This is a genomic window from Iodobacter ciconiae (genome assembly GCF_003952345.1).
GTDB classification, from domain to species: Bacteria; Pseudomonadota; Gammaproteobacteria; order Burkholderiales; family Chitinibacteraceae; genus Iodobacter; species Iodobacter ciconiae.
The window spans coordinates 1,211,103-1,326,445 of the sequence record NZ_CP034433.1 but is presented as its reverse complement, the minus strand read 5'-3'; the positions used below and the strand labels follow the sequence as shown (position 1 = coordinate 1,326,445).

At 47.8% G+C, this 115,343-nt stretch carries 94 protein-coding genes, 3 rRNA genes and 4 pseudogenes (1 of these 101 only partly in view); 44 read left to right on the top strand and 57 right to left on the bottom strand.

The genetic code is table 11. The annotated features are described in order from the left end of the window. Window positions 1-266 precede the first annotated feature (266 nt). Complete coding sequence (trmL, locus tag EJO50_RS05845) at window positions 267-731, top strand: tRNA (uridine(34)/cytosine(34)/5-carboxymethylaminomethyluridine(34)-2'-O)-methyltransferase TrmL (protein WP_125972341.1); 465 nt, start codon at window positions 267-269, stop codon at window positions 729-731. 74 nt (window positions 732-805) lie between these two features. Here trmL and oppF read toward each other — a convergent pair whose 3' ends face one another. The 6 genes from oppF to EJO50_RS05815 form a co-directional block, all read right to left on the bottom strand. Continuing rightward, window positions 806-1,795 (bottom strand): murein tripeptide/oligopeptide ABC transporter ATP binding protein OppF, encoded by a 990-nt coding sequence (oppF, locus tag EJO50_RS05840; RefSeq protein WP_125972339.1) that lies wholly within the window; start codon window positions 1,793-1,795, stop codon window positions 806-808. Further along, window positions 1,788-2,780 carry an oligopeptide/dipeptide ABC transporter ATP-binding protein gene (locus EJO50_RS05835; RefSeq protein ID WP_125972337.1) on the bottom strand — a complete coding sequence of 331 codons (993 nt, stop codon included), beginning with the start codon at window positions 2,778-2,780 and terminating at the stop codon, window positions 1,788-1,790. Before EJO50_RS05835 ends, oppF begins: the two co-directional genes overlap by 8 nt. 92 nt (window positions 2,781-2,872) lie before the next feature. Next, entirely contained in the window at window positions 2,873-3,772 is a 900-nt protein-coding gene (locus EJO50_RS05830; protein ID WP_125972335.1) for an ABC transporter permease subunit, read from the bottom strand. Between the two features lie 14 nt (window positions 3,773-3,786). Further along, entirely contained in the window at window positions 3,787-4,707 is a 921-nt protein-coding gene (oppB, locus tag EJO50_RS05825) for an oligopeptide ABC transporter permease OppB (RefSeq protein ID WP_125972333.1), read from the bottom strand. 130 nt (window positions 4,708-4,837) lie between these two features. Continuing rightward, on the bottom strand, window positions 4,838-6,445 hold the full coding sequence (locus tag EJO50_RS05820) for a peptide ABC transporter substrate-binding protein (RefSeq protein ID WP_125972331.1): 1,608 nt from the start codon (window positions 6,443-6,445) through the stop codon (window positions 4,838-4,840). Window positions 6,446-6,572: 127 nt separating this feature from the next. After that, window positions 6,573-7,610 (bottom strand): porin, encoded by a 1,038-nt coding sequence (locus tag EJO50_RS05815; RefSeq protein ID WP_125972329.1) that lies wholly within the window; start codon window positions 7,608-7,610, stop codon window positions 6,573-6,575. 754 nt (window positions 7,611-8,364) lie between these two features. Between EJO50_RS05815 and EJO50_RS05810 the strand changes: the two genes are divergently transcribed. Beyond that, complete coding sequence (locus EJO50_RS05810; RefSeq protein ID WP_125971449.1) at window positions 8,365-9,114, top strand: IS5 family transposase; 750 nt, start codon at window positions 8,365-8,367, stop codon at window positions 9,112-9,114. 186 nt (window positions 9,115-9,300) lie between these two features. On the opposite strand, the gene EJO50_RS05805 is transcribed toward EJO50_RS05810, so the two are convergent. The 16 genes from EJO50_RS05805 to ndk form a co-directional block, all read right to left on the bottom strand. Further along, window positions 9,301-10,596, bottom strand: coding sequence for an adenylosuccinate synthase (locus EJO50_RS05805; RefSeq protein WP_125972327.1), 1,296 nt, complete (start codon window positions 10,594-10,596; stop codon window positions 9,301-9,303). Between the two features lie 111 nt (window positions 10,597-10,707). Continuing rightward, window positions 10,708-11,862 carry an ATP phosphoribosyltransferase regulatory subunit gene (locus EJO50_RS05800; protein ID WP_125972325.1) on the bottom strand — a complete coding sequence of 385 codons (1,155 nt, stop codon included), beginning with the start codon at window positions 11,860-11,862 and terminating at the stop codon, window positions 10,708-10,710. A 90-nt stretch (window positions 11,863-11,952) separates the two neighbouring features. Then, on the bottom strand, window positions 11,953-12,138 hold the full coding sequence (locus EJO50_RS05795) for a DUF2065 domain-containing protein (protein ID WP_125972323.1): 186 nt from the start codon (window positions 12,136-12,138) through the stop codon (window positions 11,953-11,955). Next, a complete protein-coding gene (hflC, locus tag EJO50_RS05790) occupies window positions 12,135-13,004 on the bottom strand; it encodes a protease modulator HflC (protein WP_125972321.1) in 870 nt (289 codons plus the stop codon). The genes EJO50_RS05795 and hflC overlap by 4 nt, the downstream gene beginning before the upstream one ends. 12 nt (window positions 13,005-13,016) lie before the next feature. Then, window positions 13,017-14,174, bottom strand: a complete 1,158-nt coding sequence (gene hflK, locus EJO50_RS05785; protein ID WP_125972319.1) for an FtsH protease activity modulator HflK — start codon at window positions 14,172-14,174, stop codon at window positions 13,017-13,019. Next, a complete protein-coding gene (gene hflX, locus EJO50_RS05780; RefSeq protein WP_125972318.1) occupies window positions 14,161-15,285 on the bottom strand; it encodes a GTPase HflX in 1,125 nt (374 codons plus the stop codon). The genes hflK and hflX overlap by 14 nt, the downstream gene beginning before the upstream one ends. Window positions 15,286-15,426: 141 nt before the next feature. Further along, a complete protein-coding gene (gene hfq, locus EJO50_RS05775; protein WP_125972316.1) occupies window positions 15,427-15,696 on the bottom strand; it encodes an RNA chaperone Hfq in 270 nt (89 codons plus the stop codon). A 258-nt stretch (window positions 15,697-15,954) separates the two neighbouring features. Continuing rightward, a complete protein-coding gene (gene der, locus EJO50_RS05770; RefSeq protein WP_125972314.1) occupies window positions 15,955-17,349 on the bottom strand; it encodes a ribosome biogenesis GTPase Der in 1,395 nt (464 codons plus the stop codon). Further along, window positions 17,350-18,480 (bottom strand): outer membrane protein assembly factor BamB, encoded by a 1,131-nt coding sequence (bamB, locus tag EJO50_RS05765; protein WP_125972312.1) that lies wholly within the window; start codon window positions 18,478-18,480, stop codon window positions 17,350-17,352. It lies immediately after the preceding gene. Continuing rightward, window positions 18,480-19,112, bottom strand: coding sequence for a YfgM family protein (locus EJO50_RS05760; RefSeq protein ID WP_125972310.1), 633 nt, complete (start codon window positions 19,110-19,112; stop codon window positions 18,480-18,482). The genes bamB and EJO50_RS05760 overlap by 1 nt, the downstream gene beginning before the upstream one ends. Before the next feature lie 4 nt (window positions 19,113-19,116). Continuing rightward, a complete protein-coding gene (gene hisS / locus EJO50_RS05755) occupies window positions 19,117-20,397 on the bottom strand; it encodes a histidine--tRNA ligase (RefSeq protein WP_125972308.1) in 1,281 nt (426 codons plus the stop codon). A 101-nt stretch (window positions 20,398-20,498) separates the two neighbouring features. Next, the gene (gene ispG / locus EJO50_RS05750) at window positions 20,499-21,776 is read right to left on the bottom strand and encodes a flavodoxin-dependent (E)-4-hydroxy-3-methylbut-2-enyl-diphosphate synthase (RefSeq protein WP_125972306.1); all 1,278 of its coding nucleotides are present in this window, start codon (window positions 21,774-21,776) and stop codon (window positions 20,499-20,501) included. 23 nt (window positions 21,777-21,799) lie between these two features. After that, window positions 21,800-22,708: a RodZ domain-containing protein gene (locus EJO50_RS05745; protein WP_125972304.1), complete on the bottom strand. Its 909-nt coding sequence runs from the start codon at window positions 22,706-22,708 to the stop codon at window positions 21,800-21,802. 13 nt (window positions 22,709-22,721) lie between these two features. Then, the gene (gene pilW, locus EJO50_RS05740) at window positions 22,722-23,459 is read right to left on the bottom strand and encodes a type IV pilus biogenesis/stability protein PilW (RefSeq protein WP_125972302.1); all 738 of its coding nucleotides are present in this window, start codon (window positions 23,457-23,459) and stop codon (window positions 22,722-22,724) included. Continuing rightward, window positions 23,459-24,616 carry a dual-specificity RNA methyltransferase RlmN gene (gene rlmN / locus EJO50_RS05735; protein WP_125972300.1) on the bottom strand — a complete coding sequence of 386 codons (1,158 nt, stop codon included), beginning with the start codon at window positions 24,614-24,616 and terminating at the stop codon, window positions 23,459-23,461. The genes pilW and rlmN overlap by 1 nt, the downstream gene beginning before the upstream one ends. Window positions 24,617-24,766: 150 nt before the next feature. Next, complete coding sequence (gene ndk, locus EJO50_RS05730; RefSeq protein ID WP_046349887.1) at window positions 24,767-25,192, bottom strand: nucleoside-diphosphate kinase; 426 nt, start codon at window positions 25,190-25,192, stop codon at window positions 24,767-24,769. A gap of 313 nt (window positions 25,193-25,505) precedes the next feature. Between ndk and EJO50_RS05725 the strand changes: the two genes are divergently transcribed. Next, the gene (locus tag EJO50_RS05725; RefSeq protein WP_125972298.1) at window positions 25,506-26,300 is read left to right on the top strand and encodes an SPOR domain-containing protein; all 795 of its coding nucleotides are present in this window, start codon (window positions 25,506-25,508) and stop codon (window positions 26,298-26,300) included. 135 nt (window positions 26,301-26,435) lie between these two features. Here the strand turns inward: EJO50_RS05725 and EJO50_RS05720 are convergent, their stop codons facing one another. From EJO50_RS05720 to EJO50_RS05710, 3 genes are all read right to left on the bottom strand, one after another. Further along, the gene (locus EJO50_RS05720; protein ID WP_206434461.1) at window positions 26,436-27,473 is read right to left on the bottom strand and encodes an ABC transporter ATP-binding protein; all 1,038 of its coding nucleotides are present in this window, start codon (window positions 27,471-27,473) and stop codon (window positions 26,436-26,438) included. 185 nt (window positions 27,474-27,658) lie between these two features. Next, entirely contained in the window at window positions 27,659-29,254 is a 1,596-nt protein-coding gene (locus tag EJO50_RS05715; RefSeq protein WP_233702179.1) for an ABC transporter permease, read from the bottom strand. A 212-nt stretch (window positions 29,255-29,466) separates the two neighbouring features. Next, window positions 29,467-30,441 (bottom strand): extracellular solute-binding protein, encoded by a 975-nt coding sequence (locus EJO50_RS05710; protein WP_125976318.1) that lies wholly within the window; start codon window positions 30,439-30,441, stop codon window positions 29,467-29,469. 397 nt (window positions 30,442-30,838) lie between these two features. Here EJO50_RS05710 and EJO50_RS05705 point away from each other — a divergent pair, with 397 nt between their 5' ends. The 3 genes from EJO50_RS05705 (at window position 30,839) to ggt (ending at window position 35,286) form a co-directional block, all read left to right on the top strand. Beyond that, on the top strand, window positions 30,839-31,807 hold the full coding sequence (locus tag EJO50_RS05705) for a recombination-associated protein RdgC (protein ID WP_206434460.1): 969 nt from the start codon (window positions 30,839-30,841) through the stop codon (window positions 31,805-31,807). A 455-nt stretch (window positions 31,808-32,262) separates the two neighbouring features. Beyond that, window positions 32,263-32,958 carry a hypothetical protein gene (locus EJO50_RS05700; protein WP_125972296.1) on the top strand — a complete coding sequence of 232 codons (696 nt, stop codon included), beginning with the start codon at window positions 32,263-32,265 and terminating at the stop codon, window positions 32,956-32,958. 594 nt (window positions 32,959-33,552) lie between these two features. After that, window positions 33,553-35,286 (top strand): gamma-glutamyltransferase, encoded by a 1,734-nt coding sequence (ggt, locus tag EJO50_RS05695; RefSeq protein WP_125972294.1) that lies wholly within the window; start codon window positions 33,553-33,555, stop codon window positions 35,284-35,286. A 62-nt stretch (window positions 35,287-35,348) separates the two neighbouring features. Here ggt and bioB read toward each other — a convergent pair whose 3' ends face one another. Beyond that, a complete protein-coding gene (gene bioB, locus EJO50_RS05690) occupies window positions 35,349-36,341 on the bottom strand; it encodes a biotin synthase BioB (RefSeq protein WP_125976314.1) in 993 nt (330 codons plus the stop codon). A 219-nt stretch (window positions 36,342-36,560) separates the two neighbouring features. On the opposite strand from bioB, the gene EJO50_RS05685 reads away from it, so the two are divergent. Beyond that, on the top strand, window positions 36,561-37,139 hold the full coding sequence (locus tag EJO50_RS05685; protein WP_164521437.1) for a ComF family protein: 579 nt from the start codon (window positions 36,561-36,563) through the stop codon (window positions 37,137-37,139). 1,005 nt (window positions 37,140-38,144) lie between these two features. Next, a complete protein-coding gene (locus EJO50_RS05680; RefSeq protein ID WP_125972290.1) occupies window positions 38,145-38,471 on the top strand; it encodes a helix-turn-helix domain-containing protein in 327 nt (108 codons plus the stop codon). On the opposite strand, the gene EJO50_RS05675 is transcribed toward EJO50_RS05680, so the two are convergent. Together EJO50_RS05675 and EJO50_RS05670 are read right to left on the bottom strand one after the other, a co-directional pair. Beyond that, window positions 38,460-39,317 carry a radical SAM protein gene (locus tag EJO50_RS05675; RefSeq protein WP_125972288.1) on the bottom strand — a complete coding sequence of 286 codons (858 nt, stop codon included), beginning with the start codon at window positions 39,315-39,317 and terminating at the stop codon, window positions 38,460-38,462. The two genes, EJO50_RS05680 and EJO50_RS05675, sit on opposite strands and share 12 nt — an antisense overlap. After that, a complete protein-coding gene (locus EJO50_RS05670; RefSeq protein ID WP_125972286.1) occupies window positions 39,307-39,762 on the bottom strand; it encodes a universal stress protein in 456 nt (151 codons plus the stop codon). The genes EJO50_RS05675 and EJO50_RS05670 overlap by 11 nt, the downstream gene beginning before the upstream one ends. 121 nt (window positions 39,763-39,883) lie before the next feature. Between EJO50_RS05670 and EJO50_RS05665 the strand changes: the two genes are divergently transcribed. Together EJO50_RS05665 and EJO50_RS05660 are read left to right on the top strand one after the other, a co-directional pair. Continuing rightward, entirely contained in the window at window positions 39,884-40,348 is a 465-nt protein-coding gene (locus tag EJO50_RS05665) for an acyl-CoA thioesterase (protein WP_125972284.1), read from the top strand. Next, window positions 40,326-40,739 (top strand): hypothetical protein, encoded by a 414-nt coding sequence (locus EJO50_RS05660; RefSeq protein WP_125972282.1) that lies wholly within the window; start codon window positions 40,326-40,328, stop codon window positions 40,737-40,739. The genes EJO50_RS05665 and EJO50_RS05660 overlap by 23 nt, the downstream gene beginning before the upstream one ends. Window positions 40,740-41,002: 263 nt before the next feature. Here the strand turns inward: EJO50_RS05660 and EJO50_RS05655 are convergent, their stop codons facing one another. Then, complete coding sequence (locus EJO50_RS05655; RefSeq protein WP_125972280.1) at window positions 41,003-41,446, bottom strand: hypothetical protein; 444 nt, start codon at window positions 41,444-41,446, stop codon at window positions 41,003-41,005. Between the two features lie 79 nt (window positions 41,447-41,525). On the opposite strand from EJO50_RS05655, the gene EJO50_RS17400 reads away from it, so the two are divergent. Next, on the top strand, window positions 41,526-41,765 hold the full coding sequence (locus EJO50_RS17400; RefSeq protein WP_233702178.1) for a nucleotide-binding protein: 240 nt from the start codon (window positions 41,526-41,528) through the stop codon (window positions 41,763-41,765). Beyond that, window positions 41,759-42,175 (top strand): ParA family partition ATPase, encoded by a 417-nt coding sequence (locus EJO50_RS17395; protein WP_233702177.1) that lies wholly within the window; start codon window positions 41,759-41,761, stop codon window positions 42,173-42,175. The genes EJO50_RS17400 and EJO50_RS17395 overlap by 7 nt, the downstream gene beginning before the upstream one ends. 77 nt (window positions 42,176-42,252) lie before the next feature. Here the strand turns inward: EJO50_RS17395 and pnp are convergent, their stop codons facing one another. The 7 genes from pnp to rimP form a co-directional block, all read right to left on the bottom strand. Then, window positions 42,253-44,400, bottom strand: coding sequence for a polyribonucleotide nucleotidyltransferase (pnp, locus tag EJO50_RS05645; RefSeq protein WP_125972278.1), 2,148 nt, complete (start codon window positions 44,398-44,400; stop codon window positions 42,253-42,255). 418 nt (window positions 44,401-44,818) lie between these two features. Next, complete coding sequence (gene rpsO / locus EJO50_RS05640; protein ID WP_125972276.1) at window positions 44,819-45,088, bottom strand: 30S ribosomal protein S15; 270 nt, start codon at window positions 45,086-45,088, stop codon at window positions 44,819-44,821. A gap of 122 nt (window positions 45,089-45,210) precedes the next feature. Beyond that, entirely contained in the window at window positions 45,211-46,128 is a 918-nt protein-coding gene (gene truB, locus EJO50_RS05635) for a tRNA pseudouridine(55) synthase TruB (protein WP_125972274.1), read from the bottom strand. After that, window positions 46,128-46,538 (bottom strand): 30S ribosome-binding factor RbfA, encoded by a 411-nt coding sequence (gene rbfA / locus EJO50_RS05630; RefSeq protein ID WP_125976312.1) that lies wholly within the window; start codon window positions 46,536-46,538, stop codon window positions 46,128-46,130. Before rbfA ends, truB begins: the two co-directional genes overlap by 1 nt. A gap of 173 nt (window positions 46,539-46,711) precedes the next feature. Next, window positions 46,712-49,525, bottom strand: coding sequence for a translation initiation factor IF-2 (infB, locus tag EJO50_RS05625; RefSeq protein WP_125972272.1), 2,814 nt, complete (start codon window positions 49,523-49,525; stop codon window positions 46,712-46,714). An 18-nt stretch (window positions 49,526-49,543) separates the two neighbouring features. Beyond that, complete coding sequence (gene nusA, locus EJO50_RS05620; protein ID WP_125972270.1) at window positions 49,544-51,016, bottom strand: transcription termination factor NusA; 1,473 nt, start codon at window positions 51,014-51,016, stop codon at window positions 49,544-49,546. A gap of 49 nt (window positions 51,017-51,065) precedes the next feature. Continuing rightward, window positions 51,066-51,500: a ribosome maturation factor RimP gene (gene rimP, locus EJO50_RS05615; RefSeq protein ID WP_125972268.1), complete on the bottom strand. Its 435-nt coding sequence runs from the start codon at window positions 51,498-51,500 to the stop codon at window positions 51,066-51,068. Window positions 51,501-51,861: 361 nt separating this feature from the next. Here rimP and EJO50_RS05610 point away from each other — a divergent pair. The 4 genes and pseudogenes from EJO50_RS05610 to dapE all read left to right on the top strand — a co-directional run bounded on the left by EJO50_RS05610 (window position 51,862) and on the right by dapE (window position 56,252). Then, a pseudogene (locus EJO50_RS05610) lies at window positions 51,862-53,522 on the top strand (AMP-binding protein). A gap of 11 nt (window positions 53,523-53,533) precedes the next feature. Next, window positions 53,534-54,673, top strand: a complete 1,140-nt coding sequence (locus tag EJO50_RS05605) for a PilT/PilU family type 4a pilus ATPase (RefSeq protein WP_125972266.1) — start codon at window positions 53,534-53,536, stop codon at window positions 54,671-54,673. A gap of 91 nt (window positions 54,674-54,764) precedes the next feature. Continuing rightward, window positions 54,765-55,112: an ArsC family reductase gene (locus EJO50_RS05600; protein ID WP_125972264.1), complete on the top strand. Its 348-nt coding sequence runs from the start codon at window positions 54,765-54,767 to the stop codon at window positions 55,110-55,112. Window positions 55,113-55,121: 9 nt separating this feature from the next. After that, window positions 55,122-56,252, top strand: coding sequence for a succinyl-diaminopimelate desuccinylase (dapE, locus tag EJO50_RS05595; RefSeq protein ID WP_125972262.1), 1,131 nt, complete (start codon window positions 55,122-55,124; stop codon window positions 56,250-56,252). Window positions 56,253-56,354: 102 nt separating this feature from the next. On the opposite strand, the gene EJO50_RS05590 is transcribed toward dapE, so the two are convergent. From EJO50_RS05590 to gyrA, 8 genes are all read right to left on the bottom strand, one after another. Next, window positions 56,355-56,564, bottom strand: a complete 210-nt coding sequence (locus EJO50_RS05590) for a (2Fe-2S)-binding protein (protein WP_125972260.1) — start codon at window positions 56,562-56,564, stop codon at window positions 56,355-56,357. Between the two features lie 172 nt (window positions 56,565-56,736). After that, window positions 56,737-57,837 (bottom strand): histidinol-phosphate transaminase, encoded by a 1,101-nt coding sequence (hisC, locus tag EJO50_RS05585; protein ID WP_125972258.1) that lies wholly within the window; start codon window positions 57,835-57,837, stop codon window positions 56,737-56,739. Between the two features lie 110 nt (window positions 57,838-57,947). Next, window positions 57,948-58,520 (bottom strand): LOG family protein, encoded by a 573-nt coding sequence (locus EJO50_RS05580; protein ID WP_125972256.1) that lies wholly within the window; start codon window positions 58,518-58,520, stop codon window positions 57,948-57,950. Window positions 58,521-58,764: 244 nt separating this feature from the next. After that, window positions 58,765-59,838 carry a prephenate dehydratase gene (gene pheA / locus EJO50_RS05575; RefSeq protein WP_125972254.1) on the bottom strand — a complete coding sequence of 358 codons (1,074 nt, stop codon included), beginning with the start codon at window positions 59,836-59,838 and terminating at the stop codon, window positions 58,765-58,767. 136 nt (window positions 59,839-59,974) lie between these two features. Then, a complete protein-coding gene (serC, locus tag EJO50_RS05570; RefSeq protein ID WP_125972252.1) occupies window positions 59,975-61,057 on the bottom strand; it encodes a 3-phosphoserine/phosphohydroxythreonine transaminase in 1,083 nt (360 codons plus the stop codon). Window positions 61,058-61,069: 12 nt separating this feature from the next. Then, window positions 61,070-61,486, bottom strand: coding sequence for a PaaI family thioesterase (locus tag EJO50_RS05565; protein WP_125972250.1), 417 nt, complete (start codon window positions 61,484-61,486; stop codon window positions 61,070-61,072). Beyond that, window positions 61,483-61,938, bottom strand: coding sequence for a PaaI family thioesterase (locus EJO50_RS05560; protein WP_125972248.1), 456 nt, complete (start codon window positions 61,936-61,938; stop codon window positions 61,483-61,485). Before EJO50_RS05560 ends, EJO50_RS05565 begins: the two co-directional genes overlap by 4 nt. 123 nt (window positions 61,939-62,061) lie before the next feature. Beyond that, window positions 62,062-64,680, bottom strand: a complete 2,619-nt coding sequence (gene gyrA, locus EJO50_RS05555; RefSeq protein ID WP_373280524.1) for a DNA gyrase subunit A — start codon at window positions 64,678-64,680, stop codon at window positions 62,062-62,064. Between the two features lie 402 nt (window positions 64,681-65,082). Here gyrA and EJO50_RS05550 point away from each other — a divergent pair, with 402 nt between their 5' ends. The 7 genes from EJO50_RS05550 (at window position 65,083) to EJO50_RS05520 (ending at window position 74,293) form a co-directional block, all read left to right on the top strand. Next, the gene (locus EJO50_RS05550) at window positions 65,083-65,775 is read left to right on the top strand and encodes an OmpA family protein (protein ID WP_125972244.1); all 693 of its coding nucleotides are present in this window, start codon (window positions 65,083-65,085) and stop codon (window positions 65,773-65,775) included. A 64-nt stretch (window positions 65,776-65,839) separates the two neighbouring features. Then, entirely contained in the window at window positions 65,840-66,448 is a 609-nt protein-coding gene (gene lolA / locus EJO50_RS05545; protein ID WP_125972242.1) for an outer membrane lipoprotein periplasmic chaperone LolA, read from the top strand. 200 nt (window positions 66,449-66,648) lie between these two features. Continuing rightward, complete coding sequence (locus EJO50_RS05540) at window positions 66,649-67,959, top strand: replication-associated recombination protein A (protein ID WP_125972240.1); 1,311 nt, start codon at window positions 66,649-66,651, stop codon at window positions 67,957-67,959. Between the two features lie 308 nt (window positions 67,960-68,267). Further along, window positions 68,268-69,542 (top strand): serine--tRNA ligase, encoded by a 1,275-nt coding sequence (gene serS / locus EJO50_RS05535; RefSeq protein ID WP_125972238.1) that lies wholly within the window; start codon window positions 68,268-68,270, stop codon window positions 69,540-69,542. 147 nt (window positions 69,543-69,689) lie between these two features. After that, window positions 69,690-70,439, top strand: coding sequence for an IS5 family transposase (locus tag EJO50_RS05530; RefSeq protein ID WP_125971449.1), 750 nt, complete (start codon window positions 69,690-69,692; stop codon window positions 70,437-70,439). A gap of 337 nt (window positions 70,440-70,776) precedes the next feature. Then, the gene (locus EJO50_RS05525) at window positions 70,777-73,347 is read left to right on the top strand and encodes a [protein-PII] uridylyltransferase (RefSeq protein ID WP_125972237.1); all 2,571 of its coding nucleotides are present in this window, start codon (window positions 70,777-70,779) and stop codon (window positions 73,345-73,347) included. A 412-nt stretch (window positions 73,348-73,759) separates the two neighbouring features. Then, window positions 73,760-74,293, top strand: coding sequence for a hypothetical protein (locus EJO50_RS05520; RefSeq protein WP_125972235.1), 534 nt, complete (start codon window positions 73,760-73,762; stop codon window positions 74,291-74,293). A gap of 168 nt (window positions 74,294-74,461) precedes the next feature. On the opposite strand, the gene EJO50_RS05515 is transcribed toward EJO50_RS05520, so the two are convergent. Next, the gene (locus EJO50_RS05515) at window positions 74,462-75,859 is read right to left on the bottom strand and encodes an MltF family protein (RefSeq protein WP_125972233.1); all 1,398 of its coding nucleotides are present in this window, start codon (window positions 75,857-75,859) and stop codon (window positions 74,462-74,464) included. Between the two features lie 318 nt (window positions 75,860-76,177). Between EJO50_RS05515 and EJO50_RS05510 the strand changes: the two genes are divergently transcribed. From EJO50_RS05510 to lolD, 8 genes and pseudogenes are all read left to right on the top strand, one after another. Then, on the top strand, window positions 76,178-78,079 hold the full coding sequence (locus EJO50_RS05510; RefSeq protein ID WP_125972231.1) for an ATP-binding cassette domain-containing protein: 1,902 nt from the start codon (window positions 76,178-76,180) through the stop codon (window positions 78,077-78,079). A 187-nt stretch (window positions 78,080-78,266) separates the two neighbouring features. Then, complete coding sequence (locus EJO50_RS05505) at window positions 78,267-81,158, top strand: PAS domain S-box protein (protein WP_125972229.1); 2,892 nt, start codon at window positions 78,267-78,269, stop codon at window positions 81,156-81,158. A gap of 95 nt (window positions 81,159-81,253) precedes the next feature. Beyond that, a complete protein-coding gene (locus EJO50_RS05500) occupies window positions 81,254-82,843 on the top strand; it encodes a peptide chain release factor 3 (protein ID WP_125972227.1) in 1,590 nt (529 codons plus the stop codon). Between the two features lie 263 nt (window positions 82,844-83,106). Beyond that, a complete protein-coding gene (gene pflB, locus EJO50_RS05495; RefSeq protein ID WP_125972225.1) occupies window positions 83,107-85,419 on the top strand; it encodes a formate C-acetyltransferase in 2,313 nt (770 codons plus the stop codon). Between the two features lie 110 nt (window positions 85,420-85,529). Beyond that, a pseudogene (locus tag EJO50_RS05490) lies at window positions 85,530-85,700 on the top strand (glycine radical domain-containing protein); the annotation flags it as partial. 254 nt (window positions 85,701-85,954) lie between these two features. Next, a complete protein-coding gene (gene pflA, locus EJO50_RS05485) occupies window positions 85,955-86,740 on the top strand; it encodes a pyruvate formate-lyase-activating protein (protein WP_125972221.1) in 786 nt (261 codons plus the stop codon). Window positions 86,741-86,898: 158 nt separating this feature from the next. After that, a complete protein-coding gene (locus EJO50_RS05480) occupies window positions 86,899-88,137 on the top strand; it encodes a lipoprotein-releasing ABC transporter permease subunit (RefSeq protein ID WP_125972219.1) in 1,239 nt (412 codons plus the stop codon). Then, window positions 88,130-88,822 carry a lipoprotein-releasing ABC transporter ATP-binding protein LolD gene (gene lolD / locus EJO50_RS05475; protein WP_125972217.1) on the top strand — a complete coding sequence of 231 codons (693 nt, stop codon included), beginning with the start codon at window positions 88,130-88,132 and terminating at the stop codon, window positions 88,820-88,822. Before EJO50_RS05480 ends, lolD begins: the two co-directional genes overlap by 8 nt. Window positions 88,823-89,100: 278 nt before the next feature. Here the strand turns inward: lolD and EJO50_RS05470 are convergent, their stop codons facing one another. Beyond that, a complete protein-coding gene (locus EJO50_RS05470) occupies window positions 89,101-89,982 on the bottom strand; it encodes a mechanosensitive ion channel domain-containing protein (protein WP_125972215.1) in 882 nt (293 codons plus the stop codon). Between the two features lie 15 nt (window positions 89,983-89,997). Next, window positions 89,998-90,930, bottom strand: coding sequence for a tRNA-dihydrouridine synthase (locus tag EJO50_RS05465; protein WP_206434458.1), 933 nt, complete (start codon window positions 90,928-90,930; stop codon window positions 89,998-90,000). A 194-nt stretch (window positions 90,931-91,124) separates the two neighbouring features. Here EJO50_RS05465 and EJO50_RS05460 point away from each other — a divergent pair, with 194 nt between their 5' ends. From EJO50_RS05460 to dapD, 5 genes are all read left to right on the top strand, one after another. After that, the gene (locus tag EJO50_RS05460) at window positions 91,125-91,712 is read left to right on the top strand and encodes a LexA family protein (RefSeq protein WP_125972214.1); all 588 of its coding nucleotides are present in this window, start codon (window positions 91,125-91,127) and stop codon (window positions 91,710-91,712) included. Between the two features lie 358 nt (window positions 91,713-92,070). Further along, window positions 92,071-92,898 (top strand): NADPH-dependent 7-cyano-7-deazaguanine reductase QueF, encoded by an 828-nt coding sequence (gene queF / locus EJO50_RS05455; RefSeq protein WP_125972212.1) that lies wholly within the window; start codon window positions 92,071-92,073, stop codon window positions 92,896-92,898. Window positions 92,899-92,934: 36 nt separating this feature from the next. Beyond that, a complete protein-coding gene (msrA, locus tag EJO50_RS05450; protein ID WP_125972210.1) occupies window positions 92,935-93,459 on the top strand; it encodes a peptide-methionine (S)-S-oxide reductase MsrA in 525 nt (174 codons plus the stop codon). Window positions 93,460-93,668: 209 nt separating this feature from the next. Next, on the top strand, window positions 93,669-94,874 hold the full coding sequence (gene dapC, locus EJO50_RS05445) for a succinyldiaminopimelate transaminase (RefSeq protein ID WP_125972207.1): 1,206 nt from the start codon (window positions 93,669-93,671) through the stop codon (window positions 94,872-94,874). A 100-nt stretch (window positions 94,875-94,974) separates the two neighbouring features. Then, window positions 94,975-95,796 carry a 2,3,4,5-tetrahydropyridine-2,6-dicarboxylate N-succinyltransferase gene (gene dapD / locus EJO50_RS05440; protein WP_125972205.1) on the top strand — a complete coding sequence of 274 codons (822 nt, stop codon included), beginning with the start codon at window positions 94,975-94,977 and terminating at the stop codon, window positions 95,794-95,796. A 346-nt stretch (window positions 95,797-96,142) separates the two neighbouring features. On the opposite strand, the gene rpoS is transcribed toward dapD, so the two are convergent. The 5 genes from rpoS to EJO50_RS05415 all read right to left on the bottom strand — a co-directional run bounded on the left by rpoS (window position 96,143) and on the right by EJO50_RS05415 (window position 100,764). Further along, window positions 96,143-97,105 carry an RNA polymerase sigma factor RpoS gene (gene rpoS, locus EJO50_RS05435; protein ID WP_125972203.1) on the bottom strand — a complete coding sequence of 321 codons (963 nt, stop codon included), beginning with the start codon at window positions 97,103-97,105 and terminating at the stop codon, window positions 96,143-96,145. Further along, window positions 97,102-98,109 (bottom strand): peptidoglycan DD-metalloendopeptidase family protein, encoded by a 1,008-nt coding sequence (locus tag EJO50_RS05430; protein WP_206434457.1) that lies wholly within the window; start codon window positions 98,107-98,109, stop codon window positions 97,102-97,104. The genes rpoS and EJO50_RS05430 overlap by 4 nt, the downstream gene beginning before the upstream one ends. A gap of 83 nt (window positions 98,110-98,192) precedes the next feature. Further along, on the bottom strand, window positions 98,193-98,864 hold the full coding sequence (locus EJO50_RS05425) for a protein-L-isoaspartate(D-aspartate) O-methyltransferase (RefSeq protein WP_125972201.1): 672 nt from the start codon (window positions 98,862-98,864) through the stop codon (window positions 98,193-98,195). Further along, window positions 98,849-99,592: a 5'/3'-nucleotidase SurE gene (surE, locus tag EJO50_RS05420; RefSeq protein WP_125972199.1), complete on the bottom strand. Its 744-nt coding sequence runs from the start codon at window positions 99,590-99,592 to the stop codon at window positions 98,849-98,851. The genes EJO50_RS05425 and surE overlap by 16 nt, the downstream gene beginning before the upstream one ends. A 281-nt stretch (window positions 99,593-99,873) precedes the next feature. Further along, window positions 99,874-100,764, bottom strand: coding sequence for a DMT family transporter (locus EJO50_RS05415; RefSeq protein WP_233702176.1), 891 nt, complete (start codon window positions 100,762-100,764; stop codon window positions 99,874-99,876). A 992-nt stretch (window positions 100,765-101,756) separates the two neighbouring features. Here EJO50_RS05415 and EJO50_RS05410 point away from each other — a divergent pair. The 8 genes from EJO50_RS05410 to EJO50_RS05375 all read left to right on the top strand — a co-directional run bounded on the left by EJO50_RS05410 (window position 101,757) and on the right by EJO50_RS05375 (window position 109,315). Continuing rightward, window positions 101,757-103,295 (top strand): catalase, encoded by a 1,539-nt coding sequence (locus EJO50_RS05410; protein WP_125972197.1) that lies wholly within the window; start codon window positions 101,757-101,759, stop codon window positions 103,293-103,295. Between the two features lie 80 nt (window positions 103,296-103,375). Beyond that, a complete protein-coding gene (locus EJO50_RS05405) occupies window positions 103,376-103,924 on the top strand; it encodes an ankyrin repeat domain-containing protein (protein WP_125972195.1) in 549 nt (182 codons plus the stop codon). Between the two features lie 560 nt (window positions 103,925-104,484). Then, window positions 104,485-105,954 (top strand): anthranilate synthase component I, encoded by a 1,470-nt coding sequence (gene trpE, locus EJO50_RS05400; RefSeq protein ID WP_125972193.1) that lies wholly within the window; start codon window positions 104,485-104,487, stop codon window positions 105,952-105,954. A 248-nt stretch (window positions 105,955-106,202) separates the two neighbouring features. Next, complete coding sequence (gene sodC / locus EJO50_RS05395; RefSeq protein WP_125972191.1) at window positions 106,203-106,721, top strand: superoxide dismutase family protein; 519 nt, start codon at window positions 106,203-106,205, stop codon at window positions 106,719-106,721. 397 nt (window positions 106,722-107,118) lie between these two features. After that, on the top strand, window positions 107,119-107,376 hold the full coding sequence (locus EJO50_RS05390) for a hypothetical protein (protein WP_125972189.1): 258 nt from the start codon (window positions 107,119-107,121) through the stop codon (window positions 107,374-107,376). 375 nt (window positions 107,377-107,751) lie between these two features. Further along, window positions 107,752-108,003 carry a hypothetical protein gene (locus EJO50_RS05385; protein WP_125972187.1) on the top strand — a complete coding sequence of 84 codons (252 nt, stop codon included), beginning with the start codon at window positions 107,752-107,754 and terminating at the stop codon, window positions 108,001-108,003. Window positions 108,004-108,263: 260 nt separating this feature from the next. After that, the gene (locus tag EJO50_RS05380) at window positions 108,264-108,641 is read left to right on the top strand and encodes a ribosomal maturation YjgA family protein (protein ID WP_125972185.1); all 378 of its coding nucleotides are present in this window, start codon (window positions 108,264-108,266) and stop codon (window positions 108,639-108,641) included. Between the two features lie 341 nt (window positions 108,642-108,982). After that, a complete protein-coding gene (locus EJO50_RS05375) occupies window positions 108,983-109,315 on the top strand; it encodes a YegP family protein (protein ID WP_125972183.1) in 333 nt (110 codons plus the stop codon). Window positions 109,316-109,499: 184 nt separating this feature from the next. On the opposite strand, the pseudogene EJO50_RS05370 reads toward EJO50_RS05375, so the two are convergent. From EJO50_RS05370 to EJO50_RS05350, 5 genes and pseudogenes are all read right to left on the bottom strand, one after another. After that, window positions 109,500-109,700: pseudogene (locus tag EJO50_RS05370) on the bottom strand (integrase core domain-containing protein); the annotation flags it as partial. A gap of 34 nt (window positions 109,701-109,734) precedes the next feature. After that, window positions 109,735-110,822, bottom strand: a pseudogene (locus EJO50_RS05365) (IS3 family transposase). 389 nt (window positions 110,823-111,211) lie between these two features. After that, window positions 111,212-111,325 (bottom strand): 5S ribosomal RNA (gene rrf, locus EJO50_RS05360). A gap of 135 nt (window positions 111,326-111,460) precedes the next feature. Continuing rightward, window positions 111,461-114,754, bottom strand: a 23S ribosomal RNA gene (locus EJO50_RS05355). Between the two features lie 306 nt (window positions 114,755-115,060). Next, window positions 115,061-115,343 (bottom strand): 16S ribosomal RNA (locus EJO50_RS05350) (it continues 1,251 nt past the right edge of the window). Together the 16S, 23S and 5S rRNA genes form the textbook arrangement of a ribosomal RNA operon.

Genomic DNA, 115,343 nt, shown 5'->3' with positions numbered 1-115,343 from the left:
CCTCCAGCAAAAAGCCCCAGCATAAATTCCCCCTGCCATGCATGCGAGCTTGAAAGATCGGCCATCTGCCCCCATCATGTCGTGCTCGATAGGCTCTCATCATAACCACAAACATTTTTGTTCAGCAGACGCCCTTAGCCGTATGTACTGCGACGGGGCATCTTTTTTTTAAATCGAACCCATCGCTCTCCCGAAAACACATTGTTTATTCCGGGTTTCCAGCTGTTTAATACAAGGCGTTTAGCCTGCCACCAGTCAGCTCACTTATGTTCCATATTGTTCTATTTCAACCTGAAATCCCGCCAAATACGGGCAATATTATCCGTCTTGCTGCCAATACCGGCTGCCATTTACACCTGGTTAAGCCTCTGGGCTTTGAACTGGACGACAAGCGCATGCGCCGTGCAGGCCTCGATTACCATGAGTTTTCAAGCATGCAGATCCACGAATCATGGACGAGCTGCCAGCAATCTCTGGCTGGGCATCGTTTTTTTGCCATGACCACCAAAGGCTCAACAAGGCACGATCACATTATCTACGAGAAAAGTGATGTCTTTGTGTTCGGGCCGGAAACCCGTGGACTGCCTGAAGAGATTCGCGCAGAATTTGCCGCAAATCGCCGTATACGCCTACCCATGATGCCGGATAATCGCAGCCTAAATTTATCCAATGCCGTCGCAATCACGGTATTTGAAGCATGGCGCCAGATGGACTTTGCCGGAGCAGACTAAACGCCCCCGCAAAAAAAAAGCAACACAGAAGCAGCAAAATCCCCTGTGTTGCCTTCTTATTTCCACCCATCTTATTAAGCCAGTAAACATGCCGCCTGTGTTTGCTCGGTAAGCTGGCGCAACTGTGGGACATCTTTGGAACACTGATCCAAGGCCTTTGGGCAACGCGTCCTGAATACACAGCCTGACGGCGGGTTAATCGGGCTGGGCAAATCGCCCTGCAAAATCTGAATCACTTTATTTTTTTCACGCTCAGGGTCCGGGATTGGAATCGCAGACAATAAAGCTTGTGTATATGGGTGACTAGGCTGCAAATAAAGCGCGGCCTTTTTTGCCAACTCCATCTCATGGCCTAAATACATCACCAAAATACGATCGCTGATATGTTTTACAACGGCTAAATCATGAGCAATAAAAATCAGCGCCAGGCCCATTTCACGTTGCAACTCTTTCAGTAGATTCACAATTTGTGCCTGAATCGATACATCAAGCGCAGAAACCGGCTCGTCACAAATAATCAGCTTGGGTCTCATAATCAGCGCTCTTGCAATACCGATACGCTGGCACTGCCCGCCTGAAAATTCATGTGGGTAACGGTTAATTTGCTGCTCACGCAAACCCACCCGGACCATAATTGCTTTAACCTGAGCCATTACATCACTGTCAGAAATATGCGGATAATGTGTTTTAAGTGGCTCTGCAATAATTTGTGCTACTGTCATGCGCGGATTTAAAGATGCCAGAGGATCCTGAAAAATCATCTGGATGTCTTTGCGTGCTTCCAGCCAGTCAGCGCTACTCGCACCGCTCATTTCTTTACCCATCCAGACAATACTGCCGCTGGTTGCGGGAATTAGATTCAGCACCGCGCGGGCAAGTGTAGATTTGCCACACCCCGACTCCCCCACCACGCCCAACGTTTCACCTGCATATAAATCAAGTGACACGCCATCTACAGCCTTCAGTGTTTTACTCGCTTGCCATGGCCAGGTCACTCCCTGGCGCACAGAAAAATGAACTTTTAGGTTCCGAATCGACAGAATCGGCTGACGTGCATCAGACATGAGCGGCCCCCTGCTTGATTTCTTCTACCTGCTTATGACAAGCACGTAAAACACCCCCTGCAGACACAGGCAGCAATAAAGGCAAATCGCGATGACAACGCTCTATAGCATGGATGCAGCGCTCGCTAAACGGACAGCCTGGTGGCATATGCGCCATATTGGGCGGATTGCCCGGAATAGAGATCAGGCTTTCAGTATCATCATGATCCAGGCGCGGCAGCGCGCCCAGCAAACCAACCGTATAGGGATGTGTTGCATGATAAAAAATATCATTGGCGTTACCCTGCTCCATAACGCGGCCTCCGTACATCACCAGTACTTTTTCGCAGAGCCCCGCAACAACACCTAAATCATGTGTAATCATCACAATCCCGGTACCAAAATCACGCTGCAAATCTTTGAGCAGCGCAATAATTTGTGCCTGCACAGTAACATCAAGAGCAGTAGTTGGCTCATCAGCAATCAGTAATTCAGGCTCGCATAACAGGGCCATAGCAATCATCACACGCTGGCGCATCCCACCGGAAAATTCATGTGGATACATCATGACACGACGAGCAGCCTCGGGAATTTTTACAGCATCGAGTAACTCAATCGAACGCTTTTTGGCATTGCGGCGACTCATGCCCTTGTGCAATTCCAGCACTTCAGTCATTTGACGCTCAACCGTAAGATAAGGATTCAGAGACGTCATCGGGTCTTGAAAGATCATCGCCACACGATTGCCACGGATTTTATTCAATTGCTGAGCAGACATCGTCAGCAAATCCTGCCCATCAAATAAAGCCTCCCCCTGTGTTTTGCCATTTTTAGCCAATAGCCCCATCAAAGCTAAAACAGTCTGACTTTTCCCCGAACCTGATTCACCGACAATGCCCAGTGTTTCACCACGATTCAACTCAAAAGACACACCGTTAACCGCACTCACCGAACCATCATTGGTAGCAAACTGCACACCGAGATCTTTTACTGATAATAAACTCATGCTGCTGGCCCCAATCCAATTGAGTTACACAAATCGTCACCACCCAAATAATGTATACCCGCAGATAATAAATACATGGCATCGGGCTCCGTTTAACGATCTTTCGGGTCAAGCGCATCACGCATGCCGTCCCCAATATAATTGGCACAGTACAAAGTGACAGACAGCATAGTGGCAGGAAATAACAACAACCACGGAGTGGTTTCCATTACGCTGGCACCATCATGAATCAACACACCCCAGCTGGTCATCGGCTCTTGAATACCCAGGCCTAAAAATGACAAAACAGACTCCGTTAAAATCACACCCGGCACAGTCACCGTCGTATAAATCACGACAATCCCTAAAAGATTAGGCACAACATGACGAAAAATAATTTTCCATGTTGGCACACCAATAGCATGCGCAGCTTCAATATATTCTTTTGATTTAATAGCCAGTGTCTGCCCGCGTACAACACGTGCCATATCCATCCAACCAAATACCGTAATTGTCAGTACAACCAAATAAAATTCACGGCCTAATAAAGTCACCATCAAAATAGCAATGAGTAAATAAGGAATGGCATACATCATATCGACAATACGCATCATCACAGAATCTACTTTACCACCTAGAAAGCCAGCTGTTGCTCCCCATATCACGCCAATAGCCACCGAAGTCAAGGTTGCCAGCACACCAATCATCAGAGAAATACGGCCACCAATTAAGCTACGCACCAGCAAATCCCGTCCCAACTCATCCGTACCAAATAAATGCCAGTTGTCAAATGTGGGTGCTAAGCCCATTGCACCGAAATCTGTATCTTCATAAGAATTAGGCAATAAAAACGGGCCCAGAATACAGGCAATAGTAATCAACATTAAGATCATAGCGCTAACAACGGCTGCTTTATTCTTAAAAAAACGACGACGCGCATCTGCCCAGGGGCTGCGCCCTTCTACCGGTAAACTTTCCAGCGTAGCGGCGAGTTTTTTGTTTTTAAATAGCATAACAACTCCGCCAGTTAATAACGAATTTTAGGGTCAAGCAGCGCGTAGGCTAAGTCGACCAATAAATTAAGTAATACCGCAACCACCGTCACCAGAACAACCAAACCCAGGACCAGAGTGTAATCACGATTACTTGCACCATTTACAATCAGTTTACCAATACCTGGCAAAGAGAAAACCGACTCTGTAACAACGGCAGCAGTAATTGATGAAATAGCCAAAGGGCCTAATACCGAAACAACCGGTAATAAAGCAGGCTTTAAAGCATGGCGAAATACAATCGTTTTTAAAGGCAGGCCTTTCGCACGTGCGGTACGAATAAAATTGCTACTCATAACTTCAATTAAGCTGCCACGCATCACGCGGGCAATGGTTGAAACATTAATAAAAGTCAGCAAGGAAAGTGGCAAAACAATAAAGCGAAGGTCAAACTCATTCCAGCCCCCTGCAGGCAAGACAGGAATCCAAATTGCAAAAACCAGAATCAATACCGGCCCCAAAACAAAAGAAGGGATGGTACTGCCAATATTGCCAATTAACATTACAAAATAATCAATAAAGCTATTTTGCTTTAGCGCAGCAGTAATCCCGAGCCCGACTCCAATAATAATTGAAAGTAAAATAGCACCTCCGCCAATAGTCAGAGACACTGGCAGTGCTGCAGCTACAAGATCATTCACACTCCAATCTGCATAGCGAAAAGAAGCGCCTAAATCACCTTGTAATAAGCCTTTTAAATAATATAAGTATTGCTGCCACAAGGGTAAATCCAGATGGTATTTCGCCTGTAAATTGGCCAGTACCGCATCGGAGACTTTACGCTCTGAATCAAACGGACCACCTGGCGTTAAATGCAGCAATAGATAACAGACCGTAATTACAGCGAGCATCGTAGGAATCGTTGCCAAAATTCGGCGGAATGTATAAATCCACATTATTATCTCCTCCTTATTTATTATTTTTTTACAATATTTCATACCTGCACCATTGGCAGCCATACGTATACAAAACAAGGCCGCTTTGGACTAAAAGCCCAAAGCGGCGGTACTTTACATGCTTTAAATCTTACTGCTTTATAATATAAAATTCTTTACTTAGGTAACGATCAGCAGGGTTTTTAGTTGAATACCCCCCAACATAAGGTTTAACCAAACGCGGCAAAGTATATTGCAACAATGGAATCATTGGATAATCATCCATAATTAATTTTGCAGCTTGTGTCAATAAATCTTTACGCTTGGCAGCATCCTGCTGATCATTACCTTGCTTAATAAGCTCTTCTGCTTTTTTATTGCAGTTAGCATTATCATTTTGCGATGAACCACATTGAACTAAAGTTAAAAAGGTCGTGGCATCATTGTAATCAGCCAGCCAGCCATTACGGGCAATCTGGAAATCGCCATCATGGCGTTTTTTCAACAAAACTTTAAATTCAAGGCTATCTAATTCGGTATTTAAACCCAGTTTGGTTTTCCATTCGGAAGAGGCAAACAGAGCCATTTTCTTATGGTAATCGTCTGTGTTATAAGTGAATTTTATTTTAGCGCCTGGCTTAACGCCTGCTTCGGCCAATAACTTTTTAGCTTCCTCAACACGCTTGGCCATTGGCCACTTCACCCAATCATATGTCGTTACATCGGCGCCTTCCAACCCCTTAACCGTTACGCCATACACAGGAATCTGGCCATCAGCCGTAACTTTCTGAGCCAGAATATCGCGATCCAATACCATCGATAGCGCTTTGCGTACGCGCACATCTTTCATCATTGGATCTTTATTATTCAGGGAGTAATAACGCAGGCCCAGAATAGGGCCATTCTGGATTTCTTTCGGAAAATCTTTTTTCAACTTTTCATATTGACCAGCTGGCAATTGGTAAACAAAATCATTATTACCGGATTGGTATAGTTTTAATTCTGCATTACCTGCCTCAACGGGCAAATATGTTACCTTGGTTAATACTGTTTTTTTTGCATCCCAATACTGTGGATTTTTTTCAATTACAATTTTGCTGTTTACTTTCCAGTCTTTCAGTACGTATGCACCATTACCGACCATATTGCCCGGCTTAGTCCAATCTTTACCAAATTTATCAACTGTTGCCTTATGCACAGGCGCAAATTGCGAATTAGATAAAACACTGGGTAAATAAGAAATTGGATTTGGTGTTTTTACTTCAAGCGTATATTTATCAACTGCTTTAATTCCTAGGGTTAAAGGCGCTTTTTTGCCTTCAGCAACTTCCAAACCATTTAATACAAAAATACCATAGGCTGTGCCATATTGCGAGGCAAGCTTAGGATCAAGAAAACGTTGCCAGCCGTAGACAAAATCAGCGGCTGTAATCGGGTCACCATTAGAAAATTTGGCGTCTTTACGCAAAGTAAACACCCAGGTTGTCGGGTCTGTTTGCTTCCAGCTTAAAGCCACACCAGGATGTAAGCGGCCCTCGTTATCGCTCGTCGTTAAACCTTCAAACAAATCACGGGTAATATTATTAGCGCCAACAGACTCAGCAAGATGAGGATCAAGTGTTTCCACTTCAGCGCCATTATTACGAATCATCTCTTGCTTATCGCTCAGCTTGACACCTGCAGGCACAGCCGCTGCAAATACGCCGCCACCTAATGCAAATGAAAGCGCGAATGTCACTGATTTCATAGTCCAGTTCATTGTGTCTCCTTAAAGGGCGATACCCGTTGGTACATTTGCCTAAAAAAACCACTTCTTCAACAACAAAGAAGAAGTGGTTTAACTTACGATACACCGCTATCCAGTATTACATCAAAAAAATTACCGTCTAAAATAGCAGAATCATACCGGTACTGATCACTTTAGGTGTTGTAGCTAAGCCATCACTGATGCTGGTTGAAAATGCATTCTGATCTTTATTTTGAATCACAGCACCCTCAACATAAAGCAGCGAAGATTTGCTCAAATTGTAATCAGTTCCAATCTGAAAATGACCTGCTTTCGCTAAGTTTTGGCCGCCAGCAGAGCTCAGCTTACCTTCTCCCTGATACACATAACCTACGCGTGGCACCCACTTACCCACTTCGTACTGTGCCATTAAAATAGCACTGTCACGCTTGTAATCACCGCCTGTAGTCAGATCCTGTTTGGTATTTTGATAGGCAGCACCAATTTGTAGCCCTTCAATCGGAAACAGCTTTGCCCCCACTATGTAGGAAGTGACTTTAGAACCCTTTTGCTCTTTCAGCTCCTGAAAGCCGGAGCGGGCTACGTTCTTCAAACTCATTGTGCCCGCATAAACGGCAAATTTGCTGTGGGTATAGCTAACACTGGCGTCATAGCCTTTTTGATCTTCCACATCAGCAGCAGTGCCGCTAAATTTACCACTATCAATAACGTAATTTAAATTGGCAGCAAAGCCACCCAAATTAGCAGGTGTTGCATAGTAAACCGCACTTTCGTGGCGGGAGCGGTATGTTGCATCCTGTATAGTGTTTGCCAACGTGGTATTACTTTCAAATAAATCAAAGCCTTCTACCAATAAATTATAAGCACCTTTGCTTTTACCAAAGCGCAAAGTGCCTGCATCTTTATTTTCATAACCAATCCATGCTTCACGGCTACCGAAAGTACTTAAGCCAGACTCAAGCTTCCACAGTAAACTGGAGCCATTATCCAGCTGATCAACACCTTTAAACCCTACGCGACTACCAATATCTTGCATTGAGAATTTTCTTTCACCGGTCGCACTGTTGCCATAATCAATCGACTTCTGAGCAATACCATAAAGTGTTACTTCTGCTTGTGCATAAGAAACCACACACAAACCCATGATTGCAACTGCCAGATATTTTTTAACCATCATTTCATTCTCCTTGGTTTCCGCGAGGCTGCCCTTGCTTACTAAGCAAGATATTCTTTTTCGCTACAGACTGCATACCACGACAAAATCATTCGCATTAATTCATAAGCAAACAAACCAATTTTCGCGCGAAACTACCAATTGCAAAAATGAATTTAGCCCTAGAGCATAGCCTCACGCAAATAAATGCACTAATTTGGTGCAAGTTGATTATTGATTTTTATGAAAAACACGGTGAAAAACAAAAATAAAATCACCTTTTTCATTAAAATACCCAGGTAAATAAGAACTCCGATAAGCAAAGTCAGCACGCACCAAATAGGTGCAAAAAAAAACCACCTCCCCCTTTGCGAGAGCATGAATGCGAAAAATGAACAAGCAACTATTTTACAAAAATATGGAAAGAGCACCTTAAAACAGCCAAACTAAAACAAAAACAACAGGCTCTAACTATCCGAATACATTTATACATTACAAAAAACACAAAAAATACCGGTAAATACCTAGGAACACCTACAATAAAATTGTATTTTTTTAACAACAAAAAACACAACCTCATCCGTTAAAAATAAAATCAAGCAACAAAACGCCATATACATACCAATACATTATCTAATAACACTACAGACTACCAAAAACTTGGTACACAAGATGAAACTCCCCTAGGGTCTGTTGACGTTTCAAGCTAAAGTCATGCAATGACGGATGCAAACCCGCAGAATTCAGGTTCCTACACCATTTCCCCTGCAGGTTTGCGATGCCCCGATTAATGCTCAGTAACGAGCTTTGGTCGAAGCTAGAAAAGATTCTGCTTCAACACACCATTTACAACAAGCCTGATTTACGAATTACCGTCGAAGGAATGTTTTACCGCATGCGCGTTGGCTGCCCGTGGCGGGATTTACCCAGCGCCTTTGGTGAATGGAATTCAGTCTATAAACGCTTTAATGCTTGGTCTGTAGCTGGGAAATGGCTCAATATTTTCAAAGCCTTACTGATCGACCCCGATTTTGAATGGGTATTCATTGATGGTAGCTATGCCAAGGCGCATCAACACAGCGCCGGGGCGGCCAGCGATCAATCTGAAGCGATTGGCAAAAGCCGTGCAGGGAACACCAGCAAAATTCATTTGGCGGTAGATGCTTATGGTTTGCCGATTGCCTTCGAAATTACCGGAGGCGAGATTAATGATTGTACTGCCGCCCCAGAGCTGATTGCCCAACTGCCTTCAGCCGAAGTGATCATCGCAGATAAGGGGTACGATAGTGAGTACCTTCGAGGACTGATTTCTGCGCAGGGTGCGCGATCAGTGATTCCCAGAAAACGTAATTCAATCAAAGGGAATGTGGATCTAGATCGTGGGCTGTATTGCTATCGACATTTGGTCGAGAATGCTTTTGCGCGATTGAAGCATTACCGCGCAGTGGCATTCCGATATGACAAGTTGAAGCGAAATTATGAAAGTGTCATAGCCATGGCGTGCGCATTTTTATGGCTACCGATGTGAAACGTCAACAGACCCTAATCATCGATAAAAGTTACCCAGTTAAAATAAAGTGAAAACTAAAATCACTTAAACTCATAGCAAACCACTCCAGTAATCCCCAAAAAAACAAAAAGGGCCGGGTTCTATACAGAACCCAGCCCCTGTCATTTACTTCTGCTCCTAGCCTAGCCAGAAACGATCCCTTAATCAGCCATTATAAGGATGGCGCAATACGATAGTTTCTTCACGATCCGGGCCTGTAGAAATAATATCCACCGGCGCTTCACAGATTTCTTCGATACGCTTCAAATAAGCACGCGCATTAGCGGGTAAATCTTCCAGCCTTTTAACGCCAAAAGTAGACTCGTGCCAGCCCGGCATTTGCTCGTAAATAGGTTCACAGCGTGCAATTTGCTCTGCACCAATGGGCAGGATATCGGTGACTTCGCCATCGAGCTTGTAACCGGTACAAATACTGATTGTTTCAATACCATCCATAACATCCAGCTTAGTCACACACAAACCGGATACACCATTAATTTGGATAGATCGCTTCAACGCAGCAGCATCAAACCAGCCGCAGCGACGTGCACGACCAGTTACCGAGCCAAACTCATGACCGCGAGATGCTAAACCCACCCCCACATCGTCAAATAATTCGGTTGGAAATGGGCCTGAACCCACCCGCGTGGTATAAGCCTTCACAATACCTAATACGTATTGCAACATTTGCGGAGCAACGCCTGCGCCAGCTGAGGCAGCACCGGCCACGCAATTACTGGAAGTCACGTAAGGATAGGTACCGTGATCGATATCCAGCAATGTGCCTTGCGCACCTTCAAATAAGAGAGGCTGGCCCGCTTTATTCATATCATAAAGTGTGCGGGAAACATCGCCCAGCATAGGTTTGATACGCTCAGCATAAATCAGCGCATCGTCGTAAACCTTCTGGAAATCAACTTCTTCAGCCTTGAAGTAGTTCTTCAGAGTAAAATTGTACCAATCAAGATTTTCTTTCAACTTGGCGGCAAAGCGCTCTGGGTGATACAGATCTTGCAAACGAATCGAACGGCGGGCAATTTTATCTTCGTACGCAGGGCCAATACCACGGCCGGTTGTACCAATTTTCATTTCGCCTTTTGCTGCTTCACGCGCCTGATCAATGGCAATGTGGTACGGCAAAATCAATGGACACGCTTCCGAAATACGCAGACGACTAGCCACATCAACACCCGCAGCTTCCAGCTCGTCAATTTCTTTGAGCAAGGCTTCAGGAGAAATAACCACGCCATTACCGATAAAGCAAGCCTTACCCGCATGTAAAATACCTGAAGGGATTAAACGCAAAACGGTTTTTTTGCCGCCCACCCACAGTGTATGACCGGCATTATGACCGCCCTGAAAACGAATCACGCCCTGTGCATGATCGGTCAGCCAGTCAACGATCTTGCCCTTACCCTCGTCACCCCACTGGGTACCAATCACGACCACATTTCTGCTCATGCCAAACCTCACTATTAAAACCAACGTAACCAAAACACGCAGTATCCAAATACTGCGTAATGTACTAAACGGCATGCCCCATTTGCGAGGCAATACACAAAAAAATAATGACTAATGAGCAGTGGTCAGTGGCAATACCTGCCAGCGAGCGTCAACCCATTTGAGCTCACGATCAATGCTTACTTCGGACGCAAATACACCCAAATCAATCATCACAATTTCACCAGCACTGCGTAATGCCCGGATTGCAGCCAATAGCGCCACGTCGTCCCCCGCCGGGGCCAGTACGCCCGACCGTAAAGACGGAAAAGGCAAAGAAGAAAACTCACGTAAATCCATACTAAAACCGGTTGCCGGGCGGGATCGACCAAATTTTTCACCCACGCTGTCATAACGCCCCCCCCTTGCTACTGCATTGGTAAACCCATGAGCATAAGCTGCAAAAACCAGGCCGGTATGATAATAACTGCTGCGCAGCTCGGCCAAATCAAAATGCACCACAAGGCCACGTAATTCCAAGGCTGCGGTCAGCTGATCCAGGCTATCCAGTGCAGCGGTTACGCCTGGCAATTTGGGTAACTCGGCTCGAGCACGGATCAGCACTTCGCTACCACCATAAAATGAAGGCAACAACAATAATGCAGCTCGCAACTCAGCAGCAATCTCTGCCGTAGTTTCACGAATAGTCGGCAAATCTTTCTGCTGCAGCGCAGAAAAAACCTCTGCACGGCGATGCCCCATAAGGCCCGCCTCATTTGCTAACGCATGAAATAAACCAATATGGCCAATATCTAAACGAGGCGATTTTAAACCCGCCAGAGCGAGACTCTCGAACATCAGCTCAATCGCCTCCACATCCGCCGCCACACCGGCACAACCATAAATTTCTGCGCCAATCTGACGAGGCTCACGCGTTGATAACACACCTTCTGGCCGGGCATTCACGACTGATCCTGCATAGCAAAGCCTTGCTACACCCTGGCGATTTAAGATATGTGCATCAATTCGGGCAACCTGAGGCGTGATATCTGCCCGCAACCCCATCTGACGGCCGGTTAATTCATCCACCAGCTTGAAAGTCTTTAAATCAAGCGCACTGTCATCTTGCGTGAATAAAGATTCCACATACTCAATCAAAGGTGGCGAGACCTGCTCGTAACCATAACAGGTGAACAGATCAAGTACTTTACGTCGTAAAGCTTCGATTTGGCGGGCTTCAGAGGGTAAAACATCGGAAATATACTCGGGTAGGATCCAGTTGCGCATAATCATTTGCTTTAAAAAACAAAGCCCTTCAAACAAAGGCCCGCCTGTGCAAACAGCACAGTGCGGGCACACACTTCCTAAATAGATAGCCTAGCGAGCCAATAATGCCAGCACTAAACCTGCGAGCAAACACCCCAAACCAATTAAACGAATTTTAAAATCGTCTAATTCTGCCATTTTTTGCATTGCACTACGCCACACCGAAGGAAGTGCAAAAGGCATAATTCCTTCAAAAACAAGCATCAATGCAAAGGCCAGAAGCAAAGAATCAATCACTTCGCTTTCGGGTTTTTCATATATTTAAAGAATTCCGAACTTGGATCCACAACCATCACATCGCTCTTTTTCGCAAAACTCTGCTTATACGCATCCATACTCTTATAAAAAGCATAAAACTCCGGATTGCGGCCATAAGCTTCTGCATAAAGAGCAGCGGCTTTTGCATCGCCCTCACCCTTGATCTGCTGAGCTTTATTGTAAGCATTTGCCAGGGTTACTTCACGCTGACGATCTGCATCGGCTTTAATTTTTTCAGCCTCAGCAGAGCCTTCTGCACGCATCTGGTTTGCAACAGCTTTACGCTCAGATTGCATGCGCTCGTAAACCGAATTAAGCGTGCTGTCTTCAAGCTCAACACGTTTGATACGCACATCAATGACCTGCACACCAATCCGGGCAGCATCAGAATCAGCCACCTTACGCACTGTTTCCATGACTTCATCACGCTTACCTGAAATCACATCCTGCACAGTACGCTTACCGAACTCATCGCGCAGCATATTGTTTACCGTATTGCGTAAACGCTCAACAGCCTTGCGCTGATCAACACCAACTGCTTTGTAGTATCTCTCTACATCAATAATCTTCCATTTGATAAAACTATCTACTTTTACGTTCATTTTTTCGATTGTCTGGATACGCGCAGGCGTTTCTTCATCAATGGTTAAAATGCGTTTATCAAAGTAGCGGACTTCTTGCAACAGTGGCACTTTAAAGTTAATACCCGGGTTTTTAATAACACGTACTGCTTCAGAAAACTGAAACACCACAGCATACTGACGCTGATCTACCGTAAAAAATGAGGCAGAGAAAACAAACAAAGCCAGCAATACCAAGGCTAAAGTAGAAAGAATTCGATTCATATTGCTCTCCCCTTAGCGGCCGTCGCGCACATTGGCACGAACATTATGATTAGCAGCCACATCAGCAGCGGGTTCTGCCACTTTTGCAGCCTCTGCTGCCAGAGCAGGTGCTGCGGCAGGTGAAGTCATTTGCATCAATTTATCCAAAGGCAGGTAAAGCAAGTTTCCATTTGATTTTTGATCAATCAGCAGCTTGGTTGTGTTTTGGAAAACCTGCTGCATGGTATCGAAGTACATCCGATCCCGTGTGACCTGAGGCGCTTTGGCATACTCGGCAGCAACCTGCTTAAAGCGGGACGCATCCCCTTCAGCCTGTGACACAACACGTGAGCGATAACCTTCGGACTCCTCGGAAAGACGCGCAGCCATACCCCCCGCTTTAGGAATCACATCGTTCGCGTAAGCCGTACCTTCATTGATCAGACGCGCTTTATCCTGACGCGCTTTTACTGCATCAGAAAATGCGGCCTGCACCTGATCAGGCGGCTGCACGTCCGAGATATTCACGCGAGAAACCGCTACACCCACGCCATAACGATCAAGCAGGTTTTGCACGATTTCCTTGGTATCTTCACCGATCTTACCGCGCCCTTCATTGAGCACGTAATCAACTTTGTTTTTACCCACGACTTCACGAATCGCAGTTTGTGCAATCTGTTTAACCAAATCTTTCGCATCACGATCTGTTGTGCGGTTAAAAAACACAAAATCATGCGCGGATTTAAGGTTGTACTGCACTTCCAAGCGTACTTCGAGGATATTCTGATCTCCTGTCAGCATCATGGATTCATCCCCAGCGCGGCCCTCACCACCGGGGCTGCCAACCTCCAGGCTGCGAATTTCAGTCATATTCACAATTTCACGCGATTCAACCGGCCACGGCAAATGCCAGTGCAAGCCCGGCTTTTCAACCGTTTCCACATAACGACCAAAGCGCATAATGACGGCATTTTCCCGCTCGTCAACGACATAAAAACCGGATGCAGCCCACAGCACAGCAACTGCAACTGCCACAACCACAGCAGCACCGGCGCCACCCCGGGTATTTCCCCCTGGGGCTCCATCTCCGCCTAGAAGGCGGGATATTTTACTTGTGATATTACGAATGATTTCATCCAGATCAGGCGGACCATTACGGCGACCACCCCATTGCGGGTCATTTTGACTCATTAGTTAACTCAGCTGTTTTTAGTGGATGGCTTAAAGCCTCAAGCAGCGCGGCGCGAAGCGCATTGAGCCCTGTCCCTTGGGTAGCACTCAAACGCACAGCGCAAATTCTACCATACTCGTCGTGATCAACACTCGGAGGTATGTCGCGCAGATCAATCTTATTATTGACTATCAATTGCACAATACGTTCCGCACCAATCTCACTTAATACTTTATTCACCTCAATAATCTGCATATCACGCAATGGATGATTGATGTCCACCACATGCAAAAGTAAATCGGCCTGAATCGTTTCTTCTAAAGTGGCATGAAATGCAGCCACTAAAGTGTGAGGTAATTGGCGAATAAAACCAACCGTATCGGACAATACAATCGAATGTTCCGGATCAAGAAATAACTTTCTCGATGTTGTATCTAATGTCGCAAACAATTGATCTGCAACATAAATCTTCGATTTAGTTAATGCATTAAATAAAGATGATTTACCGGCATTGGTATAGCCCACAATTGCAACACTAAACTGCCGGTTGCGCTCGCGCGAGCGACGTTGAGTAGCACGCTGCTTTTGCACGGTAGCCAGCTGATCCTTCAAGCGCTTAACCCGCCCCCCCAACAGACGGCGGTCTGTTTCAAGCTGCGATTCGCCCGGCCCGCGCATCCCGATCCCACCTTTTTGTCTTTCAAGGTGAGTCCAGCCGCGAATCAGGCGAGTAGAAATATGCGACAGTTGCGCCAATTCCACCTGCAATTTACCTTCAGCCGTACGTGCACGCTGAGCAAAAATATCCAAAATCAACGTTGTGCGATCAACAACCCGGCACTGTAACACTTTCTCTAAATTGCGTTCTTGCGAAGGTGAAAGCTGATGGTTAAAAATAACCAGCTCGGCTTCGTAAATTTGCACCGCCTCAGCAATTTCCTGCACCTTGCCCGTACCAGCAAAATAAGCACGATCCGGCCTGCTGCGTTTTCCCTCAACAGTAGCAAGAATCTGAGCGCCTGCACTTTCTACCAGCTGAACAAATTCTTCAACACCATCCTGATAATCCAGCTCACCAAAATCCAGGCAAACCAAGATGGCCCTGTCTCCACCCTTATGGCGTTCAAACATGCATGACCTTTTATTATTAACAAATACCGTGTTAAGCCATTTCAGCTCAACACAAAAAACCCCGAAAGACCCTGTCCATCGGGGTTTTTAAACCGCACCGCTTTTATTGAAACCATTTCAATGAAGTCAATATGCCCTTACTTAAGCATCAACCACAACATCTGTCACAGGTGGCAACTGACCTGCATGTTCATGCGGGATAGATACCGGACGCGAAGGCACAACAGTGGAGATTGCATGCTTATAAACCATCTGCGTCACATTATTGCGCAGCAAGACGACGTACTGGTCAAAAGACTCAATTTGCCCCTGCAATTTAATCCCGTTTACAAGATAAATGTAAACAGGTACGTGCTCTTTACGCAGCACATTCAAAAACGGATCTTGCAACATTTGCCCCTTAGTACTCATTATTTTTTTCTCCAAATTCTTGTTATATCTTAATAGAGACTGATGGGTCTTACGCTTTGTCAGCCCATTGAAAAGCAAAATCACCCGCGTCAGTTATGATAAAAAATGCTAGAAAACTGTCTTTTCCAAAGCAAAACACAGCTATCCCAACATTTTTCCATTAACTCTTAGCAAATTACTTCACATTTAGACGGACTGTTATAGTACAAAATACATTCTCTGCCAAGCGTGAAAATTGCGAAATACTTTCAAAGGTTATCAGCGTTTGCCATATTTTTTGGGTTTAGCACCCTTCAAATGAACCATTGGCATCGCCTTTCCACCCGTCACCTGCTTCTTATGCTCAAAAGGATTAACGTTCTTTTTAAACTGAACACGTAAAGGTGTACCTTGCAAATTAAACATCTTCATAAAGTGATGCTCAAGATAACGCCAATAAGAATCGGGCACTTTTTCCAAGGCATTACCGTGAACAATCACTACAGGCGGATTGGTGCCACCCTGATGGCAATAGCGCATTTTCGGACGAATTTTACCAGCAATCGGTGGCTGTTGACGCTCGAGCGCAATTTCCAGACCACGAATCAGTTTAGGTGTAGGAATTTTGATCATAGCGGCTGCATAGGCCTGATCAATAGAAGCAAATAACTCCCCCACGCCCTGCCCTTGCAAAGCAGAAATATAATGGAATTTTGCAAATTCCAAAAAACCTAATTTACGGCTAATTTCACGCTTGATCATATCCTTCTGGAACTGGTCAGCAGACTCCCACTTATTAATCGCCACAACCAACGCACGACCCGTTTCCAACACAAAGCTGGCAATACGTGCATCCTGATCTGAGACCTCCTGCGTGGCATCCAGCACCAAAACTGCCACATTAGCGTCTTCAACTGCCTGCATGGTCTTAATGACCGAAAACTTCTCGATCACATCGGTAACCTTACCACGCTTACGCACACCTGCCGTATCAATGATTGTGTAGTTACGGTCATTGCGATCAAACTCAATATATATCGAATCCCGTGTCGTGCCTGGCTGATCAAAAGCAATGACTCGCTCTTCTCCCAAAATCGCGTTCACCAAAGTGGATTTACCCACATTGGGGCGACCAATTACGGCAAATTTAGGATGATCCGCGTCTTCTTCTTCTTCCGGCTCCGGGAAGTCTTCCAGAATTTCATTAAACAACAAGCGCACGCCTTCACCGTGCGACGCTGAAATCGCCACAGGATGGCCAAGGCCCAGCTCAAAAAAGTCCGCACAGACAACTGCGGCATTCATCCCCTCAACTTTGTTAACGGCGACCCAAACCGGGCAAGTTGATTGACGTAAACGGTTAGCAATGATTTTATCTTGCGGTGTAATCCCGTTACGGCCATCCACAATAAAAACAATACAATCCGCCTCATCAACAGCCTGCAAGGTTTGCCTTGCCATTTCAAACATAATGCCTTCATCGACCACAGGCTCAAAACCGCCCGTGTCCACCACAAGATAGGGCTTTTCGCCAACCAAGCCGTGCCCGTAGTGACGGTCACGCGTCAGGCCGGGAATATCGTGAACAAGTGCGTCGCGCGATTTAGTCAGTCGGTTAAAAAGCGTGGATTTTCCGACATTGGGACGACCAACCAGCGCAATTGTAGGTTTCATTTATTTGCTTAAGCCTATTGAAAAAACATTGCCAGATAGCGTTTGCACCAGCAAATGCTCTCCGACCACTAAAGGACTCACCGCAATACGCGCACCATCTGTAGCCAGTTGCGCGACAAAGCTGCCGTCTTCTGTATTTAAAAAGTGGGTGTAGCCTGCAAAATCAGCTACAACCAGATACTTACCCAGCACGGCAGGAGCAGTCACCGAACGTGCAGCCAGCTTATCCTGACGCCATACACTGCGGCCACTTTCACGCTCAAAAGCGTTTACATTACCTGCAGCATCGACTACATAAACATAGCGATAATCCATTGCCAGTCCCGACCAGCTTGACAGCTCCCGCGTCCACGCGGCACTGCCACTGGCAGCATCAAAGCAGGCAACACGCCCCTGATAAGCCACCGCACAGACCAAACGGCCATCAACCACCGGAGGCGCCACCACATCGGTCACCCGCTCAAGCTCGGTTGCCCCGCGAGGGATCGCAACAGGACTATCCCACAGCACGCGGCCATCCTGTAGTGATAACGCCACTAAGCGCCCGCCTGATAAACCAGCATAAACCACATTACCGGAAATAGTGACCGCAGCGTAATTACGTAAAATCAGTGCAGGCAGCTGCTTCTGATATTGCCAGAGCTGCTTTCCGTCTGCTGCCGAATAGGCACTCACACGGCCATCGCCGGTTTTCACCACAACGATTCCCTTACCCACAGCAGGAGGAGCCATCACTTCACTGGAGGCTTGAGCCCGCCACAGGAACTTGCCGGCACGATCATACGCTAAGACCACCCCTTTTACGGAACCGACGGCAATAACCCCCTCCCCCAGACCAACCCCGCCTGCAATAGGCTGTTCAGTTCTGATTTGCCAGCGGTTTTTACCGCTGGCCACGTCCAGCGCCTGCAACTTATCCGGAGTGCCCGCAACAACAACCAAATCCCCGTCCACAGCAGGCACAAAACGAAACAAAGTTTCATCCCCCACCGGGGCACGCCACTGGCTGGCAACAGGTAAACTTTGTGAGATCACAGGCAAAGGAGCAGGCTCTGGCGCATTACTAACCGTGCTGCATGCCGACAAGCCCAATAAAGAAACAGCAATAGCTAGACGATAAAAATCTTGCATCAAGAATTCCCCAGGGCTTCCAGTTTCACTTCTACAAACTTCACGTTAGGTGCATCTTTTGGCAATTTAACCACTGCTTGTTTATAGGATTCACGTGCAGCCGCCTTATCACCTTTAATTAACAGGACATCGCCTTTTGCTTCAAAAAACAGGCCTGCAAAACTCGTTTCTTCATTGGATTTCAGTGTGGACAGAGCGTCATCAAATTTTTTCTGATCCAGCTGCACAGCCGCCAGACGTAAACGCGCGACATCACGCAGCCCCGCTTCTTTTGCATTGGCAACAACCCATTGCAATTGAGCCATAGCAGCAGGCACATCACTGGCCTCTACGCTGGCTTTAGCCAAAAGCAAAGCAGCACGCGGCGCATAGGCAGAGCCAGCATAATTTTTTTTCAATTGCTCAACGGCAGGCTTCATCTTTACGACATCTTTTGCCTCAGCCCGTTTATCCAGCTCAGCGTACAGTACCCCCGCCTTGGCTGACTGCGATGTCAGATAAGCACTCCAGCCTTTCCAGCCTAAATAAGCAACCAAAACAGCAATCAGGCCCATGGCAATAAACTTGCCCCAACTCTCCCACCATGCCTTGAATTCTGCAATTTGCTCTTGTTCTTGTAGATCGAAAGCCATGTTTTTACTTCCCTTCGTGTGTATTGGAGATAGTCATTGCAAGTTCGGCAAGGGCAACCGTGCGCTGTTCACCCGCACCTTCACCATTAAGCGTTTTAATGTTGGCAGTCAGCGTTTCTGCCTCTGTTTCGCCAATCACCACAGCAAACCGTGCCTGGCTGGCATCGGCTTTTTTAAACTGGGATTTAAAACTCCCCCCACCGCAATGCAAGATAACATTCAGCCCTGTCGTACGCAGCTGCTGTGCAGTAACAAAAGCCAGACGAGCCGCAGCATCACCCTGATGAACAATATAAACATCGGGCACAGCGAGGGATACGGCAACAGATTGCTCTTCAATCAAGAGCAAAATGCGCTCAATACCCATACCAAAACCGACAGCAGGGCAAGGCTTTCCTCCCAGCATCTCAACCAGTGTGTCATAACGACCTCCACCGGCAATCGTGCCCTGCGAGCCCAGATCACTGGTCACCCACTCAAATACCGTTCGATTGTAATAATCCAGACCACGCACCAGGCGCGAATTAACGCGGTAGCTAATTCCAGCTACATCAAGTAAAGCTTTCAAACCTTCAAAATGCAGGCGGGATTCTTCACCCAAAAAGTCACTTAATTTAGGTGCATTTTCAGCCATTTCCTGCAAAGCAGGGTTTTTTGTATCCAGAACACGTAACGGATTAGTGTAAAGACGGCGTTTACCATCCTCATCCAAAACATCAACAAATTGCTCCAGATATCGGATCAAGGCTTCACGGTGCGCCGCACGCTCTTCTTTATCACCTAAAGAATTAATTTCCAGACTGACATTCTTTAGCCCCAGCCGCTGCCAAAGATCTGCCAGCATCAGGATAATTTCAGCATCCACGTCAGGACTTGCCATACCAAAAGCTTCAACACCAATCTGGTGAAACTGACGATAACGCCCCTTTTGCGGGCGTTCATGACGATACATCGGCCCCATATACCAAAGGCGCTGGGTTTGATTGTAAAGCAAGCCATGCTCGATACAGGCACGTACGCAGCCTGCCGTACCCTCAGGGCGCAGAGTCAGTTTTTCACCATTGAGCTTGTCTTCAAAGGAATACATTTCCTTTTCTACAATGTCGGTATGCTCACCTACACCACGCACAAACAAATGGGTTGACTCAACAATCGGCATACGAATGTTTTTATAACCATAAGCTGCCAGCCACTCGCGCGTAACTTGTTCAAAATAAAGCCAGACAGGCGACTCATCCGGCAGAACATCGTTCATGCCGCGAATACCTTGGATTTGATTAGACATTAAATATTTTTCTTTTAGTTTGTTTTAAACAATCCCCGCCCGCACACTTCAAGACGACTCCAGGGTGCCACAAACAAAGCAGTACCCGGAGTTTACAAGAGTTAAATTACTTTGAGAGCAATAACCTTGGGGCTTACTTCCTGGCGTTTCACACCACCTTCGCCGTAGCGGGTCTGCACATAATCCAGCACAATCGCCTGAAAGGACTCACTAATCTGATCACCTTTCAAGGTAACGGTTTTTTCACCGTCTACATAAACAGGGCATACGGGAATCTCTCCCGTTCCCGGCAGAGAAATCCCCACATCAGCCAGCTTGGATTCACCCGGGCCATTTACCACACAACCCATCACGGCCACCGTCATGTCGGCCACACCCGGATACTGTAAGCGCCAAACCGGCATTTGCTCGCGCAAGAAAGACTGAATGCTGGAGGCTAACTCTTGGAATACGGTAGAAGAAGTACGGCCACAGCCCGGGCACGCAGTCACAAGCGGTGTAAACGAGCGTAACCCCATGGTTTGCAAAATTTCCTGCGCCACAATGATTTCGGTACAACGATCACCACCTGGCTCGGGCGTCAGTGAAATACGAATCGTATCGCCAATTCCTTCTTGCAAGAGCACAGACAATGCCGCAGTCGAAGCCACAATGCCTTTTGAGCCCATTCCCGCTTCGGTCAGCCCCAGATGCAAAGGATAATCACAGCGTGCAGCAAGCGAGCGGTAAACCGCGATCAGATCCTGCACATGGGACACTTTACAAGACAGTAAAATCTGATCCGGGCTTAAACCCCAGCTTATCGCCTGATCAGCCGACTCAAGCGCCGATACAATCAAGGCCTCACGCATCACCGCATCTGCAGGCAATGGCTTATCCAGCTTTGCATTGGCATCCATCAATTTAACAACCACAGATTGATCCAAAGACCCCCAGTTCACCCCGATACGAACCGGCTTTTTATACTTAACCGCCTGCTCGATCATAAACGCGTATTTTTCATCACGTTTACTGCCTTTACCCACATTACCCGGGTTGATCCGGTATTTAGCCAGAGCCTGAGCACAGTCAGGATAATCACGCAGCAGGCGATCACCATTAAAATGAAAATCCCCGACCAGAGGCACGTCACAGCCCATCGCATCCAGACTGGCACGAATTGTTGCTACTTGTGCAGCCGCCTCCGGGCTATTCACAGTAATACGAACTAATTCTGAACCGGCTTTCCACAACTCATACACCTGCTGTGTCGTTGCTGCAGCATCAGCCGTATCAGTATTGGTCATGGACTGCACCACAACCGGATGATCACTGCCAACCCAGACATTACCGACCTGAACCTGGCGTGTTTTACGGCGGGGAATTGAAATCGTTGTCATCGTCTACTTCAGCTCAAAGGGGTTTATTTCAACTCGAAAGTCGCTACATCGCCGCTAGTGTAAGTGGTTAAATCCACAATCTGGTTACGGAAAGTGAGTTTGGTATAGGGCGCATTACCAATTTTCAAACGATAAGGCGGAACACCGGATAAGCTTTTACTCATTCCGGGCTTCAATAACCCGCTCAGTAACTTAGCCCCGGTAGCATCCTGCACCTGCACCCAGGAATCCTGCTGAACGGCAATATTAATTTCCCCTGCCGCCACAACCGCCTGCGCCTCACTCGCTTTAAGCGCCACTGCAACGCTGGCAACAGGCTTGACCATGACCACAACGCTCGCCGAACTAGCCACCGGGATACTTACCGCACTGGCCGCCTTTTGCACGGGCACACTTGCAAAGAGGGCCTCAACCGGGCTTGCCGCCCGGGCTGCAGCTTCACTAGCCACATCCACCGCCTTGGGCTGCGGAGCCGTCACTAAAGCAACAAGCTCTGGCTGCACGGGTTGCTGCAGATACCAGACCACGCCTGCAGCCCCCACTGCGACACCAATGATGACCACCGCCCCCAGCAAAAAGGAATGAGCTTTTGCCCCCGACCCCAGCAAGACAGAAGTATCTTCATTCACGCGGGGCAAAGCGGCTTGCTGCCTTTCCTGCGGCAGGCAGTTTTCTAAATGCGCAAGAAGCGGAGCCATAGGCAAATCAAGAAAGCGAGCGTAATTACGCACAAAGCCGCGAACAAAGGTATTGCCTGGCAATTCATCAAAACGCTCGCTCTCTATTGCTTCAATCTGGCGAGGTGTCAGCTTTAACTGAGCTGAAACTTTATCAAGTGAATAACCCAGCTCAAGCCGGCGCGCCTTTAAAGCCGCACCAGCAGTAATGACAACACTCTGCTGCTCTGAAGAGGAATCAATTATCTCGGTCATACACGTCCGTTAATCAATCATAGGAGCCGCTGGATAAGCGGGCCATTTCTTGCGAATCGGGGAATTTCTTGCGTAATTGCTCTGCCAGTTTGTTTTCTGACTCTTTATTACCAGCCTGGTGCTCCAGCTGAATTCCCAGCCAAAGTAGTCCGGCGCTGCTTGGTGCCAGCCTTTGCAGCTCAGCATAATACCGCTTTGCCAGCACCAGATCTTTCGTATATATGCCGTATTCAACCAGCTTCGCTCTTGCCGCTAAATTATCCGGACGAACACGTAGCGCACGCTCAAAATAAATACGGGCATTGGCATCATCACCACTTTTTAAGGCACATTGCCCGGCGGCCAAAAGTGATTTATCGGGCGTGTTATAAAGCGCATTTTTTTGCGTAGCAAGCAAAAATTGAATCCCGTTCTGATATTGCCCTTTCTGACACAGATACCAGCCATAGTTATGGTTAATATCTGCATCATTTGGCGAGAGCTGCACAGCACGGGCAAACGACTGCCTTGCAGCTTCATCCTCACCTAATTCGGCATGAATCAAAGCCATCACATTATGTGCAGGTGCATAAAAAGCGTTAACAGCAAGTGCTTTATTGACTTCATCAACCGCAACCGCGTACTGCCCGCGTTTTAAATACTCGGCACCCAGTTGCGTTCGCAAAGAGGCTCTGTCCTCATCACCTACTGCAGCACCAGCAAAAGAAGTAGTAAACAAAGCTGCCATCATTACGAACACAGGTAATTTCATTAGAGATCGCCATTTTGAGGTTGAAAAATAATGACCTGAGCATCGCCCGCCAGTCGCTTTTCAGCACGGCGGGTCTTATCTAAAACTTGCCCTGCAAGCTGACCACAGGCAGCGTCAATATCATCACCGCGTGTTTTGCGCACCGTGGCCACATAACCCGCGTTAATCAAAATATCACGAAACCGCATGATGGCATCCCGTTGCGAGCGCTTATAGCCCGAATTAGGGAATGGATTAAACGGAATCAGATTAAATTTGCATGGCACATCACGGACCAGGGAGACTAATTCCCGCGCATTTTCCACGCTGTCATTAATACCGTCGAGCATGACATACTCAAAGGTAATGAAATCGCGCGGCGCTTTTTCCAGATAACGGGTACATGCTGCCAATAGCTGATGCAGCGGATATTTTTTATTAATAGGCACGATATCGTCACGGATTCTATCATTAGGCGCGTGTAAGGACACCGCTAATGCCACCGGACAATCTTCACGCAGGCGATCAATCGCCGGCACAATACCTGACGTAGAAAGCGTTACGCGCCGGCGGGACAAGCCGTAAGCATTGTCATCAAGCATCAGTTTCATGGCAGCCACCACATTATCGTAGTTAGCCAGCGGCTCACCCATGCCCATCATCACTACATTAGAGACAATGCGGGTATCCCCATTTCTATTATCTGCCAAACCCGCATCACCAAGGCGCGAAGCATCGAGCGACATACGACGATTAGCCCACCAAAGCTGACCAATAATTTCTGCAGTACTTAAATTACGATTAAATCCCTGACGCGCAGTAGAACAAAAACCACAGTCCAGAGCACAGCCCACCTGACTGGATACGCAAAGCGTACCGCGATCATCCTCGGGAATAAACACAGCTTCAACACCGTTACCCGTTCCTACATCCAGCAACCACTTGCGCGTGCCATCTTTAGCAATTTGCTCGGCCATCAGAGCGGGAGGCGTCACTGCCGCGTCCAAAACCAGTTTTTGCCGGAATGACTTGGCGATATCGGTCATCGCCTCAAAATCCGGCTCGCCGCGCTGATGAATCCATTTCATCAACTGCTTGGCGCGAAAAGGCTTCTCGCCATATTGCGCCATCAACCCGGCTAAACCCGCCGCATCATAATCCAACAAATTAACTGACATTACTCTTTACTCACTCAAAAAATCACTGCCACTACAGCTGCGAGGCATACCAGGTAAATAAATAAACTGCTCTAACATCACTAGCCCGGCACAGCACTCGCAACGTTTCTCTGCAATAGCCTGACAAACAGGCCTGTCAGACCATGAAGATCAGCGGCTGTAAACTTCGGATGAGGCAAAGAAGTAAGCAATTTCAATTGCCGCATTTTCAGCAGAATCAGAACCGTGCACTGCATTTGCATCAATAGAATCAGCGAAATCGGCACGAATTGTGCCAGCAGCGGCCTCCTTAGGGTTGGTAGCCCCCATCAGATCACGGTTTTTCAAAATAGCCCCTTCGCCTTCAAGCGCTTGAATCATGACCGGACCAGAGATCATAAAGTTCACAAGATCGTTAAAGAAAGGGCGGGCAGCGTGTACGGCATAGAAGCCTTCCGCTTCAGCACGGGACAGTTGTTTCATCTTGGCAGCAACAACCTTAAGACCTGCTGATTCGAAACGATCGTAAATCTTACCGATTACATTTTTAGCAACTGCATCAGGCTTAACAATAGAAAGTGTGCGTTCAATAGTCATGTATTTCTCCAGAGGGTGGTTCTAATAAGCAAAATATTTGCAGCGTAGAAAAAAGTCGGCTAGCCTGCTTGCAAATTACGCAAACTAGGCACGAGGCATTCAGTAAGCCCGAAAGCTTTTTTTATATATAAATTCAATCGGTAACAGGAAAAAAACTGGCCTTTATAACCTGGTTCCTAGCCCGTAGAAATTGGATTAGCCGGGCATTATAACAAACTCAACCGAAACCGGCTGATGAACTGGCCTTATTTAAAACCCAAGCCTTGTAAAAATAGTCAGCGGGCACCAAGAATAACTCAAGCGAAATCAAGCAATGAATGACGCACTCGACCCTATCTTGCAGCAAGAATCCCAACGCCGCCTAAAAGTTCAGCTAGCATGGCGGCTCGGCATTGCAGCCGCATTAATTATGCTGTCGCTCTTTGGCATTCACTGGCTGGACCAGCAAAGCGAACAGCCCCCTGTATTACACACACCCACCCCGCTCATTGCACCGGGCAATGAACCTGCACCAGTATTATTGCCACTCCCCACCAGCCCCCCGGCAGCCAGTGCCGCAATCGAAGCCAGCAGCGCAATCAATACACAACCGCCGATTACATCCAACGCCGCATCGGGCTTGATTGAAGGCGCAAAACACAGACTCTCCCCCACCCTCGCCCCAGCACCCACTCAAACCGGCACACCAACACTTAAGTTAGAGCCTGTCGCCGAGGCTTCTCCTGCCCCACAAAAGACAGCCCAAGGCACGCTACGCATTGCCGAGCCATCAGGCTACCGCACACCCGCCAGTGCAACTACTTCACAAAGGAGCGCAACACCTTATCCCTCAAGTACGGCAACCACTTCTACCCCTGCCAGCGCTACAGCCAGCACTCCGCCTTATCCTGCAGCGCAACACACAGCCAATGGCTTTACCGTGCAGGCCGGCGTTTTTTTACACGCCCCCAATGCCGGCAAATTACTCAGCCAGCTTAAAGCAGCGGGCATTCCTGCCTATGCAGAAACCCGCATACAAATCGGCCCGTTCAAAGACAAAGCCAGCGCCGATGCCGCCGCTGAAAAACTAAAACGAATGGGAATTGAGCCGATTGTGCGTGGCAATTAAATTAGCCACTTCAAACATACCGGCAACGGCGAAGTCTTACGGCAATTCGATCCTGCTACCGAAACCAGCCTTGTCCCTTTTTGCAACAGTAACCCGGCAATTGCCAGACCAATCCCCCAACTCGCACCAGTAAACTCAAACCCGCTTAAATGCAATCACATGATCAATTTCTAAGCGGATACCGATATCCTCGCCGACTGCATGGTTGTGGTGACTGGGCACCAGCGACAATACCTTCTGGCCCGATGGCAAAGCCAGAGTGTACAGAAACTGTGCACCACGAAAAGCCTTCGCCAGCACAGTAGCTTTTGTACTACTTGCATCATCATGCAATACATCATCAGGGCGAACCAGCACATCGGCAGTACACCCCAAGCAGCAATTCACGGGCATTGGGCCATCAATCACGCCCAACTCAATCTGCACTTTATCCCCCTCGGCGACCACACCGGGAAGAAACACACCTTCGCCAACAAAATTAGCCACAAAACGATCAAGCGGCCGGTGGTATAAATCGTAAGGCGTAGCCCACTGGCAGATTTTCCCCTCGGTCATCACTCCGATTTTATCAGCCACCGCAAAGGCCTCTCTTTGATCATGGGTCACTAAAATCGCTGTTATGCCTGCCGCCTTTAAAATGGCCCGCACCTCCTGCCCCAGCCTTTCGCGCAGCTCGACATCCAGATTTGAAAAAGGCTCGTCCAGCAACAAAAGCTGCGGACGCGGGGCCAGTGCGCGGGCGAGTGCCACTCGCTGCTGCTGTCCGCCGGATAATTCATGCGGATAGCGATGTTCAACATGCGCCAAACCAACCAGCTGCAAGGCTTCAGCCACACGCTTGCCCTGCTCGGCTTTGTTTTCTCCACGCAAGCCAAAAGCAATATTACCTGCCACCGTAAGATGAGGAAAAAGAGCGTAATCCTGAAATACCATACCAATCTGACGCTGCTCGGGCGGCAGCATTTTAACGGCGCTGCTGACTTGATAGCCTGCCAGCGTAATTTCACCAGCGGCTGGCTTTTCAAAACCCGCAATGGCACGCAAAACAGTGGTCTTCCCGCAGCCGGAAGCACCCAGCAAGCAACCAATCTCGCCCGCTTGCAGATGCAAAGATAAATTTTCCACCACGGCACGCCCGCCAAGGGCAATCGCAAGATCAGAGAGTTGCAGCATATCAATCCTTAAAAGAACCAAACCTAAGTTCTGTAGACACAAGAACACAGAGCACGAAAAGAGAGCACACAGAGAAAAACAAAGAAGGTTTCTTACAAGAAAAACTTACATCACACCTCGCACATATAAAGATCTTTCACTCTTTCGGTTTTCTCTGTGCCTACAGATATTTTTGACTTTTCACATTAATCCTCGGTTTTTCTGACCAGCAAAATCACCGGGATCAGCCCCATCAGCACAATAAAAAAACTCGGCAAGGCAGCACGCTCCCACATACCTTCCGAGGTCATTTCAAAAACGCGCACCGCCAAAGTATCCCAGCCAAAGGGGCGGGTCATCAGGGTAATCGGCATTTCTTTCATTACGTCAACAAAAGAAATCAGTAAGGCTGTCAGCAGGCCACCACGCAGTAGCGGCAGGTGCACGCACCTTAATACTTGCCTTGATGACAGGCCCAGGGATCGGGCTGCATCTTCCTGATTACGGGTGATCCGCTGCATGGCAGCATCAGCCGGTGCAAACGCAACCGCCATAAAACGTGCGGCCAGCGCCAGCAACATCACCGCTAAAGTACCTTTAAAAACTTGCGTAGTGGCAACACCAAAGTAAGCCAGAACAGGAATCAATAAATTATCCAGCCAGGCCACCGGAACAAACACCCCGACTGCCAGCACGGTCCCCGGCACGGCGTAGCCCAAAGTGGCAATGCGTACCAGCCAGCGCGTGTCGCTGTAACGACGCTGGGCGTACACCAGAATCAGGCTCAAACCGGTCACCAGCAACGCTGCCATCCCGCCAACTGCAATCGAGCGCAAAATAAACCACGGATAGCGCGCGTCAAAATCCGTCGCCCAGACACTTTTTACCCATACCAGCAACTGAACAAGAGGAATCACAAACGCAATCAGCAGCACGATACTGCACCAGAACAGCGCCAGATAGCGCTTCGCACCATATAAGACAATCCGCTCAGTCGATCCGCTGCGCACAGCATAGTGCCGGCGGCCACGCCCCCATTGCTCGGCCACGGCCAGTGCCAGCACAAACATCACCAAAATAGATGCCAGCTGTGACGCCGCAGCCAGATTAAATAAGGAGAACCACGATTGATAAATTGCAGTAGTAAAAGTGTCGTAATTGAAAATGGATACCGTACCAAAATCAGCCAGCGTTTCCATCAATACCAATAACACCCCACCGATCAGCCAGGGCCGCGCCATGGGCAAGGCCACCCTGAAAAATGCCGTGCGCCGCGACATGCCCAGCATTTGCGCGGCCTCTATGCTGCGTTTTCCCTGAGTTAAAAAGGCATTTCTAGCCAGTAAATACACATAGGGATAAAACGCCAAAGTGAGCACCAGAATTACGCCGCCCGTAGAGCGAATACGCGGAAACCAGGATGCGTCACCCATCCACTCCCGCAATAGTGTTTGCACTGGGCCAGTAAAATCCAGTAAACCAACCTGCACAAAAGCCAGTACGTAGGCGGGCATGGACAGCGGCAGCATCAGGCTCCAGGAAAAAAACCGCCGTAAGGGGAAATCGCAAACCGCAGTCAGCCAGGCTAAAGAAACACCAAGCAACAATACGCCCACGGACACACCCAGCATTAAAATGGCGGTATTTTTTAGTACGCGGGGTAAAACATATTCGGAAAGGTGCTGCCATATTTCCGGCTGTGGATACAAAAAAGAAGACAGCACCACCAGCAAAGGGATTAATGTCAGTAAAGCAATCGGTAGCGTGTAGAGCGATCCTTTAGAGAACCGTTTTTGCATCATGAAGGAAAACCTAAAGTGCTTTATGAATGCCGCTCGCGGGGGCGGCCAAACCGATAGAAAACAAAGGCTTTGTTTCCTAAGAGAAACGGGCAAGCCAGAAAATCTGCTTGCCCGTGCCGTATTATGAATTGAGTTACTATCGCTTACAAGGAGCAATTCCTATCCGTGAATTTACCGTCATTCAATTGTAACGCTTACGCCGCATAAACTTGCTAGCGATAACCTGCTCTATCCATCAAACGCACCGCAGTCGATTGCAGCTCTCCAGCTTTAGATACGTTAATTACATTGGATTTAAACGGGCCCCAGCCTGCAACCAGGGGTGATGCCTTAATTTTTGGATTGGCCGGGAACTCCATATCTTTATCTGCATAAAGGTTTTGCGCCTTGTCTGACGACAGCCATTCAAGCAACTTAACGGCGCCTGCCGGGTTTTTAGCATAGCGCGTCACCCCGGCGCCAGAAACATTCACGTGCACGCCTTCAGCCTGCTGGTTTGCCCAGAAAATGCTGACAGGTAAATTGGGCTGCGCCTCGATCAGGCGGCCAAAGTAGTAAGTATTGGCAATCCCCACCTCGCACTGCCCTGCTGCAATGGCTTTTAGCATGGCGGTGTCGTCCTGAAATACATCAGTTGCCAGATTATCTACCCAGCCACGCACAATTTTCTCGGTTTTAGGCTCGCCATACTGGGCAATCATCATGCCAACCAAAGACTGGTTGTACACTTTTTTGGAAGTACGCAAACACAACTTGCCTTTCCACTTTGGGTTAGCCAGGTCTTCATAGCTGGATAAATCGCTTGTTTTTACTTTGTTCTTATTAAAAAACATCGTCCGGGCACGCACCGACAGGCCATACCATTCGCCCTTAGGATCGCGTAAATGTGCGGGGATATTGTCGTTTAATGTATTGGATTGAATCGATTTCAACAGCCCCATTTTAGAAGCCTGCCACAAATTACCCGCATCCACCGTAATCAGGGCATCTGCCGATGTGTTTTGTGCTTCTGCACGCAAACGCTCAAGCAAAGGACCTTCTTTATCAGTCAGCAGCTTAACTTCAACACCGGTTTCTTTAGTAAACGCATCCAGCAAGGGCTTTAACAACTGCTCATTTCTCGCCGAATATAAAGTAACGCTTTCAGCATGAGCAAAGGAGGTGGCAGCAAGCAAAGAGGCAAACATAAGACGCTTCACGGGAATTCCTTATTTAATTTGAACAAACGTCACAGAGATTGGAAACCATTCTCAATACGACGCAAGAATGACACAGACTGCCCAAGAAAGAAAGCCCTAAGCCAGCGTAATCGTCATACCGGGCATGCACCACACCATCCCCGCCATTTTTACTTTTACGATGAGTACTGCATTCAAGCTGAGCGTCTTGGTCACTCCCTTACAAACAGCTAAAAACCCACCACCAGCAAAACACTAGATAAAGTTATTATTTTCTTATAGTAGAATCGGACCCGCATCAAAAAGCACCATGCTGTTTTAGCCATCATGCTATGGGAAAATTTTTGGCTGGACAATCATGTCAGTAAAGCTTAATTTATCGAAAATTAAGCCCACCCATGTCCTTATGAGCATATACGCTCAGCAAGTAACAACTCCCTATCCCGCATCTATTCGAGTCTCTACCATGCTCTGGTTTCGTAATATTCAGCTCTACCGTCTTAGCCCTGAACACGCCCTTTCGGCCGAATCAATTGCCGAGAGCCTGATTAAAAAGCCATTTTTTCCCTGTGGCAGCCATGATTTAATGAGCCAAGGCTGGATTCCACCTGCACCACATGTACCGGATGAATTTATTTTTGCCCGCCAGGAGATGGTTCTGGTGTGTTTAAAAACTGAAGAAAAAATCCTGCCCGCCGTAGTGGTCAAGCAAGAAGCAGAAGAACGTATCCGCCATATCGAAGAAGAAGAAGCACGCAAAGTTGGCCGTAAAGAAGCCAAGGATATTCGTGAACGCGTAGCCGAAGAGCTGCGCCCACGCGCCTTTACCCGTGTCAGCACGCACCGCGCCCTGATCGATTTAAAACTCAACCTGATTCTGGTCGATAGCGCCGCTGCCGCCAAAGCAGAAAATCTGCTGGTCAGCCTCAGAGACGCGCTGGGCAGCTTACCAACGCGCCTGATTCAAACACAAACCACCCCACAAACTGCCATGACCAGCTGGCTGGAAAACGAAGTCCCCGAGCCCTTCGAGCTGGATGCCGATTGCGAATTAAAATTCCCTGGGGACGATGGCGCAATTGCCCGCTTTGTTCGCCAAGATTTACATAGCGATGAAGTGAAGCAACATTTAGCCACCGGCAAACTGGTCAGCAAAATGGGTATGGCCTGGAATGAGCGGATTGCTTTTCAGCTGACAGAAAAGCTGGAAATCAAACGCATGAGCATGCTGGATGTGCTGCAAGATGAGCTAAAAGACGCTGATGTGGACACGCAAGATGCAATGTTTGAATCGAGCTTTGCGCTGGCCACCGGCGAATTACGCCAGTTTATCCCCGGGCTGATCACCGCGCTGGGTGAAGAGCTGGCCAGCTAAGCGTTTTGCCAGCATTCAAAATAAAATCGCCGCGCGCCCTAGCTCGGCGATTTTATTAAACCGTGCATGCCATTACCTAGCCTACTCCCCTAAAAATGCATCCCTTCAGGCAAAACCCTGAAAATCGAACGCAACACCATCTTCAGCCCTCTTTGCAGGGCAATCTAGGCCTGATTGATACCCCAACACCAAATCGTTGCTCCGTAGCTGGAGTCAGGAAAGTTAGGCATTAATTCGCCCTGCGCAAATTCGCAGCGGGAGGCGAACTGGGCGGTATCCGTGGCTGAGAATGGACTTTGCTCACACTATGTAGTGTGTTTCAGTCGATTAATCAGATCATGTATGATATTCATCGCCATGAACAAGGACCAACTACACATTGGGATATGATGACCCAAAACTGTTTTATTATCTCAAATTTAATTGAGTTCTAGAAACTTAAAAGGGAGCAAATTATGTTAAGGCTGATATTTTTATTAGCAATTTTTACACTTACAGGGTGTGCGTCAACAGGCCCTAAAGAAACAACAAACTATAGTGTCCCAGCACTAATTTATCACTCTATTAAAGAGGGTACTAATGCAGAAAAAACACCGGACTATTTTAGTTCATACTTTGGAAAGCCTGATCATATTTATAAACTTGGCACAGTAACTTATTATGACTGGAGGGAGCGTGATTGTCAGGTACTTATCGCGTTTAATTCTCAGACAATGCTAGCGCAACCGCTACATCATAATAAAACTGTTGGAGCCATATTTACAAAAAGCCCAACTGATGCTTATTTTACTAATTGTAATTTCTTTGTAAACGGCCCTAAAAGAGCTGTTCTTCTTGGCTATCGCAACGCCCCTGCATATCAGGGAAAATTAAGCACCAGAGGTAATAGGCTAGGGGATAATTGGCAATATTGGGTTGGCAAAAGCCCAAATGATTTAATAAAAAGCTGGGGAGTTCCTAGTAGATCTATGAAAGTAGGTTCAGAGACAATTCTTCAGTATGATGATTACTCTGGTTATTATGCTAACTGTCAGAAAAAATTCTTTGTATCAAAAGGAGTTATTACAGAATTTAATTACTCTGGCTGTAGTGAACCTCCACAATACACCGTTTTTTATCCAGTAGATCATCCTATTCCTGGAAAGCAATAACAAAAAGAAAGAGGGACCATGTCTAAATTTGTTTAATACCTATATTGGCCATATTTTGAGCCCGTAACTAAGACTGTGTAAATTCCTTTAATTGGTCAACCTCTTTCTGAAGAAAATGCATATCAGGCGCCACAATGGATTGCCAAAAATCGTTTTTTTATAGAATTTGATGGACCACTGAGCGGACACCAGTAATTCCAAAGACGTTTACACAGAAATATTTACAGGCGCAAGAAAAAAATATTTACTTTAAAAACACGTAGTTAAATCACACCAAGCAAGTATGCTTATATCAAAACATGACAAAAACTTTAATAAACATCAACCATCTACTTTCCATAACTATTTTCCTCACTTTTCATTAGTTAATAATCCAGAAAACCTATTCAAGCTATTTCTAATAACTCAGCAGTGAGTTTTACCCTCCCATGGCATTAACCCGAAAAAATCTTTAAATGCCAGATCTCTTAAAACCCCAAAAAAAATAACTTTTTCATCAACGCGAGCTTAAGCACCCTTGCGATAACCCCTCACTGCGTTGTTCATCATGAACTGTGTAGCATGGATAGCTTCCTCAAGCCCAAGTTGATTTTAATGAATAAGCCACTCATCACAACACTCATTGTCTTTCTGATTGCCCCCGCATGGGCCAAGCAACCGGTAGCTACAGGTTATGGCGGCGCTGTAGCCACCATCTCGGATCCGGCCAGCAAGGCCGCCATGCGTATTCTGGATGCTGGTGGCAATGCCATTGATGCCAGCGTTGCTGCAGCCGCTGCGCTTGGCGTCACAGACCCATTTAGCTGTGGTATTGGCGGTGGCGGCTTTATGCTGATTTATTCAGCCAAAGACAAAAAAATTATCAGCATCGATTCACGCGAAACTGCCCCCGCCTATTTTAACCCTCAAATTTATCAAAAAGAGGGCAAAGATATGGAATGGAACGATGTGGTACCAAGCGGTATTTCAGTGGGCGTACCCGGCACAGTGCGCGGCTGGCATGAGGCATTAACACGTTATGGCTCGATGAATATGGCCCAGGTGTTGCAACCGGCCATTCAGATAGCAGAGAGCGGCTTTAAAGTGGACGCCAACTTTTACCGGATCAATAAAGTGAACGAAGCTAAATTTGCCCGCTTCAGCTCCAGCTCGGCTCTTTATTTAAAAGATGGTAAAGCCTTAGAGCTTGGCACGCATTTCCGCAACCCCGATCTGGCCGCCACTTATCGCGCCCTGGGCAAAGGCGGAGTAAAGGCATTTTATGAAGGAGCACTTGCCAGACAAATCATGCAGGCCGTTAATCAGCCCCCTGTTCAGCCAGGTGTATCTGTACTAACCGGGCAAATGAGCCTGGCCGATTTAAAAGACTATGAAGCACGCCTGCGCCAGCCGATTCATTCTACCTACCGTGGCCTTGATTTATATGGCATGGCAATGCCTTCATCAGGCGGGATAGCGGTCGCAGAAGCTTTGAATATTCTGGAAGGTTTTGATCTTAAATCCATGCCGCGCGAACAAGTCGAGCACCTGTATATAGAGGCGGTTAAACTCGCCTTTGCTGATCGCAACGCCTATGTGGCCGACGGGGAATATACTGATGTACCCAAAACTGGCCTGCTATCTAAAATCTACGCCGCAGAGCGTGCCAAGCTGATCGACATGAAACAAAGCCATGGCAAGGCCAGCGAGGGCGATCCGTTTTTATTCCAGGATAATCAACACCGGCCGCTACCCGCTAAAGTCAGCCTCATTACCGAGCCAGCACACACCACACACCTGACAGTCAGTGACAAGGAAGGCAATATTGTTGCCTACACCTTTACCATCGAAGACTGGGGCGGCAGCGGCATTGTAGTACCAGGCAAGGGTTTTTTGCTCAACAATGAAATGACCGATTTTAACTTCAAAGGCCCGCACCCCAATGTGCCCGAAGCAGGCAAACGCCCGCGCTCCAGCATGTCGCCTACCCTTGCCTTTAAAAATGGCAAACCCGTGTTCAGCATTGGCTCACCTGGCGGTTCAACCATTATCACCACCGTTTTGCAAACCATCGTGAATCATGTCGACCTTGGCATGCCACTGGGTGATGCATTAGCGGCACCGCGCCTGAGCCAAAGAAATGGCGATAAAACCCAGGTAGAAACGCTATTGAAATTTGTAGGCAGCCCGCAAGCCAAAGCGCTGGAGCAATTCGGACATCAATGGAGCGAAACGGACCAGATTGGCGCCGCAAATGGCCTGCAGTTTAATAGCGATGGCAGCACCACGGCCGTAAGCGAACCACTGCGCCACGGCGGCGGCAGCGCTATCGTACAAAGACCACAGTAATTTAAACTCAGCCGCAAAGTGGGGCATTGATATGAGATAAGGTACAAAGCCTTACCGCCACCCTACAGCGGCTGAATATCCAGCTTGGCAAACAGACGGCGATCCCGACTCACATCGGGATTGCCCGTAGTCAATAATTTATCGCCATAAAAGATCGAATTAGCACCCGCCATAAAACACAACGCCTGCATAGCCTCCGGCATTTGCTGGCGGCCAGCGGACAGACGTACAAAAGATTTAGGCATGGTAATACGTGCCACAGCAATCATGCGCACAAACTCTGTCCAATCAATCGCTTCACCTTCTTCCAGCGGCGTGCCTTCAATTTTTACCAGATTATTAATCGGCACCGAATCGGGCTGCGGTTCCAGATTAGCCAGCTGGGCGATCAGGCCGATACGGTCCCGCCTGGTTTCGCCCAGGCCCACAATCCCGCCGCTACACACACTCAGGCCCGCTTTACGCACCTTGCCCAGCGTATCCAGCCGATCCTGATAACTATGACTAGTCACGATATTTGCATAATTCTCTGGTGAGGTATCTAGATTATGGTTGTAGTAATCCAGACCTGAATCACGTAACTCTTCGGCCTGACCCTCTTTTAGCATCCCAAAAGTAGCGCACGTTTCCATGCCCAGCGCTTTCACGCCTGCTATCATTTTCTTAACTTCAGCTAAATCTTTAGTCTTGGGGCCGCGCCACGCAGCACCCATACAAAAACGTGATGCACCGTTCTCTTTGGCAATGCGGGCCGCATCAATCACTTCATCCGCATTCATCAACGCTGCTTTTTCAAGACCCGTGTCATGGCGTGCCGATTGCGAGCAATAGCCGCAGTCTTCCGAACAGCCACCAGTTTTGACCGACAGCAAGGTTGAAAGCTGTACTTTATTAGCATCAAAATACTGACGATGCACGGTCTGGGCGCGAAATACCAGATCATTAAAAGGCAGCTCAAACAACTCGGCCACCGCATCAAGCGAGTAAGCACCACTTTCCGGGTGAGGTGTTAAACGCTTAAATTCAACGGTATGGGCTTGGGTTTCTTGAGGCATCGTCATGGGCGTAGACATCCAAAGGTAGCCTTGGGCCAGCACAGGAAGCTGGTAATTTCCAAGGCAAAACGCATAATCAAAGTGTGATTGTCTGAAGCGGGCGCTAAGTTGTCAAATTTTATCATCAACTTTTTGAACAACTGTACACCGCCATGCAGCTGTTCACTCTGCGCCGCAAGCTGTAAAAACAGCGCGCTTTGCCCGGCCTGCCTGAACCACTTGCCATATTTGACTCAGGCGCTCTGCCCGCAGTGCGCCCTGCCTGCCCATGATGGCGGCCTGTGCGCAGCCTGCCTAAATCATCCGCCCGCCTTTGATTTCAGTCTTGCAGCTTTTGCCTACACAGCCCCGATTACCCAGCTGATTATTGCAGCCAAATTCTCGGAAAACTGGTCACTTCTTCCCACGCTGGGGCAGTTACTGTTAAAAAGAGTATCAAGCGCAGCCCGACCGGATTTTATTGTGCCACTTCCGCTGCACCCCGAACGACTAAAAGAGCGTGGTTACAACCAAGCCTTTGAGCTGGCAAAACCAATAGCAAGGCAGCTACAACTTACACTCAGGCCAGAGCTGCTAAAGCGGCACATCAATACCGAACACCAGGCACGCCTGTCTCAGGCAGAGCGTCATAAGAATATGCAACAAGCCTTTAGTACAAAATCAAACATCGAAGGAAAACATATTGTCCTGATTGATGATGTAATGACATCCGGCTCCAGCCTGCATGCTGCAGCAAGCTGCTTAAAAGAAGCAGGTGCCGCCAGAGTAGATAACTGGGTATTAGCCAGGGCCTTGTAAGCCGGCCCACGCACAAATCCAGCAGACAACACCGGCCATCCTCCCTGCCCGATAAATCAATCCGCCTGTATTTGGTTTTATTGATCAATACGTGCAAGAAGGACCGTCACTTGCTAGTCACAAATTAGATTTCGACTAAACCAAGCACCTCATCCAAGACAGAGCTTCCTGCAATGAAACAAGCTTTTCCAAATCTAACAAACGCTTACACATCAGCAATGGCATCGTTCCTTATATTCTCTTGTTTAAACGCCCTGGATTATCATAAAGGCAATATTTCATTTTATTTTCCAACGACACAAAACAGCAATCCACCCACTTTGCATAGAATCGCACAAATAATAAGTCGAATCAGTCAAAATTTTTGCTGAGGTGTATATAACACCAATCCGAATATAAATACATAGATATCATCTTATGATCATTTTTTGAAATTTTTTTACTCACTTTCACACATTTCAGTAAATGATATTTTCATATAAAAATGATAATGTGATACATAAACATATAAATGCCCCTGTTATAAAATCAAAGCCGTGCGAGGCATTTTAGCTAGCAAAATATAAAGAACAGAGGCAACCAGGCATTTATTAGCCATGCCTTAAGGCAAAAAAACGCATACTCATAATTATTACATTTATATTACAATTTGTGCCTTCATTACCCCAAAGCTAAATCATGAGCAGCAATCAACAATCGCCCCATATCACAATTCACTATAACCAACATAAGCAAAACAACCCGAATTGCAAAAATAATACACATCAATTAGAAAAAATCATTTTCATTCGCTTTTTTATTAAAAATGAAATAGCCATTCAGAAATTTCTCATTCAAAATGCTGTGTAATAAGTTCCCTTACTTTTGTGTAAATTATCACAGGATTAATCGTGTAATAGTGACATGTGCATTGTGAATTAGATCGTTAAAATGACGCCAACATTCAGATGACATGAGGCTGCTGAGCGCGCCCAGTACGCGCATGCGCCACAAAGAGGAAAAACCATGCAAAACCAAACCATCAATCCACGCGAAGTTCGTCAACAACTAGGCATGAACCAGCAAGAATTCTGGAGCAAAATCGGGGTAACACAAAGTGGTGGCTCCCGCTACGAAAGCGGGCGGAATATGCCACGCCCGGTTAGAGAGCTTCTGCGCGTTGTTCATGTTGAACAAATTGATTTGGAGCGAATCAACCGCGAGGACTACCAAATCATTCAGCATCTTCGTGAAGAACGTGTAGAACTGTACAACACGCTCCGCGCTGCGGCACAGGCCCATGACGAAGAAAAACCGCGCCAGCAGCCTGCCTCCAGCCAACTACAGGCTTAATTTTACTTCCAGCCCAAGCCCGGTGATTCGCCGGGCTAACTCCTGCATCCACAAAGCAGGGGCTGCGGCCAGCCTTGACGCCTCCGGCTGCATGGAGGGTCGCGCCAGCCCGTAAAGCAACACCCCTTCCAAAAGTGCACCTTCAGCCATGCACTCCTGCAGAAAATCCAGATAACCCTGCAATTGCAGCTCGCTAGGTAACGCACCATCCATCTCAAACATACAGGTTTGAATCCATGTAGGGCAGTGCTTTGCTGCCAGCAGCAAACGTCGGGTAACTTGCGATCTTTTAAGCGAAATCTGATTTACCTGTGAAAACCCATCCATAGGTGCACGATCAAGCTTGAACCACACCTCTCCGCCACAGTTTTTCATCAAACTCAAAGCCGTTTGCACCTGCCGCCGATCCAGCTGGCTGCCATTGGTAATCAATACCAGCTTAATTTTGCCGACCAGATCAAAATGCCTCAGTACTGCAATCACGCGCTCTACACAACTTAAAAACTGCAAGCTGCTCGTAGGCTCACCATTGCCAGAAAAAGCCACATCATTTAAGCGCTGCGCCTCAAGCGGAACACGACTCTGCATAAAATCGCCCTGCACAATATCCTGCAGCAGCTGATGTAACTCAGCCTCCATTAAATCCAGGTTCAGCTCCGGTGCGCCGCCCCGGCTTAAATCAGGCACCTGGCAATACACACAGCGCCAGTTGCAGGCATTATTCGGATTTAAATTAATTCCCACCGAAACCCCGCCCGCACGCCGGGATACAACGGGATAAACATAAACACAGCCGGCACTGTCCCGGCTGTGATCAACCACTTGCAGCAGCGTCTTACTTATCATTCGCCTTCGCCCGCACTAACAAAACAGGCACAGGTGTCGCATGCACAACACCTTCGGCTACACTTCCCATTAATAAATGGGTCAATCCGCCATAACCATGGGTCCCCATAACAATTAAATCCGCCGACCAGCTACTTGCTTCATTCACAATTGCCGACGCCAGATTCCCTCCCCATGATTCAAGCAAGCCGGTTTCTACATCAAGATCATCAGTTCTTAATCCCTCCGCCAGCTCAGCCAGTAATTTCTCACCCGACTGACGTAATGCATTTTGTAATTGCGGCACGTCCAGGAACTCGTTGGCGCTCCATGCAAACTGAGCTAAATCAACAACATGGATCAACTTTACTTTCGCCTTTTGATCCCTGGCAAAACGCCGCCCTTCCACAATGGCAGCCGCGCTTGTATCACTATTATCTACCGGCACTAAAATACGCTGGTACATGATCAGCCTCCCTATTTAAAAATACAGATATACCCAATTAGTTTAACAGCAAGCGCCTGTTGCCTTGTATAAAGCTTCAGCATACACTCGTTAGCCTATATATTTCACCATTGATGCAACCATGCCCAGACTTAAACTAATGCTGCCGGAGGGTGCGGATTTCACAACCCGGCTGGATGTCCGGGTTACAGATCTTAATTATGGAAATCATCTTGCAAATCAGGCATTACTTGGTATGCTTCACGAGGCCAGACTTCGCTTTTTAACACATTTAAACCACACAGAACTGGGCAATACAACACAGCCCGGCATTATATTGGCAGATGTTGAAATTCAATTTCGGCGTGAGGCTTTTTTGGGTGATCAGCTCAATATCACGCTGTTTGTAGATCAGCTAAGTCATATTGGTTTTGATTTATATTACCGGGTTAGCCACGCAATTGATCAGACTGAAATTGCACTTGCCAAAACATCCATTGTCTTTTTTGATTACCATACAACACGTAAACGGGCGCCCGCGCCAGCATCTTTTGAGCACGCACTCAAAGAACTAAAGGAAAAAAATGAAAAAATACGCGAACAATAGCCCTGAAGCAATGGCTCGGATTTTAGTCATGCAAATGGTCTGTGATGGCAATTTCAATCCGGAAGAACTAGAGGAATTAGAGCATTTGCATGTTTATGAAGCCATTGGCATTAGCCGCAAGGGTTTTATTCAGGTTTTACAGGATTATTGCAATGACATCTCAGACGAAGCAGATGAAGACGGCCGGATTAGCCTGATTAATCGCGAAAGAATCGACTTTATTTTAGACAGCGTAAGTGACCATAAAAAACGCCTGCATGTTGCTGCGATGGCTCTTGATTTATCCAAATCGGATCAAATTATTAATGATGCCGAGCTGGCTGTATTTGGCCATATGCTAAACCATTGGCATCTTACACTGGATGCATTGCAATCTGCCTTTGAATCATAAGCACCCCATATTTAAAACAGCCTGAAGAAGCATAACTTCTTTCAGGCTTGCTTTTCTTCAAATGACTGAAAAATCATTGGCCAACACACCATTTACCACCTTTCACACACAAAAATAAAATCTATAAAAATCTTTCACCTCTTGTGCATATAAATAAAACAGATATAGCACTCTGCCGGCATTAAATTTATTAGCGGCCTGATTAAAAAAATATCCGGCCAAATGAGTTGTTTACAGCGACCGTAACTTCTTTAGCCTACCTCTTATGCCTTTTTAGAAGGCCTCCCCGTTTTTAATTTTTCAATTAAATCAAACTGTTTAACTAATTGCGAGCCAGACATCAATGCTAACGCCTGCAAACCAACTCTTAGCAACTCACTTTTTTTAACCTCCAAACCCGCCTCCAGGCAGCGCTGTTTTAATATGGCAAGCTGCAGGTACTCCACCTCTGGAATCGTAAAGCTATCACGCACTAACTTTGTCCTCTTTGCCCTCTTTTCCCTACTCATTTTTCCCTTTTTAACCTCAAAAAGATGCTCCACTTCAGCAGATTCTGGCCCCTGAAAAACAGGGTCAGCACCAGAGCGCTTGATATCTATATCAGACCGGGTTGTTTTTCTTTGATTCACTGAATTTTTTCTTACGATAGCTTTATTTTGCTCTACAACCAACTGTTCAATTATTTCTTTAACTTTACTCGAAGCCATGGCGCACCTCCCACATAAGGTAAAAACAGTATAAACTATATAAATAATATTAAACCGTTGAATTCACACTCAGGGCACTATGCGCAGCATACTTATTGCAAACCCCAAAGGTGGAAGTGGCAAATCCACCCTCTCAACTCATTTGGCAGCATGGTTTGCATGGCAGGAAGAAATGGTCATGCTGGGGGATATTGATAACCAGCAATCCAGCCGCCACTGGCTATCACTACGCCCTATCGAGTCTCCGCACATTCTTGGATGGGATCTGGATGAGGAAAAAAAAGCCAGCCCCCCAAAGGCACCGGCATTGCAGTGTTAGACTCTCCGGCAGGCTTACACGGCAAGCGCTTAAAGCATGCATTAATGTGCGTTGATCATGTGGTAATTCCCGTACTCCCCTCTGCTTTTGATATGTGGGCCAGTGCGACATTTTTTGAAAAGCTTGTAGAAGTAAAAGCCATTCGCAAAGAAAAAATCTCTGTGGCAGTTGTAGGAATGAGAGTCAACCCGCGCGCCCAATCGGCCCAGCAACTTACCGACTTTTTAAAGCAATTCGATCTGCCTCTGCTCACCTGTATCAGAGAAACACAGCTTTATGTACAAAGCATTCAGCGCGGGCTAACGCTATTTGATTTGCCTGCTTCGCGCACCAGGCAAGATCGTGAACAATGGCAGCCGCTACTCGATTGGCTGGTTAGCAATAAGCGCCAGTATCACTCTGTAATCTAATTTCGATATCTGTAATAAATCCAGACAAAAAATGCCGACCCCTTAAGGTCGGCATTTTTATAGGTAAAACGCAAAGATTACTCTGCGACTTCAACCGGAGCAGCTGCAACAACCTCTGCAGCAGGCGTCTCTTCATTACTTACCGCCTTGATAGACAAACGAATACGGCCACGCTCGTCTTGCTCGATCACTTTAACGCGCACAACCTGGCCTTCTTTCAAGTAATCGCCCACGTTTTTAATGCGCTCGTTAGCAATCTGACTAATGTGAACCAGACCATCTTTGCCCGGCATGATCGACACAATCGCGCCTACGTTGTTGTCCAGAATCTTAACAACCGGACCTTCGTAGATCTTGCCGATTTCAACTTCAGCCGTGATATCAGCGATGCGGCGTTTAGCTTCATCCGCGCCTTCAGCAGAGACTGAAGCGATGGTGATCGTGCCATCTTCCTGGATATCAATCTGAGTGCCCGTTTCTTCAGTCAGGGCACGAATCACCGAACCACCCTTGCCGATCACATCACGGATTTTTTCCGGATTGATTTTCATCGTATACAGGCGTGGAGCATGCTCGCTCACTTCAGTGCGCGCGCCTTCCATTGTACCTTTCATGATGGCAAGGATATGCACACGGCCTTCTTGCGCCTGATCCAGAGCCACTTTCATGATCTCTTTAGTGATACCGTTGATTTTGATGTCCATTTGCAGTGCAGTGATACCGTTTTCAGTACCCGCAACTTTAAAGTCCATATCACCCAAATGATCTTCATCACCCAGGATATCGGACAATACTGCAAAACGATTGCCTTCTTTGATCAGACCCATGGCAATACCGGCCACGTGGTTTTTCATCGGCACGCCCGCATCCATCAGCGCCAGACAACCACCACAAACCGAAGCCATCGAGCTGGAGCCGTTTGATTCGGTAATTTCCGAAACAACGCGCATCGAGTAGCCAAAGTCTTCAACAGATGGCAGCATCGCAGCCAGTGCACGCTTAGCCAGACGACCGTGACCAATTTCACGACGCTTTGGCGTACCTACGCGACCTGTTTCACCGGTCGAATACGGAGGGAAATTGTAATGCAGCATAAAGCGATCGGTGTAAGCACCTGCCAATGCATCAATTTTTTGCTCGTCCAGTTTAGTACCCAGGGTAGCAACTGCAATCGCTTGAGTTTCACCACGAGTAAACAGTACCGAGCCGTGCGTACGCGGCAATACACCCGAACGAATCGTAATAGGGCGCACAGTGCGTGTATCACGACCGTCAATACGCGGGTAGCCATCCAGAATCTGACCACGAACGATCTCAGCTTCCAGGCCTTTGAAAATGCCCTTGATTTCGTTAGCAGCCAAAGTGCCGGTTTCGTCAGTAATCAAGGCCGCCTTAACCAAAGCCCAGGTTTCATTGATTTTGATGGTACGTAATTGCTTTTGGCGCAATTTAAATGCTTCTGACAGGCCTGCAGCAGCAACAGCGCGAACCTGTGCAATCAGCGCTTCATTTGCAACCGGCTCATCCCATACAAACAATTCAGGGTTAGCTTCATCAGCCAGTTCATTGATTGCATTGATCGCCACTTGCATTTGCTCGTGACCAAATACAACGGCACCCAGCATGATGGATTCGGACAATTCGTCCGCTTCAGATTCAACCATCAATACAGCTTGTGAAGTACCTGCAACCACCAGATCCATCTGGCTAGTTTTCAGCTCAGACAATGTTGGGCAAAGTACATATTCACCATTAATGTAAGCCACGCGCGCAGCGCCGATCGGGCCATCAAAGGGCACACCAGAGATCGACAGAGCAGCAGAAGCACCCAGCATCGCAACGATATCTGGATCAACTTCAGGATTAACCGACATCACAGTCGCAATAATCTGGATATCGTTGTAAAAACCTTCAGGAAACAGGGGACGAATCGGACGATCAATCAGACGACAAGTTAAAATTTCTTTTTCGGAAGGACGGCCTTCACGCTTAAAGAAACCACCGGGGATGCGACCAGCAGCATAAGTACGCTCTTGGTAATCAACGGTCAGCGGGAAGAAATCCTGGCCCGGCTTAACATCACGTGCGGCCACAACCGTCACGAGAACAACGGTATCGTCCATATTAATCAGAACGGCGCCACTAGCCTGACGGGCAATTTCACCAATTTCCATGGTGACATTATGCTTACCGTACTGGAATGATTTCACAATTTTATTGAACACTGACTTTCCTTTTTTCACACTAACGCCTCCAGTCCAAGGCGTGATCGGTTTCCGCTGCAGCGTGACTGAACTGCTGCCGGCTTCGGCACAACCAATAGGCCCGGCAAACCAAACACCGGGACTTCTTCAACCCGCCGCCAAAACCGCTGTTTGACAGGTTTGAAAGTTCTTACTCAAAAAAGTGCCACGGTTTCTTGCGTAATAATGACAAGGAAAGACCGTGGCGCTTTTCTAAAAAACACTTAAATCATTACAAAATAATAACAAGCCCTGATAACTATGCAAAAGAAGATATAAAACCTCAATTACATAGTGGGCAAACAAAACCGATTACCCAGCCATCCGGCGCTCAGTGCTGTTGCACTATCTTGTAATTAATCATAAAAAAAGTCGCAGCCTTGCGACTACGACTTTTTAATTACTTACGCAGACCGAGTTCAGCGATCAGGGCGCGGTAACCTTCAGAGTTAACACGTTTGAAGTAATCCAGCAAACGGCGACGTGTGCTAACCATTTTCAGCAAACCACGACGTGAGTGGTGATCTTTCTTGTTAGCTTTAAAGTGAGGTGTCAAGTCATTGATACGCGCTGTCAGCAGTGCAACCTGAACTTCAGGACTACCAGTGTCGCCTTCAGTGCGTTGAAACTTCTTAACGATTTCTGCTTTTTGAGTAACTGTTACGGACATGCTTACTACTCCAGATGAGATAGGGCTTCTTTACACATTATAAAGAGCCGTCGAGAAAAACCGAGCCGCATACCCTGTATGAGTATTTAACCCAGCCATCCTCCCTTTAATCTGTCCGATTTTTACAAACCGGACAGAAGTCGTTTAGGCCGCAGCCACGCATGCGGATTCTCAGCCGCAGCGGCCACTTCGCCCAAACCGATGAACCGTGCATTATCCCTACTTTCACCCTCGGCGTAAAGACGATACTCGCCGGGCAACAAACCGCCCCGTTCCACCGTCATACCATGACGAATTTTTTCAAACTCGGCTGCATCAAAAAACAGGGCAGGTAAATCAAGCAGCAAGCAGTCTGCGGGCAATAAATAGCCATCGCGCTCTTCTGCCGGCACATGATTGTAATCATCCAGATTGACCGAATTTTCTAAAAGAAAACCTGCTGTCCTGGTGCGGCGCAAGCCTGTTAAGTAAGCCCCACAACCAAGAGCCTTACCAATATCTTCAGCCAATACCCGGATATACGTGCCTTTTGAGCAGCTGACATCAATCACTAATACATCAGCATCAATTGAAATAATCTCGATGCTGTAAATGGTGATTTGTCGGGATTGCCGCTCAATTTCCACACCATCCCGCGCGTATTCATACAGGGCCTTACCCTGGAATTTCAGCGCAGAATACATAGGAGGAGTTTGAGTAACCGGCCCGATAAATGCGTTTACCGCCGCACGAATTAAGGCCTCATCGCCTGGCGCATCACCACTTTTGGTGATCTCACCTTCACCATCAAGCGTCGTCGAAACCTCTCCCAGCTTGATCGTGGCGCGGTAGCCTTTATCCGCCTCCAGCATACGCTGGGCAAATTTAGTGGCCTCGCCAAAACACAAAGGCAACAAGCCCGTTGCAAACGGATCCAGCACGCCAGTGTGGCCGCCTTTTTCTGCCTGCAGCAACCAGCGCGCCTTTTGTAAGGCATTATTACTAGAGATACCAAATGGTTTATCCAGCAACAAAACCCCATCAACCTTTCGTTTAGCCATCAGTCCTTGCCAGCAGTTTTTTCATTATCCACACCAAGCTCATCTTCTTCTGGCGCTTTAGGCAAACTAGAAGCCTGATCAATCAAGCGTGACAAATTCATGCCATGCTCAACCGAATGATCGTATTCAAAATGCAATTCCGGCATTTTGTACAAAGAGATACCACGAGCTAGCTGGCTGCGCAAAAAGCCTTTTGCGCGCTCAATCAAAGATGCAATGTCTTTACCCTGCTCTTCTGTCCCCAGGAAAGTATAAAAAACATTGGCATGCGAGTAATCACGTGTCACTTCCACATCAGTAATTGTAATCAATGATGCTTGCGGATGATCCAGCTCTGCACGAATAACGGTGGCTAAATCACGTTGAATTTGTTGTGCCACGCGATCGGCACGAGTAAATTGTTTGGCCATATATGCCTCAGCAAAGTGTCCAGCCAAAGCTTTGCGCGGGGCTTCTTGGGCAATTGGCGCAAACACTTTTAGCTACTTTAAAATGGCGAAAGGCGGTTACCCGCCTTTGCCGTATTCAACCCACTTTCCATATGCAGCCACTTTTTCATTAAGCAGAAAAAGTGGCATGCATTTTAAAGGGAGCGAGCAACTTCGATAATTTCAAAGATTTCCAACTGATCGCCCAGTTGCAGATCATTGTAGTTCTTCAGGCTTAAACCACATTCAAAGCCGGCCTTCACTTCCTTGGCATCGTCTTTGTAGCGTTTCAGGCTATCGAGCGTACCCTGATGAATCACTACGTTATTACGCAGCAAGCGAACACCCGCATGACTGCGGATCAAGCCTTCCATCACCAGACAACCTGCAATCGTGCCCACTTTGGAAACAGTAAAGACCTGACGGATCTCAACCATACCAATGATTTGTTCACGTTTTTCAGGAGCCAGCATACCTGACAGAGCCAGTTTCACGTCATCTACTACATCGTAAATGATGTTGTAGTAACGGATATCTACGCCTTCTGCCTCGGCAAGCTTACGTGCCGCAGCATCTGCACGGGAGTTGAAACCAACCACCACCGCTTTAGAAGCCAGAGCCAGATTGATATCAGACTCGCTAATCCCCCCCACAGCGCTGTGCAGAATCTGTACGCGCACTTCATCTGTAGAGAGTTTTTGCAAGCTTTGTGACAACGCTTCAGCAGAGCCCTGTACGTCAGCCTTGATGATGATTGGCAGATTGCGAACTTCGCCTTCTGTCATTTGCGCCATCATGTTTTCCAGCTTGGATGCCTGCTGACGAGCCAGTTTCACATCGCGGAACTTACCCTGACGGAACAGCGCAATTTCACGCGCTTTCTTCTCATCAGTCAGCACCATAGCGTCTTCACCCGCTGCAGGCACATCCGACAGACCCAGAATTTCAACCGGAATCGAAGGACCCGCTTCTGTAATGGATTTACCATGCTCATCGATAATCGCACGCACGCGGCCTGACACCTGACCAGCAAGAATCACATCACCTTTACGTAATGTACCGGATTGAATCAGCATGGAAGCAACCGGGCCACGCCCCTTATCCAGACGCGCTTCGATGATAATCCCTTTCGCAGGCGCATCTTCGGCAGCCGTCAGCTCAAGCACTTCCGCCTGCAACAGAATCGCTGAGAGCAAGTCATCAATACCCAGGCCTTTTTTGGCCGAGACATCAACAAACATCGCATCCCCGCCCCAGTCTTCCGGTACCACTTCGTGCGTCACCAGCTCTTGACGGATGCGTTCCGGATTAGCTTCAGGCTTATCAATCTTATTTACCGCAACCACAATCGGCACGCCGGCCGCTTTCGCGTGAGCGATCGCCTCAATGGTCTGCGGCATCACACCATCGTCTGCAGCAACAACCAGAATCACGATATCGGTAAGCTTGGCACCACGGGCACGCATCGCGGTAAACGCTTCGTGACCCGGGGTATCAAGGAAAGTAATCATGCCTTTTTCGGTTTGTACATGGTACGCACCGATATGCTGAGTAATACCACCCGCTTCACCGGACGCCACTTTGGCGGTACGGATGTAATCGAGCAAGGATGTTTTACCATGGTCAACGTGCCCCATAACCGTGACAACCGGAGCGCGCGGCAAGAGCACATGCTCTACAACGGTGCCATCGCCCAGATAAATTTCCGGATCATCAAGCTTGGCGGCCATTGGCGTGTGGCCCATGTCTTCAACGATAATCATCGCTGTTTCTTGGTCCAGCACCTGGTTGATGGTCACCATCATGCCCATTTTCATCAGGGCTTTCACCACTTCAACACCCTTCACAGCCATTTTGTGCGCCAGATCGGTCACGGAAATCGTTTCCGGAACCATCACTTCATGCACTACTTTGTCGGTCGGGGCCTGGAAGCCGTGTGCATTATCCGGGTTTGCTGCAGCCTGACGGCCTTTACCACCCTTCTTGCTTTTCCAGTCATTACCTGCATCACCACCACGGCTACGAATACCTTTCTTACCACGGCCATCGCTCCAAGGCTCTTTTTTGCCCGGGGCTGCTGCTGGCTTTTTATCGCCCGGTTTTGCCGCAGGAGAAGCCGTACTCGGGCTTGCTGCCGGTTTTGCTTTAGCTGCTGGTGCCGGAGTCGCTGCGGCAACAGGGGCCGGTGCTGGAGCGGGTGCAGGCGCCGGTGCAACAGGCTCTGGTGCTTTCATTGGTTCATTGCGCGGCTTACGCAATTCAACACGCATACCCACACGCGGACGATCCGGATGGCTGGCTTGTGAAGCACCCAGCGAAGGGCGTGCCGCAACCGGTGCAGATACCACAGGCTTAGCAGCGGCAGGCTTAGCGGCAACGGGTGCAGCAACGGGCGTCGGCGCAGGGGCCGGCTTAGCAACAGGCGCGGCTACAACAGAGGTCACAGGGGCCACAACAGCAGCAGGTGCCGGTGCAGGTTTAGCCGCAGCAACAACTTCAGCAGGCACTTTACCACCACCCTGCTTCGCACGCATTTCTGCAGCCTGACGGGCAAATAGCTCATTTTGACGGCGCGCCTGTGCTTCACGGGACGAGCGCTCAGCGTCATCAATAACCTGACCGGGCGCTGCAGGCGCAACAGATTCGGCAACACGCGGCGCAGTCATCACATCAGCCGCAGAGGCCTCAACAACCCGTTTTTTACGCACTTCAACAGGAATAGACTTCGCCTTGCCGGTCGAATCCGTTTTACGAATTTCAGTATTTTGCTTACGAATCACAGTGATTTTTTTATCACCATCACCACCATGCTTCTTTTTCAGGTGATCGAGCAGACGCACTTTATCGCTTGCAGTAACCACATCTACTTCACTCGATTTATTCACGCCAGCTGCACGGAATTGCTCCAGCAGCTCTTGCGGTGCCATTTTTAGCTCTACCGCAAATTGGTTGACATTGAGTTCACTCATGCATTTCTCTCCCGAGCGTTAGGCGAACCAGTGCTCGCGCGCCTTCATGATCAGTTGCTTGGCAGCTTCTTCATCAATTCCGGTCATTTCTATCAGCTCGTCGACAGCTAGTTCGGCGAGTTCGTCTCGGGTATGAACCTCTTTATCAGCCAGTAAGGCAGCAAATTCTGGTGTCATTCCCTGAAGGCTTTTAAGGTCTTCTGCCTGATGCTCAAGCTTTTCTTCACGGGCAATGGCTTGCGTTAGCAAGGCATCACGGGCGCGAGTACGCAGCTCATTGACGGCATCTTCATCGAAGGCCTCAATTTCCAGCATTTCAGCAATCGGCACATAAGCCACTTCTTCCAACGTGGCGAACCCTTCTTCTACAAGAACGTCCGCCACTTCTTCATCAACCCCCAGCACATCAATAAAGAGCTGGCGCACATTGGCGAACTCTTCCTGATGCTTTTGCTGCGCCTGGTCAACGGTCATGATATTGATTTTCCAGCCTGTTAATTCAGCTGCCAATTTCACGTTCTGACCACCACGGCCAATAGCCATGGCCAGGTTGTCTTCATCGACCACTACATCCATGCTGTGTGTTTCTTCATCAAGCATGATGGAGCTCACTTCAGCCGGAGACAGGGCATTAATCACGAACTGCGCCGGATCTTGCGACCACAGCACAATATCAACACGCTCACCTGCCAGCTCATTGGTCACAGCATTAACACGCGTGCCACGCACACCAATACATGTACCCTGAGGATCAACACGCGCATCGTTCGATTTTACCGCTACCTTGGCACGCGCACCCGGGTCCCGGGCAACGGCCTTGATTTCAATCAGCTGATTTTCAATTTCAGGCACTTCCATTTCGAAGAGCTTGGTCATGAAATCGTTGGAAATACGCGACAACACCAGCTGCGGGCCACGCCCCATGCGATCTACCCGCAGCAGGAACGCTTTAACACGATCACCTACGCGCAAGTTTTCTTTCGGAATCATCTGGTCGCGCGGCAATACGGCCTCCAGCTTACCCAGCTCGAGAATGGCACTGCCACGCTCGATACGCTTGATATTGCCTGAAACAATAAATTCACTGCGCTGCAGAAAATCATTCAGATTTTGTTCACGCTCTGCATCACGGATTTTTTGCAAAATCACTTGTTTGGCGGTTTGTGCGCCAATGCGACCAAATTCGATCGCCTCAAGCTCAACCATCCACGTTTCGCCTACTTTCAGCTCCGGATCGTATTCCGGCACATCAGTAATGGCAATCTGACGGGAAGGCTCTTCATGATCATTATCTTCAACCACTGTCCAGCAGCGGAAACTGCGATAATCACCCGTATCCCGATCAATATCCACCTGGATATCAACATCTTCTTCGTAACGTTTTTTGGTCGCCGAAGCCAGTGCCATTTCCAGAGCACCAAACACGACATCTTTTTCTACGTTCTTTTCACGCGCCAGCGCGTCGACCAGCAACAGAATTTCCCGGCTCATCTCACTACCCCTCCGGCAAACAACCCGAATATTCTAGGCTGATTAGTTCTTAAAACTGCGGCTCCAGCCGCACCTTGTCGATTTGTGATTGCGGCAGGGATAGCTCTTGTCCATCGACTTCTACGCGCACCACATCATTTTCCAGCCCAAGCAAAACACCAACGAGCTTTTTACGTTTATCCGGCAACGGTAAGCGCAATTTCACTTTCACGATCTGCCCGGCAAAGCGAACAAAATCAGCGGCTTTTACAATTGGACGATCCAGCCCGGGAGATGAAATCTCCAGCCGCTCGTAATTCACGCCTTCCACAATAAAAAGCCGTTCAAGGTGATGACTTACGGTAACGCAGTCCGTCACATTGATCCCGCCTTCCTTATCGATAAAGACCCGAACCAGCCCATTACGTGCGAGCTCCAGATCAACGAGTTCATACCCGAGACCTGGCAGAGTGGTTTCCAGCAGGTCCTGCATATTTGCTGCCATACATTCCTTTGCCACTTATCCGGCCAAATACAACGGCGAGTATCTGTTTCAACTCAGGCAAATATCGCTGTATATCCAATTGCATTTTCGCTGCAAATATCTACAGAAACCTAGCCAGCAAATGCCGCCGCATTACTGCCGCAGGCAACGCCCGAAACACGATACAGGATCGCCACAAACAAAAAATGGGCTGCAAAACTGCGCCCATTTCCTTTACCACTTCCCCGGCCTTTTACCGAAGAAGGCGGGATTGTAACAGAAACAATCAGTTAACGAAACAGGGTTCATAGATACTTGTGAGCTTGACGCTTGCACACTAGAGTAGTGAAATTTACATGTAATACAAATCGAGGAAAGATAGATGGATCATGCATGGTGGGCAAGCTATCAGCCGGGCGTTCCCCTGGAAATTGACATGACTGAATTTGCTGCGATTCCTGCAGTGCTCGCCCGATCGGTAGAGCGCTTTGGTGATCGCCCTGCTTTTCTAAACATGGGTAAATCAATCACTTACACCGAGCTAGATCAACAATCTTCTGCCTTCGCTGCCTATTTACAACACGATTTAAAACTCCCCGCGGCTCACGTGTAGCTGTCATGCTGCCTAATCTGCTGCAGTACCCCATCGCGATTTTCGGCATTTTACGCGCCGGCATGGTCGTCGTGAACGTCAATCCGCTCTATACACCGAGAGAACTTAGCCATCAGCTAAAAGATTCCGGCGCGGTAGCAATCGTTATCCTGGCCAACTTCGCCCACACTTTGGAAGAAGTCATCAACAGTACCGATGTGAAACACGTATTACTCACCGAAATTGGAGACAGGCTTCCTCTGGCCAAACGGTTACTGGTAAATGCAGTTGTCAGGCATGTCAAAAAGATGGTGCCAGCCTTTAATTTACCCGGCCACATCCGCTTTAACGATACAATCAGCTTGGGAGAGACGAAGAAAGCCTCTCCTGTAGAGCTAAACCATAATGACATCGCTTTCTTACAATACACAGGCGGCACAACAGGAGTAGCCAAGGGAGCCATCCTCACTCATGGCAATATTGTAGCAAACATGCAACAAGCCCATGCCTGGATTGCCCCGATGGTCAATGAGGGCAGCGAAGTAATCGTAACCGCCCTGCCGCTTTACCATATCTTTTCACTCACCGCCAACTGTATGGTTTTCTCCAAAATTGGCGCAACCAATTTACTTATCACCAACCCGCGTGATATTCCCGGCTTTATTAAGGAAATCGGCAAATACCCTGTCACCTGCATGACCGGTGTAAATACTTTATTTAATGCGTTACTTAACCATGCCGATTTTGCCAAGCTGGATTTTAGCAAATGGAAACTAGCTCTTGGCGGCGGCATGGCAGTTCAACACGCCGTTGCCGAACGCTGGGTAAAAACCACAGGCGTGCGGCTTATTGAAGCATACGGGCTGACCGAAACCTCACCCGCAGCCATGATGAACCCAATGAATCTGCCTGAGTTCAACGGCATGATCGGCCTGCCAATTCCATCTACCATCGGCGAAGTTCGCAATGAAGAAGGCAAAGTCCTCCCGCCTGGAGAAGCTGGCGAGTTATTTATTCACGGCCCGCAGGTTATGGCCGGCTATTGGCAGCGTCCGGACGAAACAGCCAAGGTGTTGGGTAAAGACGGCTTTGTCAGCACTGGAGACGTAGCCATCATGTCTTCAACCGGTTTTTTCCGTTTGGTTGACCGTAAAAAAGACATGATTTTGGTTTCCGGCTTTAATGTCTACCCCAATGAAATTGAAGACGTCGTGGCCAGCCACCCGGGCGTGTTAGAGGTTGCCTGCATTGGCGTTGAGGATGAGCGCTCCGGTGAAGCAGTAAAAATCTTTGTTGTAAAGAAAGATCCGAAACTCAGCAAGGATGACATCATTGCTCACTGCCGTAAAAACCTCACCAACTACAAAATCCCGCGACAGGTGGAGTTTCGCGACAGCCTGCCCAAGTCAAATGTAGGTAAAATACTAAGACGCGAGTTGCGCCCAACTTAAATGAGCTTTTCATGAATCTTTTGCCATTTTTTAAACTAATGGCGGAACGCAATGCTTCCGACCTGTTTCTGGCGGCTCAATCGCCCATCGTAATCAAAATTGACGGCCAATGTTACCCGGTCAACAACCAGATTCTGGCCCCCGAACATGTAAAGCAATTAGCCTATCAGTTGATGACACCGGAGCGGATTGCCGAGTTTGAAAATACTTTGGAAATGAACTTTGCCTACCCTGTTATAGGGGTGGGCAGTTTTCGTGTCAATATTTTCAAGGCTCGCGGGTCAGTTTCGATGGTGGCGCGGTATATCCGCAGTGATATTCCTTCCTTTGAAGAACTGCGTATTCCGCCTGTGCTCAAAGAATTGATTATGGAAAAGCACGGCATTATTTTGGTGGTAGGGGCGACAGGCTCAGGCAAGTCATCCACCATGGCAGCCATGCTGAACTACCGCAATGAAAACCATGCGGGCCATATTTTAACCATGGAAGACCCGATCGAGTTTTTACATAAACACAAAAAGTCACTGGTCAACCAGCGTGAAATCGGCATCGACACCAAGAGCTATCACGACGCCCTCAAAAACGCGATGCGTGAAGCGCCCAATGTGCTAATGATTGGTGAAATACGGGATCGCGAAACCATGACCCACGCTATGCAATATGCACAGGCAGGCCATTTGTGTATCTCTACCTTGCACGCGAATAATAGCTATCATTCGCTCTCCCGCATTGTTAACTTTTATCCGCAAGAATCACGCGAGGCCCTGCTTTACGATTTATCATCCTCGCTCAAAGCTATTGTGTCGCAGCGCCTGATCAAAAACAAAGAAGGCAAGCTGATTGCTGCCGTTGAGGTATTACTCAATACCCCGCGCATTGCAGAGCTGATCCGCGCCGGTGAGCTAAGCGATATCAAACAGGCCATGGAACAGAGCCTGTCCGAAGGCTCGCAGACTTTTGAGCAAGCCCTTTATAAGCTTTACCGCAACGATGAAATCGAGCTTGATGAAGCACTTAGAAGTGCTGATTCTGCGACCAATCTGTCATGGCTGGTCAATAATGCGCAACCACTGACCGAGCACCAGAATAATAAACCTAGTTGCAACCCTGACTCTGCACCCGATATGTCATTCGACATTTCATTGCACTAGCCCCTGCACTACCTGAGGAGCGATTTACAAAATCGCTCCTCCCCTCTTCATCTTTTATAAAACCCTCCGCTTCACAGGAAAGTAATCAGCAATGAAACTCTTCGGCATTTCCAATTGCGACACCGTTAAAAAAGCAAAAGCATGGCTTGGCGAGCAAAGCTACGATTTTGAATGGCATGATTATAAAAAATCAGGCATCAGCGCCAGTCAATTGGAACAATGGATTGCCCAGGTCAGCTGGGAAACACTAATCAACCGCCAAGGCACGACATGGCGTAAATTAGATGACGCCACCAAAGCATCGATCGACAATAAAGAGGCTGCAATCGCTTTAATGGTAATGCAAACCTCAATCATCAAGCGCCCGGTACTTGAGAACAATGGTACGATCACGGTCGGCTTCAAACCCGAAGTTTACGCATCCCTTTTTAGAGACTGAACGACAGCAATGAATGACCCCACGCTTGCCCTTACCCAACAATTATTACGCCAGGCATCCGTCACCCCCGATGATGCTAATTGCCAGAGTATGCTGGCCGCCCGCCTTTCTGCCATCGGCTTTCGTATTGAACATATGCGTTTTGAAGATGTGGATAATCTCTGGGCACGCTTTGGCAATAATGGCCCTGTTCTTGTTTTTGCAGGCCACACCGATGTAGTACCGACAGGACCGCTGGAGCGCTGGCACTCGGACCCGTTTGCACCCACTATCCGGGACGGCCATTTATTTGGTCGAGGATCTGCGGATATGAAAGCTTCCCTGGCGGCTTTTGTGACGGCAAGTGAGCAATTTTTGGCAAAAAACCCCGCACCCAAGGGCTCGATTGCCTTTCTGATTACATCCGATGAAGAAGGTCCTGCACATCACGGCACGGTTAAAGTGATTGAGGCGCTTAAAGCTCGCGGCGAGAAAATTGATTACTGCATTGTGGGTGAGCCCACTTCGGCCGAAGTATTTGGTGACACCATTAAAAATGGCCGTCGAGGCTCATTATCAGGTCATCTTATTGTGCATGGCATGCAAGGGCATATTGCCTATCCACACCTGGCTAAAAACCCCATCCACCTGCTCGCTCCTGCCCTGGCAGAATTAGCAAGTACGGTATGGGACACAGGAAATGAATACTTCCCGCCAACGACATGGCAGGTGTCTAACATCCATAGCGGCACGGGCGCAACCAATATTATTCCTGGCACCGTAGATGCGATGTTCAATTTCAGATTTAGCACGGCCAGCACAGCAGATTCGCTCAAAGCCACAGTACATGCCATTTTGGATAAACATCAGCTTGAATATGAAATTGATTGGGCACTCTCTGGCGAGCCTTTTCTGACCGACCATGGCCTGCTGATTGACGCCATGCGTGATGCGGTAAGCGAAGTTTGCGGACAAACCCCCATGCTCAATACCGTGGGCGGTACATCAGACGGGCGCTTTATTGCTAAATACTGCCCCGAAGTTGTTGAGTTTGGCCCTATTAATAAAACCATTCATAAACTCAATGAATGTGTGGCAATTGAAGATTTGCCTAAACTCTCTGCCATTTATGAAAAAGCCATGGAAAAATTAATTGCCTGATTAAAATAAGGGCAAAAACCTGCCCTTATTTATTCTGGTCACAATTAACCTGCCACAAAAAAAATCTGGATCGATCAATTCGGCTTCACCAGAGCAACCGCTTTAAGCAGCGACCGGCTGAGGTACCCAGCGAATAATTTGCGGCACGGAGCTCAACGCATCGGCCATGATCTGCCTGGCGCAGCTTGTGCACTCGCCGCAACAAGTAGACACCAAGGTTTGCTCTTGTAATTGAGCAAAGGTACACACCCCCCCAGCCACTGCTTTGTGAATGTCTTTGTCGGTAACACTACTGCAAATGCAAACATACATGGCAGACTTCTTATAATGATAGCTATTCTCATTATAATTGAAAATCGTAATTTACTAAATCCTAAATAACACCCATTCTCGAAAAGTCATTACCCCAGCCTTAAGCCTTGAGCTCTCGCTGCTAAACGCAAAAAAGCCACAACCTGGCTGTGGCTTTTTTGTAACCGCCTGATTAATCAGCCAGTGCTTCTTCCAGCACCTCGATAAAGCGCGCATTTTCTGCTGGCAAACCAACCGAAACACGCAGGGTGTTAGTCAGACCATAGGGAGCTAACGGGCGAATAATGACGCCTCGTTGCAGCATAAACAGATTAAGCGCTGCGGCATCGCCACAATGAAAGGCAATAAAATTAGCCTGGCTAGGAATAAAGCTCACACCCAGGCGCACAAAAGCTGCCGTTAATTGCGCCATACCTTCACTGTTTACGCGCAAGGTTTTTTTTAAGAACTCTTCGTCATCGAGCGCCGCTATAGCTGCCGCCTGCGCAAGGCTGTTTACATTAAAAGGCTGGCGTACACGATTAATAATGTCGGCAACTGCAGGCGAAGTCAGCGCCATGCCCACACGCAATCCAGCCAGACCAAAAGCCTTGGAGAAGGTGCGCACCACAATCAGATTCGGGAAATCTGTTAACCAGCTCATCGAATCAGGGCGTTTTTCCGGAGTAAAGAATTCGGTATAAGCCTCATCCAGTACCACCAGCACATTTTTTGGGCAGTTTTGTAAAAACTCAAACAAATCACCCGGTCTTGCCATTGTGCCGGTTGGGTTATTTGGATTGGCAATCCAAACCAGCTTAGTTGTCGGCACAATTGCCGCCAGCATGGCATCTAAATCGTGGCCGTAATCCAGCGCATTGACTTGAATACCTTGCGCACCTATCGCCTGTGTCACCAAAGGATAAACCGCAAAGGCATATTGTGAATAAACTGCCGAATCACCAGGACTTAAAAAAGCACGGGCAACAAGCTCTAATACATCGTTCGAGCCATTACCCAGAACAATTTGATCGCTGTTTACTTTGTATTTTTGCGCAATTTTTCTTTTTAAGTCAAAACCATTTCCGTCCGGATAACGGGCTAATTCAGCCAATTCTTTTTCAATAGCCGCTTTTGCTTTACTACCCATTCCCAGCGGATTTTCATTTGAAGCCAGTTTTACAATTTCGGCAGGATTTAATCCCATTTCACGCGCCAGTTCAAAAACCGGTTTACCCGGCTGATAAGGTGCAATCAAGCGAACATATTTTGGGGCTAGATCTTGCAAATTCATTTGAAAATCCTTTTGCTATCCGACAAATTGAGTATAAAAAACACCTACAAAGCAATTAATTAAGCTAAAACCTTAAAATAAACCAGCGATAAATACTTTCTATTAAATAACTAGGTTTTCCACCACATGCCTTCCATTACTCCGGGCTGGCTGGCCAGGATATTCAGTAAATCACGTGGATCGCTTGCAGATTGTAATTTACTGTATTCTGCTGCCGCTAAAAATCCCGCCGCCACCGTTTCTTCAAGAAATTTTGTGAGTGAATCATAATAATTACCCGTATTAAGTAGGCCAACCGGCTTACCATGCAAACCGACTTGCGACCAGGTCAGGATTTCAAACAACTCATCCAGCGTACCAAAACCGCCCGGCATAGCAATAAATCCCCCCGCCAGCTCAGCCATCTTTGCCTTACGGGTGTGCATCGAATCTACAATAATCAATTCACTACAGGCTTCCAAAGCCAGCTCCCGCACCACCATAAACTCCGGAATCACCCCGATAACCTTGCCACCAGCATCCAGACAAGCTGTGGCGACCTCCCCCATCAGCCCAACATGACCGCCACCATAGACTAAAGTAATCTCTCGCTCAGCCAGCACCGCCCCCAACTCCCGCGCTGCGGTGGTGAACTCAGGCTGAATGCCGTGCTTGGCACCACAAAAAACAGCTACTGATTTCATTTTTCCTTTCCCTTCAAAATAATTTCTGATTAACAAGCCACTGCAGCTCGTCTTGATAGAACACTAAACCTGAACCGCAGAGTAAAACGGGAACACAGAGCACACATACCCTCCATCAAACCTTGCTTTTCTCCGTAAAACTCCGTGTTCCCTATGGCTCAAGACTTGGGTTCAGCCACAAGAAACACCAGGCAAAACAATGCCGCCCCCTAAGAGCGGCATTGTTTTTTAGGCACGGGCAGATTTAAATCACTGCCACGGGGTAGGACCCCAGCACTTTTACAAAAGCAGCTACATCGGCAAGCTCGGCCAGCGCGGCCTGCAGCGGCGCGCCGCTGATATGCCCCTCTACATCCACAAAGAACACATATTCCCAGAGACCTGCGCGGCTAGGGCGGGATTCAAATTTATCCATCGAAACGCCGTTTCTGGCCAACGGCTCAACCAAGGTATGCAGCGCACCGGGGCGATTGGGGGCAGAGATCACCAGGGAGGTTTTATCCCGTCCGCTCGGGCCCACTTCCTGCATGCCCAGCACAAGGAAACGCGTGGTGTTGTTTGGCTCGTCTTCAATATTTTGCGCAAGGCTCAGTAGCGCATAGTTTTCTGCTGCTGCATCCCCGGCAATGGCCGCAGACAATTCATCCAGGCTAGCCAAACGCGCGGCTTCGGCATTACTAGAAACCGACACCCGCTGCACTTGGGCCGGCAGGTTTTTATTTAGCCATTCATGGCATTGCGAAAGACTTTGCGCGTGCGAGTAAACCCGTTGCAGGCCCGCCTTGCCTTCTACTTTGCGCAGCAAATGGTGATGAATACGCAGCACCACTTCGCCGCAAATTTTTAAGGGGGTATTCACCATCAAATCCAGCGTGCGGCCTACAGCACCTTCGGTAGAGTTTTCAACCGGGGCGACCACGTAATCAGCCGTTTTGGCTTCAACTGCACGAAAGGCTTCATCAATCGAGCAGCAAGCCATGGTATGCGCAGCATGGCCAAACTGCTTAATCGCGGCAGCCTGGCTGAATGTCCCTTCAGGCCCCAGATAGGCAATCGTCAACGGGCGCTCTAAGGCAAGGCAGGCCGACATAATTTCACGAAACAGCTTGGCCATTGTTTCACCACTTAAAGGCCCGCGATTTAAAGATTTAACCCTCGTTAAAACCTGAGCTTCGCGCTCCGGGCGATACACAATGCCACTGCCTTTAATCTCACCAATGGTGCGGGCATGGCTGGCGCGCTGGTTTAATAGCTGAACAATTTGTTCGTCAATGGCATCAATAGCATCACGATGTTGGCTTAGTTGTTCTTCACTCATTGATTTCTCGAATTTAAATAGACGGTGGGCTGCTCTGCACATAAAACACGAGCACAGCCCCCACTTGATACTGATAGATCAGGCGTCGCGAACGCGGGTTTTAACCCGCCCTACGAAGGCCAAACTTTCATACTATCTAGCCGTGACTTTTTGCAAAGGTGCACATGTATTCACACAGCACGCGCACGCCTTCAATCGGCATAGCGTTGTAAATAGAAGCACGCATGCCACCTACCGAGCGGTGACCTTTTAATTGCAATAGGCAGGCTGCTTTGGCGCCCGCCAGAAAATCATCGTCTAATTTTTCATTTTTTAAATTAAACGGCACATTCATGCGTGAGCGAAAAGGTTTATCTACCGGGCAGAGATAAAAACCATTTGATGATTCGATGGTTTCGTAGAGCAAAGAGGCTTTTTCGATATTCTTTTGCTCAATCGCCGCCAAGCCCCCCTGATTAAGCAGCCACTTAAATACCAGGCCCGCTACATAAATACCAAAGGTTGGCGGGGTGTTGTACATGGATTCGGCATCCGCATGCACACTGTAATCCATCATGGTGGGCGTATTACTGCGGGATTTACCCAGCAAATCTTCACGGACAATGGCAATACAGAGGCCTGACGGGCCGATATTTTTTTGTGCGCCTGCGTAAATCAAGCCAAATCTGGAGACATCAAGCGGACGGGACAAAATGGTTGATGACATATCGCAAATCAGTGGCACTTCGCTCTTCGGAATCTCTGAGAATTCAACACCACCAATGGTTTCATTGGCACAGTAGTGTAAAAGAGATGCTTCTTTGGAACGCTGCCATGTTGATTCAGCCGGTACATAACTGAAATTACGATCTTCGCTTGAAGCGATCACATTTACTTTGGCAAAGCGCTTCATTTCCTTGATGGCAATTTTGGACCAATGCCCGGTATTCACCACGTCAATCGTGCCATTTTCAGGCAATAAATTCAGCGGAATCATCGAGAAATGTAAATGTGCGCCACCTTGTAAAAACAGCACTTTATAATTCTTCGGGATATCCAGAAGTTTGCGCAGGTCGGCTTCTGCCTCATGAATAATCTGCGTAAATTCTTTGCCACGATGGCTCATTTCCATCACACACATGCCAGAGCCGTGCCAATCGGTCAGCTCTTGCTGCACCGTCAGCAATACTTCACGCGGCAAAACTGCAGGACCGGCAGAAAAATTATAAATCTGAGTCATGGCGTCTTTCCCTTAGGCAAGTAGAAAATGGGCGCGTGCAACCGCCACCGGCTTACTGCGCTCTTCCTGCCAGGCTGTCATCAGCACGTTAGCAACGCGCTTGCCCTGGCGGATAATTTCACACTGGGCGTAGAGCTCTACCGGGCGGCCAGTGCGTAAGTAATCAATCGAAAAATCAACAATTTTAGGTACACTTTGTGCTTCGGAAGCCCACATAACATGCAGAACTGCTGCAGTTTCCAGGAAGCCGCCAATCACACCACCATGCAGTGCTGGCAAAATGGTATTGCCAATATTATGTGTCTGAAAAGGCAAAAAGAACAAAGGCTGGCCATTTTCTTCGCGGCTTTGAATACCCAATAATTTGGCATAGGGCACTGCATCTACAGCCATGGCAAGAGAATCAAAACCAGTAATCGGCGGGCTCATGCGGCCACCTCGCGTGCGGAATTACGCATAAAAGTCCCCACGCTATAAGCAATCGGATCATTCACATCTTCCTGATAGGCCGTCGCACGGGTAAATGCAATCTGCGCAGTGAGTTTATAGCATTCCGCAGTGCAATAAATAGGAAAATCAGGCTTGGCAGGGCGAAGATAATCAAGGCGCAAATCCAAAGTGGCAATGGCTTCCAGCTCGGTCAGCATGGTGTAGATTGCACCCGCGCTGGTTGAATCCACCAGGGAAGTGACAACCCCGCCATGGATCACCCGCGTTGCGGGGTTGCCAATCAACTCGTCTTTAAAGGGCAGGCAAACGGTCATGCTGCCGTAATGCGCTTCGCCAAATTTAAAACCCAGCACCTGGCAGTGCGGCAAGGTTATAAACCAGTCTGAAATTTGCTTAAATAGTGCTGGTGATGCAACAGGCGCTGCACTCATGATCCAATTCCTCAGTTTGAAACGCTGCCGTGGCTTGCGTTTAAAATAAACACGGCGATGGGTGCTCCACACGCAACACTGGCCTGTCTTGCAGGCCAGTGTTGTTACGACAAAGAGAGCAGCTTACTCAGCCGCTGGCTCATCACCCTCAGCAAAGCCTTCAACAGAAGATGCATCACCCTCTGCCGCCACGACGGGTGCGGCAGGTACTTCACCTTCAGCAAGTAACTCCTCACCATCTAGCAATTCGTCGTCAGAATCTGTTTCGCACACTTTTTCCAAGCCTGACAAATGCTCGCCTTCATCCAGATTAATCAGGCGCACACCTTGAGCTGCACGGCCTGTTTCACGGATTTCGGCAACCTTGGTACGAATCAGCACACCACCCGTAGTGATCAGCATCACGTCATCGGAGTCTTCAACCAGCGTTGCCGCAACGAGCTTACCGTTACGATCACCAGTATCAATCGCAATCACGCCCTGCGTGCCACGGCTGGTCAGGCGGTAATCACCGACTGGTGTGCGCTTGCCATAACCGTTTTCGGTTGCAGCCAGCACCTGCTGATCGTCGCGCTCGGCCACCAGCAGAGAGATCACTTTCTGGCCTTCCTGCAGCATCATGCCGCGCACACCGGTTGCCGTACGGCCCATGGCCCGTACATCACCTTCGTGGAAGCGAACTGACTTGCCAGCGTCAGAGAACATCATGATCTGATCACCACCATGGGTCAGCTCAACACCAACCAGGTAGTCATCCATATCCAGACCGCAGGCAATAATGCCTTTCTTCATCGGACGCGAGAAATGCACCAGTGACGTTTTCTTCACCGTCCCCATCGCTGTGGCCATAAAGACAAACTGGTCTTCAGTGAATTCTTTTACCGGCAAAATGGCGCTGATTTTTTCGCCTTCCTGCAATGGCAAGAGGTTCACAATCGGCTTACCACGGCTATTACGGCCGCCCTGAGGCACATTGTAAACTTTCAGCCAGTACACACGGCCATGTGATGAGAAGCACAGCACATAATCATGGGTATTGGCCACAAACAGCTTATCGATGAAATCATCTTCTTTGGTTGCAGCGGCCTGCTTGCCACGGCCACCACGGCGTTGTGAACGATATTCATCTGCAGGTGTGGCTTTCATATAACCACTGTGCGTCAGTGTCACCACCATGTCTTGCGGGGTGATCAGGTCTTCCAGGCTGAGGTCTTCGCCATAGGCAATGATTTCAGACTTACGCACATCACCAAATACCGTTTTAACTTCATTAAGCTCGGTCACGATGATTTCGGAAACGCGCTCTTCACGCGCCAGAATATCAAGTAAATCGAGAATCTTTTCCATTACATCGCGATATTCGCTAACGATTTTGTCCTGCTCAAGGCCAGTCAGGCGCTGCAAACGCAGCTCCAGAATAGCCTGAGTCTGTACTTCAGACAAACGATAGCCATCAGCCAGGCTAAAGCCGAATTCCGCACCCAAACCATCGGGGCGCGAGGCGCTGACATCGGTACGGCTGAGCATATCTTCCACCAGCGCCGAGCGCCAGGTGCGGCTCATCAGGCTGACTTTGGCTTCTGCAGGTGTTGGCGCGGCTTTAATCAGAGCGATAATTTCATCGACATTGGATAAAGCAACCGCCAAGCCTTCCAGAATATGTCCACGCTCGCGTGCTTTACGCAGCTCAAACACGGTACGGCGGGTCACCACTTCACGGCGGTGACGCAGGAAGCATTCCAGCACTTGTTTGATATTCAATAAGCGCGGCTGACCATCGACCAGCGCCACCATATTGATACCAAAGCTGTCCTGCAGCTGGGTGTGTTTATAGAGATTATTAAGAATAACCTCAGCCACTTCGCTGCGTTTGAGCTCAATCACCACGCGCATACCGGATTTATCCGATTCATCACGGATTTCGGTAATGCCCTCGATGGTTTTTTCACGAACCAGCTCGGCGATACGCTCCAGAAGACGCGCTTTATTAACCTGATATGGCAGCTCATCGACGATGATGGCCTGCTTATCGCGGCTGACATCTTCAAAGTGCGTACGCGCCCGCATAATCACACGGCCACGGCCGGTGCGATAACCTTCACGCACGCCGTGAATACCATAAATAATGCCGGCAGTAGGGAAATCGGGCGCAGGAATGATGTCGATAATCTCATCAATCGTCAGCTCCGAATTAGCCAGTAAGGCTAAACAGGCATCAATCACTTCGGTGAGATTATGCGGCGGAATATTCGTTGCCATCCCGACTGCGATCCCCGACGAGCCATTAATCAGCAGATTGGGCACACGAGTAGGCAGAACAGTGGGTTCGAGTTCTTTTTCGTCGTAATTAGGCGTGAAATCGACAGTTTCTTTATCGATATCTGCCAGCAACTCGGAAGAGATTTTTTCTAAACGACATTCTGTATAACGATAGGCAGCAGCAGAATCGCCATCAATGGAACCAAAGTTACCTTGGCCATCAATAAGCGGATATCTCAGTGAGAAATCCTGCGCCATCCGCACGAGCGCCTCGTAGGCGGCGCTATCGCCGTGCGGATGATACTTACCGAGCACGTCACCAATCACGCGGGCACACTTCACATAGGAGCGATTCCAGACGTTATTGCTTTCATGCATTGCAAACAGAATGCGGCGGTGCACCGGCTTTAAGCCATCACGAACATCGGGCAAAGCGCGTCCTACAATTACACTCATCGCGTAATCGAGGTAGGAGCGTCGCATTTCCTCTTCGAGACTTACCGGGATTGTTTCTTTGGCAAAGTTTTCGAGCATCTTTAGATAGGGACCGGGGCGTCATATAATACGCACCACGCGTAAACTCTCACGGTGGTGCCGTTGCAATGCCACAACACTTTTGTTGTAACACGCGCGTTCGATCCCTAAGTGTACCACGAGGGCGGAGATGCTCCAATTGAGCTACCCTTAACAGGGCCTCCCCACAACAGAATCCCCCCCCGCGGCAAAAATTACAGCCTTACTATTTGCCGCAAGCATTATGAAACCATTAGAATGCAGCACGTGTATGGAAAAAAAGCCTTGACGTTCACTCGAGCGAGGCTTATCCAGAACCTACAAGCAATATAAATATCAGCTTGCTAAATGATTCTCTAGGAGATTAAAACTATGCTGTCGATCAAGCAATCCCTGACACGCCTTGCCGTTGTAACGGCTTTAAGTGCAATGAGCACTGCTGCATTTGCTGGCGTTGAAGCTTACACACAAAATGCAAATACCAGTGGTGGTGTTATTAAGAATGGTATCGGCGAATGCTGGCGCACAGGTACCTGGTCTAAAGAAGCCGCAACCGTTGAAGGTTGTGATGGCTACGAAAAGCCAGTTGCTAAAGCAGCTCCAGTTGTTGTGGCTCCAGCAGTTGTGGCTCCTGTAGTTGCTGCTCCGATGATCAACACCAAGCACTTCACACTGAAATCAGACGTTCTGTTTGACTTCAACAAAGCATCTTTGAAGCCAGCAGGTAAAGACGCTCTGGATAAGTTGTATGAAGAAGTTAAGATGATGGACCCTAAGGACGGTGAAGCGCACGTAATTGGCTACACAGACCGTATTGGTTCAGACAAGTACAACCAGCCACTGTCAGAAAAACGTGCTAAATCTGTAGCTGATTACCTTCTTTCCAAGGGCGCTCCAGAAGGCAAAGTTAAGTTTGAAGGCCGTGGTAAGGCTGAGCCAGTTACAGGCGACACTTGCGGTAAAGTTAAAAACCGCGCTAAGTTGATCGAATGTCTGGCACCAGATCGTCGTGTTGAAATCGACATCAAAGGCACAAAAGAAGTTGTGACTCCAGCTAAGAAGTAATTTACTGCTTTGCACAAAAAGCCCCGCCAGTGCGGGGCTTTTTTCTATTCACCAGGGAAAATTGATGCGCAAACTTGCTCTTATCATTTTAGTTACAGTGACAAGCCAGACCGCCTGGGCTGATGCGGCAGGCGATTTAAAAAATTACCTAACCAATACCCAGTCTTTGCAAGCCAGCTTTAGACAAACTGTCACCAGCCAGCAAGGCAAAGTACAACAAAGTAGCGGCACGCTTGCAATTCAAAGACCGGGTTTATTTCGCTGGATTTATCAAAAACCATTTGAGCAACTCATTATTGCCGACGGCAAGCAGATCTGGCTGTATGACCCCGACTTAAAGCAAGCCACGGTTAAAGACATGGGCAAAGCTTTGGAAAGCAGCCCTGCTGCACTTCTTGCAGGCAACAACCAATTTGAACGAAACTACAAACTACGTCCCCTAGCCAGTAGCGAGGGAGTTGATTGGCTGGAAGCCATTCCCAAACAAGCCGATCAGTCATTTGAAACTGTTAAACTCGGTTTTAGTCAGGGCCAGCTGACGCAAATGGAACTACACGATCACTTTGGGCAAACTACGCGGATTTACTTTAGCGCACTCAAAATCAACCCCAAACTTGATGCAAGCCAGTTCCGCTTTATTCCGCCCAAAGATGCTGATGTGATTCGTGAATAAGTGAATAACTATCCGGTTGAAAAACGCACAGAAATACCGTCGATTTAAAAGATAAAACGCAAAATAGCCGGGTTAAAACACGAAACCTCACAAAAAACTATCCAGGCATTGATTTTTTTGCATACACATCATTCAAACCTGGCTCTGCCTGGCATCAAACCAAAGCCATGCAATTCCCAACTTGCAATACGGATATCATCGTGAGTGATTTATTTGCAAAGCCCGGCCATATTCCGCTAGCCGAGCAACTGCGCCCCAAAACCATTGACGAAGTCGTGGGTCAGAGGCATTTACTCGCCCCCGGCAAGCCACTTGCCGCCGCAATTGCAGGCGGCAAGCTGCATTCCATGATTTTATGGGGCCCACCCGGCGTCGGCAAAACCACCCTCGCCCGCCTGCTCTCCAGCGCTTTTGATGTGGAATTTATTGCTCTTTCTGCGGTATTTTCCGGGGTAAAAGACATACGTTCTGCAATGGAAGAAGCAGAAAGACACCGCAGCATGGGCCAGCACACCCTGCTTTTTGTGGATGAAGTACACCGTTTCAATAAAGCACAGCAGGATGCTTTTTTACCCTTTGTTGAATCAGGACTTGTCACTTTTATTGGCGCAACCACCGAAAATCCCTCTTTCGAAGTAAATTCTGCGCTACTTTCCCGTGCCCAGGTTTACGTTTTAAATGCGTTATCAGAATCAGAGTTGACAGAGCTGCTGCAGCGTGCATGCCACAAGTGCCTGCCCGAGCTGACATTCGAGCCTTCTGCCATCGACACGCTCACAGGTTTTGCCGATGGTGATGCCAGGCGCCTGCTCAATCTGATTGAGCAATCAGCAACAGCAGCGCTCGCAGCCAGACGCACAGACATTGATGGTGCATTTTTAAACGAAACACTCACGCTCAATACCCGCCGCTTTGATAAAGGCGGCGACGCATTTTACGACCAGATTTCTGCCCTCCATAAATCGGTACGCGGATCCAACCCCGATGGCGCGCTCTACTGGCTGACCCGCATGCTTGATGGCGGCGCAGATGCCCGCTATTTATCCCGCCGCATTGTACGCATGGCATGGGAAGACATCGGCCTTGCCGACCCGCGAGCCATGCAGATTTGTAATGATGCCGCCAGCACTTTTGAGCGTTTAGGTAGCCCCGAGGGTGAACTCGCACTGGCGCAAGCCGTCATTTACCTCGCCATCGCCCCCAAATCCAATGCGGGTTATATAGCTTACAAAACAGCCAAAGCCTTTATCGCCAGTGACAAAAGCCGAGAAGTCCCGGTGCATTTACGCAATGCGCCCACCAAACTCATGAAAGAGCTGGGCTACGGTAAACGCTACCGCTACGCCCATGATGAGCCGGAAGCCTACGCAGCAGGTGAAAGCTATTTACCTGAAGGCCTGGAGGATTTGCACTTTTACGAGCCAACCCCGCGCGGGCTGGAAGGAAAAATTACCGAAAAACTACGCCACCTGGCCGAGCTGGATGCGGCGTGGCTAAAGCAAAATCAATAAACCAGCTCGTACAAAACCCAAGTCTTGAACCACTTCGTCCCCAGAGAACACGGAATTTCACGGAGAAAACCAAACCATTGCATCAAAATTACTAGAGCATTGATCCATAAAAAATTAGCTATTTCTCGGACACCCCTCCATTTTGGTTTTCTCCTTCTTCCTTGTTTTTGCCTCTCTCCGTGTTCTCTGTGTCTACAGATTTAAGGTTTAGATTTAATTTTATAGATTTGGCTTAAGATTTTAGGTTTTTAAGAGCTTGCCAGCCGTGTAAACTATCAGCCATTCACTGACACAAAAAGACGATAATTATGCTCGATATCAACTTACTCCGTACCGACCTGGAAAATGTGGCGGCACGTCTTGCCAGCCGCAAATTTATTCTTGATGTAAGTGCTTTTTCTGCACTGGAAAATGAACGAAAATCACTACAAACCCGCACCCAGGACTTACAAGCCAAGAAAAATGCCAGCTCCAAGCTAATTGGCCAGGCCAAAGCCAAGGGTGAAGAGGTATCGGCCATCATGGCAGAGGTCGCCAGCCTTGGGGACGAGCTCAAAGCAGCGGAAACTGCACTGGCGGCACTACAAGAAAAAATCAATGATATGCTGCTGTCTATGCCAAATCTGCCGCATGAATCCGTGCCGGTTGGTAAAGATGAAACTGAAAACGAAGAAGTCCTGCGCTGGGGAACTCCCCGCGTGTTTGATTTTGAAATCAAAGATCACGTTGATCTGGGCGGCCCGCTGGGCCTTGACTTTGAAACCGGTGCAAAATTATCCGGCGCACGCTTTACCACACTAAAGGGAGGCATTGCCCGCCTGCACCGCGCGCTCGCCCAATTTATGCTTAACACCCATACACTGGAGCATGGCTACGAAGAGGTTTACACCCCTTTTCTGGTCAGCGCTGCATGCATGGTAGGTACAGGGCAGTTACCAAAATTTGAAGAAGACCTGTTCAAAGTAAATCGCCCCGATGCCGAGCCACTCTACCTGATCCCTACCGCTGAAGTACCTGTCACTAACTTTGTACGCGACAGCATCGTAAAACTTGAAGATTTACCAATGAAATTCACCGCACATACTCCATGCTTCCGTTCCGAAGCAGGCGCTTATGGCCGCGATGTGCGTGGATTAATTCGTCAACATCAGTTTGAAAAAGTAGAGCTGGTACAAATTGTTCACCCGGATGAATCGCTCAACACACTGGAAATTCTGACGGGACACGCAGAAACTATCTTGCAAAAGCTCGAATTGCCTTACCGGAAAGTAAACCTCTGTACCGGTGATATGGGGTTTGGATCACAAAAAACTTACGATCTGGAAGTATGGTTACCTGCACAGAATACTTACCGCGAGATTTCAAGCTGCTCCAGCATGGGTGCTTTCCAGGCTCGCCGCATGCAGGCCCGCTTCAAGAATGAACAGGGCAAGAACGAGCTTGTTCACACTCTGAATGGCTCGGGCCTCGCCGTAGGCCGTACCCTGGTTGCCGTATTAGAAAACTATCAGAATGCAGATGGCAGTATCACCATACCTGCCGTACTACGCCCTTATATGGGGGGGTTGGAAATATTAAAATAAGACAGTGCCAGACCAAAAAGGCAGCTGTATTTGATACAGCTGCCTTTTTTTATTAGGGTCTGTTGACGTTTCAAGCTAAAGTCATGCAATGATGGATGCAAACCCGCAGAATTCAGGTTCCTACACCATTTCCCCTGCAGGTTTGCGATGCCCCGATTAATGCTCAGTAACGAGCTTTGGTCGAAGCTAGAAAAGATTCTGCTTCAACACACCATTTACAACAAGCCTGATTTACGAATTACCGTCGAAGGAATGTTTTACCGCATGCGCGTTGGCTGCCCGTGGCGGGATTTACCCAGCGCCTTTGGTGAATGGAATTCAGTCTATAAACGCTTTAATGCTTGGTCTGTAGCTGGGAAATGGCTCAATATTTTCAAAGCCTTACTGATCGACCCCGATTTTGAATGGGTATTCATTGATGGTAGCTATGCCAAGGCGCATCAACACAGCGCCGGGGCGGCCAGCGATCAATCTGAAGCGATTGGCAAAAGCCGTGCAGGGAACACCAGCAAAATTCATTTGGCGGTAGATGCTTATGGTTTGCCGATTGCCTTCGAAATTACCGGAGGCGAGATTAATGATTGTACTGCCGCCCCAGAGCTGATTGCCCAACTGCCTTCAGCCGAAGTGATCATCGCAGATAAGGGGTACGATAGTGAGTACCTTCGAGGACTGATTTCTGCGCAGGGTGCGCGATCAGTGATTCCCAGAAAACGTAATTCAATCAAAGGGAATGTGGATCTAGATCGTGGGCTGTATTGCTATCGACATTTGGTCGAGAATGCTTTTGCGCGATTGAAGCATTACCGCGCAGTGGCATTCCGATATGACAAGTTGAAGCGAAATTATGAAAGTGTCATAGCCATGGCGTGCGCATTTTTATGGCTACCGATGTGAAACGTCAACAGACCCTAGCTATCTTACAAAAAAACACTAAATCACTCTAACTTCAATTGAAGACTTTATTAGCTATAACTCCATCAATCGCAATCATGTGATGGATTCATACCAAATATGCCCATTTCAATTTTACAGCAGCAGAAAAATGGTTGTATTTATTTATAACTTTGAATTTCCCCCGTTACCTGCTCGCTGCACATTCAGCCTTCTCATTCTTGCCTATGTACTTTCACGGGCACTCCATACCCAATGCGGTGCTAATCATCTCATCCAGCACTACCCCAGATCTCCTTCTCCTATAAACTACAGCACCACCTCATAATCTGGCTAAGCTATGCGCCCTGTTAATGCCATTCGAGCGTCTTATGCTGCTGATAAAGCGGCCTTACACCAACGCTTTGATACACCAAGCGAAGCCCTGCCGCTGCTGGGCGAGCTGACACAGCTGACAGACCACACCTTAAGCGAGCTATGGGGTAGGCATCAGTTTATTGATGAAGTGCTACTAGTTGCCGTTGGGGGCTACGGGCGAGGCGAGCTGTTTCCTTATTCCGATGTCGATTTATTGATTTTATTGCCCGATCTGCCTTCGACTGCTCTTTTGGAAAAGCTGGAAGTCTTTGTGGGGGAACTTTGGGATATTGGCCTGGAAGTAGGCCATTCGGTACGCACCACCGCCGATTGCATGCACGAGGCTGAAAAAGATATCACAGTACAAACGGCTATTTTGGAAGCGCGACTTTTAGTCGGCAGCCTTGAGCGCTTTAACGAATTTTATGCCACCGTACACCGTTATATCGATACCAAGGAATTCTTTGAAGCCAAATTACTAGAGCAGCAGGCGCGGTATGGCCGCTTTCAAAACGCCACTTATAATCTTGAGCCCAATATTAAAGAAGCGCCGGGTGGCTTACGCGATTTACATTTAATTGGCTGGATTGCCGCCAGCCAGGGTTTAGGCCGCGACTGGCATGCTTTGGCACAGCTTAAAATGCTGACCGATGAAGAAATCATTAAATTAGAAAATGCCGAGCGGGTATTACGCGCCTATCGTATTCAATTGCACTGGCGGGCCAAACGCCGTGAAGATCGTATTCTTTTTGATTACCAGCACACGCTCGCCAGCGATTTTAAATTTGAAGACAGCGAAAAAGGCTCGATACGCCTCAGAGCCAGCGAAGCGCTGATGGCCACCTATTACCGCTCTGCCCGTATTATCAGCCAGCTTGCGCCTTTATTATTAGAAGCCCTGAAAGCGCGTATTTTTTCGCAGGTTGGCATTGAGATTCGCCCGATTAATGAATTCTTTCAATTACGTGGCTCGTCGATTGAAATCACCGCCCCCGATGTATTTCAGCGCCAGCCTTCCGCCATCTTAGAACTATTCTGGCAATTAGAGCGTTTACGAGACTCCAGAGACATCAGCCCCGCAACACTCAGGGCACTCTGGCATGCCAGATCCAGCATTGATGACAATTTCCGTCGCAATTTTGTTAACCAGCAATTATTTATTAATATTTTCCGCGAGCCGCGTGGCCTCACCCGCGTATTACGCCGGATGAATCAATACGGCGTATTAGGCCGCTTTATTCCGGAATTCGGGCAAATTGTAGGCCGCATGCAGCATGATTTATTTCATGTTTATACCGTGGATGAACATACCCTGATGGTATTACGTAATGTGCGGCGCTTTGCCGTAAATGCCTTTACCCACGAATACCCGATGTGTTCCCGGTTATTAGCCGAATTCGAGCGGCCCGAAGTTTTATATCTGGCAGCACTCTTTCACGATATTGGTAAAGGACGTGGCGGTGATCATTCTTTATTAGGCAAAGAGATCGCGGCCAAATGGTGTGCGAGCATGCCATTGCCTGGCGAAGATGCCCAGCTGATTACCTGGCTGGTAGAGCATCACCTCACAATGTCGGCTGTGGCGCAAAAGCAGGATGTGTATGATCCTGAAACTATTCAAGCCTTTGCCAGCTGGGTGGGAGATCAGCGCAAACTTACCGCCATTTACCTGCTGACCGTCGCCGATATTCGCGGCACCAGCCCCAAGGTATGGAATGCGTGGAAAGCCAAGCTGCTTGAAGATCTGTTTAAAGCCACTCAGCGCCTATTAAGCAGCCAGAATACCAGCACACGATCCTTGCTTGAAGAGCGCCAAGACGAAGCTTTACGGCTCATTCGCCTGCATGGCTTGCGCCAGGAAGCACATGAAGAATTCTGGAAAGTGCTTGATACTGTGTATTTCCTGCGCCACGATGCCAAAGAAATTGCCTGGCATACACGCATGCTGTTTTCCCGCACCAGCACAAACAAGCCCATTGTGTGCGCGCGGCTTTCAGAATCCGGTGAAGGCCTGCAAGTAATGGTGTATAGCGTAGATAAAAATGATTTATTTGCGCAAATCTGCAGTTTTTTTGAGCGTGCGGGCTATACCATTTTTGATGCACATATCCATACCACACAGCACAATTACGCACTGGATAGTTTTTATGTTTATATCCCCGATAATCGCGTTGATAATTATCGGGATTTAATTGCCTATATTGAATTTGAACTTGGTCAGCAATTAGAAAAAGAACAACCACTACCCTCCGTGCGAAAATCACGGATCTCCCGCCAGTTAAAGCATTTTCCAATCCAGCCCCATGTCATGATTCGTGCAGATGAGCGTGGAAAATATCATGTTTTATCCATTGCTGCGGGCGATAGAACAGGTTTATTGTCAACAATTGCCAGAGTACTGGCCAAAAATCGTATCGAAATCCAGTCTGCAAAAATTATGACTTTGGGTGAGCGGGCAGAAGATAATTTTCTAATCAGCGGGGAATTACTTAAAGATCAACATGCTTCCCGCGTACTGGAGGCCGAACTATTACACGCTATCCATGAGCATTAAATAGACAAACCTTCAGGCTTGCAAAGATAAATGACTAAACATATTAGCCTGTAATTAGCGCAGCCTTCCAGCCTCATAGTAATTGTGAATCAAATACTCATTACATCTTAAATAATTATTTAATCTGGATAAATTTCATCAGCCAAAATAAACTATTTTTAATAGAGGGCATTATATTAGAGGCTGCGCAGCCATAGCACTTACTTAAAAATTTGTTCATTTTTTCAAAAAAACTGTAAAGCCTTACAGCGTAACCAGGCTATAGCTACTCTCTAAAAGTAAGAAATCTGAGCAGAGCGGAGCTAATGTAAAGAAATGACAAAACAGGTAAATAAATGCATAGAGAAATAAAGTAAGTTCGGTCTAGACTGACTAATCAAATAAAATAAAGCGGTGTATTTACCTCAATGGCATGAAAAAATATTCTTTATTCAATAGCCTTGTACTAGCCCTGCTGATCCATCTCGTTTTTTTGCTCTTTTATCATGCAAAAGAACCAGTGCTTCAAACGCCGCGTCCTGCGATGCAGATTTTTCTGGAAGCACTCCGGCCCAAAGTAATTCCAACTCCAAACAGATCACCTCCCGCAGTAAATCCGTCAATAAAAAAACGAGTACCAAGCACCACGGCTAAGCCGCGGCAAACGGCACGGCAGAGCTTAAATGCCCTTCATGCCAAAGAGGCCACAAATAGCACCCGAGATAAAACACTCCCAGGTCCCAAACTCGATCTATCCATCCCCAAAGATGTAATTAATCCAGAACCAGAATCACCCCCCAAGATCGCCGGACTAAAACCACCAACTAAAACACCGCGTAGTGAGCTAGCCAAATCACTGGATAAAGCCAACAGGCCCGATTGCAAAAAGGCTTACTCAGGATTGGGGCTGCTCGCAGTGGTACCCTTAATTGCAGATGCCGTGAACAATAGCGGCTGCCAGTGGTAGAGGCTTACATTTATTTAAATTAAATACATAAAAAGCAAACCGATAAACATGCATCTGACTTACCTCTGTTTTGTGTTTAGTTACACCTCTTGATGCATTGGCTGACTTGGCTAATCCAGTTTTAAAAACATATCGGTATCAAAACCCCGATAAACCGGAACCTGTCACTTATTTTGCCTCAGCAGCAGATGCCCCATCATGCTTTTTGCGTGTTTTTTCAGTGCTTTGATAGGCAATATAGTAGCGACTTACTGCTGAAACATAATCCACCATACCTTTGCTAACTGACTTTAAAGCCACTTTTTCTACATTACCCAGCCAGCGATTACGGTCCAGCCCCTGTGCCGCCGCCTGATTGCGTAACTGCTGCACACGCCCTTCTCCCGCATTGTATGCGGCAATCATAAAATACAGCTGATCCTCATCATTGATGCCCGGGTTATTAAAGAAATTACGCAAATATTTCAAATAACGAGCTGCAGCCGTCACATTACCTTCTGCATCATGAGGATTATTCACCCCCATATTGCGGGCAGTACTGGGGTTAATCTGCATAATGCCGGTTGGTCCTTTTTTTCGCACCACCGAGTTCAAACCTGATTCTTTCTGGCCAATTGCAGCAAGCAGCAACCAATCCAGATTATTTGCTGCTGCCACAATCTGAAACACAGGAGCAAAAAAGGCCAGCTTATCTAAAGACCCCAGCTCTCCCCCCGTACTTTGCACTTTGCCACTTGCATCTAAAAAACGCCGCGTAGCTACAACAGCTCGCTCGGCAATGCCGGTTTTATCTGCGAAGCGATTCAGAGTCTCCAGTAAAGCACTGTCTTCCTTACGAACCGCCCACGCCAGCGGAACTTTATCCTCGATACAGCTATGGCTTTTAAGCTTTGTGAATGTTTTATTCCATAAACCGAGCACAAAACTACTAGCCATTGTTGTTTTCTCTGCCTCCTTATTTATCTGCGCCAGCAACATTTCACTACCGACACCGGGCGCTGCATTTTCAACTTCAAACTCTGGATTCCCCGCTTTGCGTCTTGCCTCATTAAAATCCCCCAGTAAGCGATGGGCGTAACTGCTGGAAGGAATCGTGAGGCTATGGCCCTCTTCTGCAGCTGAAACCGTACACCAGCGATCTTGCAAATAAGGCGTAGAAAACGCCACTAATTGCTTTGCCCCTTCGGTTACCGGCATCAAGCCTGCTGCAATATCTCCTCGCCCAGCCCTGAGCGCAGGAATAAGCTCACCTGCATCCAGTGGAATAAATTGTATTCGCAGCGGTGGCTGCGCCTTGGCTCGCCCCTGGTTCAAAAATTTTTCAAACTCGGCCAGCATGGTGTATTCCACACCATACGGACGGCCATTTTTTATAAAAAATGTAGATGGCCCCAGAGCCACCAGAACCCTGAGCCTTTCAGGCGGGCGTTCGGAATCAAAATCAACACCCGCAGCCGCAAGCTGAGAGGGCTTTTTTAACGCCGGATGTGTACTTTTTACGCTCGCGACCGGTTTTGCCCATATCGGGCCAATCAAACACAGGCAGAGCATCAAGAATCGTATCATTCGCGGTTTTCCGAGTTGGCTTGTATGACGTTTACTGCAGCGGGAAAATCTCCCATATCCGCATAAGCGGCGATCGGCCTAACCGACCACCTTAGCAGCAGCAACTAGACTCGCCCCATTCTAATGGCGCAAAGCGACAGTTCCAACACTGCAAGGTATCGGCCAAGGCCATCTGGCCGTATAATCGCCACCAAGATTTTTTGTTGGCAAATCAATGCTCACCCAGCCCTCGCTGACTCAGGCTACAGGCAAAGGCGCACAATCTGCCTTCTATATCCAAACATTCAAATAAGCAAAACCCCTGCTTCAAGGTACCAAATGCCCATTTTAATCGTAGAAAACGCTCACCTCGCCTATGGCCATGTTCCACTTCTGGACGGAGCCAGTTTTATTCTTGATGCCGGTGAGCGCGTTGGTCTGATCGGCCGCAATGGTGCTGGTAAATCATCACTTCTTAAAACCGTCGCAGGTGTCAACAAACTGGATGACGGTGTAATTCGCCTGGAAACGGGCGCAAAAATGGCTTTTGTTTCACAAGAGCCTGTATTTGATATGGAACACACTGTTTATGAAGCTGTGGCCGAAGGCCTGGGTGCAGTGCGCCAGACACTGATTGACTATCACGCAGCACTACAAACATTAGATGACAGCGAAGAAAGCTTAAGCCACTTGATGGATTTGCAGCATGATCTGGAAGCGCAGGATGGCTGGCGGCTCGATTCACTGATTGCATCGATTATGTCGCACCTTGATCTGCCTGCAGAAACAAAAATTGGTGCTTTATCAGGCGGCTGGAAAAAACGTGTGGCCCTGGCCCGTGCGCTAGTTTCCGAACCACAGCTGTTGCTACTTGACGAGCCCACCAATCATCTGGATGTCAGCGCTATTGAATGGCTGGAAGAGCTACTCAAAAACTTTGCAGGCAGTGTATTGTTTATCACCCATGACCGCCGCTTCCTCGACAATATTGCGACGCGCATTATCGAGCTCGATCGCGGCAATCTGACCAGCTTCCCCGGCAATTTCAAAACCTATGAAGCTAAAAAGCAGGAATTAATCGAGCAAGAAGAATTTACCAATAAAAAATTCGATAAAGTGCTCGCGCAGGAAGAAGTATGGATTCGTCAGGGAATTAAGGCACGGCGTACCCGTAATGAGGGGCGCGTTCGCCGCCTGGAAGCTTTGCGCATCGAGCGCAGCCAACGCCGCGAGCGTGTCGGCAATGTCAGTTTTAATGTGGATTCAGGAGACAAATCCGGCAAGCTGGTTGCCGAGCTGGAAAACGTGACCAAGGGTTATAACGGCAGAACGCTCATAGGCAACTACAGCACCCGTCTGATTCGCGGCGATCGTATCGGCTTGGTTGGCCCAAATGGTGCGGGCAAAACCACACTACTTAAAATGATTTTGGGTGAATTGCAGCCAGACAGCGGCGAAGTAAAGTTAGGCACTAACTTACAAGTGGCCTACTTTGATCAATTCCGTGAACAGCTGGACGAAAACGCCACCGTAATCGACACCATCAGCCAGGGTAATGATTACATCGAAATCGGCAATCAGCGTAAACACGTTATCAGCTATCTGGAAGAGTTTTTGTTTGCGCCAGCACGCGCGCGCAGCCCGGTCAGCTCTTTATCCGGTGGCGAGCGTAATAGACTACTGCTGGCACGCCTGTTTACCCGTCCGGCCAATGTACTGGTGCTGGACGAGCCCACCAACGATCTGGATATCGACACCTTAGAGCTACTCGAAGAATTACTGTCTAACTATTCAGGCACCGTATTTCTGGTTAGCCACGATCGTGCCTTCCTTGATAATGTGGTCACTCAGGTCATTGCTTTTGAAGGCGACGGAGTCTTGATCGAAAACGCCGGTGGTTACGCAGACTGGATGGAAGCCAAAGCGCGGATGGCCAGTAATGCACCTGTTGCCACAGCAGCTTTGACAAAAGCAAATGTTGCACCGCAAGCCAAGCCAGCAGAAGCCACCAAAGCCAAGAAAAAACTCTCTTTTAATGAGACTCGCCTTTTAGAGCAACTGCCATTACAAATCAATGCCCTAGAAGCAGAAAAACTAGATATCCAGCAGCAATTACTCGATGCCAGCATCTATCGCAATGGCCCCAAGCTGGCGCAAGATATGCAACGACGTATTGATGAGCTTGATAGACTTATTCTTGAAAAGATGGGGCAGTGGGAAGAGCTGGAAACAAAATCTTAAGTTACACCTTATTTAAATACTGTCTTGCTGCAATGCAAAGCACTATTCTTAATAAGCTATAGTAGGGCTTAAGCAATCTGAAAAAGAGTAAGCTGGTCTGCAATGACCAGCTTACTCTTTACCAAAAAAACGGTCAGATCCCCCTGCCAAGGCCAATTTTGATACGTCCGCTCAAAACAATTTAGCTATGAACCGGTTTTTTACCCTGCCTCTGCGCCCTGCCGGCACTGCCACCTCGCTAAAGCTGCTACGCGGTGGCCTGATCCTGCTGTACGCTATTTTAGCCATTGTCACCACCTTTGCTCTGATCATCATGTCCCTGCATGATTATCAGGCCACCATCAAAGAAGCTGAGCGCAGCAGTCTGTCGCTGGCACGCTCCCTAGACGAACACGCCACGCGCTCTTTTGTTTCAGTTGAACAGTCCATGCAAAATATCGTGGAAAACCTGAATCAATTTGGTGGAGTAGATATGGCCAATGAGCAGCAAACGCACCAGGTATTGCAGGACAAGGTTAAGCTCGCTCCGCAAGTGCGTGCCATTATCACCATCGATAGCAAAGGGCTCATTCAGAGCCACGGGTTAGAATACCCGACGCGACGAGTCAATCTGGCAGACCGCAGCTATTTTCTGTACCACAGCCAGTTTCAGGACAACCGGCCCCTGATTGGCCCCCCCATACAGAGCCGCACGGATGGAAAGTGGCTGATTCCCGTCACCCAGCGCATCAAAAAAAATAACGGCACTTTTGGCGGTGTTATTTTGGCAGGAGTAGAGCCGCAGTACTTTATTCAGTTTTATCAGTCGCTAAAATTAGCACCGGGCAGCCATGTATATTTACTGCGTAGCGATGGCATTGTTTTGCTCAACTACCCTTTTGATGAAAGTCAAATCGGCCGCAATCTGAGAGATATCGATCCACTGCTCTTTGAGCAACGCCGCCTGCAAGGCTCCAGCACTTATCCGAGCACCTACAACAATACCCAGCTCCTGACCGCATTTCACAGCAGCCAGAGCATTTTGCCGCTGATTATTCTAATTTCAACCGACCGTGATGCCCTGCTTCACCGCTTTACAAACGATCTGATTACGCGCGCACTGGCCGGTTTAAGTTTCATGCTGATTATTTCCTGCCTGCTTTACTTACTGCTAAAGCAAATACAGCGAATCGAAAGTATTGAAAAAAGGTTGCACCTCACTCAATTCACCGTGGATGAAGCCCCTGATATTATTCTCTGGGCCAGTATTTCCGGCCAAATTTGCTATGCTAACCGGGCAACATCAACCGGCACCGGCTATACCCCGGATGAGCTGCTAAAATTACGTTTCTTTGATATTTTTCCGCAAATAGATCTCATCCAGTGGCAGGAATTCTGGGCAACACTCTCTGTTGAAAAACGCCTGCTTTACACCACACACCAAATCAATTTGCCATATAGCCAGATTCCGGTAGAGATCACATTCAGCCATATCACCTTTGCCGAGGCGGCCTATCTTTGTGCCACTGTGCGAAATATTTCTGAGCAGCAAAACAGTGAGCGGGAATTACGTCGCCACCATGATCATCTGCAGGATCTGGTTTTAGAGCGAACAGCTGAAATTCGCTCGGTACTGGATGCCAGCCCGCTGGCTATTATGCTTTCGGTCAAAGGCATGATACGTCTGGTTAATCCGGCATTTGAAGCCTTGTTTGGCTACAGCACGGCTGAAATTACCGACATGCCTACCGATATCCTGCACGCCTCGGCCCAGCATTTTACTGCACATAACAAGCCTATCCGTGAAGCCATTAAAAGCAAAGGGACTTTCCGCGGCGAAATGGAGCTATATCGCCGGGATGCATCCTGTTTCTGGGCCATGGTTTATGCCAAAGAAATGGTGGCGGGTGATATCGGCAAAGGTTTAATTTGCGTGATAGAAGATGTCAGTGCACCCAGAGTTGCAGCGCAGGCGCTCCGGCAGTCTGAGCGGCTTAAGCGCACAATTATCGAGGGTACTGCAGACGGCTTTATTCTGATTGACAGTAAAAGCCGTATTGTCGATATCAACCAGGCTTTTTGCCAGCAACTGGGCATGAGCCGGAATACACTGATCGGCCAGCAACCCGGCCAGCTCTGGCCGGAACACGCCAATGCTATTTTTCCGGACAATTTATCCAGTCATCAAAACGACTCAAATCATGTAGAAGAAGTAAGTATTCCTTCCGCCGACGGAAAAAATCTCCCGTTTCTGGTGAATTCTGCCTGTATTTATGATGAACACCAGCATCTGGAATATGCCTTTGCCTTTCTGACTAATATTTCAAAGCTCAAAGAGGTTGAAAGTAATTTATTGGAAGCCAAAGAAGCCGCCGAAGCTGCCAATATGGCCAAATCGGTTTTCCTGGCAAATATGTCTCATGAATTACGCACTCCTATGCACGCTATTTTATCCTTTTCCGAAATTGGTCAGTCCAAAGTAGGCAGTACCGACAGCACAAACCTAATTCGCTATTTTGAACGCATCCATTCCAGCGGAAATCGTCTGCTTATTTTACTGAACGATTTACTGGATATGTCACGGCTTGAAGCCAATAAAATGCGCTATTCAAAAATGAATCATGATTTAAAAACTACGGCTAAACATGCTTCCAATGAACTACTAACTTTACTCACCAGCAAACATATCCAGCTTAATTTAGATGCAAGTGCTCCGCCGCTGATGCTGTTCTTTGATAAGGCACGAATTACCCAGGTTATTATTAATCTGTTTTCAAATGCAATTAAATTCAGCCCGGATGAAGCTAAAATCGATATTCATTTTATTGAAGATGCAAGACTCAGTGATGGCAGAGCCGCAATGGGTTTAAGCGTAAGAGATTACGGCCCCGGCATTCCAGAAGGAGAACTTGATCTGATCTTTGATAAATTTATTCAAAGCAGCCGGCTAAATAGCCACGCCAGCGGTACAGGATTGGGGCTGGCAATCAGCCGTCAGATCATGACCGATCACGGAGGAGAAATCAGTGCCAGAAATGCCGGCGAAGGAGGCGCCATCATCAGTATCTTGCTGCCACTTGAGCCCGCCGATAAACCATAAGGCCAAAAATCGGAGCAAGAATCTGCCTGCGTGATCCGTGCTTATCCCCCGTAATTAACGTAAAATCCCTCCTTTGCTTTTTTGTAGCCCTTTACATGACTGATTTAGCACGCGAAGTAGGCCGTCGCCGCACCTTCGCCATTATCTCCCACCCTGATGCGGGTAAAACGACACTCACCGAAAAGCTGCTTTATTTCTCGGGTGCAATTCAAAACGCCGGTACGGTTAAAGGAAAAAAAGGCGGCAAGTTCGCCACTTCCGACTGGATGGATATCGAAAAGCAACGAGGTATTTCGGTCGCATCCAGTGTCATGCAATTTGACTACCGTGATCACGTGGTCAATCTGCTTGATACCCCGGGCCACCAGGATTTCTCCGAAGATACTTACCGCGTACTCACCGCCGTAGACAGCGCCTTAATGGTAATTGATGCGGCCAAAGGCGTGGAAGCGCAAACCATCAAGCTTTTGAATGTCTGCCGCCTGCGTAATACGCCGATTATTACGCTGATGAACAAGCTTGACCGCGAAGTACGCGATTCGCTCGAGCTTTTAGACGAAGTAGAAAGCGTGCTGGAAATCCGTTGCGCGCCCATTACCTGGCCAATCGGCATGGGTAAAACTTTCCGTGGTGTGTACAGTATTCTGACCGATACCGTACTGCTGTTCACCCCCGGCAAAGGCCCGCTGGATGAAGTGGAAATCATTGAAGGCTTAAATAACCCACGCCTTGATGAATTATTCCCGCTAGAAATCGAAAACACCCGTATGGAGCTGGAGCTCGTACGCGGCGCTTCGCACCCTTTTGTGCTGGAAGAGTTTTTATCAGGTGATCTAACCCCTGTCTTCTTTGGCTCAGCCATTAATAACTTCGGGATTCGCGAAATATTAAATGCACTGGTTGACTGGGCTCCCTCACCGGGGGATGCCAATGCCACCGTGCGTACCATCAGCCCGACCGAAGAAAAATTCTCTGCCTTTGTGTTTAAGATTCAAGCCAATATGGATCCAAAACACCGTGACCGGATTGCCTTTCTTCGTGTGTGTTCGGGCGAATTTACCCGTGGCATGAAATTCAGGCATTTGCGGCTTAACCGCGAAATTGCCGCCAACTCGGTCGTGACCTTTATGGCGCAAGGCCGTGAGCAGGTAGAAGAAGCCTACGCTGGCGATATTATTGGCCTGCCCAATCATGGCAACATCCAGATTGGTGATTCTTTCTCCGAGGGTGAATTACTCGCCTTTACCGGTATTCCTTATTTTGCCCCTGAAATGTTCCGCATTGTGCGCATCAAAAACCCGCTAAAAATCAAGCAACTGCAAAAAGGCTTGCAACAGCTGGGTGAAGAAGGCGCAGTGCAGGTATTTAAGCCACTCAATGGCTCGGACCTGATTCTGGGGGCTGTAGGGGTGCTGCAGTTTGAGGTCGTTGCCTCGCGCCTTGCTAACGAGTACGGTGTAGAAGCGGTGTTTGAATCGACCACCATTTACACCGCACGCTGGGTAAGCTGTGAAGACGCAAAAATGCTCGACGATTTTGAAGGGCAGCTGGTCAATAATCTGGGACGTGATGCTGCAAACAGCCTTGCCTACCTCGCAACCAGCAGGGTGAACCTGCAGCTCACTCAGGAGAGGTGGCCTAAAATTGTGTTTCACGCAACCCGTGAGCACGCCGTTACATTGTAAATATTCAACCTGGCAGCGTCACAATATGACGCTGTTTTTTTTCCTATTTTATGCTCTATCTAACTCGGGCAAAAGTAGCCAACTCTATACAAACTACAAAACAAAGAATTTGATTTATATTAAGTTTTTGCGTCAAAGATCAGACTAGGATGAATGCATTGAAGGCGACACTATCCGCACTCAAACAGATTAAATTTTTAAAAACGTGTCCTTTATAAGACATGCAGGCAACAGGGTCTTGAGGCCTACTAGGAGCATCAGCTATGAACGCACCAGAAAACCATCTTCAACTTGACGCTTGGCGCGGGTTTAAAGCAGGCGAGTGGCAAGATAGAGTCGACACTCGCGGCTTTATCCAACTCAATTACACGCCTTACTTAGGTGATGATAGCTTCCTCGCAGGCCCAACTGAGCGCACCACTCAACTTTGGACTGAATTATCCATTCAGTTAAAAGAAGAACGTAAACGTGGTGTACTGGAAGTATCGACCCATGTTGGCGCGTCGATTACTGCGCATGACCCTGGCTATATTAATAAAGATCTGGAAACCATCGTTGGTGTTCAAACTGACAAACCACTGCGTCGCGCTATTATGCCGAACGGCGGTTTGCGCATGGTACAAAACGGCCTTGAAGCCTACCACTTTGAAATGAACCCGCAAATTATTGATATTTTTACCAAATATCGTAAAGATCACAATATGGGTGTATTTGATGCTTACACCCCAGAAATCATGGCATGCCGCAGCTCGGGCGTAATCACCGGTTTGCCAGATTCATATGGCCGTGGCCGTATCATTGGTGACTATCGTCGTGTGGCTTTGTACGGCGTTGATTTCCTGATTAACGACAAAAAACGCGAAAAAACCGAACTCAATGACGTTCCGTTTACCGAATCAGTCATTCGCCTGCGTGAAGAATTGTCCGAGCAAATCAAAGCACTGGGCGAACTTAAGCAAATGGCAAAATCCTACGGCTTTGATATTTCCAAGCCTGCGACCACTGCTCAGGAAGCCATCCAGTGGCTGTACTTTGGTTACCTTGCTGCCACAAAAGAACAAAACGGCGCGGCAATGTCAATTGGCCGTACTTCAACCTTCCTTGACGTATATATCGAACGCGATCTGATTGAGGGCCGCATTACCGAGTCACAAGCTCAGGAAATGATTGACCATATGGTCATGAAATTGCGCATTATCCGCTTCCTGCGCACACCGGAATACGATGATCTGTTCTCTGGCGACCCGACCTGGGTAACTGAGTCAATCGGTGGAACAAGCCTTGATGGCCGTACTCTGGTTAGCAAAACCAGCTTCCGTGTTCTACACACCCTGTACAACCTCGGACCAGCTCCAGAGCCTAATCTGACTGTATTGTGGTCAACGTCTTTCCCGCAAGGCTTTAAAGAGTTCTGCGCGAAAGTATCGATTGATACCTCGGCCATCCAGTATGAAAATGATGACCTGATGAAACCTAAATGGGGTGACGATTACGCCATTGCATGTTGTGTTTCAGCCATGGCTGTCGGTAAGCAAATGCAATTCTTTGGCGCACGGGTTAACCTTGCCAAAGCCATGCTTTATGCGATCAATGGTGGTGTAGATGAAAAAACCGGCAAGGTCGTTGCTAATGGTTTTGAACCAATCAAAGGCGATGTACTTGATTACGATGAAGTAATGGCTAAATACGATGTAATGCTGGACTGGCTGGCAAAAACATACGTCACTGCGCTGAACTCCATCCACTATATGCACGATAAGTATTCGTACGAGCGCATTGAAATGGCTCTGCACGACCGTGACATTCTGCGCACCATGGCCTGCGGTATTGCCGGCTTGTCAGTGGCTGCAGATTCACTCTCTGCCATCAAACATGCAAAGGTAAGTGTTGTGCGTAATGAAAAAGGTATTGCAGTCGATTACAAGATCGAAGGTGATTACCCGGCTTATGGCAACAATGATGACCGTGTGGATGATATTGCAGTGTGGCTGACCGAATCATTTATGAGCAAGATTAAAGCTCAGCCTGTGTTCTACCGCGACTCAATGCCTACTCAATCGGTACTGACCATTACATCTAACGTGGTTTACGGCAAAAAAACAGGTAACACACCAGACGGCCGCCGTGCAGGCGCGCCATTCTCACCAGGTGCTAACCCAATGAACGGCCGTGATACCAATGGCTTTATCGCAGCAGGCTTCTCGGTATCGAAAATTCCTTACGAAGCCGCACTGGATGGTGTGTCATGGACAGCATCCATGACCCCTGATGCTCTGGGTCACAACGATACAGACCGCGTTAAAACCCTGGCAGCTTCAATTGATGGCTTATTCGGACCACACGGCGAAGAGTGTTCTGCCTGCCTGGATAAAGATGCGATTGATCAAACCATGGATCAACTCTTCCATCTGAATATGAATGTTCTAAACCGTGACACCCTGCTCGATGCAATGGATAATCCGGAAAACTACCCACAACTGACCGTGCGTGTTTCTGGCTATGCCGTGAACTTTGTAAAACTGACACGCGAACAGCAAATGGACGTGATCAGCCGCACATTCCACGGCAAATGCTAAGCCTTGCAGCCTAGAAAATTTGCCAGCCCAAATGGCTGGCAAATCAACCTGACTCAAGGATGTACTTAGCCCGTATTCACCCCTAGGAGCAACACATGGCGCAACTATTTCACCTGAATATGAATGTGTTAAACAGAGATACCCTGGTCGATGCAATGGAAAACCCGGATAAATACCCACAGCTCACCGTGCGTGTTTCTGGCTATGCAGTGAACTTCATCAAGCTCACCCGTGAGCAACAAATGGACGTCATCAGCCGCACATTCCACGCAAAGACGTAATATTGCAAATCACTGCAATATAAGATTTACCCGAAACGGATCATTAAGCACAGGCTTAGTGATCCGTTTTAACATAAAAAAATAGTCGCTTCAGTAAAAAAACACTGCAGGTTTAATAGATAAAGTGCTAAATCTTTAACCACAGAGCCCACACAAAAAATCAATGGTTTGCCCCGCTTTATTCTGTAATTCAAGATTTAGGCTTTTTCGCTTAACTCGAGCCGTTACAGAAAACAATAATCACTGGAAAAAACATGAAACCCATTAAGCCACTAGGGGAAATCATCCCTATCTCTTTTGATGCCAAACACCAGCAGCAGGGCTTTGTACATTCGATTGAAACAGGTGCGGCCGTCGATGGCCCTGGTATGCGCTTCGCCCTTTTTGTCAGCGGCTGCCAGTTCCGCTGTCTGTACTGCCATAACCCGGACACCTGGAAGCTGCATAATGGCAAAAGCTACACCGTTGATGCGGTCATGACCGAGCTTAGCAAATACGCCAGCTTTTTACGTATTGCTGGCGGGTTGACGATCTCCGGTGGCGAGCCTTTAATGCAAGCGCACTTTGTGGGCGAGATTTTCCGCCGCGCCAAGCAAGACCTCAAGCTGCACACCGCGCTTGATACCCAGGGATTTTTGGCATCTCACCTTGATGACACGTGGTTTGACAATGTGGATTTAGTGCTACTGGATATCAAACAAAGTGATCCGGTTAAATACGAAGCCCTTACCGGTAAACCTCTTCAGCCTACGCTGGACTTTGCCGAGCGCCTGCAAAAGATGGGGAAACCTGTCTGGGTCCGCTATGTGCTGATTCCCGGCATCAGCGATGATTTTAGTGATGTAGAAAAACTGGCTGACTACCTAAAGCCTATGAAAAATATCGAACGCGTTGAAGTGCTGCCCTTTCATAAAATGGGCGAAAGCAAATGGGCCGAGCTGGGAATGAAATATGAACTAACCGACACCCCGAGCCCGAGCATGGAACTGGTCGAGCAAGTGCGAGATCTGTTTCGCCAGCGTGGTTTGTTTACCTGTTAGTCAATTAGAACGCAACGTGGGCACGCTTTTGTGCCCACGCCGTCATTTATCAATAAAACAAACTCCGGCCACCATATTTACCCCATATGCAGGCAAGCATCGCGATCTAAGCATGCTAAACTAGCCGCCTTTCTCGCCCTGCTTAGACTTTACCTCCCATGTATGAACTTCTGATCGGCCTGCGCTATACGCGTGCCAGCCGTCGTAATGGCTTTATCTCGTTTATTTCTCTTATTTCTGTCATCGGCATTGCCCTTGGTGTGGCTGCGCTGATTATTGTGTTGTCCGTGATGAATGGCTTTCAGGAAGAAGTGCGTAACCGCATTCTTGGCATGGCCGCACATGTGCAAATCAGTGGCGTAGGTAATCAGCTGGCAGACTGGCAGTCTGCCGCCGATACCGCAAAAAAGAACCCGCATGTGCTTGCCACAGCCCCCTATGTGCTGGGGCAAGGCTTACTAACAAATGGGGGCGAGCAGGTTAAAGGTGTGCTGATCCGGGGGATTGACCCCGGGCAGGAAAGCGCAGTGAATGAAGTTGCCGGTAAGCTGGTCAGTGGCAAGCTCCAATCCTTACACGCCGATGGATTTGGTGTGATCCTCGGTATTTCCCTTGCTAACGAGCTGGGCGTTCGCACAGGGGACCGCGTTACACTGATTACACCTCAGGGCCAGGTCACCATTGCGGGGTTTACCCCTAGATATAAGCAATTTACCGTCACCGGCATATTTAAAGCCGATTACGCGCCCTACGATGCGGGTGTGGCAATGATTCATCTAAGCGATGCACAAAAACTATTTCGGGCAGGAGATGCTGTTTCTGGGCTGAGACTTAAGCTAGATGATCTGAATCTGTCCCGCCGCATCGCACGCGAACTAAATCAGGAGATGCCCAATTTACTGGTAGGCGACTGGACCCAGGAAAACCCCACTTATTTTCGTGCCGTTGAAATCGAAAAACGTATGATGTTTATCATCCTGACACTGATTGTAGCAGTCGCTGCGTTTAATTTGGTTTCTACCCTGGTGATGGTTGTCACCGATAAGCAAGCCGACATTGCCATCTTGCGCACCCTGGGAGCTGCTCCCGGCTCGATCATGAAAATTTTTGTAATTCAGGGTGCCTTATCCGGCTTGATCGGCACAGGCTCGGGCGTACTGGCTGGCGTATTTATCTCTAAAAATCTAGATGTAATTGTGCCGTTTATTGAACGCATCCTAGGCACCGCCATTTTGTCCCCAGATGTTTATCTGATTTCCGAACTGCCATCACGTGTACTGTGGAGTGATGTCAGTAGCATCGGCCTCATTTCTCTCGTGCTTGCCCTTGTTGCCACCCTCTACCCTAGCTGGCGCGCCTCTCGCGTCAACCCTGCCGAGGCTTTACGTTATGAGTAATACTGATCAAGTACCGGTACTAGCGGCGCAAAATTTAAGCAAAAGCTATAAAACCGGCAAGCTGGAAACCCAAGTACTGGCACATATTGATTTTGAACTGCACCGTGGTGAAACCGTAGCGATTGTGGGCGCTTCCGGCTCAGGCAAATCAACCCTGCTGCACTGCCTTGGCGCACTGGATGCACCGAGCAGCGGAAAAATCCAGCTAATGGGCAAAGACCCGCTTGCCGGCAGTGAAACCGAGCGTGGGCTGATGCGCAATCAACACTTGGGCTTTGTTTACCAGTTTCATCATTTGTTACCTGAATTTACTGCAGCAGAAAATGTTGCTATGCCGCTCCTCATCCGCCGCATGGATAAGATTGCCGCCATAAAAGAAGCCCAGACCATTCTTGCCCGGGTTGGCCTGACTGACCGCAGCCACCATAAGCCAAGCGAGCTGTCCGGTGGCGAGCGCCAGCGCACCGCGATTGCCCGAGCCCTGGTTACCCGGCCGGCCTGCGTATTAGCTGATGAGCCAACGGGCAATCTGGACCGAGAAACGGCTGGGGGGGTATTCGAATTAATGCTGGAATTAGCCAAGGAATCAGGCACAGGCTTTGTCATTGTGACGCATGATTCTGAGCTGGCAGGTAAATGTGGCCGGATACTGAAGCTTTCTAAAGCGGGTCTACAAGTCACTTGACGCGCAACCGTTATGTGCCTGTTATGCTCGCGCCATCTATCGCGAAAAAAAACCAGATTGATCTGCCCCGCCAGTACAGATAACCGCAACCTGGCTGCCGGGAGCGCGAGTTGAGTCCCAAGTTAAAAACTGCACATAATCTCTCTCCCTTTGTCTGCACCACTAAAGTCAGAAAAGAGGTAGTATTCCCTAAAAAAAGGAAGGTATTTTCAATAAATACACCGAAAGTGGCATGCTAATTAAAGACTCTCAATTAAGACCAGCGTGCCCTGCCCAAATCACTTCACGTCATTTTTAAGTAATGACTTTTTGGTATTCATGCCTTGCAAAAATAACCTCAACACCCGCTGCTCAACTTTTGAACGCTGCCCAAGCGGCACAGCAACCTGCAGTTGCAAGCCAATTTCTTCATAACGATCAAGAAAGATTCGCACCCTAGGCTCCATCATCGGGGACTCCAGCGCATAGCGACGCTCCAGCTCGCGCGCATGGCGGGATAGATCCTGAGCGTATTCCGCAGCAATCACCTCCCCTGCCTCCATCAGCACCCGCTCGGCCTTTTCCCAATCATCGCTACGTAAAATAGCAATATGAATGGTTTGTAAAACATAATCGCCCAACATGCTTTCATTAAAAACCGGCTGGCTCAGCAGCAACGAGTTTGGCACTGTCACACCCCGGCCAACCGTTCCCTGACAATGAGAAGCGTGGCTGGACTCCATCAGGGTAGTAGACACCAGATTCATATCAATAACCTGACCGCGTACCCCGCCAATTTCAACTCTGTCCCCCACTGCAAAGGCATTACTACTACTGCGAAAAATAGATCCCAGCATGCAAAGAATCATTTCTTTAGTTGCAAGCACAACCGCAGCAGCAATTGCCACCAGCGACACAGCAAAAGTCTGAATCTCATGCCCCCAGATAAAAATCATCCCAAGCGTAAACACGCCCAAAGAGCAGTTGCGAAGATAAACCACCCAGCGGCGGCGTACCTCCGACCCTAAATCATGCCGCCGTAAAATAGCCCGCCGTACTAAAGAGCGGCAAACCATGAGAGAAAAAATAAAAACAGCAGAAATAACCGCATCACGAACTAATGCCCTGTCTGCCAGCATTGGCAGTAAAGCCGCAGCCAATCTATCGTAATACCCTTGCATATTTATCCTTTCCGACTACTTTTCCAATAATACGGCAGCCACATCATCCGGCTCGGTTAAAGTACGAACCTCTGCAAACAGCGCCTCAGCCTCTGGGTAAGTACGGCGCAGATAAGTCAGCCACTGTTTTATTCGCCCCGCTCTGTGCCTGGGCATAATGTGCTGCGCCTGAACCAATTGCCAGAAACAAATAAACAGAGGTTGCAACTCGGCCCATGGCAACGGGGCCTGCCCTGTCTTAGCCATCAGAGCCAAAGCCGGGTTAGACACAATCCCCCGCCCCAGCATAATCTGATCGCAACCTGAAACGGCCATACAGCGATGAAACTCCTCCACAGTCCAGATCTCACCATTGGCCACGACGGGCACAGACAGAGCCTCGCGCACCGCAGGGATTAATTCCCAATAAGCAGGCGGCTTGTAGCCATCGAGCTTGGTACGTGCATGGACCACCACCCGTGCAGCACCTGCACTGGCCATCGCTTGCGCACACTCAATCGCCTGGCTACTGTCGTTGTAACCAAGACGCATCTTGGCCGTCACGGAAATATGTGCAGGCACAGCACGGCGTACCGCCCCTACAATCTCATGAATTAACTCAGGCTCTTGCAACAGCACTGCACCACCACGGTGGCGATTTACACTTTTAGCCGGACAACCAAAATTCAAATCAATTTCATAAGGACCAAGCTCAGCCAGGCGTGCGGCGTTTTCTGCCATACAAACAGGATCGGAGCCCAGCAGCTGCACGCTCACCGGCACCCCTGCTACGGTTTTACTACCGTTGAGTAGCTCAGGGGCAATACGTAAAAATGTTTTATTGGGTAATAAAGAGCCACTGACCCGAATAAACTCGGTGACGCACATATCAATACCTCCCACCCGGGTCAGTACATCACGCAATACAAAATCAAGCAGCCCCTCCATGGGGGCAAGTAAAATCTTCAAGATATACAGCCAAAGCGAAGCAGAAAGGCAGCCATTGTAAAACAGCATGCTCTAAGGTGTACGGTAAAAGTCCAAACTGGCTGAATTGGATTGATCTACGCAGATACACAACAGGCAGGCTGCTGCCGCTTGACAACAGAACGAACGTTCACTACGCTAGTGGTAGAACGTTTGTTCTGCACAGGTTAAATCTTATGGCACACCCCAATCGCGACGCCGAATACCTTGGCAAACTGCAAGACTATTATGCCGACTACCGTAACTTACCTTCCTATTCATTGATTGGTGATTTACTCGGGCTGGCTTCCAAATCCGCTGTATCAGCCCTAGTAAAGCGCCTGATGCTCGCAGGCTATGTGGACACCACGCCCGATAAACGCCTTGCCCCTACCAAGCGTTTCTTTGAGCGTGAATTGGCTGATTTCCCGGTCCCCGCCGGCCTGCCTGCTGCTGCAAACGACGCCATGAGCGAAGCCATTAGCATTGATGATTACCTGATCGAGCGCCCATCCGCCTCGGTGATGGTCAGGGTAAAAGGCGATTCAATGATTGATGCCGGTATTCACGATGGGGATATCGCCGTCGTAGAAAAACGCCATAGCGCCAATTTAGGAGATGTGGTGGTTGCAATCGTTGATGGCGAATACACGCTTAAAACACTGAGCCGCGATAAACAGGGCTATATACTGATGCCGCACAACCCTGCTTATGAGCCCATCCGCCCTAAAGAGGGTTTGGAAATCTTTGGCGTGATGGTAGGGCTGATCAGAAAATATAAATAAACCCTAAGCTGCAGCCAAAAATACACTTACGAAATAACTTAGCAAACGATTATCCCCAAGTATTTTTATCAAAAATCCCGCCAAACAGCTGAATTTTTACAAAAACCATACAAAAATCCAGGGCCTTCAGGATGGGGAATTAAGTATAAGCCAGCCTCTTGTTTTTCCCCATCACTCCAGCTTTAGACGATAAAATGCAACATAAATGATCAGATGAGTGCAGCTTATTGCCTCTAAATGCTTATACAAAAGCTGCCGGCAAGGCCGCCAACAAAGGCAGCATGGCGAGAAGGCACAACGCAGCAGGGAAATTTTTGTACAGGCACTTACCTGATCCAACCCACTTAAAGGAGCGCTTGTGAGCGACGTTGAACACTCCCCCCTGGGCAAAACAGTCAGCTACATTACTGAATACGATCCCAGCCTACTTTTTCCCATTTCACGCGCAGGCAAACGCCAGGAAATTGGTTTAGGTGAAACGCTACCGTTTATGGGGATGGATATCTGGAATGGCTACGAGCTATCCTGGCTCAATAGCCGGGGTAAACCGCAGGTCGCCATTGCTATTTTTAATATCCCGGCCAGCAGCCCGAACATTATCGAATCAAAATCATTTAAGCTTTATTTAAATAGTTTTAATCAGACTAAATTGGAAACACGCGAAGCCTTACAAAGCCTGCTGCAAGCCGACTTATCTACAGCAACAGGCACAAATATTGGTGTTCAGCTGATCATCCCGGAGCAATTTCACCAACAGCGCCTTACAGAGCTCGATGGCTATTGCATTGATAATCTGGATATTGAAGTGGATCAGTACAGCCCTCTGGCTGGTTTATTAAAATGTGACAGCGGCGAAACCACCATTACCGAGTCTTTAACATCCAACTTACTAAAGTCCAACTGCCTTGTAACCGGCCAGCCCGATTGGGCCAGCATCCAAATCAGCTATACCGGTAAGCCGATTAATCGTGAATCTCTGCTGCGCTATTTAATTTCATTTCGCAATCACAATGAATTTCACGAGCAATGTGTAGAGCGTATTTTTGTTGACATCATGCGTGATTGTGCTCCGATAAAGCTTGCTGTTTATGCGCGTTACACCCGCCGTGGCGGATTGGATATCAACCCCTACCGCTGTAATTTCAGCGGCCCGCTGCCCAGCAATCTGCGCGGTGCGCGGCAATAAGCCATTAACCCGAACAATTAAACAGGGAAACAAATCATGAGCGAAATTGCAACCTTTGCTGGCGGCTGCTTCTGGTGTCTCGACGCCACCTTTGCCCGCCTGCGTGGCGTATCACAGGTTGATTGTGGCTATATGGGCGGTAGTGTCGATGCGCCAGCTTACAAAGCGGTATGCGCTGGCGACACCGGCCATGCCGAGGTCATTCAGCTGACTTTTGATCCGGCTATCATCAGCTACAATACCCTGCTTGAATTATTTTTTGCCCTACATGACCCTACCACGCTTAATCGCCAGGGCGAGGATGTAGGCACACAATATCGCTCCAGCCTTTTTTTCCACAGCGAAGCGCAAGCGCTAAGCGCAAAAAAAATGATTGCTGAATTAGCCAGCCAATACGAAGACCCAATCGTCACGACCATTACACCTGCCGCCACATTCTGGCCTGCTGAAACCTACCATCAGGATTACTTTGATCAAAATCCACAGCAACCTTACTGCTCGGCAGTCGTTGCAGGAAAAGTACGCAAGCTGGTGCAGGAATATGGCGACTTACTCAAGTAAGTTCTAATAAAAAACGCTCAGCCCCCAAGAAAATACGGGAGACTCACGGCACAAACCGTGCTTATCATGCATTTCTCCGTGTAGCTCCGTGCTCTCCAAATCTGCGTGGTTTGAGATTTAGGTTTGCCTTCGCTGACAATTAAGCGCCACAAGACCTGATGGCGCTCTGCCACTATAATCGGGGTTTTCCCCAGTGCCCTCGGATCGTTATGACGCCGCAACTCTCTTTGCTTCAGCCCTATCCGTTTCAAAAACTTAAGCAACTTTTTGCAGGCCTTAGCCCCAATCCGGCGTTGGCTCATATCAATTTATCCATTGGTGAGCCCAAACATGCCACACCCAGGCTGATAACCGATGCACTAACCGCACACTTTGACGGGCTATCTGCCTACCCGGCCACCTTAGGCTCGGATGAGCTCAGGCAAAGTATCAGCAGCTGGCTCGCCAACCGTTACAACATTACTGCACCTAACCCAACAACAGAGATCATTCCGGTGAACGGTAGCCGCGAAGCGCTGTTTGCTTTTGCCCAAACTATTGTTGATACGCGTTCTGAACAGCAACCCTTGGTGCTCTCCCCCAATCCCTTTTATCAAATTTACGAAGGAGCGGCTCTTTTAGCGGGGGCCAAGCCTTATTTTGTAAACTGCAATGCAGAAAACCGCTTTCAGCCTGATTGGGATGCCGTACCGCCTGCTATCTGGCAACGCACCCAGCTGGTTTTTGCCTGCTCGCCCGGCAATCCAACTGGCGCAGTCGCATCCCTTGCCGACTGGCAAAAACTATTTGCCTTGTCAGATCGATATGGCTTTGTGATTGCATCCGATGAGTGTTATTCAGAAATTTATTTCGGCGAAGATAAGCCACTTGGCGCACTCGAAGCGGCAGCTAAGCTGGGGCGCGACTACCATAATCTAGTGATTTTCTCGTCCCTATCAAAACGCTCGAATGTACCCGGCTTACGCTCTGGCTTTGTAGCCGGGGATGCGAAACTTTTAGCACAATTCTTACTCTACCGTACCTATCACGGCTGTGCGATGAGCCCGATGGTGCAAGCCGCAAGCACAGCAGCTTGGAATGATGAAGCACATGTGATCGAAAATCGCTCGCTCTATAGCCAGAAATTTGCCGCTATTACCCCCTTGCTACAAAGCGTTTTAAACATCAGCATGCCGGATGCCGCTTTTTATCTCTGGGCAAAAGTCAGAGGAGACGATGCTGCATTTGCCCTTCAGCTATTTAAAGAGGAATACGTCACCGTTTTACCCGGTAGTTTTCTAGCTCGCAGCGCCCACGGCATCAATCCCGGTGTTGGCTATATCCGCATAGCCTTAGTCGCACCACTAAACGATTGTATTTCGGCAGCAGAGCGCATTGTTCGCTTTTGCCAACGCCATATTGATACCTCTTTTTAAGATCATGCGGGGCGGGTAAAACCTGCCACGCATCTGAATACCACGTCACCACTTTGGCGGGTTTTACCCGCTTTACGAATAACCTAACCAAGGAAGCACCATGAGCCAACTTCAGCAAATCATCGAAACTGCTTTTGAAAACCGTGCAGAGATCACCCCTGCCAATGTGCCATCCGAGCTGCGTGAAACGATTAATAGCGTGATTTTGGGCCTGGATAAGGGTGAATACCGCGTAGCAGAAAAGATTGATGGAGAATGGCATACCCATCAGTGGCTTAAAAAAGCCGTGCTGCTGTCTTTCCGCATTAACGACAATGTCCCTATGAATGGCGGCTGCACCCAGTATTTCGACAAAGTACCTTCAAAATTTGCTGATTACAGCGACAACGATTTCCGCGAGGGTGGCTTTCGTGTTGTGCCTAATGCTATGGCGCGTCGTGGCTCCTTCATCGGCAAAAACGTGGTGTTGATGCCTTCTTACGTGAATATCGGCGCCTATGTAGACGAAGGCACCATGGTAGACACCTGGGCCACTGTGGGCAGCTGCGCGCAGATTGGTAAAAACGTACATCTGTCCGGTGGTGTAGGCATTGGCGGCGTGCTCGAACCACTACAAGCTAACCCAACCATTATCGAAGACAACTGCTTTATCGGCGCACGCTCTGAAGTGGTTGAAGGCGTGATTGTTGAAGAAGGCTCGGTGATTTCGATGGGTGTTTATATTGGCCAAAGCACCAAGATTTACGACCGTGAAACCGGCGAAGTGACTTATGGCCGCATTCCGGCTGGCTCCGTGGTGGTATCGGGCAACCTGCCATCTGCAGACGGTAAATACAGCCTGTACTGCGCAGTGATCGTCAAAAAAGTTGACGCAAAAACCCGCGCAAAAACCAGCATTAATGATTTGCTGCGCGGGATTTAATCTGAATCATTAAGATCAAAAAAACCCAGTGTAAAATAATTTATCTGGGTTTTTTTAAACACGTTACAAACAAATCTACTTTAATGCTCACCAAATAATAACAAACAAAGCCAGCCTGAATCTATGCCAATAGAAATACAATAAATTCGATATACTGACCAATTACCCCTAGCCAATATCAAAAACATAACTACCCTATTAAAGTAATATCAAAAATTGCTTTACAAAAATCATACAGAAATTATTAATAAATAGATGCAGCTAAAACAATTGAAATAACAACATCATAAATATATAAAAAACCAGTGGATCGCACGGGTTTTTTATATGCAGAGCAAAGGCCCGATCAGAGTAAGACATCACTCGTTACGCCATAGCGACGTAAGATGCGGCGTAACTGTTCCAGTGCTTCAATTTGAATCTGACGCACACGCTCGCGGGTTAAATTTAAATTGGCGGCTAAATCTTCCAGTGTACAGACCTCATAGCCGTTGAGACCATAACGGCGTTCAATCACAATACGTTGTTTTTCATTAAGCTGTTTCAGCCATTCGCGCACATAACGCTCTACTTCCGCATTTTGTAAAATAGCTTCCGGGCCATCGTGCTGATCATCCGGAATCGATTCGCCAATAGTGAGCATTGGATCGATATCCAGCGGTGCATCTAATGATGCCACCCTTTCATTCAAGCTCATGACACGACGCACATCTTCAACCGATTTACCTACCAGATGAGCGATATCTTCAATCACCGGCTCATGCCCCAATTGGGCTTCTAAATGCCTTTGGGCACGTAAATAAACATTTAATTCTTTAATCACGTGTACGGGCAAACGGATAGTGCGCGATTGATTCATAATTGCGCGTTCTACACTTTGCCTGATCCACCATGTAGCATAGGTAGAAAAACGAAAACCCCGTTCGGGGTCAAATTTTTCTAAGGCATGCATTAATCCGATATTACCTTCTTCAATTAAGTCAAGAAGAGTCATACCGCGATTAATGTAATGCTTGGCGATATTTACGACCAGGCGCAAATTATGCTCGATCATTTTCTGCCGTGCTTGAAAATCCCCTTGTACCACTTTACGTGACAAAGCCCGCTCTTCATCAGGGGTTAACAATTTACTCTGACCAATTTCATTCAGGTAAATCTGGGTCACATCGCCCGTGCTTTCATGAACATGGGCCTCCGCACCATCTGCGGCAGACTCGGCCTCAATATCCGAACCATCTTCCTCGGCCTTCTCGAGATCGTCCGCCTCCTCGAGTAATTCCTCTTCCAGAATATCAAGCTGATCGTTCATTTTTTTTCCGCTTGGATGTATTTCGCAGGGTCTACCGGCTTCCCAAATCTGCGCATTTCAAAGTGCAGTTTGACCTGATCACTATCGCTATTTCCCATCTCAGCAATTTTCTCTCCCTTTCTTACCTCACCACCCTCCTTTACAATTAGTTTACTATTATTCGCGTACGCGGTCAGAAACTCCTGGTTATGTTTAAGAATAATCATCTTTCCATAGCCACGTAAACCAGCTCCGGCGTAAACAACCTTACCGTTAGCTGATGCAATTACAGACTGGCCTATTTTTCCCGAGATATCAACACCACGATTTTCTTCCGAGAAAGCTTTCACCGTTTTACCTACTGTCGGCCAAACCCAATCTCCTGGTTTTTCATCGCTGTTATTTTGTACAGATGAGGCATTAATACTTGGTTTATCCGTTGTTTTTGCTACAGAAACAGCGCGCACATCTGATGCAACACGGGCGAAAGAACCACTAGAAGCGGTGACAGACGGCGGTTTTACGTTGTCAGATTGTGATCTTGGCACAACAACAGGCCCTTCGGAAAGGGCGGCCACAGCGCTTGCAGACTGGGCACCATAGGGGACTTTTACAACTTTCGGGTAGTTTTTAATCTCTTGTTTAACTTCTGATTTAGTGTCTGTTTTTTGCAATTCATCTGTTTTTAGCGGGCGAATTTCAACCACGCCATCAGGCGGAGTAAGGCGTAAGGTTTGATCTACCTTGATCCCATTAACATCACTCAGATTATTCCATGCAGCTAAATCACGATAGGCCAGGCCATGATCCAGGGCCACCCGATACAGAGTGTCCCCTTTTTTGACAATATAAGTTGCAGGGCGCGGATCAGCACCAGATGCTGGTACGGGGTTAACACGAGTAACCGACACTGGCGGAGTTACCACCTGAACACTGCGATCGACGATCGGTGCAGGGGGAGTTGGCTGGCTGGCGCAAGCACCTAGCATCAAAGCCGCAGGGGCACACAAACGTTGCCAATTCACAGATTTATCTCCTTACTCACAATATAAATGAGGCAATCTAAACACGGGACACAAAGCCCCTCACAATTACCTGACAAAACAATCTACGCAACACCTGGCAAAAGCGGCACAAAATTTACTTTCTCCAGGCGCGTTTCAATAAAACCTTCAGACGTACGTTCTATTTGATGTAGCTCCTGTTCGGCGTCTCCCACAGGAAAAATTAAGCGCCCGCCCTCTTTGAGCTGCGGGAGCATATCTTCCGGCAAAATGGGAGCGGCTGCCGTAATAATAATGACGTCGTAAGGCGCTGCTTCCGCAAGCCCTTTACTTCCATCTGCGTGACGTAGCCGCGCATTATGTACACCCAGCACATTCAGGCGCTCCCTTGTGGCCTTGTACAGGCCACCAATCCGCTCAACCGAATAAACTGTCTTGAACAGCAGCGCCAGCACCGTGGTTTGATAACCACAGCCTGTACCAATCTCCAGCACTTTTTCGTGCTGGGTGGCGCCCATCGCGAGCTCAGTCATTCTTGCAACGATATAAGGCTGCGAGATAGTCTGGCCAAAACCGATAGGCAAAGACACATCGTCATACGCCTTATGCGCCAGCGCTTCATCTATAAAACCATGGCGCGGCACCTCCGCCATGGCGGCCAGCACACCCGCGTGACAAATACCCTGTGTTTTCAGACGCTCTACCAGCCGCGACCGTGTTCTTGCAGACGTCATACCTGCACCGCCCAAGGCGGCAATATTTAATCGGATAGCCATGTTGAGACAAGATCAAGTTGAGATTTAGCGGTTAAATCAACCGATAGCGGGGTTACCGACACATAGCCATGAGCCACAGCATGAAAATCAGTTCCTTCACCGGCATGGGAGACTTCCCCTACAGGTCCCACCCACCAGATGTCTTCACCGCGTGGATTTTGCGATTGAATCACGCCGGAAGATTTATGTCGACGCCCCAAACGTGTCATTAACACCCCTTTTATCTCTGCGTAAGGCAAATCAGGTACGTTCACATTAAGCAAAACCGGCGAGGCAAAAGGCTGACGAATAAATCGCTGAACCAGATCCCTGGCGACCCGGGCCGCACTGGCAAAATGCTGGGGATTACGTGAAGCCAGAGAAATAGCCATCGCGGGAACGCCAAGCAAATGCCCTTCTGTCGCCGCTGCAACCGTGCCGGAATAAATCGTATCATCGCCCATATTGGCGCCATGATTAATCCCTGAAACAACCATATCCGGCAAACGATCCATCAAGCCTGTTGCTGCCAGGTGCACACAATCGGTTGGTGTACCATTTACATACAAAAAACCACTGGGTGCCTTACGTACATTCAGCGGACGATCAAGAGTCAGTGAATTACTTGCACCACTGCGATCCCGCTCCGGCGCACAGACAATCACCTCGCCCTCTTCCCGCAACGCTTCTGCTAAAGCCACAATACCCGGAGCAAAATAACCATCATCATTTGACAGCAAAAATTGCATCAATTTCTCCTTAAACTCAGCACATCATCACAGCTGTCACCACCAAATTACAAAGTGCCATCGACGCTAGATGCAATTAGCATCAGAGCCTAACACTTTTTTTTAGCGCCTGATGAGTAAGATCCTTCAGCTTTATCAGCCAGATAAGCCGAACCTTGAACGATATCAAGAAAAACAAACTACAGAGTACGCAGGGAAAGCCCGTCACGCCCCGTTTTTTTCTGTAAAAGGTTATACCTTCTCGACCACCGGTGATTCAAAACTCCCGGCCATGCTCAAAATCAGCCTGAAGCGTTTTTATAATCCGATTTTTTCAAAGCACTCGACAAGATGCCGCATGCCGCAATCAGGGACATCGCAATATAGCTTGGCCAGCTCAGCTGCTCATCCCAAAGCAATGCCGCAAATAAAGTAGCAAAAAGCACCGTTAAATAAGCAAGGCTGGCCACTGCCAGCGTTTTACCCCTGCTATAGGCACGGGTCATTCCCAATTGTGCAATGGTTGCCGAAACACCCAAACCTACAACAATCCAGAGGTTATTAAAATTTAACATGGTCAGAGGCGCGTCTTGTAAAGCCATTAACAGGGCAGCCCCCAGCGTTGACACCAGAGAAAAATAAAAAACAGTACGCCATTCAGGCTCCCCTGCCTGGCCTAATTTATTCACATTAAAATAAGCCACTCCGGATAAAAGCCCCGAACCCAGCCCCATTAAACCTGCCAGCCATTGTGAGCTTTCCAAAGTTGGTTTTAATAAAATAACCACGCCGACAAAACCAATAAGAATAGCCGCCACCTGACCGGGCCGCGGATTATTTTTTAAATAAAAAATACTAATCAGAGTCAGAAACAAAGGCGATGTATAACTTAGCGTAACTGCAGTAGGCAAAGCCAGATGAACAATTGCATAAAAATACAGCAGCAACGCAATAAATCCGGCAGCACAGCGCGTCATATGTAACTTAAAAACAGGAAAACTCACTTTTAATGTTTTGCCCTGCAATAGAACCGCAAAGAAAATACCAATCAAACCCGCAATACAGCGATAAAAAACCAACTCAGAAATTGAAAACTGCTTGCTGCCTAATTTAACAAAAACGCCCATAATCCCAAAACAGAAACAAGCCAGAATCATCCAAAAAGAACTTGATTGCTTAAGCCGATCGAACATCGCAACTCCCAAATCAAATAGCAATAAGCCCCATCAAAACGGGGCCTATGTAATGCAGCAGCATGTTAATTAATGCAAGTAAAACCTTATAATAATTTTCTTTGCCGTTTCAATCAGCGGCTGTAACTGATCTGCCCAAGCAGTAGAATGCACGATGACATCATTGGCGTACCCACCTGCTGTACCATAGCGATACTGGCGCTCCTTTACTCAACCAGAGCTGAAGCAACACGAATATCAGCGATAGCAGCACCACGGGCAGCAAATTTTGGCATCACGAGTAAAACATATTTAATCTTTTTATAAGAGCCCAGATTCTAAGCCAGAACACCCTTTCCAGGGTACATAAGAATTCGCTGTTTTGAAAAATTTATTTTTTTAACAACGCCTACAAAATATATCTGATTTCGGGCAATCACGTGCAAAGCATAACCAAGGAGAGCAATCAAGCCCTTTCAAGAACCAGAATCAGTTTTTTACACCTATTTCTTTCATCCATAACCCTCCAGCCCCCTCAATATCACCCAGCACACAAACAGGCTTCTGATGTGTCCATTTTGTAAGCCGGGCATTTAAAAGGCTCTGCCGTAGATTCTTTCTTGTACTCATTATAAAACAAGATATATAGGTAAGTGACATTGGCCATATCCTTTACATAAAAACATCTAAAAAGCTACAAATTATTTCACTTACAAACAAACCGGCTTTATAGAGAAACTACCTATTTCCGGCAGTCAATACTCATGACAATAAAAACAAGGAGTAGGTTGAAATATCCATCTTATTAAAAATAAAAAATGCCATTCAATTAAAAAATAACCTGATTGTAAATTTTTACACAAATCAGCATTTTGCGATATTTAAAATCAATCGTGGTGTTTAATAAAAACAATTGTTAATTTCAACTTTCCAATGATAAGTTTCTTGCAAGTGTTAAATAAAATTAATCATATAAAAGCACTTACATTAAAACACTGATAAGGAATATTCTTATGTTAAAAAATAATCACTATTACAAATCAGCCAAATCAATTACGGCACTAGGGTTGTCTTGTATATTGATTCAGACAGCATTTGCAGAAACGCTAACTCTTGATAACGGTGCCCCCGTAGGAGACAACCAGAATTCACAAACAGCAGGGCCTAATGGGCCAACATTGCTGCAAGATATACAGCTTTTACAAAAACTACAGCGTTTCACCAGAGAGAAAGTGCCAGAACGAGTTGTTCATGCTCGTGGAACAGGAGCTTATGGCGAATTTACCGCTTTGGAAGATATTTCCTACCTGACCAAAGCAGCTGTTTTCAATAAAGGTAAAACCACACCTACTTTTGTTCGTTTTTCATCGGTAGTCGGTGGCACCCATTCCCCGGAAACATCCCGCGACCCACACGGCTTCGCCACTAAATTTTATACAACAGACGGAAACTGGGATCTGGTAGGGCTTAATTTCCCGGTGTTTTTTATCCGTGACGCAATGAAGTTCCCTGATCTGGTCCATGCAGCCAAGGTGGATCCTTCAACAAATCTACCCAATGATGCAAGGCGTATGGATTTTTTCTCTCATATTCCAGAATCTATTCAAGCGGTAACATTGTTATATTCCAACAATGGAACACCCGCCAGCTATCGCAAAATGGATGGTCATGGCCTTCATGCTTATAAATTTGTGAATGCTAAAGGTGAAACTCATTATGTGAAGTTTCACTGGAAGAGCTTACAAGGCATTCAGAATCTTGACCCAAAAGAAGTTGAACAGGTTCAGGGAAAAGATTACAACCATTTGACCCGTGATTTAATTACAGAGATCAATAAAGGCAATTTTCCAAAATGGGATTTATACATTCAAGTCCTCAAACCAAGCCAACTTGCACAGTTTGATTTCGATCCTCTTGATGCAACCAAAGCCTGGCCCAATGTCCCTGAGCGTAAAGTCGGGACAATGACACTGAATCGAAACCCAGCCAATGTGTTCCAGGAAACAGAACAAGCCGCTTTATCACCCTCTAATTTAGTGCCCGGTATTGAGCCATCAGAAGACCGTTTATTGCAAGGCCGTCTGTTTGCTTATGCGGATACTCAAATGTATCGGGTTGGTGTAAACGGATTCCAATTACCTATTAACCGCCCTCATTCCGCTGTGAACAATCTCAATCAAGATGGCGCAATGAATTTTGGAAAAACATCGGGTAGTGTTAACTATCAACCAAGCCGTCTTAAAAATTTAGCCGACCAGCCCAGCGCACGTTTAGTTTCAACGCCCCTTTATGGCTCTACCCAGCAGGCGAAAATTCAGCGTGAACAAAACTTCAAGCAAACAGGCGAGTTATATCGCTCATTTTCAGCTAAAGAAAAAACAGATCTGGTGAATAGCTTAGGTGGTGAGCTGGCAGAAACGGACATGAAAAGTAAAATGATTTTATTGTCCTACTTTTACAAAGCCGATGCTGATTATGGCACGCGATTATCAAAAATTGCACAGGGTGATTTAAAGCAAGTTAAAGAAATGGCAGATAAACTGGCCGATTAAGCAAGATGAGGCAAGCTATCTATTGTCATCAAATGCTCATGCCCAATATTTAGCTTGCTCTCTCAAAAGGAAAAATCATCATGCATAAATGCTGGATTACTTTATTAACCAGTTTATGCCTGGCTTTAGTTCAGGCAAAAGAAATTACAAATATCAATGCTTCATCCGCAGCACAGGATATCCCGGTCAGCATCAAACTAAAGAAAATATTTTTGGATGCCGCCAGAAATGGAGAGGAAGCGATATTGGCAGAGTTTCTTGCCGCTCGTTACGATCTGAATGTCCGTGATAACCAGGGCTATACCGCACTGATACTTGCTTCCTATCATGGGCACGGCAAGGTTGTTGATCAATTACTCAAAGCGGGTGCAGATCCTTGTGCACAGGATCTGCGTGGTAATACTGCGATGATGGGAGCTATTTTTAAGGGTGAGTTAAAGATTGTAAAAAAACTCATTGCCACACATTGTCAAGCTGACCAGCGCAATAATGCCGGACAAACTGCAGCCATGTACGCAGCCCTATTTCAACGGCTGGAGGTACTTGACTCTTTAGTGGCTAAGGGTGCTAATCTTAAAATATCAGATGCCCAGGGTAATACGGCAGAGAACCTGGCCCCCGCCAGATAACCCATTTTTTAACGCCTGCAGGCCTGCCCCAAGCCAGACCCCGCTCGCTCCGGGATATTTCTAGGCCACAGATGCGCTGTGGCCTGTTTCTGAAATCAGCTTAACCTTTTTGTGCAAAATTCTGCAGCAGGTATTCCGATCCCCAGTGCCCTGCGTAAGCTTCTCCTCCTGTCAGGCTATTCCAGTACCGACTACCATACATCATCCACGGAATCAGGAAAGCCCTGGTGCCAGCCCCTTTTTTCTATCGCCATAGGCAAAAATACAAGCCCAAACAGCTTTCGTGCAGCCTGCTAAAAGATATATTGTGGTGTAAATTCTCCCCCAACAACGCCCCCTCAATTCGCGCCTTTTTAATAAGGTTGACCATTTTGCTCAAGATCGGCAAAAATCGGGGTAAATCCTTTAGAATACGGAGCAATATGGACTTTCACTCCAATACACAGCGATGGCGTCGCTCCTAATTTGCACAGGTAGCCTGTCAAACTTAAAACAACTGCCTGCCCTTTTGCTTACAAATTTCTGCGTCATGTCACCGAAACCCAGTTTGGAGTTCACCCATGTTGTCGTTTAGCGAATTTAACACTCTCAAAGAGCAAGGCTATAACCGTATTCCGCTGGCGCTTGAACTGTTTGCAGATTTAGATACCCCATTGTCTGTGTACCTGAAGCTTGCTAATCAGCCTTACACCTATCTTCTAGAATCCGTCGTGGGAGGCGAGCGCTTTGGTCGTTACTCCTTTATTGGCTTACCCGCCCGTACCCGATTAAAAGTGCTCGGGGACCGTACCGAAGTCATTTGCAATGATGAAGTGATTGAAACCCACCAAGGTAATCCGCTCGATTTTATTGAAAGCTTTCAAAAGCGCTACCGTGCCCCCGCTAATAAAATGCTGCCACGTTTTCTGGGCGGCTTAGTCGGCTATTTTGGCTACGAAACCATTAGCTATATCGAGAAAAAACTCTCAAACACCCACAAGCCTGATGAAATTGGCGCGCCCGATATCCAGCTTTTATTGTCTGAAGAATTGGTAGTAGTTGATAATCTGTCAGGTAAGCTGTTTCTGGTTGTGTATGCCAGCACCGAGCAAGCCAATGCTTACCAGATTGCGGCCGACCGCATCCATACCCTGCGCATGGCATTACGCGAGCCTGTAAAAATTCCACTGCAAGGGCCTGCCCCAAGTATTAGCCAGATGGCATCGGGCTTTGGCGAAGAAGCCTTTAAAGCAGCAGTTCTTAAAGCAAAAGATTACATTATTGATGGCGACATCATGCAGGTGGTGCTTTCGCAGCGCATGAGCCTGCCTTTTGAAGAGTCACCACTCTCACTTTACCGAGCGCTGCGCTCCCTGAACCCATCGCCCTATATGTTCTTCTACCATTTTGGTGACTTTCATATTGTGGGTGCATCACCGGAGATTCTGGTACGCCTTGAAGACGATACGGTAACTGTTCGCCCGATTGCCGGCACACGGCCACGCGGCAAAACCCGCCTTGAAGATGAAGCACTTGCAGCAGAGCTTTTGGCTGACCCCAAAGAAATTGCCGAGCACATTATGCTGATGGATCTGGGACGCAACGATGCGGGCCGCGTGGCGCAAACCGGCAGCGTAGCGGTAACCGATAAAATGGTGATCGAGCGCTATTCACACGTGATGCATATTGTATCCAGCGTAGAAGCCAAGCTTAAGCCGGGTATGAGTAATATCGACGTACTCAAAGCCACCTTCCCTGCCGGTACCGTATCGGGGGCGCCCAAAGTGCGGGCGATGGAAATCATTGCCGAGCTGGAGCCCGTTAAGCGTGGCATTTACTCTGGTGCCGTCGGCTACCTTGGCTTTAATGGCGATATGGATGTGGCCATCGCTCTACGCACCGCCGTTGTAAAAGATAAAGTCCTTTATATGCAAGCCGGAGCAGGTATCGTGGCTGACTCGGTACCCGAGAGCGAATGGCAGGAAACATTAAACAAAGCACGTGCAGTCTTACGTGCGGCCGAGTTAGTGCAGGATGGCCTGGACGCCTGATCTATCACCTTAGGGCCGCTGGCCCTAAGGTTTGTTACACTTCCAAATATCACAAAATCAAATGAGCAATGCCTGCTCCTTCATCATAATCACCCTCAGCACTACGATTTTTTTGTATGGCTGTTTGCCATTTATCCCCTTCCAATCTTCCACCACAAAAAACAAACGCCTCTGGGTTTACTCGTATTCACCCGGAGCACCATACAGTGCACTATTGCCATTCACTCCCATTTTACCCAGGATACCCTATGAAAATCATCAGCCTATCCATCCTGTTTGCTCTTAGCGCCCACATCGCTCACGCCGATGTCACCGTCCCCATGCATCTTGTTGACGACAAAGGAAATACCAAGCCGGCAGGCCAGATAGTAATTTCAGAATCAGCCTATGGCCTTGTTTTTACTCCCGCCATTGAAGGCTTAACTCCCGGCGTACACGGCTTTCATATGCATGAAAATGCCAGCTGCGCACCCAAAGAGCAAAATGGAAAAATGATTCCCGCCCTAACAGCAGGCGGACACTACGATCCTCAGGGAACAAAACGCCATAGCTCGCCCTGGGGTGACGGCCACCTTGGCGACCTACCTGCGCTCATCATCGGTGATGATGGCAAAACAACCCAACCCGTACTTGCCCCAAGGCTAAAAACGGCAGATCTAAAAGGGCGCAGCCTGATGATCCACTTGGGTGCGGATAATCACTCAGATCATCCTGCCCCGCTGGGTGGTGGAGGGTCGCGATTGGCTTGTGGCGTTATTCGTGATTAAGCCCTTCACAAAGCCGGAAAATAGAAAACCCATGCTTTAAGCATACTTTTTTCGCAGCCTCTAATCCATGCTGCTCTATGTAATTGATAATGCCCAGCCAGAGCCACTTTACAACCAACTAAAGCAGCTCTGGCTGGGTCTGGCCTTGCAGTGAATAAAGTAGGGCCAGGGCCCGTCGTGTTTTAGCAACAGCCTTTTACCTTAATAAATCAACAACTTACAAAAACCCACTCGATTGTGTCGTCTGACAGCGACAGATATACCTCTCCTACCCAAAACAAAAATAACTAACCCATTGAATATAAAGTAATTTCAAACATGGCATGGCACTTGCTGAAGAGATTACAGCGAACAAAAAATTGTTCATCTGCCTTTTTCCCATGCAAGGAAATACACCATGAAAAAGAATCTACTGATCGCCACGCTTTTCGCAACCTGTGCTGCAACTGCCGCCTGGGCCAGCACCACAGATGCATCTACTCCTGCAAGCCTACGTGCCGATGCCAATGATGCATCCGTGCCTGCCAGTGTTGCTAAAATAACCGATGCATCTGCTCCAAGCAGCTTACATGCGGATACCAGCGATGCTTCCACACCAAACAGCATTGCTGCCGCATCCGATGCCTCTTCCGTAGCTGGCACAAGTATTTTTTAAGCATAACGGTATCCTGCAGTAAAAAAACCACGGTTTAATCCGTGGTTTTTTTACTGCATATTTACGACTACTCTCTGCATGTTGTACAAGCTCCTATCCTCTTCCCTGTTCAAAATGCCCATTTTCTCCCCGAGTCTATGCAGGAGTAATAAAACCACATCGTCGCCACAAAACGACAAAAAATATTAATTAAAATCAACAAGTTACAACTAAATCGTTATTTTTGTCGTTAAAAAGAGACAGAAAAAAAACAATAACCCATCATAAAAACACACAACTCATTGAATATAAAAGACTTTATAGAATGGCACGGTATTTGCTGCTATACGCATGGAAGTAAGCCATCGATATGCAAATCACAAAAGGAATACCGCCATGAAGAAAATTTTACTTATTACATCCATCATCACCAGTTTCGCAACAGCAAGCAGCTGGGCAGACACTGCTAAACAAGATAAAAAAACAGATGTACCCAATGCGACAAAACCCTGGGGGGGCATCGCACCACCAGCGGATACCCAAAATGATGCCGCAGCCCCTGCCAAACAGGCAGACGATGCGTCTGCTCCGGCCAGTATCAACAATATGCCGCTCACCCCGGATGATGATAATCCCTTTGGCAATTAATCCTCGTTAACAAACCGCAAGCTACGATTCAGATCGTAGCTTGTGTACGTAATGGCCCCTCGTCAAACAATCAGCAATCCTTTTGTAAACAACCGCCCTGCATCAGAAAAACATTATAAATGCTTTTATCACACCGTTGCCCTCTATACAGGGCTGTGCAACAGATTCAATAATCAATATTATTCATCCAGCTTTAAACAACAGCCAGAGCCTGTTTACTTAATCAGCTATTTTTTAGACCTAATGCCGAGACCCGTAATGTGAATCGCACCATTTATTTACTAATTGCACTGTTTATTTTTTTACTGGAAATCACGATTGCCCGCAGATCATTTGGCGATGGCTTTATACGCGGCAGCGTAGGTGATATCCTGGTGATTACCTTAATTTACGCACTTTTTCGCGCATGGCCCATACCACCATTACGCAGCACAATACTGGCTATCACCACAGGCTTTGTGGCTGAGGGGTTGCAATATATTCATCTAGTCGATTTACTTGGCCTGCAAAAAGGCAGCGTACTTTATATTGTGATTGGCAATACATTCACCCTTAATGATTTACTGATGTATATCATTGGTGGCGTATTGGCTTTAGCCTTAGATCACTACATTTTACGCATCAGATCATCAAGTTAATTGCTAAAAATCTCTGCACAAACCCTGTTTACAGGGATAATATTTAGCTTATTCCACAGCAATAACTGTCCAAATATCTATCCGTATCAAGCCTAACGGACAAAGCACAGGTTTAGATGGTTAATCTTGTTTATAAAACCATCACCAGGCATAGCCAGTTCAAGATATACAACAATTTTTACATGCCTTTAGTATTATTACCGTATTGTAATAAAGTTTCTGCAAATTCATCCTTAGTAAATATGCTTAAATAGCACAGCGTGTACTCCCCCGTTTTTATTAGGCTTTGAAGCCTGGATTTTGTGCATTGCAAACATTTTACTCACAAAAAGGAAAAGAAAATGGCAGGCTGGTTCGAATTACATAAAAGCACAAATAATCAGTTCCGATTTTTACTTAAAGCAGGCAATGCCGAAATTATTCTTAATAGTGAGCTATACACAACAAAATCGGCAGCCGAAAACGGGATTAAATCAGTGCAGGTGAACAGCGCTCTGGACGAGAGATATGAACGTAAAGTAGCAACAAATCAAAAACCATTCTTCAATTTAAAAGCAGCTAACCACCAGGTAATTGGCACAAGCCAAATGTATGCTTCAGAAGCTTCACGTGAAGTGGGCATCGCAAGTGTTAAGTCAAACGGTGCAAGTGACAAAATTAAAGATTTAACATAGTCAGGCACTCTTTAAAGGCATTAGCAGCTAGAGTAAAAATGTTATTTCTATGCTGCTAATGGCTATATACGCTTTAATACCCTTCTTAAATACCTGATCCACATATAAGCATCCCGCCGCAGATTAGCGCCATCCTATAAAGCTTGTGTCAATGACGGACACCATGACATTAAGTGTCAGTTTATTACTTCAGCTCAAATTCTCTTGCGAACACCGCAGGGGCTACATCGTTTAGGCTGGAATGGCGCCGCTGCCGGTTATAAAAAATCTCGATATATTCAGTAATCTCTTCCTGCGCTTCGATACGCGTTTTGTAACACCGGTGCTGTACCAATTCATTCTTCAACGTACCCCAGAAGCTTTCCATAGGCGCGTTGTCAGGTAATCCCCCCGTTTTTAAGCTCACTTAAAAGTAGAGGCTAGGCATGTAATGCCAGTTTTTGTTTCGGGGTGATGCCGCCCAATCCCATATGCGGGCGCTCGTTATTGTAAGTCCAAAGCCATTGCGTTGCAGTTTCTTGCACTTCGGCAAGGCTTTCAAAGTCATCACAGGCCAGCCATTCATAACGTACGGTACGATTATAACGCTCAATATATGCATTTTGCTGCGGATTGCCAGGCTGAATATAAGCCAATTCAATCGATTGTTGCTCTGCCCAATTCTTTAGCAGATGGCTAATATATTCAGGGCCATTATCGGACCTGATTCGCTTAGGCTTGCCGCGCTATTCGATGATTTGATTCAAGCTGCGTATTACGCGCTCTGCCGGCAAAGAGAAATCGACTTCAATACCCAAGCCTTCACAATTAAAATCATCAATCACATTGAATAAGCGAATACTACGTCCATCGGCTAATTGATCATGCATAAAATCCATCGACCACGTTTCATTTTTTGCCTCTGGGACTGCTAATGGCTCCGGCGTTTCACGATCTAAGCGCTTTTTAGGTTTAATCCGCAGATTTAACTCTAAATCACAGTAAATTCTGTAGACGCGTTTATGGTTCCAGTATTTTTTCTTGACGTTGCGTAGATGCAAAAAGCAGAGGCCAAAGCCCCAGCTTAGATTCGTCTCAGTAAGCTGAATCAGCGAATCCGCAATTTTTGCATTTTCCGCATCTAGTTTGCGAATATAGCGATAGCAAGTCGTGCTAATTGCAAAGCTAGCGCAAGCCGTACGAATAGAAACGGCCCTGGTTTCAACGGCCCAGTGAGCCATCTCGCGGCGCTGAGATGGCTTCACCACTTTTTTGACATGGCTTCCTTGATGATGTCCGCCTGCATTTGGGCTTCGATATACATCTTTTTAAAGCGCTTATTTTCATCCTCCAGCTCTTTCATTCGCGTCATCATCGAGACGTCCATACCGCCAAACTTAGCGCGCCACTTATAGAATGATGCGGCGCTCATGCCGTGCTCGCGGCACAGATCGGGAACGGTCGAACCGGCTTCGGCTTGCTTTAAAATCGCCATAATCTGGCTATCAGAATAACATGCTGCTTTCATGTAGAAGCTGCTCAAAGACTGCGAGAAAATTCTACTTAAAAATGAGCTGGTTTTGTGGGGGGATTACCCATTCAGGTATTAGTAATACTACTTTCCCTGCATGGACACAGTCCAATAAATTGCAGTTATCAACTATCCATAACTACTGGAACAAGAAAGTCTCATAGCATATTTATGGATTTCTGCGATATTTATAATAATCGCATCACTCATTTCCACAGCACTGCCACGAAATAACACGAATAAGTAAGGAAGTTACTTGCGCTGCCCAAATTTTCTCAATTGCACTGATACTTGATTTTCTTCCACGCAAAGCAAAACCCCCGCCTCTTTCGAGTACGGGGTCTTGTTTACATCACGTGCGAATCTTTGATTCGCTCAGTAAGGGTGTCTGGCAATGACCTACTTTCACACAGGTAATCTGCACTATCATCGGCGCTAAGGTGTTTCACTGTCCTGTTCGGGATGGGAAGGAGTGGGACCACCTCGCTATGGTCGCCAGACTTTAACGGGGTAACTCGTTGTGTGTATTGCTCCACAACGCGTTCAGTTCAATAGAAGAAGTAATGTCTTACATTTCAAATCTAGTTTTCTAATCTGGGTAGATTATACCGTCGCGCACACGCGTCTCAGGTTATAGGATCAAGCCTTACGGGCAATTAGTATCGGTTAGCTTAACGCATTACTGCGCTTCCACACCCGACCTATCAACGTCCTGGTCTCGAACGACCCTTTAAAAGGCTTAAAGCCTTGGGGAAATCTCATCTTGAGGCGAGTTTCGCGCTTAGATGCTTTCAGCGCTTATCTCTTCCAGATTTAGCTACCCGGCGATGCCACTGGCGTGACAACCGGTACACCAGAGATCTGTCCACTCCGGTCCTCTCGTACTAGGAGCAGCCCCCCTCAAATTTCCAACGCCCACTGCAGATAGGGACCAAACTGTCTCACGACGTTTTGAACCCAGCTCACGTACCACTTTAAATGGCGAACAGCCATACCCTTGGGACCGGCTACAGCCCCAGGATGTGATGAGCCGACATCGAGGTGCCAAACTCCGCCGTCGATGTGAACTCTTGGGCGGAATCAGCCTGTTATCCCCGGAGTACCTTTTATCCGTTGAGCGATGGCCCTTCCATTCAGAACCACCGGATCACTATGTCCTGCTTTCGCACCTGCTCGACTTGTCTGTCTCGCAGTTAAGCCGCCTTATGCCATTACACTATCAGTACGATGTCCGACCGTACCTAGGCGACCTTCGAGCTCCTCCGTTACAATTTGGGAGGAGACCGCCCCAGTCAAACTGCCTACCATGCACGGTCCCCGATCCGGATAACGGACCAAGGTTAGAACCTCAAAGGGGTCAGGGTGGTATTTCAAGGTCGGCTCCACGCAGACTAGCGTCCACGCTTCATAGCCTCCCACCTATCCTACACAAACCACTTCAAAGTCCAATGCAAAGCTACAGTAAAGGTTCACGGGGTCTTTCCGTCTAGCAGCGGGGAGATTGCATCTTCACAAACATTTCAACTTCGCTGAGTCTCAGGAGGAGACAGTAGGGCCATCGTTACGCCATTCGTGCGGGTCGGAACTTACCCGACAAGGAATTTCGCTACCTTAGGACCGTTATAGTTACGGCCGCCGTTTACTGGGACTTCAGTCAAGAGCTTGCACCCCATCATTTAATCTTCCAGCACCGGGCAGGCGTCACACCCTATACGTCGTCTTTCGACTTTGCAGAGTGCTATGTTTTTGATAAACAGTCGCAGCCCCCATTTCTCTGCGACCCATTTCTGCTCCATTCGCGAAGAACTTCACATACTCTGGGCTCACCTTCTCCCGAAGTTACGGTGATAATTTGCCGAGTTCCTTCTCCTGAGTTCTCTCAAGCACCTTAGAATTCTCTTCCTACCCACCTGTGTCGGTTTGCGGTACGGTCAATATAAAGCTGAAGCTTAGAGGCTTTTCTTGGAAGCATAGGATCAATCACTTCAGTCCGAAGACTTCGTCGTCACGTCTCAGCGTTATAGCAGCCCGGATTTGCCTAAGCCACACGCCTACTCGCTTAAACCACCTATTCCAACAGATGGCTGACCTACCTTTCTCCGTCCCCCCATCGCACTTCATATCGGTACGGGAATATTAACCCGTTGTCCATCGACTACGCATTTCTGCCTCGCCTTAGGGGCCGACTCACCCTGCGCCGATGAACGTTGCGCAGGAAACCTTGGGTTTTCGGTGTGCGGGCTTTTCACCCGCATTATCGCTACTCATGTCAGCATTCGCACTTCCGATACCTCCAGCATCCTTCTCAAGACACCTTCGCAGGCCTACGGAACGCTCCTCTACCATTTAGGAGCCAGCTTTCAGGGTTCGGGTTTCAGTGATTTGCCTAAACCATGCAACATCTTGGCGATCTCTTCATATTGATCGCGCCAACGTTGCCAGTCTGTTTCACTGATGTATCCTAAATCCATGCTATATCGTAGCCAAACTCGCACTTCATCTGCACTGCCTAAGGCAATAAAAATGAAGCGTAAAAATTCTCCTTTCAAGTAGCCTTGTTTGCCAAATCCTTCTGCAAGATTTGCAACAATGCTTTTACTCGATCGTCGTATTTGATCACCCAACGCGTATTGTTCAATCTTTGGAAAGCTTAAGCTCATCCGATGAATCTCTAAGGAGACCACATAGGCTTTCTTAAACACGTCCAATTCTTCTACACGTTGAACCATCGTTTGACTCCTGAAGCCTGAAAGCTGACTCCTAAATTCGCGTCTTCGGTTATCAGTTTGAGCCCCGTTACATCTTCCGCGCAGGACGACTCGACCAGTGAGCTATTACGCTTTCTTTAAATGATGGCTGCTTCTAAGCCAACATCCTGGCTGTCTATGCCTTCCCACCTCGTTTTCCACTTAACTGATTATTTGGGACCTTAGACGGCGATCTGGGTTGTTTCCCTCTTGACCATGGACGTTAGCACCCACAGTCTGTCTCCCATGCTCGCACTTGACGGTATTCAGAGTTTGCCATGGTTTGGTAAGTCGCGATGACCCCCTAGCCATAACAGTGCTTTACCCCCGTCAGTGATACATGAGGCACTACCTAAATAGTTTTCGAGGAGAACCAGCTATTTCCAAGTTTGTTTAGCCTTTCACCCCTATCCACAGCTCATCCCCTAATTTTGCAACATTAGTGGGTTCGGACCTCCACTGCGTATTACCGCAGCTTCATCCTGGCCATGGATAGATCACTTGGTTTCGGGTCTACGCCCAGCAACTATGCGCCCTATTCGGACTCGGTTTCCCTACGCCTCCCCTACTCGGTTAAGCTCGCTACTGAACGTAAGTCGCTGACCCATTATACAAAAGGTACGCAGTCACCCCATTTTGCAAGGGCTCCCACTGTTTGTATGCATCCGGTTTCAGGTTCTATTTCACTCCCCTCCCGGGGTTCTTTTCGCCTTTCCCTCACGGTACTGGTTCACTATCGGTCGATGATGAGTATTTAGCCTTGGAGGATGGTCCCCCCATCTTCAAACAGGATTTCTCGTGTCCCGCCCTACTTCTCGCATGCTTAGTACCAACCAATCTCTTTCGTGTACGGGGCTATCACCCACTATCGCCAGACTTTCCAGACTGTTCCACTAAAGTTTGATCTATCACATGCAGGCTCTTCCCATTTCGCTCGCCACTACTTTGGGAATCTCGGTTGATTTCTTTTCCTTCGGCTACTTAGATGTTTCAGTTCGCCGAGTTCGCTCTACACCACCTATGTATTCAGTGATGAGTGACCCAAAAGGGCCGGGTTTCCCCATTCGGATATCGATGGATCAAAGCTTATTTGCCAGCTCCCCATCGCTTTTCGCAGGCTAACGCGTCCTTCTTCGCCTATCATCGCCAAGGCATCCACCAGATGCACTTAGTCGCTTGATCCTATAACCTCAAACACGTATCAACAAAGTTAATACAATTCGAAGTATCTGATTTCGCTTTGTTTGCGACATCGATTATTCAGTTCTGACTTCGAATAATCAATTTTGATACAATCTACCCTTATTTATTTCTAAACTTGAGTATTACTTCTTCTATTTTTTTAAAGATCAATTTACTGTCTTGCTGATTTTAGAAACCAGAATTAATGTGACTTTTGTTCAGCCCGATTAATTCTGCATCCTAAACCAACAATCCCTAAACCTACAGTCGATGAGTGTGAGTACTCAATCCAAAAGTCTTCTCTTGAAAGGAGGTGATCCAGCCGCAGGTTCCCCTACGGCTACCTTGTTACGACTTCACCCCAGTCATGAATCCCACCGTGGTAAGCGGCCTCCCGAAGGTTAGCCTACCTACTTCTGGTGAAACCCATTCCCATGGTGTGACGGGCGGTGTGTACAAGGCCCGGGAACGTATTCACCGCGACATGCTGATCCGCGATTACTAGCGATTCCGACTTCATGGAGTCGAGTTGCAGACTCCAATCCGGACTACGATCGGTTTTATGAGATTAGCTCCACCTCGCGGCTTG

What these genes read in the sequence shown, in the direction of transcription:
- EJO50_RS05680 (WP_125972290.1), top strand. Translation starts at nt 38,145, where the DNA reads ATGCAAAACCAAACCATCAATCCACGCGAAGTTCGTCAACAACTAGGC.
- truB (WP_125972274.1), bottom strand. Translation starts at nt 46,128, where the DNA reads ATGGCTAAACGAAAGGTTGATGGGGTTTTGTTGCTGGATAAACCATTT.
- dapE (WP_125972262.1), top strand. Translation starts at nt 55,122, where the DNA reads ATGAATGACCCCACGCTTGCCCTTACCCAACAATTATTACGCCAGGCA.
- rpoS (WP_125972203.1), bottom strand. Translation starts at nt 97,105, where the DNA reads ATGAACGATCAGCTTGATATTCTGGAAGAGGAATTACTCGAGGAGGCG.
- dapD (WP_125972205.1), top strand. Translation starts at nt 94,975, where the DNA reads ATGAGCCAACTTCAGCAAATCATCGAAACTGCTTTTGAAAACCGTGCA.
- oppB (WP_125972333.1), bottom strand. Translation starts at nt 4,707, where the DNA reads ATGTGGATTTATACATTCCGCCGAATTTTGGCAACGATTCCTACGATG.
- EJO50_RS05550 (WP_125972244.1), top strand. Translation starts at nt 65,083, where the DNA reads ATGCTGTCGATCAAGCAATCCCTGACACGCCTTGCCGTTGTAACGGCT.
- EJO50_RS05745 (WP_125972304.1), bottom strand. Translation starts at nt 22,708, where the DNA reads ATGACCGAGATAATTGATTCCTCTTCAGAGCAGCAGAGTGTTGTCATT.
- EJO50_RS05390 (WP_125972189.1), top strand. Translation starts at nt 107,119, where the DNA reads ATGAAAAAGAATCTACTGATCGCCACGCTTTTCGCAACCTGTGCTGCA.
- EJO50_RS05800 (WP_125972325.1), bottom strand. Translation starts at nt 11,862, where the DNA reads ATGCGCAACTGGATCCTACCCGAGTATATTTCCGATGTTTTACCCTCT.
- EJO50_RS17400 (WP_233702178.1), top strand. Translation starts at nt 41,526, where the DNA reads ATGCGCAGCATACTTATTGCAAACCCCAAAGGTGGAAGTGGCAAATCC.
- EJO50_RS05510 (WP_125972231.1), top strand. Translation starts at nt 76,178, where the DNA reads ATGCCCATTTTAATCGTAGAAAACGCTCACCTCGCCTATGGCCATGTT.
- bioB (WP_125976314.1), bottom strand. Translation starts at nt 36,341, where the DNA reads ATGCCTCAAGAAACCCAAGCCCATACCGTTGAATTTAAGCGTTTAACA.
- EJO50_RS05815 (WP_125972329.1), bottom strand. Translation starts at nt 7,610, where the DNA reads ATGATGGTTAAAAAATATCTGGCAGTTGCAATCATGGGTTTGTGTGTG.
- EJO50_RS05670 (WP_125972286.1), bottom strand. Translation starts at nt 39,762, where the DNA reads ATGTACCAGCGTATTTTAGTGCCGGTAGATAATAGTGATACAAGCGCG.
- trmL (WP_125972341.1), top strand. Translation starts at nt 267, where the DNA reads ATGTTCCATATTGTTCTATTTCAACCTGAAATCCCGCCAAATACGGGC.
- EJO50_RS05700 (WP_125972296.1), top strand. Translation starts at nt 32,263, where the DNA reads ATGTTAAGGCTGATATTTTTATTAGCAATTTTTACACTTACAGGGTGT.
- pilW (WP_125972302.1), bottom strand. Translation starts at nt 23,459, where the DNA reads ATGAAATTACCTGTGTTCGTAATGATGGCAGCTTTGTTTACTACTTCT.
- EJO50_RS05665 (WP_125972284.1), top strand. Translation starts at nt 39,884, where the DNA reads ATGCCCAGACTTAAACTAATGCTGCCGGAGGGTGCGGATTTCACAACC.
- EJO50_RS05415 (WP_233702176.1), bottom strand. Translation starts at nt 100,764, where the DNA reads ATGTTCGATCGGCTTAAGCAATCAAGTTCTTTTTGGATGATTCTGGCT.
- EJO50_RS05660 (WP_125972282.1), top strand. Translation starts at nt 40,326, where the DNA reads ATGAAAAAATACGCGAACAATAGCCCTGAAGCAATGGCTCGGATTTTA.
- EJO50_RS05805 (WP_125972327.1), bottom strand. Translation starts at nt 10,596, where the DNA reads ATGAGCAGAAATGTGGTCGTGATTGGTACCCAGTGGGGTGACGAGGGT.
- EJO50_RS05470 (WP_125972215.1), bottom strand. Translation starts at nt 89,982, where the DNA reads ATGCAAGGGTATTACGATAGATTGGCTGCGGCTTTACTGCCAATGCTG.
- EJO50_RS05830 (WP_125972335.1), bottom strand. Translation starts at nt 3,772, where the DNA reads ATGCTATTTAAAAACAAAAAACTCGCCGCTACGCTGGAAAGTTTACCG.
- EJO50_RS05835 (WP_125972337.1), bottom strand. Translation starts at nt 2,780, where the DNA reads ATGAGTTTATTATCAGTAAAAGATCTCGGTGTGCAGTTTGCTACCAAT.
- hisS (WP_125972308.1), bottom strand. Translation starts at nt 20,397, where the DNA reads ATGTCTAATCAAATCCAAGGTATTCGCGGCATGAACGATGTTCTGCCG.
- EJO50_RS05605 (WP_125972266.1), top strand. Translation starts at nt 53,534, where the DNA reads ATGAATCTTTTGCCATTTTTTAAACTAATGGCGGAACGCAATGCTTCC.
- ndk (WP_046349887.1), bottom strand. Translation starts at nt 25,192, where the DNA reads ATGACTATTGAACGCACACTTTCTATTGTTAAGCCTGATGCAGTTGCT.
- pflB (WP_125972225.1), top strand. Translation starts at nt 83,107, where the DNA reads ATGAACGCACCAGAAAACCATCTTCAACTTGACGCTTGGCGCGGGTTT.
- pflA (WP_125972221.1), top strand. Translation starts at nt 85,955, where the DNA reads ATGAAACCCATTAAGCCACTAGGGGAAATCATCCCTATCTCTTTTGAT.
- rlmN (WP_125972300.1), bottom strand. Translation starts at nt 24,616, where the DNA reads ATGTCAGTTAATTTGTTGGATTATGATGCGGCGGGTTTAGCCGGGTTG.
- lolA (WP_125972242.1), top strand. Translation starts at nt 65,840, where the DNA reads ATGCGCAAACTTGCTCTTATCATTTTAGTTACAGTGACAAGCCAGACC.
- rimP (WP_125972268.1), bottom strand. Translation starts at nt 51,500, where the DNA reads ATGGCAGCAAATATGCAGGACCTGCTGGAAACCACTCTGCCAGGTCTC.
- EJO50_RS05600 (WP_125972264.1), top strand. Translation starts at nt 54,765, where the DNA reads ATGAAACTCTTCGGCATTTCCAATTGCGACACCGTTAAAAAAGCAAAA.
- hfq (WP_125972316.1), bottom strand. Translation starts at nt 15,696, where the DNA reads ATGAGTACTAAGGGGCAAATGTTGCAAGATCCGTTTTTGAATGTGCTG.
- gyrA (WP_373280524.1), bottom strand. Translation starts at nt 64,680, where the DNA reads ATGCGACGCTCCTACCTCGATTACGCGATGAGTGTAATTGTAGGACGC.
- EJO50_RS05410 (WP_125972197.1), top strand. Translation starts at nt 101,757, where the DNA reads ATGTTAAAAAATAATCACTATTACAAATCAGCCAAATCAATTACGGCA.
- rbfA (WP_125976312.1), bottom strand. Translation starts at nt 46,538, where the DNA reads ATGGCCAAACAATTTACTCGTGCCGATCGCGTGGCACAACAAATTCAA.
- oppF (WP_125972339.1), bottom strand. Translation starts at nt 1,795, where the DNA reads ATGTCTGATGCACGTCAGCCGATTCTGTCGATTCGGAACCTAAAAGTT.
- EJO50_RS05505 (WP_125972229.1), top strand. Translation starts at nt 78,267, where the DNA reads ATGAACCGGTTTTTTACCCTGCCTCTGCGCCCTGCCGGCACTGCCACC.
- infB (WP_125972272.1), bottom strand. Translation starts at nt 49,525, where the DNA reads ATGAGTGAACTCAATGTCAACCAATTTGCGGTAGAGCTAAAAATGGCA.
- EJO50_RS05760 (WP_125972310.1), bottom strand. Translation starts at nt 19,112, where the DNA reads ATGGCTTTCGATCTACAAGAACAAGAGCAAATTGCAGAATTCAAGGCA.
- EJO50_RS05500 (WP_125972227.1), top strand. Translation starts at nt 81,254, where the DNA reads ATGACTGATTTAGCACGCGAAGTAGGCCGTCGCCGCACCTTCGCCATT.
- nusA (WP_125972270.1), bottom strand. Translation starts at nt 51,016, where the DNA reads ATGAGCCGGGAAATTCTGTTGCTGGTCGACGCGCTGGCGCGTGAAAAG.
- EJO50_RS05590 (WP_125972260.1), bottom strand. Translation starts at nt 56,564, where the DNA reads ATGTATGTTTGCATTTGCAGTAGTGTTACCGACAAAGACATTCACAAA.
- EJO50_RS05725 (WP_125972298.1), top strand. Translation starts at nt 25,506, where the DNA reads ATGAATGACGCACTCGACCCTATCTTGCAGCAAGAATCCCAACGCCGC.
- EJO50_RS05720 (WP_206434461.1), bottom strand. Translation starts at nt 27,473, where the DNA reads ATGCTGCAACTCTCTGATCTTGCGATTGCCCTTGGCGGGCGTGCCGTG.
- EJO50_RS05710 (WP_125976318.1), bottom strand. Translation starts at nt 30,441, where the DNA reads ATGTTTGCCTCTTTGCTTGCTGCCACCTCCTTTGCTCATGCTGAAAGC.
- EJO50_RS05480 (WP_125972219.1), top strand. Translation starts at nt 86,899, where the DNA reads ATGTATGAACTTCTGATCGGCCTGCGCTATACGCGTGCCAGCCGTCGT.
- rpsO (WP_125972276.1), bottom strand. Translation starts at nt 45,088, where the DNA reads ATGTCCGTAACAGTTACTCAAAAAGCAGAAATCGTTAAGAAGTTTCAA.
- serS (WP_125972238.1), top strand. Translation starts at nt 68,268, where the DNA reads ATGCTCGATATCAACTTACTCCGTACCGACCTGGAAAATGTGGCGGCA.
- dapC (WP_125972207.1), top strand. Translation starts at nt 93,669, where the DNA reads ATGACGCCGCAACTCTCTTTGCTTCAGCCCTATCCGTTTCAAAAACTT.
- EJO50_RS05385 (WP_125972187.1), top strand. Translation starts at nt 107,752, where the DNA reads ATGAAGAAAATTTTACTTATTACATCCATCATCACCAGTTTCGCAACA.
- EJO50_RS05460 (WP_125972214.1), top strand. Translation starts at nt 91,125, where the DNA reads ATGGCACACCCCAATCGCGACGCCGAATACCTTGGCAAACTGCAAGAC.
- EJO50_RS05525 (WP_125972237.1), top strand. Translation starts at nt 70,777, where the DNA reads ATGCGCCCTGTTAATGCCATTCGAGCGTCTTATGCTGCTGATAAAGCG.
- hflX (WP_125972318.1), bottom strand. Translation starts at nt 15,285, where the DNA reads ATGTTTGAACGCCATAAGGGTGGAGACAGGGCCATCTTGGTTTGCCTG.
- EJO50_RS05810 (WP_125971449.1), top strand. Translation starts at nt 8,365, where the DNA reads ATGCCCCGATTAATGCTCAGTAACGAGCTTTGGTCGAAGCTAGAAAAG.
- EJO50_RS05560 (WP_125972248.1), bottom strand. Translation starts at nt 61,938, where the DNA reads ATGAGTGCAGCGCCTGTTGCATCACCAGCACTATTTAAGCAAATTTCA.
- ispG (WP_125972306.1), bottom strand. Translation starts at nt 21,776, where the DNA reads ATGACAACGATTTCAATTCCCCGCCGTAAAACACGCCAGGTTCAGGTC.
- EJO50_RS05375 (WP_125972183.1), top strand. Translation starts at nt 108,983, where the DNA reads ATGGCAGGCTGGTTCGAATTACATAAAAGCACAAATAATCAGTTCCGA.
- trpE (WP_125972193.1), top strand. Translation starts at nt 104,485, where the DNA reads ATGTTGTCGTTTAGCGAATTTAACACTCTCAAAGAGCAAGGCTATAAC.
- EJO50_RS05705 (WP_206434460.1), top strand. Translation starts at nt 30,839, where the DNA reads ATGAGCATATACGCTCAGCAAGTAACAACTCCCTATCCCGCATCTATT.
- hflK (WP_125972319.1), bottom strand. Translation starts at nt 14,174, where the DNA reads ATGAGTCAAAATGACCCGCAATGGGGTGGTCGCCGTAATGGTCCGCCT.
- EJO50_RS05715 (WP_233702179.1), bottom strand. Translation starts at nt 29,254, where the DNA reads ATGATGCAAAAACGGTTCTCTAAAGGATCGCTCTACACGCTACCGATT.
- hisC (WP_125972258.1), bottom strand. Translation starts at nt 57,837, where the DNA reads ATGAATTTGCAAGATCTAGCCCCAAAATATGTTCGCTTGATTGCACCT.
- EJO50_RS05580 (WP_125972256.1), bottom strand. Translation starts at nt 58,520, where the DNA reads ATGAAATCAGTAGCTGTTTTTTGTGGTGCCAAGCACGGCATTCAGCCT.
- EJO50_RS05655 (WP_125972280.1), bottom strand. Translation starts at nt 41,446, where the DNA reads ATGGCTTCGAGTAAAGTTAAAGAAATAATTGAACAGTTGGTTGTAGAG.
- hflC (WP_125972321.1), bottom strand. Translation starts at nt 13,004, where the DNA reads ATGAATCGAATTCTTTCTACTTTAGCCTTGGTATTGCTGGCTTTGTTT.
- EJO50_RS05425 (WP_125972201.1), bottom strand. Translation starts at nt 98,864, where the DNA reads ATGGCTATCCGATTAAATATTGCCGCCTTGGGCGGTGCAGGTATGACG.
- EJO50_RS05515 (WP_125972233.1), bottom strand. Translation starts at nt 75,859, where the DNA reads ATGATACGATTCTTGATGCTCTGCCTGTGTTTGATTGGCCCGATATGG.
- EJO50_RS05405 (WP_125972195.1), top strand. Translation starts at nt 103,376, where the DNA reads ATGCATAAATGCTGGATTACTTTATTAACCAGTTTATGCCTGGCTTTA.
- ggt (WP_125972294.1), top strand. Translation starts at nt 33,553, where the DNA reads ATGAATAAGCCACTCATCACAACACTCATTGTCTTTCTGATTGCCCCC.
- pheA (WP_125972254.1), bottom strand. Translation starts at nt 59,838, where the DNA reads ATGAGTGAAGAACAACTAAGCCAACATCGTGATGCTATTGATGCCATT.
- EJO50_RS05520 (WP_125972235.1), top strand. Translation starts at nt 73,760, where the DNA reads ATGAAAAAATATTCTTTATTCAATAGCCTTGTACTAGCCCTGCTGATC.
- bamB (WP_125972312.1), bottom strand. Translation starts at nt 18,480, where the DNA reads ATGCAAGATTTTTATCGTCTAGCTATTGCTGTTTCTTTATTGGGCTTG.
- der (WP_125972314.1), bottom strand. Translation starts at nt 17,349, where the DNA reads ATGAAACCTACAATTGCGCTGGTTGGTCGTCCCAATGTCGGAAAATCC.
- sodC (WP_125972191.1), top strand. Translation starts at nt 106,203, where the DNA reads ATGAAAATCATCAGCCTATCCATCCTGTTTGCTCTTAGCGCCCACATC.
- EJO50_RS05675 (WP_125972288.1), bottom strand. Translation starts at nt 39,317, where the DNA reads ATGATAAGTAAGACGCTGCTGCAAGTGGTTGATCACAGCCGGGACAGT.
- msrA (WP_125972210.1), top strand. Translation starts at nt 92,935, where the DNA reads ATGAGCGAAATTGCAACCTTTGCTGGCGGCTGCTTCTGGTGTCTCGAC.
- lolD (WP_125972217.1), top strand. Translation starts at nt 88,130, where the DNA reads ATGAGTAATACTGATCAAGTACCGGTACTAGCGGCGCAAAATTTAAGC.
- EJO50_RS05820 (WP_125972331.1), bottom strand. Translation starts at nt 6,445, where the DNA reads ATGAACTGGACTATGAAATCAGTGACATTCGCGCTTTCATTTGCATTA.
- EJO50_RS05565 (WP_125972250.1), bottom strand. Translation starts at nt 61,486, where the DNA reads ATGAGCCCGCCGATTACTGGTTTTGATTCTCTTGCCATGGCTGTAGAT.
- surE (WP_125972199.1), bottom strand. Translation starts at nt 99,592, where the DNA reads ATGCAATTTTTGCTGTCAAATGATGATGGTTATTTTGCTCCGGGTATT.
- serC (WP_125972252.1), bottom strand. Translation starts at nt 61,057, where the DNA reads ATGACTCAGATTTATAATTTTTCTGCCGGTCCTGCAGTTTTGCCGCGT.
- EJO50_RS05530 (WP_125971449.1), top strand. Translation starts at nt 69,690, where the DNA reads ATGCCCCGATTAATGCTCAGTAACGAGCTTTGGTCGAAGCTAGAAAAG.